Origin of the sequence: Nocardiopsis sp. NPDC057823, from assembly GCF_042797335.1 — a bacterium.
GTDB classification, from domain to species: Bacteria; Actinomycetota; Actinomycetes; order Streptosporangiales; family Streptosporangiaceae; genus Nocardiopsis; species Nocardiopsis changdeensis.
Genome location: NZ_JBHVLR010000001.1, coordinates 236117 through 351459 on the forward strand (window position 1 = coordinate 236117; position 115343 = coordinate 351459).

Below are 115343 nucleotides of genomic sequence, written 5' to 3' on the forward strand. Positions count from 1 at the left end.
CACGTCTGCGGTCTCCTAAGCCGGGGGCGTGGCATTCAGGATCGTGAATACGATAGGAGCATATAGTCCGGGTGCGCCCTTCTCCGTGGAGCATTGCTATAGTCCGGACCATGCTCGAAGCGCGCTCGATTGCCGAAGCCCACCTCTACCTGGAGATTCAGGTCTGCCGGACGTGCAATCTCAGGTGGGACGGGGTGCGGCACGCTTTGAGAACCCTCGAGGACCGCCCCGTGGCCGTCTACTCGCTTTCGTGCTCTTCCTGCGGTGCCCGGGATCAGTTGGAGTTCCTGATGCCGCGCGAACCCCTCCCGCCCGGCCCCCTGGGCGGGAACGAGCCGTCCGAGATCATGGACCCCGGAGAGTTCCACGCCGCCTCGGACGTGTACTTCGCCCTTGCCCGTGACGCCGTTGAGCAGGCGAATCCCGGAGATTATGAAAAAGTCGCGACCCTTCTCCGGCGTTCGGTCTACGCGCTCGCCGAAGTCCCGAAGTTCATCCCGCCGTCCGAGGACCGGGTCCCCCCGGAGCTGATCGTTTCGGAGATCGGCAGGGCGTCCTACGAGAGGAACCCCGACCGGTTCGTCCGCGACCGGATCGAGTACGAGATCCAGGACCTCCTGAACCTGATGCAGCGCTATCTCCCCGACGCCGGTCCGGTGCACTGACCCCTTCCCGGGGAACACGCCGCAGGCGCGGTCCGAGCCGCGGCACGGAGCCCCGCGCCCTCCAGGGCGTCCGGTCCGGCCGGGGCGGCGCGGTTCCACGGACAGATGGATGCCGGGACCGCGCCGACACGGGTCCGAGGCCTCCGGCGGCGGACGCCCGGCTCCGCCCCACGGACCGGAACGCCTCCGGCTCCCCGCACGGCCGACGGCGAGGCGTCCTTCGCGCGCCGCATCCCACCGGAGTCCTCTCCGAGGCGCCGTTCCCTCCGATTTTTTGAACTCCGGGGCTGCCACCTGCAGTGATGGCGTGCCGTTCTGATCCGGAAATGGAAACGAACCGGAACGCCCCCGTGTGAATCACACAGGAAGAACACTCACAATCCCTGTCTCAGGGATGGAGTACTGTACCTCCGGTGGCAACACCTGTCCGAATTGACCTTTTTCAACAGGTGAACGGGGTCGTCGACACCAAGGAAAAGAGGACATGCGCAGAGACCACAGTACGGTCCCCTCGTTTCCGAAGATCTCCGCGGAGATCCTCGACGAGGTGACGGCCAAGGTCACCGTGAGCGGAATCGTCAGCTCGGTGACCGGTACCGACCTCAACGCGACGCGTGCCGAGGTCGTCCGGCTGATCTCGCTCACCGCGAAACGACTCGGCCGCCCGGTCCGCGCACTCACCGTCGAAGGCGGAGAGGAATGGCCTCTCGTCATCTACCCGGACGGAGTCGTCGAGAGCGACACGACCGCCGACCCCGGCAAGCGCAAGGGGAGGAAGAAGCAGGCGGGCCGGGGGTCGAAGGCCAAGGGCGGTACCGCGCCGCGGACCCCTGACGAGACCCCCGCGCCGAGCGGCCCCTCGGCGGCCGACGCGTTCGTCTCGGGCGGGGTCCCCCATGCCACAGCGGTCCCCGGAGAGCGGCCCCCCGCGCCCGAGGTGCGCGTGGACGAGAACACCGAGGCGGAGCCGGTCCGGCCGCGCCCCGCCACCCCTTCGCTTTTCGAGATGGTCGTACAGAGCCTGGAGGAACGTGACCGGGCCCTGTCCGCCGAGCAGAACCGGAACCCGGCCCCGGAACCCCCTCCGGTCGTCCCGCAGGGCGGGGCCGTGCGCTCTTCGGCGGACGCCTCCGCCCCTGCGCCCCTCTCCGCGCCGGGTTCCCGCTTCCCCGGGCCGGGGCCGGTGACGGCCGGAAGCGACGATGCCCCGGGCCCGGAGCCCCACGGACCGTCCGCGCCGACTCCGGCGGCCTTCGCGCCGTCCGGGCGGTTTTCTCCGGAACCCGCCCCCCGGGAAGGGGCCGGGGCGATGCCGCCCGCGCCTTCCGTACCCGCTCCGCAGCCCCCGTCGGGATACGCGCACGGCGTTCCTTCCCACAGCGGTCCCACGGGGGAGCCCGCACCCGATTCCACGCCTCCGGTGTCGGGGCCCCCGCCGGGCCCCCACGCCCCCCGGCCCGCCCAGGGAGGCCCCCGGACGACCCCTCTCCACGGTGTCCCCGCGGGGCAGCCGACACCTCCTGCCCCCGCTCCGCAGCCTGCGCCGGGGTATGGGCACGGCACCCCTTCCCACGGTGTTCCCGCGGGTCCGCCTCCGGGTGTCCCCGTTCCGCCCGCCCCCCGGCCCGGTCCGGGCCCCGAGGCGGAACCCCTCCCGGCGGACCTCGGGGGCGGGCCCGGCCAGGGCGGCGCCCCCGCCGCACTCACGGGTCCCTCGGAAGCGGCCGAGTTGTGGAACACGGTCATCCAGGAGATCAACAGCGAACGCGGCGCCCACCCGGGGACGGTGCCGCCCGTGCATCCCATCCCCGCTCAGGAGGCGGTCGGCCCGCCCATCTCCGCACCGCCCTCGCGGCGCCGCAGGTTCGGCCTCGGCGGGCTCCTGGGTCCCCGTGTGCCGGAGTGGTCCGCCCCTCCGGAGAACTTCCACGCCCGTATGCAGGTGCCCATCGCGGGACACCGCCGTATCGCCGTCCTGAGCCTGAAGGGCGGTGTGGGCAAGACCACCACCAGCGTCCTCCTCGGATCCCTCATGGCGTCCCAGCGGGAGAGCAGGGTGGTGGCGGTCGACGTCAACCGGGACATGGGGACCCTGCGTGACCGGGTACCCCTGCAGACCGGACTCACCGTCCGCGACCTCTTCCGGGACGCCGCATCCATCAGGGGTTTCACCGAGCTGCGGGGTTACGTCTCCGCGAACGAGGAGAGGATGCACGCCCTGGTCGGCGACCAGGTCTTCGGTTTCCGGGAGGTCGAGGGACGGAACGGCTACGGTGTGGTCGCCGATGTCCTGGAGCGGTACTACGACATCGTCCTCAACGACTGCGGCACCGGTATGGGCAACCCGGGGATGCAGCGGGTGCTGGATCTCGCAGACCAGGTCGTGGTCGTTCTCGAACCCGCCTCCGACGCGGTCCGGGCCGCGGAGGCGACCTTCGACTGGCTGGGCAGGAACGGCTACGCGGATCTCGTCTCCGGAGCCATCGTCGTCATTTCCAAGGTCGACCGGAGATCCGCGTCGTCCCCTGACATCGACACCCTCGAAGCCCGTTTCAGCGGGGCGGTGAGGGCCGCCGTCCGGATCCCCTTCGACGAACACCTCGCGTGGGGGAGGGTCATCCGGTTCCAGGAACTGCACGAGTCCACGCGCAACGCGTGTTCCCATCTGGCGCTGCTGAGCGTGGAGGGGCTCGCGAACATGCAGAGGTCGGGTGTGTGAACCGCCGCCCGGGCGAACCCCGTTCGAGGCCGCGGAGCGCTCCCGGTGACCGGGGCGTCCCAGGGGATGCCCCGCCCCCGCCAATCCGCCACGAGGAAGAGTAGAGGTCCAGGGTGGAGATAGACCAGAGATCGGACGGAGCCCAGGAGGCCCTCCTCCAGGCCGTCCACCTCCAGATGCGTATCGCCCAGACCTTCGGCCGGGCGGCGAACCGCCATGTCATGGACAGGTTCCGTGATCTTCCACGGGTGAACGAGGCCCCCACCCGGGTGCGCCCCCAGACCCGCAGGGAGCGGCGTGCCCAGTGGCGCGAGGACCGCGGGAAGTTCGCCGGGGTCGGTCGGGCATCCTGGTGGCGCGACGCCACCCCCGCCAAGATCGCGGACGCGTCGGCGGCGGTCCGGCGCCAACGGGGCAACAGCCTGCGGGCGCGGCTGGCCGGTTGGCTGCTGAACCGGGGATACCGGCGGCTCACCGGTGTGAACCTGGACGAGACCGTGCAGGTCTTCGGCCCGCAGTCCCCGCACCAGGCGGTGGGGAACCAGGGCATGGCCCAGGGGTTCGCCGAACTGGTTCCGCGCACCTTCGAGGAGCAGCGCGGCCTGGAGGAGCTGCGGCGCGAACTCGAGCGCATGTCGCGCGAGATCGACTACCTCCGTGAGCGGTTGGGGCTTCCCCCGCTGAGCCCGGAGGAGCGGCAGCAGAACGGAACCGCGGCCGAGCAGGAGGGCGTTACCCCCCACCGCGAGGCGGAGGAGGAGTCCGACCGCGAGGCCGCCGCCGAGGCCCCCGAGGCGGAGACCGAGTCCGGTCGGGACGTTGAGGAGGAGCGGGAGGAGGCCGCCGAACGTCCCGAAGCGGAGGCCGGACAGGACCAGGAGGCCGAGCAGGAGGCCGTCGGGCGTCCCGAAGCGGAGGCAGAGACCGGGCCAGAGCGGGACGGGACCGCCGAGCGGTCCGAGCCGGGGGCTGAGGAGGAGCGGGCGGAGGAGAGTCCCGAGACCGAGGCCGGAGAGGATCGCGAACCCGCTGAGAACGCCCGGGAGGAGGCGGCGGACCGCCCCGGCGCGGAGACCGAGGGGGACAGGGGGGCCGAGGGGCCCGCGGACGGGGCGCCGGCGATCTCCGAAACGGACCAGGAGTTCGGCCACCGGGAGACGGCGGAACACACCGGAACGGAGGCTTCCGCACCCGAGGTGAACGGGACCGCTCCGGCGGAGGACCGCCCCCAGGCCGCCTCCGAGGCGGTCACCGGTGGAGAAGGCCGGGTGGACGAGTCCTCCACCGCCGCGGAAACGGGCCACGGGCGACCGGCGCCGACGGCACCGGGGACGGACAGCCGCCATCTGCTCACCCGGACCACGGGGGCGACGCGACCGGCGGCGGCCGCCGGACCTCAGGACCCCGCCCCGGCCCGGGGCGGGGCCGGAAGCCATCTGGACCGCGGTCCCGGGAAGGACAACGGCATGGGCGGTCGCTGACGCCCCCGCATGAGCGGAACGCCCGGTCGGGGACTCCGACCGGGCGTTCCGCTCATGCGGCCTCAGACGTGGGCCCGTGTGCGTCAGTATTCGGGGAAGTACCCCGGCGGCGGTGGGTCATGGGGCAGGGGCTCGCCGTGTCCGTTGCCGTCCTCTGCCGTGGCCATGGGGCCGTCCGGGGAGAGCAGGATGCCCATGTGGTAGTCCGCGTGGTCGCGCAGCCAGGTGCTGATACCGGTGGAGGGGTCGTTGCGCAGGCTCTCCCACGACCGCCAGACGGCGTCGACGCGGATGAGCGCCTCGGCGTTCTCCCACCAGCGCGCGGACCAGCGGTACTGGTTGCGGACCCCCACCCGCCGTTTGTAGACGTGGCGGAAGTAGTTCTCGAAGAAGTCGACCGCGTTCCTGTAGTGGAGGCCTTCGGCGTCGTCGGCTTCGCCACCGCTGTTGGCGTATTCGTTCAATTCGTTCAGCCAGTCCTCATTGCCGGCCATGCCTCCGATCCTTTCCTTGTTCCGGGGCCGGTCGCCTTCACCAGTGGATCGGGAAGGTCTCGCTGTGCTCGGGGGCGACGGCACCGATCTCGGTGGGCTCGGCACTGCCGTCGACGGGCACGGAGTACCAGCCGCTGGAGCCGTCCGGGGCGGTGGAGCGGAACAGGATTTGCGTACCGTCGGAGGAGAGGACCGGGGTGGTGTTGGTCCGGTCGCCGCCCTGGATGAGGTGGCGGACCGGTTCCGGCTTCAGCTCAAGGGTCTGGGGATCGAAGCCCACGATGGTGAGGTTGTCGCCTTCCACCAGCAGTTCGTGCTCGCCGACCATGAAGACGGGCCGCTGCCCGTTCAGGGCCGATTCGGAGTCCTCGTAGTCTTCAAGGGTTTTCACCCAACCCTCCGGCGGATCGAAGGTGGCCGCCGGCAGCTCAGTGGACACCGGGGCCTCGGTCGCGGAATCCCTTGCCCGGGTCCACAGGAAGCCCGTGGAAGTCTCCACGTAGAGGTGCCCGACGAGAGTGCCTTCACGGTTGGAGAAATGCCTGACGTACTCCCGGCCCCCTGTGACGCTTCGCTCCCAGGAACCCTCGTACTCCGGCGAATCGACCGGAAGGAAGTTCGTCGCGTAGATGTGGCCGCTGTAGGGGTCGAGGATGATGCGGTCGCAATCGGTGCAGGAGCCGACCTCCTGGACGTCTCCGCTCGCGGGGTCGACGCTTTTCACGGTGCCCTCTTCACCGTCGGGGACCTTTTCCAGGTAGTAGACGCGACCGTCGTTGTGGTTGTAACGGGGGGAGAACTGGCCGACGGTGTCGCTGAATCCGGAACCCTCGTTGCCTGGCAGGAGGGCTTCCACCGTGCCGTCGGAGGACATGGCGCCGATGGTGGTGATCAGGGCGCTGTCGACCTGCTCGTCGAGGGTGACGAGCAACTGTGAGGTCTCGGGGATGAACAGCCCGGCCAGCTCGTGAGCCTGATTGCGGCTCAGCGGCCACCACGAATCGGACCCGTCCTGGCCGTCCTCGTAGTTGATGTCGCAGTCGGGGAGGGCGGTGGTGAACTCACCTTCGGGCGTCCGCCCGCTGCCCTGCCGGGGCTCTGCGGCGGCGGTGGCACCGAGGGGGTTGTAGGAGTGCTGTGCCAGGAGGCTTCCGTCCTGATCGGAGAAGCGGTAGGCGTTGATTGCCCCGTCTGCGCAGTCCATGGCGAGGAAGCCCTCTCCGGCGAGGGGCTCCTGGGCCGCGGCCTCCCCGGGGGCCTCACCGCCTCCGCCGTCCCCGCCCTCGCCGCCACCGCCGCAGCCGGTGGCGAACATGATCACGGCGGCCAGAGCGGCCCCGTGTTTCCAGAGGGAGGGGTGTGAGCGTTCTTCGGGCATGACCGGTCCTCGTTCTTCTGAAGGTCGGGATGGGGGAGATCAGGGCTCGTAGGTCTTCAGGGAGGAGAGCACTTTCTCCTTGTGCTTGCCGGACATCCACGGCACCGTCTCCACCAGCGTCGGCGGGGTGCCGGAGGCGATCACCACGGCCCTGCCCGGCGGCATCGAGCCGAGGTCGGAGACCTCCATGGTCCGCTGCCTGTCCACCTGCCAGGAGACGGACCGCCCCTGCCTGCCACCGGAGACCGAGGCCCTGTCGACCTCGTGGTCGCCGATGAGCTGGGAGAGCTCGTTGAGGAACTCCACCTCGGAGACACCGCCGCCGTACATCTTGATGTTGGAGGCCGACCAGAGCTTGCGCATGCCGCTCTGCCCCCACACGTCCACGCCCTGGGACCAGGACTGGAGGATCGTCATCAGGATGATCCCGCGGGAGCCGTAGTGGGAGTACAGGGACGGGAGGTCGTTCCAGCGGCACACGTTCGCCGCCTCGTCGAGCACCCCCAGCAGGGGTGTGCTCAGGCGTCCGCCCCGCTGGGTGGTGGCCAGTTCCTCCGCCGCCTCCACCACCGCGACCGTCAGGGCCGTCACCAGCGGCCCCGCACTCCCCTTGCCCTCCTTGGACAGGGAGTACAGCGTGCCGCCCCCGGCCACGAACTCGTGCGGGTCGAAGGGCGGCCGGGTCTCTCCGCCCTCGCCCTCCTGCGCGGAGATCCACGGTGCGATCTGTCGGCTCGTCAGGCACGAGACCATCTGCATGGCGGTCCCGTACACGCCCCCGCGCTGCTTCTCGGGGGAGTTGACCACTCCGGAGACGTTGTCCGCCACCAGGTTGTACCCGTGAGCCGAGAGGATGCCCACGGCCTCGTCGTCGTGCGGGCGGGTGAGCCACGTGTACACCTGGAGGATCGACCGGCCGTCCAGGGCTGCGGCGAGCAGCAGACCCGCGAGCAGGTCCTGGGCCGCCCCGTCGAAGAAGGCGTCGGTCTTGGCGTCGGCGTCCCGTGACCCCGCCACGAAGTGGCCCGCGAGCCGGGCGGCCTTCACCTCGTCGGTGACGTAGGACAGGGGGTTCCACCACCACTCGGGCCTCTCCAGGGCGATGCCCTGGGGGTCGAAGACCCACACGGGGCCCGAGCCCTGGCGCACTCCGCGGGTGGCGTCGACCACGTCCCGCTTGTTGCTGGTGACGAGGACGGCGCCGGGCGCCTCCAGGATGGCCGGGATCGCCCGCGAGGTCGTCTTGCCCGTGCGGGGGCCCCAGATGTCGACGTGCATGTCCTCCCAGGAGCCGTACAGCATGCGGCCGTCCCGTACGGAGCGCCCGATGGGCACCCCGGGGGAGCCCCGCACGCCGAGCCGCTCGGCCTTGGCGCGGGCGCCCTTCTCCGACAATCGCTCCAGGTCGTCCCCGCGGCCCATGTGGGCGGCGGAGGAGTCCACCCGCGCCCGCGAGCCGCGGCGCATGAGCAGGACGAGGGTGAAGACCAGGACGATCAGGATCCACTGCCCGCCCAGGACCACCGTCTGGGGCATCCCCCAGGCGATCCTGCCGCCCAGTACGCCGAACAGGACGTCGAACGGATTGGCGGGGGCCTCGCCTCCGCCGACGCGCACCGCCACCCAGACGGTGCCCAGCACCAGCACCACGGTGGCGATGAGGACCCAGATGAGCACCGCTTCGGTGTTCATCCCGGTCGGGGTCTTACGGGCTCTGCTCATCCTGTGCTCTCCTCGACCGGGTCCTCGGCCCCGGAGCGCTCACCGGCCTCCCCGTCCTCCGTGACCGCGCCGGTCCGGGAGACGGTGTGCCAGAGCTTGTTGGTGTCGTTGATGGACTTCTCCGCCTCGGTCAGCTGCACCTGCACGGGGATACCGGGACGGCCGCCGACCTTGACGAGGAACTTGCCGCGTCCGGGGGGCGCGCTCTCGGCTCCCGCGTGGGAGTCCCAGGCCGGGGGGTCCTGCCAGGAGCCGAGCATCTCCTGCTCCGCCAGGGAGAAGGGGACGACGGAGGACAGCATCGGCATCTCGGCGCGGGGCAGGCCGCCGCACACCACCATGCCCGAGCGCTCCACGAACCCCTTGGCCTTGTTGCGGTCCTCTTCGCTCGGCAGTGACATGAGGTCGCTCATGGTGTGCGAGATCATCGCCATGCCCACACCCCGCTGGCGGTTGAGGCGGGTCAGGGCGTCGACCCGGTCGACCATCCCGTGGCCGGCGCGCAGGGCCCGCCAGAGCTCGTCCAGGATGACGAAGTAGTGCCGCCGCGGTTCCAGGCCCGCGTCCGCCAGGGCGTGGGAGAGGTTGATGGTCGCGAACCCGGTGGACCAGCAGGCCAGTAGCACGGCCGCCTGCAGGTCCATCTCGGTGTCGTCGATGCCGGACACGTCGAAGACGACGGGCCGGTCGCGCTTCATCGGGGTGGTGGTCGGCCGGGAGAAGGTCTCTCCCAGCCGCCCGCCGCCCACCAGCCCGATCAGCGATGCCTCCAGGTGGTCGGTGACCTCCTGGTAACGGGTCAGGCTCCCGCGGTCCAGGGCGACCTGTCGGACGGCGTCGGGCGCGTCCTGGATGCATTTGAGGAGGTCGTTCAGCACCGGGGTGCCCTGGTGGCGCTCGTCCAGCACCTTCAGCGCGCGGTCGAGGATCGTCTCCTCGCGGTCGCTCACGGGGGCCGACCGCATGATGGTGAGCAGAGCGGTGACCATCGTCAGCCGACGGCCGTGCACGTCCGCCATGAGCTTGGTCCGGGCATCGGCGGGCAGCCGGTGGAGCTCCTCGCTCGCCTGGCCCGGGTCGAGCACGTTGAGGTGGCCCTGTCCGCGGCCCAGGCTGATGACCTGGCCGCCCAGGGCCTCCACCAGGTCGACGTAGTCGGGCTTGAGGTCGCCCAGGATGAACGGCTGCACGCCGTAGCCGGACAGGCCGGTCGCCATGCGCCGGGTGATGGTCGACTTGCCCAGACCGGGCTTGCCCAGCACGAACATCGACGGGTTCGAGATCAGGTTGGCCCGCTGGAACCACGAGATGGGATCGCAGCACAGCGTCGCCCCCGTCATGATGTTGCGCCCGATCGGCACACCGACCATCGGTGTGCCGCTGCCGACCGCGAACGGCCACAGCCCGCACACCTGCACGGTCGTCCCGCGCCACTCCGGGGCCATCTCCACGATGGTGGACTCGCCCGCGCCGTAGGAGGTCCAGCCGCGCGGTCCGGGTCGCTTGGGCTGTACCTTGGGCGCTTCGACGGCCTCAGGGCGGCTGCGGAAGCGGTCCGTGCCCCCCTTGCGTCGTTTCCGGCTCACATCTGCTCCCTGATCTCCACGGGAATCCTCAGGTGCATGGGCAGGACGATGCCCAGGGGAAGGCCTGCGGCGAAGGTGGAGTCCTGCGCTCCGTAGGCGGGACGCAGCCGCAGCCGCGACGCCGCCGACAGGTTGGCGATCGCGGCCCGGGCGTCCGCCTCCTTGTCCAGGTCCTCGACGGTGGCGGTGACGACCATCCCGAAGTTCACCAGGCCCGCCCCCGCGGCCTCCTCCGCTGCCGTCGCCCGGGCCGAGCGGGTCGCGAGCATGTCGCGCGCCGTCGGCTTGGCACTCGATGTGGCCCGGAACTCGGCGGCCCGCAGGTCCGCCTCCACCACACCTGCCGCCTTCGCCGGGTCCAGCGGCCGGTACAGCAGGGTGACGCGCTTGCGCGCGATGTCGGGGTGGGGGGCGAGCAGCCGGGTCAGGATGCTCGACTGCACGTTGCCTCGCGGTGCGGCGGTCATGGTCCACGAGATGGACAGCGCGCTGTCGTGCCTGATCTTGTCCCAGCCGGCCTGGTGGGCGGTGGGACCCACGTCCGTCCACTCGATCTCGGGCACCTCGCCCGCCGAGTGCGCCTCGTCGATGAGGACGGCGGCGGCCGGGTCGTAGGCGACGCGGATCACCTCGCACAGTTCCTGTGCGGGCAGCGGCCGGGCGGCGCCGGCCCCCGTCGAGGTCAGGGCCTGGGTGAGGCCGGGGAGCCGGGCGGCGAGGTCCCGGCCCATCTCCTCGGGGGTGATCTTCTTGTCGCGTCCGGGTGAGAAGGTCAGTGCCACGTACGCCCGGACCAGGGAGGAGCCGTGCGGGTAGGCGTCCACGGTCTCCAGGAGGACCTGCCGGGCGAACAGGGGGGACTGCTCGTCGATCTGCCCGACGACCTCGCGGTGCAGCCGGGTCCCGGTGTCCGGGGAGGTCTCGACGGTCACCGAGGCGGCGACCAGGTCCGGCTCGTCCCCCAGGTTGGCCAGCCAGTGGCCCCACTCCGCCACCCAGGAGTCGACCTGCTCGACGTCCACCAGGGCGGCGCCGTCCGGCTCGGTCGCGACGACGACGGAGAAGTGGTTGCCGTTGGAGGGCAGGTGCAGCAGGGCGAACGGGCGGCCGTAGGAGTCCTGGTGCTCGCTCAGCCGCAGTGGGGCGGCGATTCCCGGAAGCTGGTAGCGGCCCCAGGGCACACGGCCCAGCGGACCGGAACGGTAGAGGTGGGCGCCAAGGGAGCGCGCCTTCCACCAGAGCATCCGTACTCCCATCTTCGACATGGTGCTTTTGCCGTGCTTGTCCTTGGTGAGCACGGCGAGGAGGACGATGCCCAGGACCGCGCCGGCGATGGCGCCCCGGAGGAGCCCGGCGACCATCACCACGAAGACGATGATCACCAGGCTCCCGAGGAGGAAGACCGTGCCGAGCGTTCCCAGCCCCATGAGGCCCGCCGACGCGGGGACCCGCCAGTTCCCGTACGTGCGCACGGTACGGGTCATGTCGTCATTTACGGCTGCCACTGGGCCCATCGCCTCCGGAAGCGGTTTCGTCGACCGCCTTCTTGCTGGCCTCGCCGACGGCCTTGACGGCCTTGGCGGCCGCGTAGATGGCGGCGGTCTTGGGGTTGCTCTTCATCGCGGCGGCGCCCGCGCCGCCTCCGCCTCCACCCGTGGTCGGGCCGCCTCCGCCGCCGCCCGTGATACCTCCGGGCTTGGCGCCGCTGGTGTTGGAGGCGCCCGTCGCGCCTCCGCCGGACCTGCCGCCGGAAGGGCCTCCGCCTCCTCCGCCGCCGGATCCGCCCCCGCCGCCTCCGCCGCTCGCGGAGCCGGTGGGGAGCGCCGAGGTCGCGGCGTCGGCTGCCCCGCCGCCGCTGCCCGCGGTCGCGCCGACCATGGGGGTCACGAACTTCATCAGGGCGGGAAGGGCGAACAGGGCCAGGGCGAGCATGGTGACGCCCAGCATCAGGTCCTCCAGGCCCGCCTCTCCCTCGGGCTCCTGTAGCAGGACGAAGGCGAGGGCGTAGATGATCGCCGCCACGGGCTTGTAGAGCAGGAAGGCGACGAGCCAGGAGATGGCCTTCTGGAACCAGGACCGGCCCATCTCCGTGTTGGTGAACGCGGCAGTGAGGGGGAGCACGCCGGTGAGCAGGATGAGCATGCCGTCGCGGATCATCATCAGCACCATCTGGATCAGGCCGATGACGATGATGACCAGGCCGAGGACGAGGACCATGATGAGTCCGCCGCCGCCGAAGTAGGAATTGACGCCCATGATGACGAGGAACTCCGTGGCGAGCCCGCCGAGGTCGGACTGGCCGTAGCCCTCCTTCAGGATCCACGTCGAGAACTCGTCCCCGAGGCCGATGAGGATGTTGACGAAGGTCACGCAGGTCGCCGAGACCACGACCAGGGTCAGCAGGGACTTGAGCAGCTCCTTGCCGGGCTGGGCGCGCTGCTCCCAGGCCATCTTCACGCCGCCCACGATCACCGAGAGGATCGCCGCGACCCCGACGTAGAACATCAGGCGGCTCTGGAGGAATCCGGCGGCGCCGCCGGCCGAGGTGCCGCCCATGGCCCCGATCAGTGCCGAGACGGCCGAGGACGCACCGCCGATGAGGGCGACGGCCCCGATGACCAGGGTCATCTTGTTGAGGTACTGGCCGCCTTCGCCCCTCGACCTGGCCAGGGCCAGTGTCGCCCCGAGGATGATGAGGGACAGGACGGCGACGCCCAACCCGATCCAGGTGACGTAGCCGAGGATGTCGCTCACCTGCCCCGGGGTTCCGCTGGGGGAGGTGATCCCGCCGGCGGCGGAGCCGTCACCGGCGTCCAGTTCCCTGGTCGGACTGTCGATCCAGAAGGTCAGCATCGTCTCGACGACGCTTCCGACCTCGTCGGCGAACTGCTGCTTGATCTCGTCCATGATGCTGGTCACTGCCCTGTCGAAGTGACACCCGATATCGATTCCGCACACGTCAGATCGCCGCCCAGGGTGTGTAACCGCTCAGATCCTCGAGGACGGTGAAGAGGGGATCGCTCTCCCCGCTCTCGTCGACCACGATCTTCCAGTCCCCCTCCACCCAGATGAGGTCGAAGGTCATGCTCGCGTACACGGCGTCGGGAGCCATCAGGGCGAGGCTGATACGGGCCTCGTCCTCGGTGTAGGAGACGACCTTGGCGGCGACGATCTGTCCGCCGCCGCCTCCCTCCGGCGCCTGCGACGACTCCATCTCCGCGATGAACACCTGCCGTCCCGGCCCCGGTGCCACGATCCGCTCCCACTGGGAGTCCATCCGGTCGCCCCCGGCGTTGGCCAGGGCGAGGAAGTTCCCGGTGGCGAGCACCGCCCCCTCCGGTGTGCGGGCGTAGCAGTAACGGGCCCCGCCGTCCTCGACGACCCCCGGGCCGTGCTCGGCCGTCTGCGGGGCACGCATACCGCCGATCGAGGTCCAGGTGGTGTCGAGGAGGGGGAGGAGCATGTCGAACTCGACCGTGTGCGCCTCCAGCCCGCACACGCTGTCCTGCCCGTCCGGGGTGGCCGGAGCCTCCTCCGGGGAGGAGGTCGCCTCGGGACCGGCGGGGGCGGACGCGCTTCCCGGGTCCGCCCCCGCCTCGTCTTCGTCGTCGGGCCACACGGCGACCAGGACACCGGACACCACGAGGGCGGCGAGAAAACCTGCTGAGAAGATGAAGGAGGGGCGGCTGAAAGGGTTCTCGTCGCTCATCGTCGGTTTTTCTCCGTGATCAGCTCACCAGGAACGAGACGAGGCTCGTCGCGCCCGAGATGACGATGACACCGGCGAGGACCATGCCGATCTTGCTCATGTGCTCGCCGCCCTCGCCCCGGCGGGACTGGATGGCCATGACGGCGCCGGCGACGATGAGGCCGAGGACGCAGACCGCCAGGGCGACCCACTTGGCCCATCCCAGGATGGTGAGGAAGCCGCCGTCCAGGCCGGGAGGGGCCTGGCTGGTGACCTCATCGATGCCGAGCGCGAGGGGGTGGAGAAGGGACGTTGCGTCAGCTGCGAGGACAACTGCTTCGTTCATCGGGTCTCGGATCTTTTCTCTAGCTTTTCTGGATCAGGACTTGCACGCTTTTTATGAGTTTCCGCAGCTCAGCGGGCATGCCACGTGGATCCGGGGCGGTGGGCGGGTCGGTCCGCCATTGTTCCATCCAGGGGACTCGCCAGACTCGGGGAGCTCCCCCTCCTACTAGATGCGCGAAGTCCTTCAGGGGTTTCGGAAGCTTACCGGGCGCGTCGGACACCAGGGCAAGTCCCAGCAGCTGGATTCCGGGAACGGTGCCGGAGGCCCATTGTGTAAGGGCGTTCCGGGCGGACTCCAAACCTGAGAGGTTGGTTCTGGCCATTAGCACCACCGGAATTCCACCGGGGAGGGGTGTGGCCGATTGTGGCCATGTGTGCTGGCTCTCGACCGACCCCGGGAGAAGTTTGGCGAAGGTGCTCTCGCCCGACCCTCCATGCGCTCCCACCCACCACACGCTGGCGCTTTGCGGAAACACGCGGAGCGGGAGGCCCACTCCTTCCGGGGCGCGGACGCCGGGGTGGGGGAAAGATGGTCCGGTGGTCGTGGTATGAGTATCATCCGCCTGGTCGGATTCGTGGGCAGCGGCTTTCCGTGCTGCTTCCGCATCGTCCTGATCAGGCGTTGTCCAGGGGTTATAGGGTTCGGACAAGGCGGGACCGCTTTCCTCGACGGGCGTGATCCTGGGTTACGGCGCCTACAGATACTACATTCAGGGCTCCTATGCAATCACGAAAGGATCGCCCGTGCGCCGTGAAGAGAAACACGGAAAGTCGGTTACGAGCGATCTCGTGGAGGGTCTGCCCAGGTGAAGCAGCTTCTCTATCTCCCCCTGGCGCTGATCGCCTTCATCCTGGTCTTCGTTCTGCTTTTGGTCGGCGTGATCGCCGAAGAGGCCGATGGTTCATTCCAGGAGTTCCCGGATTCCGTGCCGGGCATCCCGGACGTCGTCCTGTTCGCCTACGTCGCGGCTGCTTCCGGTGTCGACGAGTACGCTCCAGGGTGCGAGGGGATGAGCTGGTCCCTGGTCGCGGGTATCGGTTATGAGGAGAGCAAGCACGGAACGCATGACGGAGCCGAAGCCGACGAAGAAGGGAATGTCCGCCCCCCGATCATAGGCATCCCGCTCGACGGCACCAACGATACGGCCCGAATCGAGGACACGGACGACGGGGAGATGGACGGGGACGAGGAATTCGATCGAGCCGTCGGGCCCATGCAGTTCATTCCCGGCTCGTGGAATATATACGGGCAGGACGGAGACGGCAACGGCGAGAAGGATCCGAACAATATCTTCGATGCCGCTGCGGCGACCGTGGCACACCTGTGCAGGAGTGGTGGGAACGACCTCACGACCGACGAGAAGATGCGCCAGGCGATTCGGGGATACAACAATTCCGGCGAATACGTTAACGACGTCATGGAACGCAAGGCGCACTACGACTCCCTGCACGTCAGGCCGGACGGCGGCCAGGTCGGCGGAGGTGAGATGGTCTCCTGTGCCAACCTCGGTCAACTGCACCCGACCATGTGCTCGGTCCACGAACACCTGAACGAGAAGTTCGGCGCCTTCTACCTCTCCGCCGGCGGGTACCGGAATGAGAGCACCAGCGACCATGGTTACGGGATGGCCATCGACTACATGATGGGACCGTACGGCGGTATCCCCTCGATGGAGAACCACGCCATGGCCATCCAGGTGATCAACTATGTCATCAAGAACCATGAAATTCTCGGGGTCAAGGGTTTGATCTACGATCGGCACATTTGGAACGCGCAGAGGGACAGTGTGGGGGACTGGAACGCTGTCCGGCGTTTCCATCAGAACACCGGGGATCTCACCCAGGACCATGTCGACCACATCCACCTCGCGGCCGGCCCCGGCCGCATGAGGTGAATCGGAAGAACTCGAAAAAGGCATCGGGATCTTGTCGGGTATTCCACTCCCGTTCCCCCGGTTGTTCTGGTCGGACTCGTGCGACCAGTCATCCCCGGTGAAGGGGGTACGGGAAACCCGGTGTGCTTTTCGAGCCGTGCGGCCGATGTCCCGGCAGGGGGCGTGCGTTCGCGCTGCGGACGCGGGCCGTGATCCGGGGCGGTCTTCCGGTGCCGGCGAACGTCCCGAGCGCCGGAGCGGAGGGGCCCTCTTCCGGATCCGCCACGGCGCGGACATCCTCCCGGGGCCCTGCGGGACCGTCCGCCTCGTGGCGCGCTCTTCCCCCGACGCCCCCCATGGACCTCCCGGTCGTGCGGTTTCCGGGCCGCCTCACGCGTTGTCGCCCGCACGGCCCGCTTCACGGGCGTCGGTGGACCGGCCGGAGGCGTTCCCCCGGCGATACGGCACGGTGGGCACGGGGAGGGCCGTGGTCGGTCGATGACTCCACGGGATCGGTCGGCCCTGGCGCAGCCCGCCCGGCCGGGGCGTTGGTGCCGGCGCCGCCGCGGGCCCCGGCGTGCCCGCACTCCCCGGTGGTGGCGGTGGGTGTGGTGGCGCCGCGGAGAACGGGAGCCACCCGGGAGGGGCCGCGAAAGGGTGGGGCCGCAGGCCGGATGTCGCCGGGGAACGCCGCGAGGGGCCCGGACGGCTTCGCGTCCGGGCCCCTCGGGCGGTGCCTCGGCGGGTCAGCCGCCCTTCTTCTGGCCGCCCTGGCCGTTCTGGGCGGCCTGCCCGGCCTCCAGGAAGTGCTCGCGCACCAGGAACGCGTGCCGGGAGAAGTCCGTGAACACCCCGTCCACGCCCAGCTCGAAGAACAGCTCGTACTCCGCGGCGAACGAGCCGTAGTCGCCCGCGTCGCCGTCCGAGCGCAGCGCCGGGGGCAGGAAGTGGTTCTCGCTGCGGAACGTGTACGGGTGCACCAGCAGCCCCGCCTCGTGCGCGTCGTCCACCAGCGAGGTCGGCTCGGTGAAGTCCCCGTCCTCGCCGACCGGCGCGATCAGCGCCTTGGCCGGTCCGATCGCGTGCGCGAACGCCGCCACCTCGGCCAGCCCGTCCGGAGTGGTGTAGTGCCGCCAGTGCTCCTCGGTGCCCATCAGGAACACCAGCGGCAGCTCCGTCTCGGCGAGCTTGCGCAGGCTCTCGGCCTCGAACGACTGGAGGAACACCGGCACCCGCGGCTCCGGCCCGGTCAGCCCGGCCTCCTTGAGCGCCGCGATCAGCGGCGGCTCCAGGTCCAGGCCCTGGGACACGTGGTAGGAGGGGTGCTTGGTCTCGGGGTAGATCCCGATCGGCCGCTTCAGCTCCGCGGTGAGGGAGAGGGCCAGGTCGATGACCTCCTCCAGGGTCGGGATCCCGTAGGTCCCGTCCATCAGCGCGTTCATCGTGCGCACGTCCTGGAGGCGCTCCCTGGCGCGCAGCGTCTTGATCTCCTCCAGGGTGAAGTCCTGGGCGAAGAACCCGGTGACCTCCCGGCCGTCGATGGTCCGGGTGGTGCGCCGGTCGGCGAACTCCGGGCGGTCGGCGACGTCGGTGGTCTCGCCGATCTCGGCCTCGTGCCGGCAGATCAGCCGGCCGTCCCGGGTCGCGACCAGGTCCATCTCGATGAAGTCGCCGCCGTGCCGGGCGCCCAGCTCGTAGGAGGCCAGCGTGTGCTCGGGCCGGTGCCCCGACGCACCCCGGTGGGAGATGATCTTGATGGGGGAATCCAACTTGTTCCTGCGCACAGTCGACCCGTCCTGGAAGTCCGGAAAAGGAGAAAAAGAGGAGGTCGGCCCGCGGGAAACGGACCGACCTCCATTCTGCCCCTTCGCGCGACCGGGGTGCGGCCGGGCGCGGGACGGTGCCCGGGGGCCTCAGGAGAGCCGCGTGAGCACGTGGTCGATGCACTCGGTCAGGGCCTGCACGTCGGCGGGCTCGACCGCAGGGAACGTCGCGACGCGCAGCTGGTTGCGGCCCAGCTTGCGGTACGGCTCGGTGTCCACGACGCCGTTGGCGCGCAGCACCTTGGCGACGGCGGCGGCGTCCACGTCGTCGCTGAAGTCGATCGTCGCCACGACCTGGGAGCGCTTGGCCGGGTCGGTGACGAACGGCGTCGCGACCGCGGACTTCTCGGCCCAGGTGTACAGGATCGAGGAGGACTCGGCGGTGCGCGCCACCGACCAGTCCAGGCCGCCCTGCCCGTTGATCCACTCCAGCTGCTCGGCCAGGAGCAGCAGGGTGGCCACGGCCGGGGTGTTGTAGGTCTGGTCCTTGCGGGAGTTGTCGACGGCGGTGGTGAGCGAGAAGAACTCGGGGATGTACCGGCCGCTCGCCGCGATCTCCTCGACCCGGGCCAGCGCCCTGGGCGACATGACGGCCAGCCACAGGCCGCCGTCGGCCGCGAAGCTCTTCTGCGGGGCGAAGTAGTAGACGTCCGTCTGGGAGATGTCGACCGGCAGGCCGCCGGCGCCGCTGGTGGCGTCGACCAGCACCAGGGCGTCCTCGTCGGCCCCGGCCACCCGCGCGATGGGCGCGGCCACACCGGTGGAGGTCTCGTTGTGGGTGAGGGCGTAGACGTCCACCTCGGCCTCGGCGACGGCCTCGCCGTGGGTCCCGGGGTCGGTGGCGATCACGGTCGGCTCGGCCAGCCACGGGGCGCCCTTGGCGACCTTCGCGAACTTGCTCGAGAACTCGCCGAACGACAGGTGCTGGGACTTCTCGCGCAGCAGGCCGTGGGCGGCGATGTCCCAGAAGGCGGTGGTGCCGCCGTTGCCGAGGACGACCTCGTACCCCTCGGGCAGGGAGAACAGGTCGGAGATCCCGGCGCGCACCCGAGAGACCAGGGACTTCACGGGCTTCTGCCGGTGCGAGGTCCCCAGGTAGCGGGAGCCGGAGGAGGCCAGCGCCTCCAGCTGGGCCGGGCGGACTTTGGAGGGGCCGCTGCCGAATCGGCCGTCGGAGGGCAGGAGGTTCGCGGGAATCTGAATCTCGGTCACGGTCCCCAGAGTAGTGGCGGGGGCGGTGACGCGGCCGGTCAGGGGTGTTATTCGCGCACGTGAAAATACGTGAGAAGGGATCGGCGCGTCACAATCCCTGGCGGTTCCCGTCGGCGCGGCCGGTATGGGCCAGTGGCAATCGGGTCTGAAAGCGTGGAATACGGGCACCCTTTGTTGTCTAATGAGGGCGCTTCGGGGGGAGCAGCCGCCAGAGACCACGACCATGACGAGGTGCCCGCGCGTGTCCGAGACGACCGGATCCCCGGCTTCCCCCGCGGCCCCCGAACACACCGCGGCCGCGGACGGGGACGGGGCGCGCCGCCTGCTCGCCGTCTTCGACGCCCTGCGCGAGCGCCCCGACCGGGGGTACGCCGGGCGGCTGGCCCGGATGGAGCGGCGGGCCGCCCGCCGCCGCAGGGTCCGCGCGCATAGCGACGTGCAGCGCGGCGACCTCGCCGAACCCCCGCCCGCCCTCGACCTCGTCCTGGACGACGCCGCCGACCGCGGCGCCCTGCTGGACGCCCTCGTCGAACGCTGCGGCAACCAGCCGCCGCTGCGGCTGCCCGTCCCGGGCGCGCCCGCTCCTCCGGATGCGGGGGACCCCGAGCCCTGGGCCACCACCGACGAGCTCTACGACCTCGTGGAGCGGCTCCTCGACGCCGCGGACCAGGGGTTCCCCGAACCGGAGGGGTCCCGCACAGCGCCGCCGCCGCCCCGGTTCGCCCGCCTGCGCTCCCTGCTCCGGCTGCGCGCCTGCGACCGCGCCTCCATCCACGAGGGCATGAGCGGCAGCATCACCGGGCGCGGCGATCTCGAACTGGACACCGACCGCCGCACCCAGATCCACGTGGTGGCCGCCCTGGGCCGGCTGCGCTCGGCCTCCCGCCGCGAGGGCCGCAGGCGGTCCGTCCCGCGCTGGCTCGCCGCCTACCTGCGCATAGCCCGGGAGAGCGCCATCCGGCTCGCCGGGCTGAGCACCCGCATCACCTTCGGCCGCCTCGACGCCGTGCTGCTCACCCCGGTCTCCTTCATCATGGGCGTGCTCGGCGCCTTCGCCCCGCCCCTGCTGGGCGCCTTCGGCCTGGCCACCGCCCTGGGCGGGCTGGGGCCGGACACCCTGTTCGGCCAGACCCTCCAGGGTGTGAACAACTGGATCGCCGGATCCGCCGCGGTCCTGCTGCTCATCGTCTACGGCTCCCTGGCGCCCTTCCTCGTCCTGCCCTGGCGCGCCTACCGGTGGCTCGACGAGCACGCCGACTACGAGGAGAAGACGGGCCTGCGCGGGCACCGCGACCGCGGCATCCACGTCCTCAACCTCCTCAAGGGCGAGGCCGACCGGGAGGGCCGCCTGCACCAGACCGAGGCCGCCGACCCGGAGGCGGCCCCCGCCCCCGCGCCCGCGGAGACACGCCTGTGGTGGGAGCTGCTGCTGCGGCTGCCCGCGCGGGAGCCGCAGCAGCCCCCGGCCGCCGCCACCGCTCCGCACCCGGTGTCCCCCGAGGCGCCGCGCGAGTACGAGCCGCTGCCCGCCGTCCACCGGCTGGCCGTCAACGCCCTGCTGGACGACCTCGCCGAGACCCACGGCGGCGTCCACCGGCCGCTGCGGCCGCGGCGCGGCCGGGTGTTGCGCCCCGTCCTCCTGATCGACCAGGACCGCCTCGACCGGGTCGGCCACTACCTCGTCCGCCTCATCGAGGACGAGCGGGTGCGCCGCACCCTGCCCGACCCCCTGCTCATCGTCCAGGTCCGCGGTCCCGGCACCGCCTCCCTGGTCTCCCCGGCGGTCGACGCGGCCCGCTACCCCTCGCTGCCGGGCACCGAGACCACCGTCCGCCAGGAGGAGGTGTCCCTGTGGCGGCGCGCCCGCCACGCCGCCGGTGTCCTGGGCGTCACCCGCACCCTGCGGCTCGCCGTCCCCGGGGTGCCCGCCGACCCCACCGCCGGCACCCCCGCCGACCGGACGGTGCCCACGGCCGCGGCCCTCGCCCGGCGCTGGACCGGGGGGACCTCCCTGTCCCTGGTACTCGCCCTCTCCCTGGCCTGGGGGCTCGGACCCACCGCCATGGCCCCCTTCAACCCGTGCGTCCAGAACTGGCTGTGGGAGCCGGTCGGCATCGAGCAGGACGGCAAGGACTGCTACGGCGTCACCTTCGGCGGCTTCGTCTTCCACGAGCGGCTGAAGGAGGTCACCGAGCTCATCCGCGACCAGAACGCGGCCGTGGACGCCGCCGGGCGCGGCACCCCCCACGTCACCGTCGCCTACTTCGGCGCGCTCAGCACCACCTCCGCCTCCGACCTCACCCTGGCCGGGGTCCAGGGGGAGCTGCTCGGGATCGCCCACCGGCAGGCCGAGCACAACGAGTCCGCCGACGCCTCCCTGCCCCGCATCAAGATCCTGCTGGTCAGCACCGGCCAGGGCTGGTCGCACGCCGCCGACGCCGCGCGCATGGTCGTCGAGCGGTCCGAGCGCACCCGCGACCGGATGGACCGGCCGATCGCCGCCCTCGGGTTCGGACAGAGCCTCCAGGGGACCACCGAGGCGATCCGGGTGCTGGGCGCCGCGCGCATCCCGATGATCGGCACCACCGCGACCTTCGACGACATCGCCCTGGAGGCGTCGGGCAAGTACGGCCAGTACTTCTTCCCGCTGGCCCCGGCCAACTCCCGTATCGCCGAGCAGGCCGCCTCCTGGGTCTACGAGGGGGTCGCATGGGACGGGGCGGGCCTGGCCGAGGGGGAGGACCCCCCGGCCCTGGGGCCGGCGCGCACCGCCGTGGCGATCGCCGACAACCAGAGCGGGGAGAGCTACGGGCCCCACCTGGCGGTGCGGTTCATGTCCGCCTTCCGCGCCCTGGGCGGGCGGCCCTGGCAGGACCCCGAGGGCGGCCTCCCGCCCGCGGTGGGCCTGGCCGACGGCTCCAGCGCGGTCGTCCCCGGCGTGCTGCCCTACCGGCAGGGGGAGGTGTCGCAGGCCGACCACCTGGCACGGGTGTGCGCCCAGGACCCGCCCGACCTCATCTACTTCGCGGGTCGCTCCACCGACTTCGCCGACTTCCACCGCCTCCTCCAGGAGGAGGGGATGTGCGTGGAGGCCGGGATCGACGTGCTGGGCGGCGACGACATCGCCAAGTTCGTCACCGACCACGCCGAGACCATCGGCCGGGCCGACGGGTACCCCGTCTTCTACACGCCGCTGGCCGCCAGCGGCGCCTGGGGGCGCTACACCGAGGGCAGCGAGCGCTCGTTCTACGCCGAGGCCGAGGCCCTGACGGAGGAGGTCTACGACGACCGGGACGAGGAGGAGGCCGAGGCCGGCGCCGACGCCGCGGACGGGGGTCTGCCCTCGATGGCCCACGCCGCCGTCGCGGCCGACGCCGTCACCGTGTTCTCCCGGGCGCTGCGCGGCGTCGACCACCCGGTGCCCGGCGGCGACGGGCCGCCGTTCCTGGGCGACGACGCGGCCTACGACGCCGAGCGCGACGCCCTCGTGGAGCGCATCCAGAACACGGCGGGGCTGTCCGCCGTCTCGGGGCACATCGCGTTCGGCGAGCCCGCCCGGGGCAACTGGTACGACGCGCGGATGGTGCAGCTCGTGGTCGTGGGTCCGCGCGGCACGGACGACTCCCGCCAGCACGTGGTGGCGGCCTGCGGGCGGATCAGCCCGTCCACGGTCGACCCCGGCCCCCACTGCGTGTGACGCGCACGTCGCCGCGGCCGGGTGGCGCGGGCGGGCCCCGGCGAGAGAAGATGCCCCCTGTGGACCGCACAGACCCCGCCGAGCTGCGCAAACCCTACCTGGGGGCGCCCCTGCGCCGCGCCGACCTCGCCGAGCACCCCATGACCCAGTTCCACCTGTGGTTCGAGGAGGCCCACGAGTCGGGCCTGGCCGAGCCCAACGCGATGGTGTTGGCCTCCGTGGAGCCCGACGGCATGCCCCGGGCCCGTACGGTGCTGATGAAGGGCTACGACCGCAGGGGCCTGCGCTTCTTCACCAACTACACCTCGCGCAAGGGCGTCGCCCTGGAGGCCGACCCCCGGGCGAGCGTCGTCTTCCCCTGGCACCCCATCCGCCGCCAGGTCCTCGTCGCGGGCCGGGTGGAGCGCCTGGGCGACGCCGAGAACGACCGCTACTTCGCGTCCCGCCCGCGCGGCTCCCGCCTGGGCGCCTGGGCCAGCGAGCGCCAGTCCCAGCCGGTCGCCGACCGCGAGGAGCTGGACCGCCTCTACCGCGAGTTCGAGACGGTCTGGCCGGGCGACACCGAGATCCCCCGCCCCGCCTACTGGGGCGGCTTCCGCCTGGTCCCGCGGGAGGTCGAGTTCTGGCAGGGCGGCGCCGACCGCATGCACGACCGCTTCCGCTACCTGCGCACCGGCGACGACACCTGGGACATCGACCGCCTCGCCCCCTGACCCGGACCGGAAAAGCGCTTCCGGGACGTCGCCGCCCCCGGATAGCCTGCCGCGTCGGCACCGGCACGGAGCGGGGGAGCACATGGACATCGGGGCCTACCTGGAGCGGATCGGCCACACCGGGCCGGTCCGGGCGGACGCGGCCACCCTGGCCGCGGTGCACCGGGCGCAGCTGGGCGCCGTGCCCTACGAGAACCTCGACATCCAGGCGGGGCTGGTCCCCTCGCTGCACCCGGACGACCTGTTCGACAAGATCGTCCGCCGTCGGCGCGGCGGCTACTGCTACGAGCTCAACTCCCTGCTGGCCCTGGTGCTGGAGGACATCGGCCTCGAGGTGACCCGGGTGCGCGGCGCCGTCGGCCCGCGCGACGCCGAGCCGCCCGAGTGGGCCAACCACCTGGCCCTGCTCGTGCGCGCGGACGGGCGCCTGTGGGTGGTGGACGCGGGGCTCGGCGACGGCTTCCTCGAACCGCTGCCGCTGGAGCCGGGCCGGTACCGGCAGGGGCCGTTCACGTACACCGTCGAACCCGGGGGCGACGGGACCACCTGGTGGATCGGCCACCACGGGAGGGCCGCGGTGCCCGGCTACCTGCTGGACACCGAGCCGCGGCCGGCCGCCTACTTCGAGCCGTACCACCGGGCCAAGGCGACCTCGCCCGAGTCCGTGTTCGTGCGCACCCTCGTCGTCCAGCGCCCGTTCCCGGACGGCTCCCTCACCCTGCGCGGCAACGCCCTGACCGAACTGGCGCCGGTGGGGAAGAACACGGTCCTGCTCCCCGACGCCGCGGCGCTCGCCGAGGTCCTGTCCGAGCGGTTCGGCCTGGCCCTGGACGGGACCGACACCGCGGCGCTGTTCGCGAAGGCGAGCGCGCAGACCGCGGAGCACCTGGCCCGGGGCTGACGCGGAACCGGGCCCTACGGCCGGGTCCGTACGGAATTTCGGGTCCTTGCCGTCACGATATGCTTGCGGTATTCGGTGGTCGCTCCCGCGGTCGCGCGGACACCCCGGTCCCCACTCGGCTCCCGGGAATCGCATCGCCCCGACCTGTGTTGTGAGAGACCCGCCGTGCCCGCCGTGACCGTGCGCCGGGCGCAGAGTCATGGGAGGGGAGTCTTGACCGCACACGGGCTGATCGACACCACGGAGATGTACCTCCGGACGGTATTCGAGCTCGAGGAGGAGGGCATCGTCCCCCTCCGGGCACGGATCGCCGAGCGCCTGCACCAGAGCGGCCCCACCGTCAGCCAGACCGTGGCCCGCATGGAGCGCGACGGCCTGCTGCGGGTCGAGAACGACCGGCACCTGGTCATGACCGCCGAGGGCCGCAGGCTGGCCACCCACGTCATGCGCAAGCACCGGCTCGCCGAGCGGCTGCTGGTCGACGTCATCGGACTGCCCTGGGAGGACGTCCACATCGAGGCCTGCCGCTGGGAGCACGTCATCTCCGAGGCCGTGGAGGAGCGCCTGGTGACGCTGCTCAACGCGCCCTCGGTGTGCCCCCACGGCAACCCGATCCCGGCGCTGGACGAGCTGGGCCTGGACGACTACTCGCCCGAGCCCTTCACCGACGAGTCCATCGTGCCGATGGTCGACGTCGCCTCGGGGCCCGAGACCACCGTCACCGTCCGCCGGATCAGCGAGCAGATCCAGTCCGACGCCGACGTCATGCGCACCCTGCGCGAGGCGGGGGTGCAGCCCGAGCGCGAGGTCGTGCTGCGCGCCACCGACGACGGGGTACGGGTGCTCGCCGAGGACGGCGGGGGCACCGACCTCACGTCGGCGATCGCCGGGCACATCTTCGTCGCCAAGCCGTGACGACGGGGACCCGTTGCTCATCAGGATTGTCACATTGCGCTGCGAGAACGTTGACGGTGTTGCTACGCTCGCTGCAAGGTGCGGTCGTTCGGGTGATCCGGGGCGGGCATGCTTGCAGTTCATGACGGCGAGGTGGCGGCTAGATGACACGGTGGGGTGAGCCCTTCCGCGAAGGCGACGCGCTCGCCACGGCCGCCGTCGTGGACCGCGCGCAGATCGCCATCGTCGTCATCGACCGGTTCAGCCTGCTGCGCTACTGGAACCCCTTCGCACGCGAGCTCTTCGGCTTCGTCGGCGGCCGCGACTACGTCGGGCTCTCCCTGCTGGACATCGGCATCCACGAGTCCGACCGCGAGCACGCCTCCCAGCTGGCCCGCCGCGTCCTGCGCGGCGAGCCCTGGGAGGGCACGTTCGCGGTCCTCAAGGGCGACTCCACCTGGATCCACGTCCGCGCCCAGGCCGTGCCGATGCGCAACGAGGACGGCGAGATCGACGGCATCACGCTCATCGCCCGCGAGGCGCTGCGCAGCGGCCGGGTCGAGGAGCAGTACGGCCTGCTGGAGCGGATCGGCAGCCGGCTGGCCGGCTCCCTGGAGTTCGACTCCACCGTGCGCGGGGTCGCGGGCATCCTGGTGCCCCAGTTCGCCGACCACTGCTTCATCGACCTCTACGAGCAGGACCGGCTGGTCAGACGGGTCTCGGTGCACGCCGAGGGGTGGACGCCGCCGCCCCACACCTGGTTCGACGTCGGGGACGAGGTCCGCTACCCCGAACGCCACTTCGTGACCCAGGCGCTGCGCCGGCTGGAGACGGTCGTCAGCAGCGACTACCTCTTCGAGAACTCCCCCAGCAGCCGCTCCGACATGGTCTCCCGGCAGGTCGGCGTCACCTCCGCGATCGCCGCCCCGCTGCGCGCCCGCGGCGAGGTCCTGGGAGTGCTCACCCTGGCCCTGTCCGGACTGTCCCCGCGCCAGAAGAACACCTACGGCGGCTTCGACCGCGACCTCGTGGGCGCCATCGCCTCCCGCGTCGCGCTGGCCATCGACAACGCCCGCCTCTTCGAGGAGGAGCGCACCACCGCCCTGGCCTTCCAGAACAGCCTGCTGCCCAGCGACTTCCCGCCCCAGGACGGGCTCACCATCGCCTCCCGCTACCTGCCCGCCGGGCCCACACAGGCGTACGGCCACGGCATCCAGACACAGGTGGGCGGCGACTTCTACGACGTCATCCCGCTCTCGGCCGGCCGGGTGGGCCTGGTCATCGGCGACGTCGAGGGCCGCGGCCCGCACGCCGCCGCCGTCATGGGGCAGCTGCGCGCCGCCCTGCGGGCCTTCGCCCAGGCCGACCGCGAACCCGCCGACATCCTGCGCGAGCTCGACGAGTGGGTGCGCCGCCTGGGCCGCCCGGTCGACGGCGGCACCTGGATCCCCAGCGTCAGCTGCCTGTACATGGTCTACGACGCCTGGTCGCGCGAGCTCTCCTACGCCAACGCCGGGCACGCGCCCCCGCTGCTGATCACCTCCGAGTCCGTCGAGGCCCTGGAGCTGGAGGTCAACGACCGCATGCTCGGCACCCGGGCCAAGGCCGGCGCGGGCGAGGACGTCGTCTACCACCAGGCGGAGCTGCGGCTGCCCACCGGCGCCACGCTGCTGCTGTACACCGACGGCCTGGTCGACCGGACCCCCGTCGGCGGCGCCCGGGACCCCGAGCGGGCGTTCCGCAGGCTCACCGATCGGGTCTCCGAGGTCGCGGACAAGGACGTGGAGCAGATCGCCGAGGCGGCGGTGCACAGCGTTCCGGGCGAGCTGGACGACGACACCGCGCTGCTGGTCGTGCGCACCGACTCCGACGAACTGGCGCTGCGCGAGGGCTGGTTCCCCTCCGAGGCCTCCACCGTGGGCGAGGCCCGCCACCTGGCGGCCAACACCTTCAAGGAGTGGGGGATGGACCGGGACCAGTCGGAGCTGGCCTGCCTGCTGGTCTCGGAGATCGTCACCAACGTCGTCATCCACGCCACCCCGCACCCGGTGCACCGCGAGTTCACCGACACCGGGGTGCGCGACTCCGAGACGCCGTTCGACGGCACTCCCGCCTTCGACGAGTTCGACGAGGACTGGAGCGACCTGCTGGACGAGGTCGCCGAGGCCGACGAGGCGGACGCCCAGGACGACGACAAGGAGTTCCTGCTCCGCCTGCGCAAGGGCGCCTCCCGGGTGTGGGTGGAGGTCTTCGACCACGACCTGCGCCTGCCGCGCATCCGCAGCGCCGCCGCGGACGACGAGGGCGGCCGGGGCCTGTACCTGGTGGAGCAGCTGGCGACCCGCTGGGGATCGCGGCCGACCCCGGACGGCAAGGCGGTCTGGTTCGAGATGCCCATGCACGCGCCGGTGGAGGACGGGGACGCCGAACCCCTCGCCTGACCCCCGGACGGGTGACCGGTCGGACGCTCTGCGTTCCGTGACGCAAAAGACCTGGATTCACCCCCGGTGAGGTAGGTAATTTGTACGGCATTCCCCGTCCCCCTCCCCGCGGAGTGAGCCGATGACCTCCCGCCACCTGCCCGCGCTCGGCGCCGTCGCCGCCGGTGCCGTCCTGCTGGCCACCGCCTGCACCCCGGCCGACGAGGCCGACCCCGGATCCGGCGGTGGGGCCGCCGTCGAGTGCACCCCCGACGGCCTGCCCACCCTCACCGAGGGAGTGCTCACCATCGGCACCGACAGCCCCGCCTACCCGCCGTGGTTCGTGGACGACGACCCCTCCAACGGGGAGGGCTTCGAGTCGGCCGTCGCCTACGCGGTCGCCCTGGAACTGGGCTACAGCGCCGAGGACGTCGCCTGGACGACGGTGGCGTTCAACAGCGCCATCCAGCCCGGCCCCAAGGAATTCGACTTCGACATCAACCAGTTCTCGATCACCGAGGAGCGGGCGCGGGCCGTCGACTTCTCCAGCCCCTACTACGACGTCCGCCAGGTCGTCGTGGCGCTGGCCGACTCCGAGGCCGCCGAGGCGGAGTCCACCGACGACCTGGCCGGCCTGGCCATCGGCGCGCAGGTCGGCACCACCAGCTACGACACCCTGGTGGAGACCGTGGACCCGCGGACCGAGCCGCTGGTCTACAACAACAACGACGACGCCAAGCAGGCGCTGGAGAACGGCCAGGTGGACGCGGTCGTCTTCGACCTGCCCACGGCGTTCTACATCACCTCCGCCGAACTGGAGGACGCCGTCATCGTCGGGCAGCTGCCCCGCACCGAGGAGGCCGCCGAGCAGTTCGGCCTGGTGCTGGACCTGGATTCGCCGCTGACCGACTGCGTCAGCGGGGCCCTGGACTCCCTGCGCGAGCGCGGGGTCCTGGCCGAGCTGGAGCAGGAGTGGCTGGCCGAGGCCGCGGACGCCCCCGAGCTGGCCTGACGTGGCGGCACACGTCCCCGTGCACGTTCCCAGTGCCCTGGAAGCGGAGAGGGCCGCGCTGCGCCGCCGCCAGAGCGTTCGCTCGGTGCTGGTCGGCGCGGTCTCCACCGCAGTGCTGGGCGCCGTCCTGGTGACCGTCGTGGTCGGCTCTCCCGGCTGGGAGAGGGTGCGCGACACGTTCTTCGACCCCGAGGTGGCGGCGGAGGCCCTGCCCGCGGTGCTCACCGGGCTGTGGCTCAACGTGCGGCTGCTGGTGTTCTGCGCCCTGGGCGCGCTGGCCGTCGGCCTGCTGGCCGCGGTGCTGCGCACCCTGCGGGGGCCGGTGTTCTTCCCGCTGCGGGCCCTGGCGACCGCCTACACCTACGGCTTCCGCGGCGCCCCGCTGATCATCGTGCTGTACCTGATGGCGTTCGGGGTGCCCGGGCTGCGGCTGGAGAACACCCCGAGCGTGCTGGTGCTCGGCGGGATCGCGCTGGTGGTCACCTACGGCGCCTACATCGCCGAGGTGTTCCGCGCCGGGATCGAGTCGGTGCACCCCAGCCAGATCGCGGCGGCCCGGTCCCTGGGCCTGACCTACACGCAGGCGATGCGCTGGGTGGTGCTGCCCCAGGCGGTGCGGCGGGTGTCGCCGCCGCTGCTCAACGACATGGTGGCGCTCCAGAAGGACGTGGGCCTGATCTCGCTGGCCGGGCCCATCGACGCGATCCGCGCCGCGCAGATCGCCACCGCGCAGACCTACAACTTCACGCCGTACATCGTCGCCGGGGTGCTGTTCGTGCTCATGGCGGTCCCGCTGGTGGCGGTCACCGACCAGGTGACGCTGCGGGCGGCGCGGCGCCAGTCCGCGGAGGGGGCCCGGTGAGCGAACTGGACCGGACGGCCAGGATCGAGGGACCCGCCCCGGTGCTGCGCATGCGCGGGGTGCGCAAGGAGTTCCGCGGCGACACCGTGCTGGACGGGCTGGACCTGGACGTGCCCGAGCACGCCGTGGTGGTGCTCATCGGCGCCTCCGGCTCGGGCAAGTCCACCCTGCTGCGCTGCGCCAACCTGCTGGAGCCCGTCACCGACGGGACCATCCACCTGGACGGCGAGCACATCACCGACCCGCGGGTGGACGCGGACCGGGTGCGCCGCCGGATCGGCATGGTGTTCCAGTCGTTCAACCTGTTCCCGCACATGACCGTGCTGGACAACGTCACCCTGGCCCCGCGCCGGGTGCACCGGCGCGAGCGCCGGGAGGCCGAGGAGAAGGCGCGGGAGCTGCTGGACCGGGTGGGCCTGGCCGACAAGGCGGGGGAGTACCCCGACCGGCTCTCCGGCGGCCAGCAGCAGCGGGCGGCGATCGTGCGGGCACTGGTCAACGGGCCGCGGCTGCTCCTGCTGGACGAGATCACCAGCGCCCTGGACCCCGAGCTGGTGGGGGAGGTGCTGGACCTGGTGCGGGGGCTGCGCGAGGACGGCATGACCATGCTGCTGGCCACCCACGAGATGGGGTTCGCCCGCCAGGTCGCCGACACGGTGTGCTTCCTGGAGGGCGGGCGCGTCCTGGAGCAGGGGCCGCCCGAGCAGGTGCTGGGCGACCCGCGCGAGCCGCGCACGCGGCGGTTCCTCCAGCGGATCATCGACTCCGGCCGCCTGTGAACGTTCCCCGCGCCGAACGCGCGGGGAACACTCCGCCCCGGTTCCGAACACCCGGAGAACTCCGCGTTGCCCCCGTTGCGCGGGGAGCGCCGGCCCTGGTGTCATCGACTCCGACCGGCACGGCCCGCGCCCCGCGTGCTCACCCAGGGTGACCGCGTGACCCCCGTGCGGCGTTCCGGTCGTCGGCACGCCCCCTGTGCCGGACACCGAGAGGAGACCCCCTTGCCGCAACGCGCACCCTCCCGCATGGCGCGCCGGGCCCTGGCCCTGGCCGCCGCACTCGTCCTCGTCACCCCCGGTATCGCCCTGGCCGCGCCCCCGGCGGCGCTGCCCGCCGCCCACACCGCGGAGGAGGGCCGGTGGCAGCCGGCCTTCGACTACGACACCGACGGCTGCTACCCGACCCCCGCCATCGGCCCGGACGGCACCCTCAACGGCGGCCTGAACACCACCGGCGCCCTCAACGGGAACTGCCGCGACCGGTCCGACCTGGACAACACCAACTCCTACTCCCGGTCCAAGTGCGATCCCAGCGGCTGGTGCGCGTACATGTACGCGCTGTACTTCGAGAAGGACCAGGTGCTGCCGGGCTGCTGCGGCCACCGGCACGACCTGGAGCACGTCGTGGTGTGGGTGTTCGGCGGCCAGGCCCGCTACGTGTCCGCGTCGGCCCACGGCGACTACGACACCCGCCCGGCCGACCGCGTGCTCTGGGAGGGCACCCACCCCAAGATCGTCTACCACAAGGACGGCGCGTCCACCCACGCCTTCCGGTTCGCCGCCGGGCACGACGACCCGCCGGAGAACCACTACGGCGTCTGGCAGTACCCGGACCTGGTCGGCTGGGACCACTTCCCGCCCGGCATCCGTGACATCCTGGCCTCCGCCGACTTCGGCAGCGCCCAGCTCGACCTGAGGGACGGCTCGTTCCCGGGCGCGCTGGCCAGGGCCGAACCCGCGGGCATCGACTTCGACCCCTGGGGGTAGCGGGCGTGTCCCCGCCGTCCCGGGCCGCCCCGGACGTAGTGTTCCCACGTCCGGGGCACGGGGGCCCGGGGATCGGGGGGACATGGACGGCGTGGAACTCGGCACGATGGGCATGCTCCTGGCCCTGCTGGTGGCGGCCCTGCTGGCCCCGCTGCTCGGCGACCGGCTGGCGCGGTGGGTGATCGTGCCCTCGGTGGTGCTGGAGATCGGCTTCGGGATCGTGCTCGGGCCCTCGGTGCTGGGCCTGGTCGAGGAGAACGAGACGATCACCCTGCTGGCCGACCTCGGCCTGGCCCTGCTGATGTTCATGGCCGGGTACGAGATCGACTTCCGGCGGATCAAGGGCAGGCCGCTGAACCGGGCCCTGCTGGCCTGGGCCTGCTCGGTCGCCCTGGGGCTGGGCCTGGGCTGGGCGGTGTTCGGGGCGTCCCGGACCGCGCTGATCGTGGGCCTGGCGCTGACCACGACCGCCCTGGGCACGGTCCTGCCGATCCTGCGCGACTCCGGGGCGCTGGGCGGGGCGTTCGGCACCCGGTTCCTGGCCTCGGGCTCGGTGGGCGAGTTCGGGCCGATCGTGCTGATCGCCCTGCTGCTCAGCGGTTACCGGCCCTGGCAGGGCACCCTGCTGCTGGCCGTCTTCTTCGCCCTGGCCGGGGCGTGCGCCTGGGCGGCCACCCGGCCGCGTTCGGAGCGGTGGGCGCGCCTGATCCGGGCGACCCTGGGCTCCAGCGCCCAGGTGGCGGTCCGCCTGTGCATGGTGGTGATCGTGGCGCTGGTCTGGGTGGCGTCCGCCCTGCAACTGGACGCCCTGCTCGGGTCGTTCGCGGCGGGGGTCGTCATCAAGCTCATGATCACCATCAACCACGGGGAGGAGGCGGAGCAGGTGGAGGCCAAGATGGACGCCATCGGCTTCGGGTTCCTCATCCCTGTCTTCTTCGTGATCACCGGGGTGCGCTTCGACCTGGCCTCGCTGCTGGCCCAGCCGCTCCTGCTGCTGCTCCTGCCGGTGCTGCTGGCGGCGTTCCTGCTGGTCCGGGGCGGGCCCGAATACGTGTTCTCGCGCGGGGACGTCCCCGACGACCAGCGCCCCGCGCTGGTGCTGTTCTCGGCCACCGCCCTGCCGCTGCTCACGGTCCTGACCACCATCGGCACCCGCGACGGCGCGCTGGACGGCGCCCACGCCGCGGCCATCGTGGCGGCCGGGATGCTCAGCGTCCTGATCCTGCCCCAGGCGGGCGGTGCCCTGCTGCGCCGGGCCACGGGCGCGGGGCCCGCGGACCCCGCGACCCGGCGCCGCGAGGAGGAAGAGGAGGAGGACTACTGACCCGGCCCGGGCCAGACACCCCTTCCGGGGCCCGGGAACCCCGCCGGAGCGCTCAGCGCCAGGACCAGGCCCACAGCATCAGGCACATGAAGACGAAGAAGACCACGATCGCGCTGGTCTTCCAGGGGATGTGGACCCTGGGCCGCAGCTTGCGCACGCCGATGACGAGCAGCACGACCAGCAGGCCCATGACGATGAGGCCGTCCCACGCACCGCTCATGACCTACTCGACCCTTCTGGACGGGGGTGGTCCGGTCACAGGCCCAGGCCGCGCCCCACGATCTCCTTCATGATCTCGGTGGTGCCACCGTAGATCGTCTGCACGCGGGTGTCCTGCCAGGCCCGTGCCACCGGGTATTCCATCATGTACCCGTACCCGCCGTGAAGCTGCAGGCAACGGTCCATCACCTTGTTGCACAGCTCCGTGGTCCACCACTTGGCCATGGCGGCGTCCTCGACGGTGAGTTCGCCCCGGTCGAGCAGGGTCACCGCCCGGTCCACGTAGGTGCGGGCGATGTCGACCTCGGTCGCCAACTCGGCCAGGACGAAACGGGTGTTCTGGAACCGCCCGATAGGGCGGCCGAAGGCGGTGCGCTCCCGGCAGTACTCGATGGTGTGCCGGAGCATGTACTCGGCGGAGGCCGTCGCGCAGACGGCGATGGACAGCCGCTCCTGGGGCAGGTTCTGGAGCAGGTGGATGAACCCCTGGCCCTCCTGGCCGATGAGGTTGGCCGCCGGGACCCGCACGTCCTGGAAGGACAGCTCGGCGGTGTCCTGCGCCTTCATGCCGATCTTGTCGAGGTTGCGGCCCCGCTCGAAGCCCGGGGTGCCGCGCTCGACCACGATGAGGGAGAAGCCCTGCGCCCCGGCCCCGGGGTCGGTCTGGCAGACCACGATGACCAGGTCGGCGTTGATGCCGTTGGTGATGAAGGTCTTGGAACCGTTGATGACCCACTCGTCGCCGTCGCGGACCGCGGAGGTGCGGATGCCCTGGAGGTCGCTGCCGGTGCCGGGCTCGGTCATGGCGATGGCCGTGATGATCTCGCCGCTGGCGAAGCCGGGCAGCCAGCGCCGCTTCTGCTCGTCGTCGGTGAGGTCGACGAGGTAGGGGGCGATGACGTCGTTCTGGAGGGTGACGCCCAGGCCGCTGGCGTGGGCCCGGCACACCTCCTCGTTGACGACGACGTTGTAGCGGTAGTCCTTCAGGCCGGTGCCGCCGTACTCCTCGGGGACGCCGTGCCCGAGCAGGCCGACCTCGCCCGCCCTGAGCCAGACCTCGCGGGGGACGATGCCGTCCTTCTCCCACTGGTCGTGGAAGGGCGCGACCTCCCGCTTGAGGAACTCGGCCACGGCCTCGCGGAAGAGGTCGTGGTCGGCGTCGAAGAGTTCCCGCTTCATGCTTCAGCTCCGAGGGTGTCGTGGATCACGGTTGCCGCCACAGTAACCGAATCGAATTCGGTTTAGAAGAGGGGGGTCCAAGCGGCGGCAAAGTTCCCGTCCTCCCGGGTGTTTCGCGCCTTTCGCGCCCTGCGTCCCTTCCTAGGGTGGCCGCACCGGCACACGGAAGGCGGAGCCGATGGCCCAGACCCGCAGGGAACGGCGCGAGCACCGGGGCGGACGGATCGCGGTGATCATGGCCGCGCTCATGCTCACGGTGCTGCTGTCCGCGCTCGACCAGACGATCGTGTCCACGGCGCTGCCGACCATCGTCTCCGACCTGGGCGGCCTCAACCACCTGTCCTGGGTGATCACCTCCTACCTGCTCGCGGTCACCGCCAGCACCCCGCTGTGGGGCAAGCTCGGCGACCAGTTCGGCCGCAAGACGCTGTTCCTGGTGTGCATCGCCGTGTTCCTGGCCGGGTCGGCGCTGTGCGGCCTGGCCCAGGACATGCTCCAGCTGATCCTCTTCCGCGGCCTCCAGGGCATCGGCGGCGGCGGGCTGATGGTGCTGTCCATGGCGATCGTGGGCGACGTCGTCTCCCCGCGCGAGCGCGGCCGCTACCAGGGGTGGTTCGGGGCGGTCTTCGGCGTCTCCAGCGTGGCCGGGCCGCTGCTGGGCGGGCTGTTCGTCGACCACCTGTCCTGGCGGTGGGTGTTCTACGTCAACCTGCCGCTGGGCGTGCTGGCGTTCGCCGCCGTCCTGGCGGTGCTCCCCGCCACCCGGCCCGCCGGCAGGCGGACCATCGACTACGCCGGGATCGTGCTGCTGGCCGCCACCGCCGTGTGCCTCACCCTGGTCGCCTCCTGGGGCGGCGCCGTCTACGACTGGGCGTCGCCGCAGATCGTCGTGCTGGCCTTGGCCGGCGTCGCGCTCGGGTTCGGCTGGTGGCTGTCGGCCCGCCGCGCGGCCGAGCCGGTGATGCCGCTGGGGCTGTTCCGCAACCCCGTCGTGGTGATCGCCATGGGCATCGGCCTGTGCGTCGGGTTCGCGATGATGGGCTCGATGGCGTTCCTGCCGCTGTTCCTCCAGGTCGTGCACGGCCAGTCGCCCACCGCCTCGGGGCTGTTCCTGCTGCCGATGGTGGTCGGGCTGTTCCTGACCTCGATCACCTCCGGGCGGCTGGTCACCCGCACCGGCCGGTACAAGCCCTACCCCATCGCCGGGATGGCGGTGACCTCGGTGGGGCTGTTCCTGCTGTCGCGGCTGGGGCCGGACACGTCCGAGTGGCAGATGTGGGGCTCGTTCTTCGTCCTGGGGGTGGGCCTGGGGCTGGTCATGCAGGTCGTGGTGGTGGTCGTGCAGAACGGCGCCGACTACGCCGACCTGGGCGCGGCCACCTCGGCCGCCACGTTCTTCCGGTCCATCGGCGGATCGTTCGGCACGGCGGTGTTCGGCGCGGTCTTCTCCGGGCAGCTGGCCGCGAACCTGGCGGCCCGCGCCGGGGAGATGACGCTGCCCGCGGGCGTGGACCCGGCCGCCCTGGAGAGCGACCCGCGGGCCCTGGACGCGCTGCCCGCGCAGACGCAGGCCATGTTCCTCCAGGCCTACGCCGACGCCATCGACGTCGTGTTCCTGTGGGCGGTGCCGGTGGCGCTGGTCGGGCTGGTGCTCGCCGTGTTCCTGCCCGAGGTGCCGTTGCGCACCACGGTCGGGTCGCAGTCCGCCGACCTGGGGGAGTCCATCCCGCCGGTGGCCTCGGGCGGGCGCACCGCCCTGGAGGCCGTCGAGCGGGAGATCTACCGGGCCTGCGGCCACGAGGGGGCGCGGGAGATGTACACCCGGCTGCGCGGCGCCGCGGGGCTGGAGATCTCGCCCCGCGCCTGCTGGACGCTGAGCCACCTGGCGGTCACCGGGCCGCTGCGGGTGTCCGAGCTGGTGGAGATGTCCCACCTGCCCGACGACCGCTGGGAGGCGGTCCACCGGGAGCTGCTGGAGGCGGGCCACCTCGCCGGGGAGGGCGAGTCCTGGGAGCTGAGCCCCGAGGGGGAGGCGGCCGCCCGCCGCGTCTTCGAGGCCCAGCGGGAGGCGCTGCGCTCCCTGCTCGACGACTACGACGCGGAGCGGCACCCGGAGGTGGTGGCCGCGCTGGAGCGGATGACCGCCGAGACGCTCGGCGACGAGGGCGACGCGGGCCGCGTGGTCCGCGAGGACCGCCTGTCCTAGGGCGTGTCCGGTGGATGCCTTCGAGCGTTCCGGCGCTCGCGTCGAATGCCGGGAGCGGCCGCGTGGCGATCTCTCGCAGGACGGCCGGCGCGGGTCAGTCCGGGTTCGGCCGTCCGAGCGCGGGCGGCGCGGCGAGAGGCGGCCTCGCGGCCGCGACCCGGAATGATCCGCCGAACACGCCCTAGTCGCCGTCGGTGCCGGGGGCGGTGAGCTCGGGGTAGTAGCGGGCGGCCTCCTCGTCGGCGTCCGCCCAGCGGGAGGCCAGGTGGAGCCAGCTCCACAGGAGCACGGGGACGGCCGCCGTGAGCAGCAGGGCCCACAGCGGCGCCTGCCCCAGAAGGCGGGCGGCCCAGACCCCTGCGGCGAGCGCGCCGCCGCCCGCGGCCCAGGCCAGGGCGCGGCGCCCGGAGGCGAAGGTGAGGAAGAACAGCACCGTGCCCGCGACCGCGCCGAGGGCCATGGCGACCCCGCTCATCGGCGTCTCCTCTCGTCCGTCCCAGGGCAGCACACCGGGGTGAACAGAAGGGGAAACGGGCGGTGAAGGGGGGCCGGGGTCTTGCCGGATCCACAAAACCGAATACAGTTCGGTTCACAGGAAACGTCACCCAGGCCCTTGGAGGACCCGTGGCCGAGGCATACATCGTCGGCGCCGTCCGCACCCCCGTCGGTACGAGGAAGGGCGCGCTGGCCGCCGTCCACCCCGCCGACCTCGGCGCTCACGTGCTCAAGGAGCTCGTCGAGCGCACGGGCGTCGACCCGTCCGCGGTCGAGGACGTCATCATGGGCTGTGTGAGCCAGGTCGGCCCGCAGGCCCTGGACCTGGCCCGCACCTCCTGGCTGTCCGCCGGGCTGCCCGAGAGCGTCCCCGGCGTCACCATCGACCGCCAGTGCGGCTCCTCCCAGCAGGCCGTCCACTTCGCCGCCCAGGGCGTCATGTCCGGCACCCAGGACCTGGTCGTCGCCTCCGGCGTCGAGAACATGGGCATGGTCCCCATGGGCTCCAACGTCCAGTACGCCATCGACAACGGCCTGGGCCTGTACGGCGACGGCTGGGTCGAGCGCTACGGCCTCCAGGAGATCTCGCAGTTCCGCGGCGCCCAGCTCATGTGCGAGAAGTGGGGCTTCAAGCGCGAGCAGCTGGAGGAGTACGCCCTGGAGAGCCACCGGCGCGCCGCCAAGGCCCTGGACGAGGGCTACTTCGACGCCCAGACCGCCCCGCTGGCGGGCGTCACCCGGGACGAGGGCGTGCGCCCCGACACCACCCTGGAGAAGATGGCCGGCCTGAAGCCGCTGCGCGAGGGCTGGGAGCTCACCGCCGCCGTGGCCAGCCAGATCTCCGTGGGCGCCGGCGCCGTGCTCATCGCCTCCGAGCGCGCCGTGGCGCAGCACGGGCTCACCCCGCTGGCCCGCATCGTCCAGCTCTCCCTGGTCGGCGACGACCCGGTCTACATGCTCACCGCCCCGATCCCGGCCACGCGGATCGCCCTGGAGAAGGCGGGCCTGGGCATCGACGACATCGACGTCACCGAGATCAACGAGGCCTTCGCCCCGGTCCCGCTGTCCTGGATCGAGGAGCTGGGCGCCGACCCGGCCAAGGTCAACCCCAACGGCGGTGCCATCGCCCTGGGCCACCCGCTGGGCGCCACCGGCGCCGTCCTCATGACCAAGCTCGTCAACGAGCTGCACCGCACCGGCGGCCGCTACGGCCTCCAGACCATGTGCGAGGGCGGCGGCCAGGCCAACGTCACCATCATCGAACGCGTCTGACCCGCGCCTCCGGGCCGCGCCGCCCCTCCGGGGCCGCGCGGCCCTCCCGTTTCAGCGGCGGGCCAGGGCCGGGCCGCCGGGGCCGTTGGGGAGGCCGAGCCAGGCGGCCATCTCGGCCAGGTGCTCCACCAGCTGCGGCAGGGTGTCGTCCGGGGCGCCGTCCTCCAGCGTGATCCGCTGGGCGAGCAGGGTGCCCGAGGCGCGGTCGGCCTTGAGGTCGACGCGGGCCACCAGGTCCTCGCCGAGCAGGAACGGCAGCACGTAGTAGCCGTGCACCCGCTTGGCGGCCGGGGTGTAGATCTCGATGCGGTACCGGAAGCCGAACAGCTCCTCGGCCCGGTCGCGGGTCCACACCAGGGAGTCGAACGGGCTCAGCAGCGCCCGCGCCTCCACCCTGCGCGGCACCCGGGCGTCCCGGTGCAGGTAGGCGGTGCGGTCCCAGCCCCGGACCCGGACCGGGACCAGCTCGCCGGACTCCACCAGGTCGGCGACGGCCGGGCGCGACTCCGCGCTCTTGAGCCGGAAGTAGTCGCGCAGGCAGGGCTCGGTGGCGATCCCGTGCGCGCGGGCGGCGATGGCCACCAGCTGCCGGTGGACGTCCGCGTCGTCCGCCAGGGGCGCGGCGTGCACCTCGGGCGGCAGCACCCGCTCGGGCAGGTCGTAGCGGCGCTCGAACTGGGAGTTGCGGCCGTTGGAGGTGAGGTCACCGACCCAGAACAGGTACTCCAGGCACTTCTTCACCTCCGACCAGTTCCAGCCCCAGTGGTCCTTGGCGCGCGGCACGTCGTGGGCGAGGGCGGCCTCCACCTCGCGGGCGGTGGCCGGGCCGATCCGCGCGACCTCCTCGTGCACCGCCTTGATCAGTTGCGGCTTCTCCAGATGGATGTTGTTCATCCAGCCCACGTCGGCCCGGGCCCGGTTGCGCTCCATGCGGTACCGCATGAGCTGCCGGGTGGCCGGGGGGACCAGGCTCGCCTCGTGCGCCCAGCACTCGACCAGGCGGGCCGGGCTCGCCTTGGCCGCGGTGGTGGCCGCCCGGTCCAGCAGCGCGGTGTCGTAGCCGCCCAGCCGGGCGAACACCGGCAGGTACTGGCTGCGGGCCAGCACGTTCACGCTGTCGATCTGGATGATCCCCAGGCGGCCCACCACCCGGCCCAGGTGGCCCAGGTTCGGGGTGCCCGCGGGCCGGGGGCCTGCCAGCCCCTGGGCGGCGATCGCGATCCGGCGGGCCTGGGACAGGGACAGTTCCGCGTCGCGGCGGGGGTGCGGTTCGGGCATGCCGAACACGGTAGCCCCCGCCGCCGACAATCCGCGCCTCAGCCCATCCGCCGGTGCAGGTCCTTCTCCCGGGAGGGTCCCGGCCCGGCCGGGGCGATCAGCGGTCCGGGCAGCGACGGGTCGAGCACGCCCTCCTCCAGCCAGGTGTAGGAGTCGTCCATGACCCGGCGGGCCACCTTGCCGTCGATGTCGTCGGTGTTGGACCACAGCCCCTCGAACAGCGCCTCGACCCGCAGCCGCGACTGGCGGCAGAAGGCGTCGGCGAGCTCCAGCGGCGTCGTGCCGCGCTCGGGCCGGGTGTCGGCGTCGTGCCGGGCCCGCACCACCGCCGCGCTCATCGCGAACAGTTCCGCGCCGATGTCCACCACCCGGCCCAGGAACCCCTGCTTGACCTCCATCCTCCCCTGCCAGCGCGTCATCCCGTAGAACGTCGACCGCGCCAGCCTGCGGGCGGCGCGCTCCACGTACCGCAGGTGCCCGGCCAGCGGTCCGAACTCCACGTACGCCGACGGCAGCTGGCCCCGGCCCACGGCCAGCGTCGGCAGCCAGGCCACGTAGAACCCGGTCGCCCTGGTCAGCGCCCGCGCCTTGGCCGCGCGGTCCGCGTCCGGGTCGATGATGTCCCCGGCCACCGCCAGGTGGGCGTCCACCGCCTCGCGGGCGATGAGCAGGTGCATGATCTCCGTGCTGCCCTCGAAGATCCGGTTGATGCGCAGGTCCCGCAGCAGCTGCTCGGCCGGGATCCCCCGCTCGCCGCGGGCGGCCAGCGACTCGGCGGTCTCGAACCCGCGCCCGCCGCGGATCTGGACCAGTTCGTCGGCGATCCGGTAGGCGTGCTCGGACGCCCACAGCTTGGCGATGGCCGCCTCGATGCGGATGTCCTTGCGCTTCTCGTCGGCCATCCTGCTCGCCAGGTCGAGCATGGCCTCCATGGCGTAGGTGGTGGCGGCGATGTAGGAGATCTTCTTGGCGATCTCCTCGTGCCGGCCGACCGGCCGCCCCCACTGGACCCGTTCGCGCGACCACTCGCGCGCGATCCCGACCGCCCACTTGCCGGCCCCCACGCACAGGGCGGGCAGGGACAGCCGGCCCGTGTTGAGTGTGGACAGGGCGATGCGCAGCCCCTGCCCTTCCTCGCCGATCCGGTTGGCGGCCGGCACCCGCACGTCGTGCAGCCGGGTGACGCCGTTCTCCAGCCCGCGCAGGCCCATGAACCGGTTGCGCCGCTCCACGGTGATCCCGGGGGAGTCCCCCTCGACCACGAACGCGGTGATGCCGCCCCGGTGCCCGGGCCCCTCCGGCACCCGCGCCATGACCACCAGCAGGTCGGCGACGACGCCGTTGGTGGTCCACAGCTTCACCCCGTCGATCCGGTAGCCGGTCCCGTCCTCGGTGGGCACGGCGGTGGTCCGCAGCCGGGCGGGGTCGCTGCCCACGTCGGGCTCGGTGAGCAGGAAAGCGCTGATGGCGTCGCGGGCGCAGCGCGGCAGGAACTCCCGTTTCTGGGCCGGGGTGCCGAACATGGACACCGGCTGGGGCACGCCGATCGACTGGTGGGCGGACAGCAGGGCGCCGATCGCCGGGGACACCGAGCCGACCAGGGTGAGGGCGCGGTTGTAGTGCACCTGGCTCAGCCCCAGGCCGCCGTACTCGACGGGGATCTTCATGCCCAGCGCGCCCAGCTCGCGCAGTCCGGCCACGACCTCGTCGGGGATGCGCTCCTCGCGTTCGATGCGCTGGGCGTCGATCCCCTCGCAGAAGTCGCGCAGCCGGGCCAGGAAGGCGTCGCCGCGCTCGTCGTCCTCCCGGTCGGGGACGGGCATCGGGTGGATCAGGTCCAGGCGCAGGCGGCCCAGGTACAGCTCCTTGGCGAAGCCGGGCAGGTCCGAGGCGCCCTCGCGGGCCTGCTCGGCCACCGCTCTGGCGCGGCGCTCGTCGATCTCGGGTGCGGTGGGGTCGGGGGTCTGCGCTCGGGCTTCGGGATCGGCCGCGGACATGGTCGTCACCTCGTCCTGGAAGGGGTCTGGGTGTGGCCTGTATCACAGCACTACCCGGAGGCGGGCGCGCCGACGCACGGCGGACCGGACCCGGTGCCGGGGCGCGGCGGCCGGGCAAAAACCTTGGGCGAAATGCGAACCTCGGAGCCCGCTCGGCCGTCCTACGGGGCGCGACGGAAACAACCGGGCATGTGCTGGGAGTCCCGTCCTGGGCCCGGTGCGGAGGACGGCCGCACCGGGCCCGCCCGTCACCCTCCACCACCCTCAAAGGACGGCCTGCGGCCGACTTCCCCTCCTTGCCCGTCACCCTCCACCACCCTCAAAGGACGGCCTGCGGCCGGGCTTTTCTCCCTGCCCGTCTCCCTCCACCACCCTCAATCGACGGCCTGCGGCCGGGTTTCCCTTCCCGCCCGTCCGCTCCCACCGCCCCCGGTCAACGGCCGCCCGGGCCCTCCCGGCCTCCGGCCGGCCCGCCTTTCGGGCCCACCGCCCCCGCTTCCTTCTCCGCTGTCGCCGCGAAGCCCTAGGCTGGCGCTGTGCGTATCGCGACTTGGAATGTGAACAGTGCCCGGGCCCGGGTCGAACGGATCGGGGCCTGGCTCGACCGGAGCGACGTTGACGTCCTCGCCATCCAGGAGACCAAGGCCAGGGGCGACCAGTTCCCCGCCGCCGTCTTCACCGACCGCGGCTACGAGGTCGCCCACCACGGGATCTCCCAGTGGAACGGCGTCGCGATCGCCTCCCGGGTCGGCCTGGAGGAGGTGCAGGTCGGCTTCCCCGGCCAGCCCGGCTACGGCGACCCGGAGGAGGCCGAGGCCCGCGCCATCGGCGCCACCTGCGGCGGCGTCCGGGTGTGGAGCCTGTACGTGCCCAACGGCCGCGAGATCGACCACCCCCACTACGCCTACAAGCTGCGCTGGCTGGAGGCCCTGCGCGAGGCGGGCACGGCCGCCCTGGCCGCCGACCCCGACGCGCAGATCGCCTACGTCGGCGACTTCAACATCGCCCCCCAGGACGACGACGTGTGGGACGTGGCCGCCTTCGACGGCCTCACCCACGTGACCGAGCCCGAGCGGGAGGCCTTCCGGGCCCTGGGCAAGGCGGGCTTCGAGGACGTCGCCCGCGCGTACACCCCCGGCCCCGGCGTCTACACCTACTGGGACTACAAGGGACTGGCCTTCCCCAAGCGGCGCGGCATGCGCATCGACTTCGTGCTGGCCTCCCCGGCGCTGCGCGCCCGCGTGAGCGGTGCGAGCGTCGACCGTGAGGAGCGCAAGGGCAAGGGCGCCTCCGACCACGCGCCCGTCATCGTCGGCCTGGACGGGGAAGAGGGCCTGCCCCGCGACAAGAAGAAGGAGGACGGGGCGTGAGCGGCCCGCGCATCGCCGTCTTCGGCAGCGTCAACATGGACCTGGTGGCCTACGTGGGCACCGCTCCGGCCACCGGTGAGACCGTCACCGGTACGGCCTTCCGGCAGGTGCCCGGCGGCAAGGGCGCCAACCAGGCGGTCTCCGCCGCCCGTGCCGGCGCCGACACCGTGTTCCTGGGCGCGGTGGGCGACGACGCCTTCGGCGCCGAGCTACGGGGCAACCTGGTCGCCTCCGGCATCGACACCACCGGCCTGCGCACCGTTCCGGGCCCCTCGGGCATCGCCCACATCGTCGTGGACGGCCGCGGCGGGAACTCGATCATCGTCGTGCCCGGTGCCAACGGCGAGGTCACCGGCACCGTGCCCGGCGACCGGGAGCTCATCGGCGGGGCCGACGCCCTCCTGCTCCAGCTGGAGCTGCCGATGGAGGCGGTCGTGGCGGCCGCGCGCACCGGCCGCGAACAGGGCGTTCGGGTGCACCTCACCCCGGCCCCGGCGCGGGAGCTGCCCGACGAGCTGCTGGAGTCGGTGGACGTGCTCGTCCCCAACGAGCACGAGGCGGCCGCGATCACCGGGCGCACCGACCCCCGCGAGGCGCTCGCGGCGCTGCTGGAGCGGGTCCCGGAGGTGCTCGTCACGCTGGGCGGCGAGGGCTCCCTGTACGGGGCGCGCGGCGCCGAGCCGGTGCACGTCCCGGCCCTGAAGGTCGAGGCCGTGGACACCACCGCGGCCGGCGACACGTTCTGCGGCTCCTTCGCGGTGGCCCGGGCGGAGGGCGCCGAACCGGCCGAGGCCATGCGGTTCGCCGCCGCCGCGGCCGCGCTGTCGGTCCAGCGGCACGGCGCCAGCTCCTCGATGCCGACCCGCGCGGAGGTCGAGGCCCTGCTCAGGGGCTGATCCGGCGGACGGCGGGGGCGGCACCGGCCGGTGCCGCCCCCGCCGCGCGTCCTCAGAGGGTGTGGCGGCGCGGCCGCTCGGCGCCGTCGATGCTCAGCCAGGAGCCGTCCCCGATCACGACCAGGCGCTCGTGGTGCCGGGACTGCCCGGGGAGCGGGCCCAGCACCCGCCCGGTGGCCGCCTCCACGACGTGGTTCTCGCGGAAGTCCAGGTCCTGGCCGTCGTCCTCGTCGTCCTCGTCGTCCTCGTCCTCATCGTCCTCCTCCGGCTCCGGCACGGCGCGCTCGCCGTGGACGGAGACGACGACGCGGTCCTCGTCGAGGAAGGCCGCCAGGTGCATGCCGAGGAAGAGCGTCTCGAAGTCGTCCCCGTCGTGGTCGAAGGCGTCCAGCCCGAAGCCGCCCAGCTCCTCCCCGTCCGGGAAGGAGTGGAGGGTGATCCCCGATTCGTCGCCGACCAGGAACACCCGGCCGCTCGGTGACAGGTCGTCCAGGTAGCCGTACGTCCCGTACGTGTGGAGGTCGAGCCCCCCGTCCTCCAGGCGGGCGCGGAAGTTGCGGCCCCCGTCCTGGCCCTCCATCACGCCCACCAGGACGTGCTCCCCGTCCGGGTGGGGCCGGACGAGGGCCCCGTGCCCCGAACTCCCCAGCACGGCCTCGGCCAGAACGGTGCCGTCGGCCGCGTCGAGGGCCAGGAGCCGGTCGGTGCCGCGCTTGAGGTGCGGGTTGCGGTCGAGCCTGCGGTCCATCTCGGGCGACTCGCCCCGGGGGACCGGGACCATCGGGCCCTGCCGGTAGAGCCAGAGGGTCCGCCCATCGGGCGAGAAGGCGCACGAGGGCCCGCCGGACAGGTACGTGCCGTCCTGGTCGCCGGTCCTGAGGGGGTACCGCCAGAGCTCGGTGCCGTCGCGGTCGGCGCACACCAGTTCCCCGCCGGCGGCGTAGGCGACGCGGTCCAGCGCCGGGGAGACGGCGTGGCCGGTGGCCCCGTCCCGTGTGGAGAACCGGGCGGTGTGCCGGACGGGTGCACCGCTCTCGGCCGCGCGCTCGGTGAAGGCGTAGGCGTACGCCTCGGCGCCGTAGGTCAGGGTGACGATCCTGTCGGTCATCGTGTCCTTCGAGGGGTCGTTGGGGCGTTCGGTCGCTCAGACGCCCCCGGCGCCGGTTCGGTGCCCCCTCGTCGGGAGTCTCCTAGGACTCGTGGCCGATCTGCGCCAGGAACGGCGCGGGGTCCTGGTCCTGGAGCCGCACCTCCAGGACGATGTCGACCTCGTCCCCGACCAGGCGGCCGCCCCAGGGCACCTCGCCGCCGTCGCCCACGCCGTGGTCGGACAGGCGGATGCGGGTGGTGGCGGAGAAGAAGTGGCCGTACACATCGTCGGGGAACGCGTAGTCGGGGGCTTCGCCCACCCACTGGGCGTCCAGGGTGACGGGGGCGGCCGTGCCGTGCACGGTGAGGTCGCCGTGCAGGCGGAAGGCGTTGCGGCCGCGGCCGCCGGGCTCCACGCCGGTGGAGGCGAACCGCAGCTCCGGGTGGTTCTCCACGTCCAGGAAGTCGGCGGAGCGCAGGTGCGCGTCGCGGGCGCCGACGCCGGTGTTGATGCTGGAGGCGTCCATGACCACTTCGACCTTCGAGGCGCCGGGGTCCTCGGCGACCAGAACCCGGCCCCGCGCACGGCCGAACGTGCCCTGGACCCGGCCGAAGCGCAGGTAGTGGGCGACGAAGATGAGGCTGGAGTGCAGGGGGTCCAGGTGCCAGAGACCCGGCGCCGGGCCGACCGGAGTGGATTCCATACCTACTTCTCCCTTTTGTCCGTAAAAGGTCTTTTGTCCGTTCAGCCTAGGTCCGGTGTACCACCCGGACCCGGGTTTCGGACGCGGGGAAAGGCGAGAGATGGGACTCGCTCCGTCCCGGGAAGCGGAGAAGCCTGGGATGCAAGGGAATTCGTCCGCTATGAGAGTTCTCTCGGACGATGACCGTTCCGGGACCCGGCCCCTGCCGGCCGGGATCCGGCACACGGCGAAGGGCCGGAACGCGCCACCGCGTTCCGGCCCTTTCCGGTGCCCTCGGGGCACCTGCGGGTGCCGCGCCCTACATGTGCTCGGGCGCCTCCACGCCGAGCAGGTCCAGGCCCTGGACCAGCACGCGCAGCGCCACCGCGATCAGCGTCAGCCGCGACTCGCGCTCGGCCTCGGTGCCGGCGGCCAGCACCGGGCAGTGCTCGTAGAACGCCGTCAGCGACTGGGCCAGCTCGAACAGGTAGGTCGACAGCCGGTGCGGCTGGAGCAGGTCGCCGACCTGCGCCACCACCGGGCCGAACTCCAGCAGCTTCAGCGCCAGCGCCCGCTCGGCGGCGTGGCCGACGGTGATGTCCGCCCGCGCCTGCTCCGGCGACAGCCCGCCCTTGCGGAAGATCGAGCGGATCCGGGCCTGCGCGTACTGCAGGTACGGACCGGTGTTGCCGGTCAGCGCCAGCATGCGGTCGAAGTCGAAGGTGTACTCGGTGTCGTGCGCCACCGACAGGTCCGCGTACTTGACCGCGCCGATGCCCACCTGGCGGGCGATCTCGGCCTGCTCCTCGGCGGGCAGGTCGGGCCGGTTCTCCCGGACCACCGCGGCGGCCCGGTCGATCGCCTCGTCCAGCAGGGCCATCAGCCGCACCGGGGCACCGCTGCGGGTCCGCAGGATCTTCCCGTCCGAGCCCAGTACGTTGCCGATCTGGACGTGGGTGGTCTCGACGGAGTCCGGCAGCCAGCCCGCCTCGCGCGCGGCCGCCCACACCATCTTGAAGTGCATCGCCTGCGGGGCGCCCACCACGTACAGGATGCGGTCGGCCTTGAGGTCCTCCACCCGGTGCCGGACGGTGGCCAGGTCGGTGGTGGCGTAGCCGTAGCCGCCGTCGCTCTTGCGGACGATCAGCGGGACCGGCTTGCCCTCGCGGCCGGTGAAGCCGTCCAGGAAGACGCACAGGGCGCCGTCGCTGATCTCGGCGATCCCCTTGGCCTCCAGCTCGTCGCACACGGCGGCGAGCATGTCGTTGTAGGTGCTCTCGCCGGCGAGGTCGTCGTCGGTGAGGGTGACGCCCAGCTTGGCGTACACCTTGTTGAAGTACACCTTGGACAGGCCCACCAGCTCGCGCCACAGGCGCAGCGTCTCCTCGTCGCCGCCCTGGAGGGCGACCACCCGGCGCCGGGCGCGGGCCGCGAACTCCTCCGGCCCGGGGCCCGAGGAGTCGAACTTGGTGCGCGCCGCCTGGTAGAAGGCGTTGGGGTCGGTGGTGAGCAGGTCCGCCTCGGGCGAGTCCTCGCCGACCTCCAGCAGGTGCTCGATGAGCATGCCGAAAGGGGTGCCCCAGTCGCCGATGTGGTTCTGCCGGATGACGTTGTGGCCCAGCAGCTCCAGGGTCCGCGCCAGCGAGTCGCCGACCACGGTGGTGCGCAGGTGGCCGACGTGCATCTCCTTGGCCACGTTGGGCGCGGAGTAGTCGAGCGGGATGTTGCGCCGCTCCTGCACGGGCACGCCCAGGCGCTCGTCGTCGAGCAGCTCGCGGGTCCGCCCGGAGATCCAGTCGTCGCGCAGGGTCAGGTTGATGAAGCCGGGCCCGCTGACCTCCACGGCCGAGCAGACGTCGGCGACGTCGAGGTGTTCCATGATCGCCGCGGACACCTCGCGCGGCTTTCGGCCCAGGCGCTTGGCGAGTGCGAGCGCGGCGTTCGCCTGGTAGTCGGCGAACTGTGACGGGCGGATGACGGGGTCGGTGTCGGCGTACTCGGGGCCGAAGGCGGCCCCGAGGGCGGACTGGACCCGTCGCGAGAGTACTTCCTGCGGGTCGGCCATGCCCCAAGCGTACCGAGCCCGCGGGGGTGTTCTCGGCGCTTTTCCGCCCGCCCCGCCGCCCCTCAGCGCCCTTCGGCGGGGCCCTCGGACTGGGCCAGGCGGTGCAGCCACCCGGCCGGGCGGGTGTGCAGACGGCGGCGGACGTGCTCGCCGATGTCCCCGGCGGCCAGGTCGTGGGCGAGGCGGCAGGCGTGGGCGATGCCCCGGGCCCGGCTGTCGCCGTGGGCGATCACCACGGTGCCGTTGAGCCCCAGCAGCGCGGCGCCGCCGTAGGTCTCGCTGTCCAGGCGCTCGCGCAGCCCGCGCAGGGCCTTGCGCTGGAGCATGGCCCCGGCCTTGGCCGCCACCGACGAGGTCAGCGCGGTGCGGACGGCGTCCATGGCGAACGCGGCGGTCCCCTCCACGGCCTTGAGCGCCACGTTCCCGGTGTGCCCGTCGGTGACGATCACGTCGACCTTGCGGGCGAGCAGGTCGTGGCCCTCGATGTTGCCGCGGTAGTCCATGACCGTGGAGTCCTCGGCGGCGGCCGCCAGCAGCTCGGCGGTGCGGCGGACCAGCCTGTTGCCCTTGCCGGGCTCGGAGCCGATGGTGAGCAGCCCCACCCGGGGCCGCTGCACCCTGAACGCCGTCTGGGCGTAGGCGCACCCCAGGTGCGCGAACTGCACCAGCATCTCCGGCTTGGCGTCGGCGTTGGCCCCCGCGTCCACCATGATCGTCGGCGTCTCGCCGGTGGGCAGGGTGACCGCCAGGGCGGGCCGCAGCACCCCGTGCTGGGTCCGCAGGCGCACGGTGGAGGTGGCCACGACGCCGCCGGTGGAGCCGGCCGAGACCAGCGCGTCGGCGTCCCCGCGCCGGATCAGGCGGCAGGCGACGGCGGCGCTGGAGCGGGGGCGCCGCCAGCTGGCCAGCGCGCCCTCGTGCATGGCGAGGCTGTCCTCGGCGTGCACGACCGGGATGTCGCGCAGGGCGTCGTGCTCGGCGAGGAGGCCGGCGATCTCGGTGCGGCGGCCCACGAGGACGACCCGCAGGCCCAGCTCGCGTACGGCCAGGACGGCGCCCTCGACGACCGCCCCGGGGGCGTTGTCGCCGCCCATCGCGTCGACGGCGATGATCGGCGGCGAGGTGCGGCGGAGTGCGACGGGCGCGTCCGCGTCGGAGGTGCCGGTCACGTGGCGTCCTTCACGGTGAGGTGAATCGGTGGAGGCACGCCGTCGGTGCAGGTCCCCGCGCCGATGCGGGCACACGCCGACGGGTGCGCGGGTGGTGTGCAAACACCGTACCGGGTGGAGTGGGAAGCCCTGCGGTTCGGGACATTCATCCACTCATGCGAGGATACTTCCCGTATGTCCAGGTCAGGGCTGTATTTTGCTCCATCTGGGTACAAAGCCCCAAGTAGGGGTATATCCGCTCGCTGGCCCGGGTGTTCATGACGCTCCGGGTGCATGTGACAACCGAACACGAATTCCGTTTCCGGAGGTTCCCCGGGTGCCCGCACACCGGAACCCCCGGATCAGGGCTGCCCTCACGACCCCGCGCGGGCGGCCCTGAATCGCATCCAGGAGAGGAGAGGCGTGAGCGTTACGCCAGAGGCGGCACTGTCCCCGTCCACCGGACGTCGGTTTCGTGCCTACACGACGAAGCACATCGACGAGCTCACAGCGCGAGCCGGCCTCGCCGCCGATGAGCGGCTCGCGGTGCAGGCGGTGGCGACCGTCCTGCCCTTCCGTGTCAACAGCTACGTCCTGGACGAGCTGATCGACTGGGACGCCGCGCCGAACGACCCGATCTACCGGCTGGTGTTCCCGCAGGCGGACATGCTGCCGCAGAGCGACGTGGCGCGGATCGCCGACCTGATCAAGGCCGGGGCGCCCCGCAAGGAGCTCAACGAGGCGGCCAACGCCGTCCGCGCGCGGCTCAACCCGCACCCGGCCGGGCAGATGGACCTCAACGTTCCCAAGGTGAACGAAGAGCCCATCCCGGGCATCCAGCACAAGTACCAGGAGACCGTGCTCTTCTTCCCCAAGCAGGGGCAGACCTGTCACGCGTACTGCACGTACTGCTTCCGCTGGGCCCAGTTCGTCGGCGACGCCGACCTGAAGTTCGCCTCCAGCGAGATCGACCAGCTGGTCGACTACGTGCGCTCGCACCCGGAGGTCACCAGCGTCCTGTTCACGGGCGGCGACCCGATGATCATGGGCGAGGGAGTGATCTCCAAGTACATCGAGCCGCTGCTGGAGATCGAGCACCTGGAGGCCATCCGGATCGGCACGAAGGCGCTGGCCTACTGGCCGCAGCGCTTCGTCACCGACCCGGACGCCGACGACACGCTCCGGCTCTTCGAGAAGGTCGTCGCCTCGGGCAAGAACCTGGCGTTCATGGCGCACTTCTCGCACCCGGCCGAGATGCGGCCGGAGATCGTCCAGGAGGCCGTGCGGCGCATCCGCTCGACCGGGGCGGTCATCCGCACCCAGGCTCCGCTGATCCGCACGATCAACGACGACCCGGCCGTGTGGGAGAGCATGTGGCGCACCCACCTGCGCCACGGGATGGTCCCCTACTACATGTTCGTCGAGCGCGACACCGGCCCGCAGGACTACTTCGCGGTGCCGCTGGCGGAGGCCTACGAGATCTTCCGCGGCGCCTACAAGAACGTGTCCGGGCTGGCCCGCACCGTCCGCGGTCCGTCCATGTCGGCGACCCCGGGCAAGGTGTGCGTGGACGGCGTCACCGAGATCGCCGGCGAGAAGGTGTTCGCGCTGCACTTCATCCAGGCGCGCGACCCCGAGCTGGTGGGCAGGCCGTTCTTCGCCAAGTACGACGAGAAGGCCGCCTGGCTGTTCGACCTCAAGCCCGCCCTGGGCGCCACCCACTTCCCGTGGGAGACGCCCCCGATGGCCGCGGGCGACGGCGGCGTGGACCCCACCCGCCTGTAGGGGCCCCGGCGGGGCCCGTCCGCGCCCGCGCAGGGCATTGAACACGGGGCCCCGCCCGCGCCTCCACCGCCTCCGGCCCCGGCGGCCGTGCAGGTACGGAGGAGCCCGGTACCCGTCGAGGGGTACCGGGCTCCTCGTGCGTCCGCACCGTGGACGGAAGGCGGTCACCGCGCGGCCGGGGTCCGGCGCGGTGGCCATCGGCGCGGACGGCTTCTCCAAGGGGGTTCTGTGGGGTCCGCGGGCGACGGTGCCCGTCGGTGCCGCGGACCTGCGCGCGCCGGGGTCAGACCCGGCAGCCCGCCTGGCCCAGCAGGGCGTCGAAGTCGCCGGTCTTGGCGCCGCGGACGAAGGCCTCCAGCTCGGCGTGGGTGTAGACCAGCACCGGCCCCTGGGGGTCGCGCGAATTGCGGACCGCGAACTCCCCGCCGGGCAGGGTCGCCACCTCGACGCAGTTCCCATCCGGATTGCTCCAGCTGCTCTTGGTCCACTCGACCTTGGGCAGACGGCTTGCCGGAACGCCGTTGTAGATGGGCGACATCTCGACCTCCTGGAACTTCGGGGGACGTGTGAGCGGGTGTCCACGCGCTGCCGCCGACACGTCGGGGGCGCTCGTGCCGGAGTCACCGGACCGGTCGGGGTTTCTGAGGAGAGATCTTCCCCAATGTGCCGTTCCGTCCCCGGTGCGCACCCAGAGAGTAGCTTATGCACGTGCATACGTGATTACGTCGGTAAGCACATATGCAAGATCCCAGGGTGAGGACGCGCATGTCACCGCTAACGTGGGGGCTCCGGGGAGAGGTTCCGCGGACCCCCGATCGTTTCCCAGTCGTGGCCGAAGCCGGTCAGCCGGGCCGCACAGGTGTGCGCGCACGGCGAACGCCCGGACGCGGAGCGGTACCGGGCGTTGGGAAGGGGCCGGGGGATGTGTGTCGCGGGAGGCCCCGCGGGGGTCGTGGGCGGCTGTGGGGTGGCTGTTGCGGGGTGGGGCGGCGCGGTCGCGGGGACGGTTCGGGAGGCGGGTTCCCCGGGGCTCAGTCGCTGTAGCGTTCCAGGAACGAGCGCAGGATCCCCTCGGTGGCCGAGGGCTGCGGCGCCTGGGTGGCCAGGTGGTCCATCGTCTGGGCGTAGAGGCTGGTGTCCTCGAACTTGTCGAAGTACAGGGAGCTGCCCAACTGCTCCAGGTAGACCACGTCGGGCAGCTGCGGAGTGGGGAAGCGCAGGATGCTGAACGGCCCCCCGGCCGCCGGGTGCCCGCCCATGGCGAAGGTCGCGACCTGGACGGTGATGTTGGGCCGACGGGACATCTCGATGAGGTGCTCGATCTGCCCGCGCATCACGGCGGCGTCGCCGAAGGGCCGGTGCAGCACGGCCTCGTCGATGACCGCCCACAGGCGGGGGCCCTCGTCCTCGGTGAATCTGCGCTGTCTGTGCATGCGCATCTGCACGCGACTGTCGATGTCCTCCTCGGAGGTGGCGGTACGCGACAGCCGGATCACCGAGCGGGCGTAGCCCTCGCTCTGGAGCAGACCGGGGACGAACTGCACCTCGAAGGTCCGGATGACGGAGGCGGCCTCCTCCAGGCCCACGTAGACGCCGAACCAGTTCGGCAGCACGTCACTGTACTTGTGCCACCAGCCCTGGGCGTTGGCGCTGGTGATGAGGCCGAGCAGGGCCTCGCGCTCGCCGGCGTGGGTCACGCCGTACAGCTTGAGCAGGTCCTCCACGTCGCGGTGCTTGAAGCTGACCTGGCCCAGCTCCATGCGGCTGATCTTGGCGTGGGAGGCGCGGATGGCGTATCCGGCGTCCTCCCGGGAAATCCCCTTCTCCTGGCGCAGCTTGCGGAGCTGCGTTCCGAGAAGAATGCGCAGCACGGTCGGACCACCGCTGGAATTCGCCAGGAAATCCCGGGTGACCTGGAAGTTCTCTGCGTGATCGGCGACCACATCGCCTCCCTGTAGCGGCTTTGGCGCGAGCGACCGCCCAGTATACCGAGCCCATTCCGCTGGGAACAGGGGTTCGGGGTGGGCGTTCCGAGGCCTTCTGTGTCGACAGTAAACCCGGATGCCCGTGTGTGAATTCTTCGAAGGACATCTACCAATAAGGGTTGTTCGTCCTATAGGCTTGCCGGGCGTTGATCTGCACGTGCATCTGTGTCTTACATCGGTAAGACACGGTGCCACACGCAGACAAGGCCGAGCGAACCCGCTTCACCACTCGTGAGGATCGTGATGAACGCAGAGCTGATGTCCTCGGAGCGGCACTCCGGGGCATCCTGGCGCCGTCCCTCCCTGACCGAAGTCCCCCGGCTCCCGGGAGGACGGTGGGCGGACCCGCTGGGCGGCACCCCCCTGGGCCGCACCGAGCGCACCTCCGAGCACGTCGTGGGCTCCTTCGCCTCGGTCCCCGACTCCGTGGGCGCGGTCCGCCGGCTCGCCGGCCTCGTCCTGGCCGAATGGGACCTGGCCGAGGTCGCCGACGACGTCCGCCTCGTGCTCTCCGAGCTCGTCGGCAACGCCTGCCGCCACGCGCTGACCCCCGACCGCGACCCCGGGACCACCCCGGTCGTGGTCCGGCTGAGCCGGGCCGACGGCTTCGGACGGGTGGCCTGCCTGGTCGCCGACACCAGCGACCGCGCCCCCCACAAGGTCGACGCCCACCACTTCGCCGAGTCCGGCCGCGGCCTGAGCCTGGTCGCCGCGTTCAGCGGCGAGTGGGGCTGGAACCCGATCCGCGGCGGCAAGGTCGTCTGGGCCGTCTGCGGCGGGCGGGACTGACCCGCACCCGAACGCAGGACCCGCCCGGCACGGCCGCCCCGCCGTCCACATCCCGCCTTCGGCCCACTCTGCCGAGTCCCGGAGCAGAGTAGGCTGTCAGCGCATGTCGGTATTCGACCGATCGCGTCCGACAGGGGAAGTTTTCCGACGCGGGGAACGGGGCGTGGACGTGCTGGACACGGAACGGGACAGGTTCATCTGCGACGGCGCCACCGTCGTCGCGCTCGGCGGCGAGCTGGACATCGCCACCGCCGAGTCCGCGTACGCCGCCATCGCGGCCGCCTCCGCCCGGGGCTGTGTGGTCGTCGACCTGGCCGCGGTGGAGTTCATCGACGCCTCCGGGGTCAACGCCTTCATCAACGCGATGCGCGTCACCACCCGCGAGCGCCGCCACCTGGCCCTGGCCTGCCCGCCCCGCCAGCTCTCGCGCATCCTCGACGTCCTGAACCTGCGCACCCTGCTGCCCACCCACGGCGACCTGGCCTCCGCCGTCGCCGCGCACGCCGGGACCCGCGCCGCCGCCCGCTGACCGCACCCGCGCGGCAGGCCGCCCCCGGATGACCCGGACAACGCGGAGGGCGCGCCCGACGGGGTCGGACGCGCCCTGGGAACACCCCCCGGCGGGGACTACTCCACGGTCACGCTCTTGGCCAGGTTGCGCGGCTGGTCCACGTCGTTGCCCTTGGCCAGCGCCAGCTCGCAGGCGAACACCTGCATCGGCACGGTCGCCACGATCGGCTGGAGCAAAGTCGGCACCGCCGGGATCTCGATGAGGACGTCCGAGTACGGGCGCACCGACTCGTCGCCCTCCTCCGCGATGACGATGGTGCGGGCGCCGCGGGCGCGCACCTCCTGGATGTTCGACACGATCTTGTCGTGCAGCACACTGCGGCCCTGCGGCGAGGGCACCACCACGACGACCGGCAGCCCCTCCTCGATCAGCGCGATCGGCCCGTGCTTGAGCTCGCCCGCCGCGAACGCCTCGGCGTGCATGTAGGCGAGCTCCTTGAGCTTGAGCGCGCCCTCCATCGCCACCGGATAGCCGACGTGGCGGCCCAGGAACAGGACGGTGTCGGCGTCCGACAGCGACCGGGCCAGCTCGCGCACCGGGCCGACGGTGTCCAGAACCTTCTCCACGTGCTGGGGCATCGTGGCCAGCTGGGCGATCACCGCGTCGATCTCGTCGCCGAACTTCAGCCCGCGCACCTGCGCCAGGTACAGGCCGATGAGGTAGCAGGCGGCCAGCTGGGTGAGGAAGGTCTTGGTGGCGGCCACCCCGACCTCCGGGCCCGCGTGCGTGTACAGCACGCCGTCGGACTCGCGCGGGATGGTGGAGCCGTTGACGTTGCAGATCGCCAGCACCTTGGCGCGCTGCTCGCGGGCGTAGCGCACCGCCATCAGGGTGTCCATGCTCTCGCCCGACTGGGAGATCGCGATCACCAGGGTCTGCCGGTCCAGGATCGGGTCCCGGTAGCGGAACTCGCTGGCCACCTCGACCTCGCACGGAATGCGGCACCAGTGCTCGATGGCGTACTTGGCGATCAGGCCCGCGTGGTAGGAGGTGCCGCAGGCGATGATGACGATCTTCTCGACCGAGCGCAGGTCCTGCGGGGACAGCCGCATCTCGTCCAGGGTCAGCTCGCCGCCCACGGACAGGCGGCCCAGGAGGGTGTCGGCGATCGCACGCGGCTGCTCGACGATCTCCTTGAGCATGAAGTAGTCGTAGCCGCCCTTCTCGGCGGCGGAGGCGTCCCAGTCCACGTGGTACTCGTTGACCTCGACGGGGGCGCCGTCGTAGTCGGTGACGCGCACCGAGTCCGGGCGCAGCTCCACGACCTGGTCCTGGCCCAGCTCGACCGCGTCGCGGGTGTGGGCGATGAACGCCGCCACGTCGCTGGCCAGGAAGTTCTCCCCCTGGCCGCGGCCGACGACCAGCGGCGAGTTGCGGCGGGCGGCGACCACGAGGTCGGGGTCGTCCACGGAGACGGCGACCAGGGTGAAGGCGCCCTCCAGGCGCTTGCACACCGCGCGCATGGCGGCGGCCAGGTCCCCGTCGCCGCGCGCCGCCAGCTCGGTGCTGAGCAGGTGGGCGGCCACCTCGGTGTCGGTCTCGGAGGTGAACTTGCAGCCCGCGTCCTCGAGCTCCAGCCGCAGGGCGGCGAAGTTCTCGATGATGCCGTTGTGGACGACCGCCACCCGGTTGTCGTTGTCGACGTGGGGGTGGGCGTTGACGTCATTGGGGGCGCCGTGGGTGGCCCAGCGGGTGTGGCCGATGCCCGCGCCCTCTCCGGTGATCGGGTGCTCCTCCAGGGCACCGCGCAGGTTCGCGAGCTTGCCGGCCCGCTTCTCCGTGTGCAGGGCGCCCCCGCCCAGCACAGCGACACCCGCGGAGTCATATCCGCGGTACTCCAACCTCGCGAGGCCGTCCACGACGACCTGGAGCGCCGATTGCGGCCCGACGTAGCCAACGATTCCGCACATGGCCGCCAGCGTAGGCCAAAAAGGACGCCGAATCGACCAACCACCCGTTGATACCAATGGTCGTTTTCCCAGGTAACGGTATAGACCATTTGGTGTACCACGGGTAGACCGCGCAGGTGGGGGCCGTGCGGGGCGTCCGAGTGGAACCGGTTCCACCAGGCCGTACCCGGCCAAAAAAACCTTGGTGGACCTGCCGGGGAACGTGTGGTTTCGACCACGTTACGTCCCTGCTTCGGGCTTACCCGGGACCCGGGCGCCCGGACCGGTCGAGGCCCTCGTCTAGGGTGGTCACTCGTGTCCCACCCGACGAAGAACGGCGTCTCCACGCCGTACGTGGAGCTGGACCGGGAGGCCTGGGCGGCTCTGCGGGCCGCCACTCCGCTCTCCCTGACCGAGGCCGAGCTCGCACGGCTGCGCGGTACCACCGACCCGACGTCCCTGGAGGACGTGCGGGACGTCTACCTGCCCCTGTCCCGGCTGCTCAACCTGTACGTCGGCGCCACCCAGCAGCGGCACGCCGCCGTCCGGGGCTTCCTCGGGGAGGCCGACCGGCCCTCCCCGTTCATCATCGGTGTGGCCGGGAGCGTCGCGGTCGGCAAGTCCACCACCGCGCGCCTGCTGCGGTCCCTGCTGGCCCAGTGGCCCAACCACCCCGACGTGGAACTGGTCAGCACCGACAACTTCCTGTACCCCAACGCGGTGCTCGAAGCGCGCGGCCTCATGCGCCGCAAGGGCTTCCCCGAGAGCTACGACCGGCGGGCGCTGGTCCGGTTCGTCTCGGAGATGAAGGCGGGGGCCGACCGCATCGACATCCCCGTCTACTCGCACCTGCACTACGACATCGTCCCCGGCGAGCGGCAGACCGTGCACCGCCCCGACATCCTCATCGTCGAGGGCATCAACGTGCTCCAGCCCGCCACGGCCGGACGGCTGGCCGTGTCCGACTTCTTCGACTTCTCGATCTACGTCGACGCCCGGGTCGACAACATCCGCAACTGGTACCTGGACCGGTTCCGGGAGCTGCGCCGCACGGCCTTCTCCGATCCGCGGTCCTACTTCCACCACATGGCCACCACCCTGCGCGAGGAGGAGGCCCTGGAGTTCGCGGCCAACACCTGGCGCACCATCAACGAGGTCAACCTCGTCGAGAACATCCGCACCACCCGGGGGCGGGCCACCCTCGTCCTGTTCAAGGGGGACGACCACCGGGTCAGCCGGGTCCGCCTGCGCAAGACCTGAGAGCGGTCCGGGACACGCCCGGGCGGGGGTAGGCTGGTCCTTCTTTCTCTCCACGGCCCACCCCGGATGGGACGCCGTGCGCTTCACGAGGATCGGAACGAACCGGGCCCTGAGGGCGACCGGGGCGGGACCCGCGCACGCGCGAGGCCGTGCCGTGTCCCGTCGATCCCTCCCGAGGTCCGCATGACCACGACCGATCCCACGACCACGCCCGCCGACCCCGAACTGGTCGCCGAACGAGACTCCCTCGCCGCCGCCCGCGCCGCCCTGCGGGCGATGCGCGAGGAGGTCGAGGGCACCGAACTGATGCTCGGCGACGTCGTCAACGACAAGGTCACCAACGCGGCGCTCCAGCGCGGACGGCAGCGCCGCCTGGCCGCCCTCGCCGACCTGCCCGGGGCGCCGCTGTTCTTCGGCCGCCTCGACTTCGACCCCGGCACCGTGTTCCTCGACGAGGACGCCGGCCGGGGGCCCGACCGGGTCCACATCGGACGCCGGCACGTCCACGACCCGCAGGGCCGCCCCATGGTCCTGGACTGGCGCGCGCCGATCAGCGTCGCCTACTACCGCGCCTCGCCCACCGACCGGATGCGCGTCCTGGTGCGCCGGCGGTACGGGTTCACCACCCTCGACCACGGGCCGCGCCGGGACCCCGAGGTGGTGCTCACCGCGTTCGAGGACGAGCACCTGACCGGCGCCCCCGCACCCGACGAGCGGCCCGGGGAGCTGCTGGCCGCCGAGATCGAGCGGCCCCGCACCGGGCCGATGCGCGACATCGTCGCCACCATCCAGCCCGAGCAGGACGACCTGGTCCGCGCACCGCTGGGCACCACCCTGTGCGTGCAGGGGGCACCGGGCACCGGCAAGACCGCGGTGGGCCTGCACCGCATCGCGTTCCTGCTCTACACCGAGCGCGAACGCCTGTCCCGGGCGGGTGTGGCGATCATCGGGCCCAACCGGTCGTTCCTGTCCTACATCCGCGACGTGCTGCCCGCCCTGGGCGAGGTCGACGTCACCCAGACCACCGTCGGGGACCTGCTCACCCGCGGCCTGCCCGAACGGTTCCGGCCCGCCGCCGGGTGGGTGCGCCGGACGGAGGAGCCCTTCGCCGCCCGGGTCAAGGGCGACGCCCGCATGGCCGAGGTGATCCGCCGCGACCTCTGGTCGCACCTGCGCGAACCCGAGGAGGCGCTGATGGTGCGCCGCGGCTCGCGCCGCTGGCGGCTCTACCCGGAGGACCTGCGGCCCCTGCTGGACGAGTTGGCGGGCCGCGGCGTCGCCTACGGCTCGGGCCGCGAGCTGCTGTCCCACCGCATCGCGCACACCGTGCTCACCCTCATGGAGTCCGAGGGGGAGGTCTGCGACGACCGCACCCACGAGCAGGTCCGCCGCGACCCGGCGGTGCGCTCCGCGGTGACCGCCCTGTGGCCCAAGGTGGAGCCGACGGCCCAGGTGCTGGGGCTGCTCACCGACCCCGAGCGGCTGGCCCGGGCCGCCGACGGGATCCTCGACGAGCGGGAGCAGGCCGCCGTCCTGCTGCCGGGGAGGCCGCGCGGACCCAAGTCGGCCCGCTGGTCGGCGGAGGACCTGGCGCTCATCGACGAGGCCGCCGCGCTCATCGACCGGCCCGTGGGACTGGGCCACATCGTCGTGGACGAGGCCCAGGACCTCAGCCCCATGCAGTGCCGGGCCATCGGGCGCCGCTGCGAGTCGGGGTCGCTCACCGTCCTGGGCGACATCGCCCAGGGGACCAGCCCGTCGGCGGTCCGCACCTGGTCCACGCTGCTGGAGCACCTGGGCAAGCCCACCGGGCACCTGAGCGTCCTGGACCGGGGCTACCGGGTGCCCGCGCAGATCATCGACTTCGCCGCCCGGCTGCTGCCGACCATCGCCAAGGGGCTGGGCGCCCCGGTCGCGGTCCGCCGCGCCCCGGGATCACTGCGGGTCACCCCGGCCGCCGACGGCCTGGCCGCCCAGGTGGCCCGGGCCTGCCGCGCCGCCCTGGAGGGGGAGGGGTCGGTGGGCCTCATCGCCGCCGACGCCCACCTGCCCGCCCTGCTGGAGGAGCTGGCCGCGGAGGGCCTGGACGTCCCGGTCCTGGACGACGACACCGGCCTGGACGCCGCCCGCCTGGTCGCCGTCCCGGCGGGCCTGGCCAAGGGCCTGGAGTTCGACGCGGTCGTCGTCGCCGAGCCGGCCGCCATCGCCGAGGCCGAGGAGCGCGGCCTCAACCGCCTCTACGTCGTCCTCACCCGCGCCGTCAGCACCCTCCACGTCGTCCACTCCCGCCCGCTCCCCGGCCCCCTCGCCGAGGCCCCGGTCAGCGGCTGACGGGGGTGGGGCGGCGGACGCCGGAGCGCTTCCAGGGGCCGGAGAGGATCCCGGCGGTCAGCAGCCACAGGGCGACCGTGACCAGGTGGGCCCGCTCCAGGAGGCCCAGGGCGACCCCCGGGTCGCCGTCGCCGCCGGAGACCCGGACGGCCAGGACCAGGACGGCGACCGCGGCCAGCGCCTGGAGCGCGGCCACCGCCGCGGCCCAGATCCAGGCCGGGTCGGCGGCCCGGCGCCGGTCCACGGCGAGGGTCACCGCGCCGGCCAGCGCTGCCACGATCGCGACGGTCGCCAGGACGGGCTGCGCGGCGGTGGCCCCGCCCACCCCCTCGGCCAGCGCCTCCGACGCGCAGGCCACGTCCGTGGAGACCACACAGCGGCCCGGCAGCAGCGAGGCGACGAAGGAGGCCGCGCCGAACACGGCCATCGACCACCAGGACGCGGTCAGCCAGAAGCCGGTCCGGCGGGCGCCCAGCGTCAGGCCGAGCGCGGCGGCGAGCACCACCAGGATCGACCCCGCGCGGTGGGCGCTGTCCAGGAATCTGCCGAACCCCGACTCCGGGTCGGCCGACGCGCCCTGGACGAGACTCCCGCCGGGCAGCATGACCTCCAGCGCCCACAGGCTGTACACGATGGCGGCGGCCACGGCCGCGACCCGGCCGTCCCGGTAGTCCCAGTGCCAATGTCCCGAGTAAGACATCGCGCGTGCCCTCCGTTCTCACCCGAAGCCCTCTCCACGTCTCTCGGACGGAGGACCCCCGGGTGCTCCCGGTCACACCGGTCGGTCAGGGGGACTTATGCCCCGGGGACCGCTCCGTCACCCCTCGGGTGACCCCGCCTCGGCCAACTCGCGGCGTCACCGTTATCCACGGGTGCGCCTGGGCGCGGCATCATGCAGAGAACGGAGCAGACGGGCACGTACGGACGGACCCGGCCGGAGAGGGAGTGCGCACGATGGACGATCCGACCACGACACGGTGGGTGATCGTGGGGGTCGACGGCACCGACTCCAGCCGCCACGCCCTGGAGTGGGCGGCGCAGCAGGCGGTGCTGCGCGGGCTCGGCGTGCGGATCGTGGCCGCGGCCGGCGCCCTGACCTCCGTCGGGGTGTTCGGGGCGCACACCCGGCTCGACGTCCCCCCGGACGAGGCCGACACCGGCGACGCCGAGCGCCTGCTGTCCTACGCCGCCGACTGGATATCGCGGCTCTTCCCCGAACTCCGGGTGCAGACCCGCCTGTCCTACGCCCGCCCCGTGGACGCGCTGCTGGCCGAGGCCGCCGCCGAGGGGGCCGTCGCAGTGGTGGTGGGCTCGCGCGGGCTGCGGGGGATCGTGGCCGCCTTCGTGGGCTCCGTCGGCATCGAACTGGCCGCCCGCTCCCCGGTGCCGGTGGTGGTGCTCCCGCACGAGCACGCCGCCGCGCACGGCGTCCGCGGCCGGGTCATCGTCGGCATCGACGGGTCCGAGCCCAGCCGCCGGGCCGTCGACTTCGCTTTCACCCAGGCCGAGTTCGCCGACACCGAGCTGGTCGCGGTGAGCGCCTGGCAGCCGCTGGTGGCGTTCGCCGCCGCCACCGGGCCGATCCCGCCGGAGCTGTTCGACGACACCACCGCCGCCGAGGCCGCCCGCCAGTCGCTGGACGAGGAGCTGGCCCAGGCGCGGCTGCGCCACCCGCAGGTCCCGGTGAGCACCCGGGTGGTGCGGGCCCACCCCGTGGTCGCCCTGCTGGAGGAGGCCACCCCCGCCGATCTCATCGTGGTGGGCTCGCGCGGCCGCGGAGGCTTCCGGGGCCTGCTGCTGGGCTCGGTCAGCCACTCGGTCCTGCACGGCGCCCGCGGCCCGGTCGCCATACTCCGCTAGGGGAGCGCACGCGGACGGCGCGGTCCGTCGCGGCGCCGACGCGGCCGTGCGCGGGCGTTCCGGGATCTCCGCAGGCCGGAGCCGGGACCCCCGGAGACCGGTCCACCCGGCGTCCCACGGCTGGACCGGCGCAGGGCCGCGGACCTGTGTGACGAACGACACGGCGTGTCGTCGCAGGGGCGTGCCTCCCCCTTGCCTGCGGGGGAATCGGGTTCCACCGGGAATGGAACACCCGCCACCACGGCCTCTTCCGGCGCATGAGTGCCGTTCCGAAAAGCCTTGCAGCACAGGGATTTCCGGCTTTCAAGCCGTATAGCTTTAGACCATTGGCCTATACCAATTGGTCACCGCAGGGGGGCGTCGTTCATGATGCGAGGGATCTCGATTCACGAAGGAGCCGCTGTGACTGTCGGTATTGATCTGGGCGTGGCCCCGACCTCCCACGAAGAACTGGTGTCCTGGGTTCACGAGGTCGCGGAGCTGACCCGGCCCGACAACGTCGTCTGGTGCGACGGCTCCGAGGAGGAGTGGACCCGTCTCACCGACCTGCTCGTCGAGCAGGGCACCTTCAAACGCCTCAACCCGGAGAAGCGCCCCAACAGCTTCTACTGCACCTCCGACCCCACGGACGTGGCCCGCGTCGAGGACCGCACCTACATCTGCTCCGAGCGCGAAGAGGACGCCGGCCCCACCAACAACTGGATCGCCCCCGACGAGATGCGCGCCACCTTCGGCGAGGTCTTCCAGGGCTCCATGCGCGGCCGCACCATGTACGTCGTGCCCTTCTGCATGGGCCCGCTGGGCGGCGAGATCTCCCAGCTCGGCGTCGAGATCACCGACTCCCCGTACGTCGTCGTCTCCATGCGCATCATGGCCCGCATGGGCGACGCCGCCCTGCGCCTGATCGAGGAGCGCGGCGACTTCGTCAAGGCCGTCCACTCCGTCGGCGCCCCGCTGGAGCCCGGCCAGGAGGACGTGCCCTGGCCCTGCAACCCCACCAAGTACATCTCGCACTTCCCCGAGACCCGTGAGATCTGGTCCTACGGCTCCGGCTACGGCGGCAACGCCCTGCTGGGCAAGAAGTGCTACGCGCTGCGCATCGCCTCGGTGATGGCCCGCGACGAGGGCTGGCTCGCCGAGCACATGCTGATCCTCAAGGTCACCTCGCCGGAGGGCAGGACCCACTACATCGCGGCCGCCTTCCCGAGCGCCTGCGGCAAGACCAACCTCGCCATGCTCCAGCCGACCATCCCGGGCTGGAAGGTCGAGACCGTCGGCGACGACATCGCCTGGATGCGCTTCGACGCCCAGGGCCGCCTGCGCGCCATCAACCCCGAGGCCGGGTTCTTCGGCGTCGCCCCCGGCACCGGCGAGAAGACCAACGCCAACGCCATCGACACCCTGTGGGGCAACAGCATCTTCACCAACGTCGCCCTCACCGAGGACGGCGACGTGTGGTGGGAGGGCCTCACCGAGGAGCCCCCGGCGAACCTGACGGACTGGAAGGGCCGCCCCTGGACCCCGGCGTCCGCCGAGCCCGCGGCGCACCCCAACTCCCGCTTCACCACCCCGGCCGGGCAGGCCCCGACCATCGCCGACGAGTGGGAGGACCCGGCCGGCGTGCCGATCTCCGCCATCCTCTTCGGCGGCCGCCGCGCCACCGCGGTCCCGCTGGTCACCGAGTCCCTCAGCTGGCAGCACGGCGTCTACCTGGGCGCCAACGTCTCCTCCGAGAAGACCGCCGCCGCCGAGGGCACCGTGGGCGAGCTGCGCCGCGACCCGTTCGCGATGCTGCCCTTCTGCGGCTACAACATGGGCGACTACTTCGCCCACTGGATCAAGGTGGGCGCCGGCGCCGACCAGGCGAAGCTGCCCAAGATCTTCTACGTGAACTGGTTCCGCAAGGACGCCGAGGGCCGCTTCGTGTGGCCCGGCTTCGGTGAGAACAGCCGCGTCATCAAGTGGATCGTGGAGCGCCTGGAGGGCACCGCCGACGCCGTCGAGACCCCGATCGGCCTGCTGCCCGCCAAGGGCGGCATCGACACCGAGGGCCTGGACCTGTCCGCCGAGGACCTGGAGTTCCTGCTCTCCGTCGACCCCGAGATCTGGAAGCAGGAGGCCGCCCTGGTCCCCGAGTTCTTCAAGACCTTCGGCGACCACCTCCCGGGCGAGCTCTGGGACGAGTACCACGCCCTGCTGGACCGGCTCGGCCGGTAGCGGCATCCCGCCGGCCCCGCTTCTTCCGCGCGCGGGGCCGGTGTCGGCACGGGGCGCGGGGCCCCCCCCCGGCCCCCCCCCCCCCGGCGCTTTCCGGGGGGGGAGGGTCAGGGGTCCGCCGGGTCCGTCCTTTCGGCCGGGTCTGCGGACTTCGAGGTCTCCGAGGACTCTGAGGGGCCCTGGGGCTTCGAGGGTTCCGGGGGTGTCGGGGACTCCGGGATCTCCGCCGCTCCGGCGGCCCCGGGTACGAGCAGGGGCCGCAGCTCGTCGGCGGCTCCGGGCCGTCGAGGAACTGCTGCGGTACCTGACCATCGCGCACACCACGGTGCGCGTCGCGCTGGAGGACGTCGAACTGGACGGGCGGGTGATCCGGTGAGGGTCGCGCTCGATCGTTCGCTCTGCATCGGGGCCGGGATGTGCGTCCTCGGCGCGCCCGGCGTGTTCGACCAGGACCCCGAAGAAGGGCTGGTGGAGCCGGTGGGCGGGGACGCCCCCGACCCCGGGGACCCGGCGGTCCGCCGTGCGGTGGACACGTGCCCGTCGGGGGCGGTCGCCCTCGTGCCCTGAGTTCGGGGGGCGGTGGCCGGGGTTCGAGGGCCGGTGGGCGACGGGCAACGGGCCGAGCCGGGGAGGCGGGGGGGCGGGGCCGCCCCGCCCGGGTTTCGGCGGGCGTGTTCCGGCGGTGGGGTGTTCCGGTGACGGGTGCGGCGTGCGGGGTTCCGGTCCTGGTGGCAGGGCCCGTGCGTTCGGGCCGCAACGCCAACCGAACATTTGCGGGTGTTTCCACGAACTCCCACAAGGGGATTCCGGTACGTGCTAATCATGTGACCGACAGTGACGAAATCTGCCCTCGGGAACCCCAAATGCTCACCCTGCTCCTCATCCTCGCCGTCCTGGCCGTCATGGTCGCGGGGGCCGTCCTGGCCGCCGGCCGCTTCCGGGTCGACGACGGGGAATCGGGCGGTGCCGTCGGCATCGTCGTGGCGCCCTGTGTCCTGGCCCTCTACCTCGGCTCGGCCGCCATGGGCGTGGTCATCGGATGGGAGGGCTACAAGGGCGCCGAGGACGGGGTGATGGCGGAGGTCGGCTCCGCCCAGTCCCTGTACTGGAGCACCGTCGCCCTGCCCGAGGACGAGTCCGAGGAGGTCCGCGATCGGCTGCGCGCCTACCTGGGCGCCGTGATCGAGGACGACTGGCCCGCCATGGAGGCGGCCGAGGGGCTCAGCGCGGAGGGCGACGCCGCCTACGCCGCCCTGGCGGCGTCGGTGCGGTCCCTGTCGGTCTCCGACACCGGCGACGGGCTGGACCGGCTCACCGCCCGCCAGGAGCTGAACGCCCTGGGGGAGGCCCGTCTGGAGCGCGCTGACGCGGCCACCGAGGGCATGCCCCCGCTGCTCACCGGCATCGCCGCGCTCTCGGCGATCGCCGTCGCGGTGCTGCCCTTCGCCATGCTCCGGCGCGGCTCCCGGATCGCCTACTTCTGGGCCGCGGCCAACCTGGCGTTCGTGTTCGCCACGGTGGTGCTGCTGTTCTACATGGGCCACCCGTTCAGCGGGCTCCTGGCCCACGACCCGGGCGGGTTCGAGGAGGCCCTGGCCGGCCTCGACGCCATCGACCAGGCCCTGGCCACCCCGGTGTCCGCCCACTGACCGCCGCCGTAACGCAGTCGGTGGCCGCCGACCGCTGTCGGCGGCCACCGGTCAGCGCCGGCTACTGCCGGCTCGCGCGGGCGGCCGCCCCCGCGGACGCGCCCGCGGCCACGGCCACCACGACCAGCAGGACCGCCGACGTGCGCATCGAGCCGAAGGCCGGAGAGACGGTCGCCCCACCTCCGGTCATGTCCGCCACCGGCAGGGCGGCGGCCGCCTCCACGGGCACCTCGCGCCGGGCGGACACCGGGGGCTCCTCCTCGGGGGAGGCGGGGGCCGCGGCGCCGGGGCTCGGGGAGACGGCGGGCTCCGCGCCGGGGGCGGGCGTCTCCCGCGGCGGAGCGGGCCGCTCCTGCGGGCTCTCGGGCGTGCGCGGCAGGCGGGGCTGCGGCTCCGGAACGCCCGGGGGCTCCTCCGCGGGGGGCTCCTCGGGAGAGGGCGGCACCGGCTTCGGCGGCACGGGCTCCGGCGGGACGGGCCGCGGCCCACGCGGCGGGCAGTCCGGGGCCCGGCCCGAGTGGACCACCACCCGGGTCCCGTCGGCGCAGATCAGGACATGGGACACGGGGGTCCGGCCGACCTCCACCTCGACGCGGTCGGGGCCGCTCACCACGTTCACGCCCGGGGCGTCCACCCGCACCCCGTCCTCCCCGGCGGAGACCGACACGGGACCCTGGGAGACCGCGGTCCCGGGGTCGGGGACGGCGGCCCGGGCCGCAGGGGCGCCGCCGATCAGCAGTAGGCCCGTCACCAGGGCGGCAAGGGTGCGGCGGGGGGACCTCATATCACTCCTCGTGCTCGTTGTATGACACTCGGAGATCGTACGGGTTCACGGCGGCCGACGGGGCCGGAACACCACGGCGGGGGGCGAGGGGGTCGAAGGGCCCGGGAAGGCCGAGGAGGCCGAGGAGACAGAGGGGTCCGGGCGGGTGGGCGTCGGGTGGAACCGGGGGGCGAGCGGAAGGGGCGGGAGGGCGTAGGGGAATCCGGGACGGATGCGGACGAGAACGGGTGGAGTCGGCTGCGGCCGGGGGCGAGGGGCGGGCTCAGGGGGAGTGCAGGCGCAGGACCGCGTGCTCGGCCCAGTCCGGCGGCCGGGTCAGCCAGGACACCACCGCCATCGTCGCGAACGCCAACGGGATGGTCCACGCCGCCGGCTGGGCCAGCAGCACCGTCGCCCACCCCGGCGGGGTCGGCAGCAGGAGCGACCACCCCACCGCCCCGGTGGCCGTCACCCCGCCCACGGCCAGCCCCGCCGCCGCGCCGGGCAGGGTGAGCCTGCGCCACCAGATCCCCAGCACCAGCAGCGGGCAGAACGTCGACGCCGCCACCGTGAACGCCCACACCACCAGCACGTTGATGTCGATCTTCTCGGCGGGCAGGGCCAGCAGCACCGCCACGCACGCGCCCACCGCCACCGCCAGCCGCAGCCGCGGCACGCTCCCCTGGAACAGGTCGTGCGACAGCCCGCCCGCCAGCGCCAGCAGCAGCCCCGACGACGTGGACAGGAACGCCCCGAACGCCCCCGCCGCCACCAGCGCCGTCAGGATCGTCCCCGCCGCACCCGGCACCGCCTGCGCGGGCAGCACCACCGCCACCGTGTCCGTCCCCTGCAACAGCACCAGATGCGGGGTCAGCACCCGGCCCAGTAGCCCGTACACCACCGGGAACAGGTAGAACAGGCCCAGCAGGGCGATCACCCCCACCGCCACCCGGCGCGCGATCCGCGCCGACGGACTGGTGTGGAAGCGCATGATGACGTGCGGCAGCCCCATGCAGCCCAGCGTGATCGCCAGCAGCGTCGACCACGTCTCGAACAGCGGGTACCCGCCCGAGTCCAGCAGCGGCGTGCTCCAGCGCTCCCCGCCCAGGTCCGGCAGGCCCTCCGGGTGCGGCACCGCCGCCCCCGCCGGGAACACGAGCCGTGTCCCCTCGGCCACCGTGTGGTCGCCGGCCTCCAGGTCCACCCGCGCGCCGTCCGGGGCGGTCACCGTCACCGGCTCGTCCAGGCCGAAGGTGGTGTCCACCGTGAACTCCACCGGCGTCGTCTGCGCGAAGTGCGTCCCCCACTCCGGGTGCAGCGCCTGCGCCCGCAGGTCGGCGCCCGCGTGCGCCACCAGGTAAACCGCCGGGATCGCGATGAACAGCAGCTTGACCACGTAGTGGAACGCCTGCACGTACGTCGCCGAGCGCATCCCCCCGGCCGCGATCGACCCGCTGACCACCATCCCGGCCAGCACCACGCCCACCCAGTACGGAGTGCCGCTGACCAGCGCCAGCACCACCCCGGCGCCCTTGAACTGCGGCACCAGGTACAGCAGCATGATCACCAGCACGACGCAGCCGCACAGCTTGCGCAGCCGGGGCGCGCCCAGCCGGTACTCGGCGAAGTCCGGCACCGTGAACGCGCCCGACCGGCGCATCGGCCCCGCCACCAGGGCCACCACCGCCACGTAGCCCGCGCAGAACCCCACCGCGTACCACATGGTGCCCAGGCCGTTCTTGAGCAGCAGCCCGGACAGGCCCAGCACCGAGGCGGCCGAGAGGTACTCGCCGGCGATCGCCAGGGCGTTCCAGTTCGGCGACACCCGGCGCGAGGCCACCAGGAAGTCGGAGGTGGAGCGGGCCGCGCGGACCCCGTAGATGCCGATGACGAGGCTGGTGACCAGCACCAGGCCGATGGCCAGGACGGAGATCACGGCTCGTCGGGGGCCTTTCTGTCGGGGTCCTTCCCGTCGGGGCCCTTCCCGTCGGCGGGCGGGTGCTCCGTGGCGGTGTGCTCCGGGGAGCGGGGGGAGGGCGGGGCGGTGGGGTGCTTCGTGGTGGTGGGCCCTGTGGTCTCGGGCTCCGTGGTCTCGTGTTCTGCGGCCGTGTGCTCCGGGGGGTGCTGGGCGGGCTGTCGGGGGGTCTGCCGCGCGGCCGCCCGCGCGGACCGCGCCTCGGCCCGTTCGGCGGACCGCACGTGCCACAGCGCCAACAGGAACAGCAGCGGGTACACCGCCGCCACGACCAGCGCCCACGACAGCGGGACACCCGCCACCCGCGACTGCGTCAGCTGCGGCCACAGCGCGAACGCCCCGCTCATCCCGAACAGCAGCAGCGACAGCAGCCCCACCGTGCGCACCGCCGTCCGGCGCTGGCGGTGGAAGAGCCGCCGCGCCGCCTCGGTGTCCACCGGCCCGGGGATCGGCAACAGGTGCTGGGCCGGGCGGTTGCCCCGGGCCAGCGCGATCCGGGTCTGCGGGCTGGTCAGCTTCTCCCGCCGCGGGCTCATGGCGTCCGCCGCGCCGAACCGTCGGGTTCACCGTCCCGCGGCCGGGGGGCGGGGGCGGTGGTCTGGGCGTTGGCGGCGCGCCCCAGCTGGTCCCGGCGGGCCGCCTCCAGCAGCCGGGCGCGCAGGTGCCGGCCGTGCCTGCGGCTCACCGGTACGTCCCCGGCCGGGGTGCCCGCCACCAGCCCGGAGGAGGACGTCACCCGCAGGTCGCGCACCCACGGGATGGCGATGAGGAAGCCCCGGTGCACCCGGACGAATCCGGCCGACGCCCACACCTCCTCCAGGTAGGACAGCGACAGCCGGATGAGGTGGCCGCCCTCGGCGGTGTGCAGCCGCACGTAGTCGCCCTGCGCCTCGACGAACTGCACGTCGTCGCGCTTGACGAACACCGTCCGGCGGCCCGTGTCGATCTGCACCACGTGCAGGTCCTCCGCCGGGGGAGCGGCCGCCTCGGGGCGGCGCAGCTGAGCGATCCGCCCCACCGCCTCGGCCAGCCGCTCCGGACGGATCGGCTTGAGCAGGTAGTCCACGGCGCCGATGCCGAACGCCTCCACCGCGTGCGCCTCCGACGCCGTCACGAACACGATCGACGGCGGCTCGGACATGACGCTCAGCACCCGGGCCACGTCCATGCCGTCCAGCCCCGGCATGAGGATGTCCAGGAACGCCGCGTCGATGCTCTCCACCCCGAGCAGGCGCACGGCCGCGGCGCCGTTCTCGGCCACCAGCACCTGCGCCACCTCGGGCATGTCGCCGAGCAGCGCCGCCATCTCCTGGCGGGTGGACGCCTCGTCCTCCACCACCAGGACGCGGAGCGCGGACTTCACTGCGCCACCACCCCCCTGGTGAACCTCGGAACGCGCACGGTCACCTTGGTCCCTTCCCCCAACGCGGTCTCGATCACCAGACCGTACTCGGGTCCGTAGACGGCGCGCAGCCGCTGGTCCACGTTGGCCAGGCCGATGCTGCGCGACTCCGGGCCGGTCCCCGCCAGCAGGGCGCGGGCCAGGTCCGGGTGCATGCCCACGCCGTCGTCCTCGATCTCGATGACGCACAGCGGCCCCTCGCCGAACCCCGAGACGCTGATGTGCCCGCGCCCCTCCTTGCGCTCCAGGCCGTGCCGGATCGCGTTCTCCACGATCGGCTGCACCACCAGGAAGGGGATCGCCACCGGCAGCACCTCCGGGGCCATCCGCACGGTGATGTCCAGCCGGTCGTGGAACCGGGCCCGCTGGAGTTCGAGGTAGGTCTGCACCGCCTCCAGTTCGTCGGCGACCGTGGCGTAGTCGCCCTTCTCGGAGAAGCCGTACCGCAGGTAGTCGGCGAAGTCCGACAGCAGGTGCCGGGCCCGGTCCGGGTCGGTGCGCACCAGCGCCGCGATGACGGCCAGCGCGTTGTGCACGAAGTGCGGGGAGATCTGGGCGCGCAGGGTGCGCAGGTCGGCGGCGGCGATCCGGGCCCGGGCCCGGCGCAGCGCCGCGTGGTCCAGAGAGTCGGAGACGAGGGCGGCCGCCGCCTCCACGTCGGCCTCGACCGGGTCGCCGGAGGCGAGCAGGGCCCCGGAGATCTCGTCGGCGACGTTGAGGGGGACGGCGCAGACCGTGGTCCCGTCCTTGAGCCGGGTCCGGACGTTGCTGCCGTATTCGAACACCTGGGAGAGCAGGGAGTCCACCTCCTCCGGCTCCGGACGCCTCCCGTGGCCGGCCACCGGGCCGTCCAGGTCGGCCAGGACGACGCCCTCGGCGCCGAGGAGCCGCCGCAGCCGCTTGGCCGCGGCGGGCACGCTCCTGCCGTGCAGCCCGTCCCGGAGGTCGACGCCCAGAGCGTGGACCTGGCGCATCAATTCGACGCTCGCCAGAGTCTCCGACGACTCGGGACGGCGACGTCGGGAGGGGGACAACCACGACGGCCACCGGTACGACACATGACGACGATATCCCAGCAAAGTGTGTCGGCGCTCACGTTGTCCGGGTCACCTTTCGGTCGCTGTGGGGATGTCGGGTGGAGGGGCGGGTGGGGAAGAGCACGGGAGGGCGGGGTGGCATGGAGCGGGCCCGCCACCCGTGGGGGTGACGGGCCCGGTGGGAAGGGGAGCCGGGGCGGTGGCCGGTGACCCGGAGGCAGGGTGCACCCCCGGACGGGAGTGCGGCCACCGATGGCGTCCCGGATCCTCTGTGGGTCCATGGGGCGGGGTCATGGGGCCGGAACCCCGGTGAGGGGCTCCGGCCCTGGGCGGGCTAGTGGTCCGAGGCCTTCTCGGCGCCCGCGCCGGACAGGGCGCGGACCTGGAGCAGGGCGAACTTCTCGAAGTCCTGCTCCTTGGAGGTGAGCGTGCCGATGACGGCGCACAGGATGCTGATCGGCACCGACACCAGGGCCGGGTTGGGCAGCGGGAACCAGGAGAAGTCGGCACCCGGGATGAGCGCGGTCTCCGACCCGGAGACGACCGGGGAGAAGAAGACCAGGCCGACGGCGCTGATGAGGCCGCCGTAGATGCCGGCCAGGGCGCCGCGCGTGTTGAAGCGCTTCCAGAACAGGCTCAGCAGGAGGGTGGGCAGGTTGGCGGAGGCCGCGATCGCGAAGGCCAGCGAGACCAGGAAGGCCACGTTGAGGCTCTGGGCGAACACCGCCAGCACGATGGACACCACGCCGACGCCCAGGGCGGCGAGCTTGGCGACCCGCACCTCCTCGGTGCCGGACGCCTTTCCGCGGCGCAGGACCGAGTTGTAGAAGTCGTGCGCCAGGGACGAGGAGGAGGCGATGACCAGGCCCGCGACCGTCGACAGGATCGCGGCGAACGCGGCGGAGGCGATGATCGCCAGCAGTACCGCCCCGGCCATCTCCCCGCCGATGCTCTCGCCGACCGTCTGCGCCAACTGCGGGGCGGCGGTGTTGCCCGCCGCGTCCTGCGCGCGGATCGCCTCGTGGCCGACCAGGGCGGCGGCGCCGAAGCCCAGCACCAGGGTCATCAGGTAGAAGGCGCCGATGAGGCCGATGCCCCAGTTCACCGACTTGCGGGCGCTCTGGGAGTCCGGAACGGTGTAGAACCGGATGAGGATGTGGGGCAGGCCCGCCGTGCCCAGTACCAGGGCCAGGCCCAGGCTGATCAGGTCGAGCTTGTTCCACATGGTCTGGAGCGGGTCGCCCTCGACCTCGACGCCGTAGCGCAGGCCCGGCTCCAGGAACCCGGACTGGCCGCTGGCCTGCGCGGCGTCGCCCATGAGCGCGCCCAGGTTGAAGCCGTACAGGCTCAGGGTGAGCACCGTCAGCAGGGCGGCGCCCGCCATGAGGATGATCGCCTTGACGATCTGCACCCAGGTGGTGCCCTTCATGCCGCCGAAGGTGACGTAGATGGTCATCAGCAGGCCGACGACCACGATGCCGACGATCTTGGCGGTGGCGGCGTCCATGCCGAGGAAGGTCTGGCCCTCCTGGATGCCCAGGAGCAGGGCGATGAGGGCGCCGGCGCCGACCATCTGGGCCAGCAGGTAGAAGATCGACACCACCAGGGTGGAGACCGACGCCGCGGTGCGCACCGGGCGCTGCTGCATCCGGAAGGAGAGGACGTCCCCCATGGTGTAGCGGCCGGAGTTGCGCAGCAGCTCGGCGACGAGCAGCAGGGCCACGAGCCAGGCGACGAGGAAGCCGATGGAGTACAGGAAGCCGTCGTAGCCGAACAGGGCGATCATGCCCGCGATGCCGAGGAAGGACGCGGCGGACATGTAGTCGCTGCCGATGGCCAGGCCGTTCTGGAGCGGGGAGAAGCTCCGGCCGCCGGAGTGGAAGTCGGTGGCGGACTTGGTCTGGCGGCCCGCCCACACGGTGATCCCGAGGGTGGCCGCGACCATGAGGGAGAAAAGGATGATGGTGACGAGGCGGGAGCTCTCGCTCGTCGTCGCCTCCTGGGCGAGCTCGATCACGAGGCGTCCCCCTGGTTCTTCCGGAGGTTCTTCTGGAGGGCTTCGCGCACGTCGGCGGCGGCGGGGTCCAGGTTGCGGCGGGCGTACAGCGTGTACCAGATCGCGATGCCGAAGGTCGACACGAACTGGAGCACGCCGAAGACCAGGGCCACGTTCACGTTGCCGAAGAGCACCGTGCCCATGACGTCCCGGCCGAAGGCCGACATCAGGACGTACAGGAGGTACCAGGCGAGGAACGCCAGGCTCGCCGGGAAGATGAAGCGGTACAGGCGCTTCTTGAGCAGCTGGAAGCGCGGGTCGGAGTGCATGGCGACTGCGGCCTCAGCGCTCAGTTCGGAGCCGTCGCCGTTCGGCGGCGGTGAGGGGTCCTTCGGGGACCGCTCGATCGTCATGGCGTGGAACCTCCGGGGGGATGGGCTGGACGGTGCGGGTGTGATCGCGGTGGTACGGGGGGCGGCATTCGATTTCTCGGGTGTTGACGTCCGATTTCTCGAATGTGACCTGTATTACTCGGCACTGTAAGGAGTCGCACTGCCCGACCAGGAGGGGGCGCGCGGGCGTGCGCGCCGAACGCGGGAGCGGCGCGGCGAGCGGTCGCCGACCGTGCGGTGAACGGTCGTGATACGGGACGAACGGTCGGCCAGCGGTCGAGGGCGCGTGGTCGGGGCGGGGGCGCGGCGGGGAGACCGGGGCTTGGGGCCCGGCTGCCGGGGGATCGGAGGGAGGCGTCGGTGGTGGGGGCGGCGGGGCGCCGGTGAGGGGGATCTCCACGGGGGGTGGAAGGGCGCGGGCGGAGGGGCCGTTGTAGCTTGTACATGACCAACACCGCGCCAAGGCGCGGCCCCGGTTCCCAGAGGACCCCGGACGAGGTGCGCCGTACCCGGTCAGGACAAGACGGCGTCGGAATGACCGTTCTCGTCGTGGAGGGTTGGAACCGATGATCGCCTGGATCGTGCTGATCGTATCCGGACTGTTGGAGACCGCCTGGGCCATCTCGCTCAGCGCGTCGAAGGGATTCACCCGCCTGTGGCCGACCGTGAGCTTCGGTGTCACCCTGGTCGCCAGTATGGGCGGCCTGGCCTATGCCCTGCGCACCATTCCGGTGGGCACGGGGTACGCGGTGTGGGTGGCCATCGGCGCCGTCGGCACCGCGCTGGTGGGCATGTTCTTCCTGGGTGAGGGGTTCAGCCTGCCCAAGGCGCTGTGCCTGCTGCTCATCGTCTCCGGTGTGATCGGCCTCAAGCTTCTGCACTGACCCGGTTCGCCGGGCGGGAGCGCTGAACCGGTGGGGCGGCCGGACCGGCCCGTTGTCGGTCCGTGTCGGTGCGTGCCGGTCCATCGGCTCGGGGGATCGTTCGGGTCCGGAGCCTTGTTCTCGTCCTTTGCCCGTGTGTGCGCCTTCGGCGCAGACACGGGCAAAGGTGTTCCCGGGGGCGGGTGCGTGCGGCTTTCACCCCGTGGGGCCGGTGGCACGGCGGTCACGGAAGGCAACGCCTCCTGGAGCGGGGCGCGGTTCTTCCTTCCCCCACCCCCTGGGGCCGTGGGTACGCGCGGCCTTCACCCCCTGGGGCGGGGGTGCTGTGATGCCCTGCGGTTGTGGCGGGGGCCGGTCGGGGGTGGTGTCAGGTGAGGAGTTGTTCGACGATGCGGCCTACGCCGTCCTCGTGGGCGGGGGGTGCGGTGCGCAGGCCCAGGGCGGGGTCGAGGAGGGCGGGGTGGCCGCTCGCCATGGCGTAGCCGGCGCCGGCCCAGGAGAGGGCGGGCAGGTCGTTGGGCATGTCCCCGAAGGCCACGACCTCGTCCGCCGACACCCCCCAGCGCTCGCACACCATCGCCAGGGTGCTGCCCTTGTCCACGCCCGAGGCGCTCATCTCCAGCAGGCCGAAGCCGCCCGAGTAGGTGACCTCGACCATGGTGCCCACGGCCTGGGCGGCCGTCTCGTGCAGGATGTGCACCGGGACCCCCTGGGAGCGGACGAGGAGCTTGGTGATGGGGCGCGCCCGCTCCAGGAGGGTGTCGGTGGAGTCGACCACCTCGCGCACCCAGTCGCGCGGCACCCAGGGCTCCAGGTCGTAGTGGGGGTCGTGGTAGAAGTCCGTTCCCGTCTCCACACCGAAGCCCACGCCCGGCAGGGCGCCGCGCAGTTCGCCGATGACGGTTCCGGCGGTGGCGGTGTCCAGCGCCCGGATGAGGGGGTCGGCCCCGGGCAGTTGGGCCACCGCTCCGTTGCCGCAGAGCACCGCGGAGCAGGTGAAGAGGGAGGCGATGTGGTGGGTGGTGCGCGGCGGGCGCGCAGTGGACAGGACCAGCTTCACGCCGGCGGCCACGGCCGCGGTCAGGGCTCGGCGGTTGCGTTCGGAGACACGGCCGTCGAGGCCGAGGAGGGTGCCGTCGAGGTCGGTCGCGATGACCCGGGGAAAGACCATGTTCCGGATTATGTCCGGATCCGGTGACGCTCCGGTATCGGGATGCGTTCCAGTACGCCGCCGCGGAACACGTCGTAGAGGTCGAGCGACTCCAGGTGCACGTAGCCGATATGGCAGTCGCAGGTGGCGAGCGGGCAGCCGCTGCGGCCCAGCTTCTCCCGGAACGAGCCGTCGTAGAGGTTGCCCATGGGGATGTCCACGAAGTGGCAGCGCCGCACGTTGCCGTCGCCGTCCACGGAGAGCACGCTGTCGCCCGTCCGGCAGGGCACGCCCAGGCTGGGGTGCGGGTGGCGGCTGTAGTGGAAGTGCGGGTCGAGCGCCTGCCATCGGGCGGCCTCGTCGTCGGTGTAGGTCCGGCCCTCGGCGGCGTTGACCCACAGGTACACGTCCTCGGGCAGGTCGGCGCGCATGCGCCGGGCCGCTTCGAGGTGCTCGGGCTCGCCCACGACGCCCACGCTGAACCGCACCCCGAGTTCGACCAGGCGGCGGGCCTTGGCGGCGAAGCGCTCGTGGGTGACCTGGCCGGGGTGGTAGGTGGTCCACAGCGCCGTCGAGGAGAGGTCGCAGTCGGCCAGCCATTCGAGGCGGCCGCTCAGGTTGGTCTGGATGGCCACCCTTTCCACGTGCTCCAGGGCGCTCAGCCGGACCAGGGCCCTGCGGTACCAGGACCGCACCAGCCCCTCGCCCCAGGGGGTGAACAGCACCGAGATACGGGTGTCGGCGGCCGCCACCCAGTCCTCGAACCGCTCCAGGGCGGCGCGGTCGGCGCGCAGCGTCTCCGGGTTGTCGCGGCGCTTGGCGAACGGGCAGTACGGGCAGTCGTAGTCGCAGCTGGCCAGCGGCCCCCGGTACAGAAGGGTCAGCATCAGCGGGCCTCGTATTCGGTCATGAGGGCGTTCACCCGGTCGGAGAAGAACAGCGGTCCGACGGCGTCGGAGTGCGCGAGGCCCTCCTCGGTGAGCAGCAGGCGGTCGCCCTCGGCGAGCCAGCCGCGCCGGTCCAGGGCGGCGAACAGGTCCGGGAAGTCCTCCCGCGGGTGGGAGCCGAACCGGGACGTGTAGTCGGCGGCGGCCATGCCCTCGGTGCGCAGCAGCGACTGGAGCAGGTGGCGGCGGCGCCGTTCGTCGTCGTCCAGCAGGAAGCCCACCTCGGCGCGGGCGAAGTCGGCGGCGTCGCGCCCGATGTAGTCGGCGATGATCGAGCGCACCTGGCCGATGCCGACGGCGTAGTCGAAGGAGTAGTGCGCGGCGGTGGTGTAGGAGCGGGCGCCGCAGCCCAGGCCCACCATGCCGTCGGTCTGGCAGCAGTAGTCGGGGCCCTGGGCCCGGGGGGCGTCGGCGCGTCTGAACATGCGCATCGACACCTGTTCGTAGCCGCGTTCGCGCAGGTGGTCGCGGCCCTGCCGGTACAGGCCCAGCCGGTGGTCGTCCCAGGAGCGGCCCCGGCGGCCCAGCCCGGTGAGCGGGCGCACGTAGAGCGGGTAGAGGTAGACCTCCTCCGGTGCGTGCTCCAGCGCCGTGTCCAGGGAGTAGGCCCAGGTGCGCTCGTCCTGGCGGTCGATCCCGTAGATGAGGTCCACGTTGAGGTCGGCCGTGGTGCGCGCGCGGATCAGTTCGAGCGCCCGGTCGACCTCGGCGCGCTTCTGCGGGCGCCCGGCGGCGTGCGCCTCGGAGTCGATGAAGCTCTGCACGCCCATGCTGATCCGGGTGACCCCGCGCTCCTGGAGCACCGCGAGGCGGTCGGCGGTGGCGGTGGCCGGGGAGGTCTCCACCGACATCGGGACGGCCGTGAGGTCCACCCCGAAGGCCGACTCCAGCACGTCGTACACCCGGGTCAGCTCGTCGGCCTCCAGGTAGGTGGGGGTGCCGCCGCCCAGGGCGGCGCGGGCGAACCCGGCGCCGTCGGGCAGGGTGGCGGCCACGGTCCCCGCCTGGCGCTCGAACGCGTCCAGGTAGGCGGAGACCTGTTCGGCGGGCGGGGTGGAGCGGGTGAACAGGTTGCAGAACCCGCAGCGCATCTCGCAGAACGGGATGTGCAGGTACAGCGACAGCGCCCGCACGTCCTCGTCCCGCCACAGGTCGGCCAGCAGGGGTCGGTCGGCGAAGGGGCGGTAGGCGCTCTTGTGCGGGTAGGCGTACACGTAGGAGCGGTACGGGGAATCGGTGGCCAGGGGCAGGGTCGTCACGCGGTGGCCTCCTCGGCGGTGGTGTATCCGTGCGGCAGGAAGAAATGGGCGTAGGGCACCGTCCACACGACCTCGTGGCCGATCCGGTGCCCGGTGTGCCCGTCCTCGCCGTAGGCGGTGCCGTGGTCGGAGCACACGATCGCGAAGCAGGGTCGGCGGGCCGCCATCGCCTCCAGCACCGGGGGCAGGTGCCGGTCGACGTACTCCAGGGCGGCGGCGTGGCTCTCCCGGGTGTCCCCGGCCTCGCGGGTCGCCCCCGGCAGGTGGAACCAGTTGGGCTGGTGCAGGGCCGCCACGTTGAGCAGCAGGAACAGCGGCCGCTCCCCGGACCGGGCGACCTGCACGGCCCGCGCCGCCTGGTTCTCGAAGGAGTGCGGGTCGGCGACGCCGAACGACTCCTCCCAGTGGCTCTCCTGGAACATGTCCGGGATGACCGAGCCCACGGCCGACCTGCGGTTGAAGAACCCGGTGCCGCCCACACAGGCCGTGCGGTACCCGGCGGCCGCCAGCCCCGAGGCCAGGTCGGGGGTGTCGAACGTCCACGTGCGCGGGGCGGTGGACACGCTCCCCGGGAAGGCGGCGGCGAACAGCCGCGGGTGCGGTCCCGGCGCGGCGGGCGTCGGCAGGAACCCGGCGAGCATCGCCAGGTGCGAGGCGTAGGTGAAGCTGCCCGGGGCGTGCCGCTCCTCCCACCGGCCGCCCGGCAGGAGCCGGGCCAGGTTGGGGATGCGCCCGGCCTCGGCCAGCTCGACGGCGACGTCGTAGCGCAGGGTGTCCAGGGTGAGCAGCAGGATGTCGTGCGTGCCCACCACGGCGTTCATGTCCGGAAGGGTGGTGTCCATGTTCTCTCTCAGGATGCGCTGCCGACCGGTGCGGGCGGGACGGGGCGGCGGCCGGTGTCCAGGGCGTGCAGCTGCTCGGCGTAGGTGTCGCGGCCCTCGTGCAGGACCCCGGGGATGAGGTCGCCGAACGCGTTGACCTCGCACACCGCGAACGACCGCCAGCCGGGGGTGGCCATCAGGTCCACCCCGGCGTGCAGGGTGTCGAAGCACCCGGCGGCGGCCTCGGCCACGGCCATCGCCGCGTCCCACGCGGCCGGGCCGACCCGGGCCTTGAGGGCCTCCAGGTCGCCGCGGGCGTTGCCCAGGTGCAGGTTGGTCATGGGGGTGGCGGAGGAGCGCACCACCACGTGGTGCGCCTTCCCGGCGGTGACCACGACCCGCAGGTCGATGGTCTTCCCGGCGAACCCGGCCTTGGGCACCCACCGCTCCACGTGCAGCCCGTCCGGGGCCAGGGCGTCCACCACGGCGGCGACGTCCTCCTCCCGGGTGTAGGTGCACGGCTTCAGGCTGTTGAACAGGGCGGGGCGGCCGTCCCCGTCCCGGGTCAGGTGCGCGGAGGTGATGGCGCGGACGCGGCCTCCCGGGGCGGTGGCCAGGGCGATCACCCCGGAGGCCGAGGAGCCGTGCGCGGGCTTGACGAACACCCGGGGCCAGCGGTGCCGCTCCATGGCGGCGCGCAGCTCCCGGTAGTCGCGGACCGGGGCGTCCGGAGCGGGCGGGACCGGGACCCCGGCGGCCTCCAGGCGGGCGTGGCAGCGGCGCTTGTCGCACATGACGACCAGGTCGTCCACGTTCTGGAGCAGGTGCGCGCCGGGGGCCGCCGCGACCGCGTCGGCGAGGCGGGCCAGGGCGGCCCGGAACCCGGCGTGGTGGTCGCCGGTGCCCTCGGCGCGGTAGAGGTCGGGGTCGTGGTCCCAGCCGCGCAGCAGGCGCTCGGTGGCGACGTCGCCGCCGGGGGAGTCCACCCGGACCAGCGCGCCGGCCGGGATCTCCACGGGGCCCGCCGCCAGGTCGTACCAGGGCAGGACGGCCGGCTCGGGCCACCCGGAGGCCGCGGCGGCGGCCCGGAACAGGTCCAGGCGCCGGTTGCCGGGGACGCCGACCACCACGAGGGGGCGTTCGCGGATCATTCGGACACCACCGTGTAGTAGTGGAGCTCGGTCGTGTCGCCGTGGTCGTACACCTCGGGCTCCTGGGGCGCGGACAGGTTCACGTCCACCCCGGGCAGGGCGGCGCGGATGCCCGCCTGCACCTCCTCGGAGAGGAAGTGGTGGTGCAGACCCAGGCGCTCCAGGTGGGCGAAGGCGCCGGCGTGCTCGATGATCGCGCGGCCGCCCTCGTCGGTGAGGTCGCCCAGGTCCAGGCCGAGCGAGCGCACCCGGGCCAGGACCTCCGAGCCCGCCAGCGGCGCGACCCAGGAGTCCACACCGCGGGTGTTGAGCAGGCCCAGGTGCTCCAACTTGGGAAAGGCACCGCCGGACAGCAGCGGCGCGAGGTCGTCGGGGGTGGCGCCGCCACCGTAGTCCTCGTCGCCCAGCCACAGCTCCAGGCTCCGCAGCCCGGGCAGGTCCGAGGCGCACACGTCCCGCACCACCTCCGGGCGCAGGCCGCCGCTCTCCACCGTCAGCTCGCGCAGCCACCGGTGCTCGGGCAGGCGCAGGCCCAGCTCCCGGGAGCCCCCGCGCACCACCAGGCGGCGCAGCTTGGGGAAGGCGGCGACCAGCGGCGCGAGGTCGCACAGGTCGATCCAGGAGATCTCGTTCTCCTGCTGGAGGACCTCCCCGAAGAACAGCGACCGGACCTCGGGCCACCCCCCGGCGCGCCGCACGAGCTCCCCGGCGACCCGCTCCGCGTCCATGTCGTCCTCGTCCTCGACCAGGTTGCCGACCACCAGGGCGCGGAGCTTCTTCCCGGGGACGAGCGAGGTGAAGCGGTCGAGGTACTCGGGCAGCGTCTCGAAGGGCCTGCGGTAGCGCGGCGAGACCGTGCGCAGCCGCCAGGCGTACGAGCCGGGATCGGCCAGCGCCCGGAAGAGGGGCTCGTAGGACGGCGGCAGCTCCTCGTGGAGTTCCCCCCGGTTGTGCGCCCAGCGCATGGCGGTGTCGAAGTCGTCGCGGATGCCCTCCCAGGAGGCGAACTCCGCGACGGGCAGCCCCGCGAACTCCTCGATGTGGTGGCTGTTGGGCATGCGGATCACTCCGAGACGGCGCAGTAGTAGAAGAGCTCGTCCTCGTCCTCGTCCTCGGGCTCCCTGGGGTCGGACAGGTCGACGGCCACCCCGGGCAGGGCGTCGGCGACCAGGGCGCACATCTCCTCGGAGAGGAAGTGGTGGTGCAGGTCCAGGCGCTCCAGGTGGGCGAAGGCGGCGGCCCGGTCGACGATCCCCTGCGCCCCGTCGTCGGTGAGGGTGCCCAGGGAGAGGTCGAGTTCGCGGACGCCGGAGAGCACGGGGGCGTCGGCCAGCGCGTGGACCCAGTCGTCCAGGCCCCGGACGTTGCGCACGCCCAGGCGCTCCAGGCGGGGGAAGGCCTTCCCGGACAGCAGGGGGGCGAGGTCGTCGGGGGTCGCGCCGCCGCCGTAGTCCTCGTCGCCCAGCCACAGTTCCAGGTTCCGCAGGGCGGGCAGGTCCAGGCCGACGATCCGCCGCAGGAGGTCCGGGTCCAGGCCCCCGCTCTGCACGACCAGCTCCTCCAGGTGCTCGTGCCGCCCGAACCCGATGCCGAAGCCGTCGGCGCCGCCGCGCACCGTCAGGTGCCGCAGCCGGGGCAGGGCGGCGACCAGCTCCGCGATGTCGTACTTCCTGATCCAGGAGACGGACCGCTCCGCGGGGAGGATCTCGCCGACGAACAGCGAGCGCAGCCCGGCCAGCCGGCCGGTGCGCTCCAGGAGGACGTCGACGGTCTCGTCCATGTGGGTGTCGTAGTCGTGGCCGGGCAGGTCGGCCAGGATGAGGGCGGTCACCTCCTCGACGGCGACCTCCGCGAAGAACCGGTCCAGGTAGCCGGCGACGGTCTCCAGGTGCGGCAGGCGCACCCGGCCGGCCTCGTCGCCGCGCCACACCTGGGGGGAGGAGGCGGTGCGCAGCCGCCACGCGACCGACCCGGCGGCGGGCAGCGCGGGCGCGGGGGAGGGGGGAGCCCAATCGTCCCGGACCGGGTACTCGGACCCGCGCAGAACCTCCCAGGAGGGGAAGTCGACGACGGGAAGCCCGCCGAACTCGGTGATGTGGTGATGGATGGGCATGGGGACCTCGGGGCCGGGACGGTGGAGGGAGCACGGCGGAACGCACTCCGCCAGCTGGGGTTTCGGGGGGTTCCAGGTTTAGCAGCCCCCGGCGACGTTCCGTCCCCCGGAGGGGTGGATGCAAGAAAGCCCCCACCCCACCAAGGGCCGCATCCGCTCGCACCCCGGAGGAAGAACACCGCCCGGCCGCCCCGCCCCGGACCCGAAAGCGGATAGGTGAATCAGCTGCTGGCGCTGTGCTTGGCCGCTACAGTGAGCAACACGTTCCCGGGTGGAATGTCCGTTTCTTGAGAAGTCATGAATTCGGTCGGTTGGCGTCGCAATCCGCGCAGGTCAACAAGTCTGCTCCCTGCGCACGCGGGGATGGCTCCCGGGGCCGGTGCAGGAGCGGCGGCCCGGGGGGCTGCTCCCCGCGCACGCGGGGATGGCTCCGGACCAGACCTGAAGCGCTCCGGCTCGTGTTCGGGAAACCCCTATCCCGCGTACCAGGGCGGCTCGCGGTCCAGGTGCGCGGGAAGCTCCGTCTCGGCAGGGTCCCAGGTCAGCTTGAGGCCACGGCGAAGCCGATGCAGCTCATGGTCCGGAAACCGGCGCTGCTGCCAATACCCATCAACGTAAGGAACCGACACCCACCCCGCGCGCCAGTAGTCGGTCGGTATCCCACCCACCGCCACCTGCTTGCTCGGCGGAACCTCCCCGGCCTCGACCAAGGCACGACACGAACGGCATGCCGAGACGGTACGGTCCGCCCCGCCCTCCGGGTTGAACCGGACCTTGTCCGTGAGCGGCCCGTGCGCGGGATCGAAGAAACAGGGCGCACCCCGGTGCGGCCTGGGCCCGCCCCGGCCGAGTGCTTCGGCGACCGCAAGGAGGTACCGCGCCTCGGCGATGTGACCGCTCGCCCTGGTGATCCCGTCAGCGGTCCGCACGGGAGCTTCCTGGTTGAAAAGCACCTGTTCAGCGGCCCAGAGGTGCCCGGTCAACACATCGCGGTCAACGACATCCCCCGCCCCGGACAGACGCTTCGCCTCCTCGGCGGCCTGCGACCATTCGGCGGTCAGCACCGGAAGATAAGCCGTGACGACCTCCGCGTCCTTCGGCCCCTCACGAAGCTTGAACAGCACGAACCCCACCGCCGCCACAACGACGGCGACCACCACGGCACCGGCCGTGACCAGAGCGGCCCCCACCCCTGGCCCGAGCCAGAATACGATCAGGAACGCGCCCACCGCCAGCACCACCGCGGCCGCAGCCGCGGTCTGCACGACCACGGCCAGATTCAACTCCCGACGTCTGCTCACCCCAGCACCCTAGGCGATATGCGCATTTGCTCCACCGATCGTTCTGACCGCCCCCCAGCCGTTCGTCCACCCGACCGGGACCCTCAACCACCCCTGGAGGGAATCGTTCGGCCTCCATCGCAGGGGATGAAGGCGGCACGTACCTGTGGGGCCTGGCCGGAGGGGGTGCTCACCCGCCTGGAGCCCTCAGCCACTGCCGGAGGGCGTCGCTGGGCCCCCACCGCAGGGGGTGAGGACCGCACGTGACCTCTCACCCCGACCCCAGGGGGTTCGGGTAGGGCGGTACTCGGCCCGGGCTTCAGGGGGTGAAAGGGACTGTGAGGTTTCCAAGACGTGCACCGCCTGGGAACGGCGGTCTGTGGTCGCAGCCACGGGTGACTGGTTTCCAAGAGCCCGATCGCTTGGGAAGGTACAGCCGCGGAGCGTGGATCCGTCCCCGCGCAGTCGGCCTTCGGCAGAGTGCCGGGCAAGTGCGTTCGACGGGCGTGCGGGGTGGTGGGGGTGCGCTTTCCGGGGACGGGTCCGTGCGAGGCGCGCGCACCCGCACCGCCTGGAAAGGTTGTGGGCGCCGGCGGCGGTGCGGGCGCTCCACGCTGCCGCCTACTCCCGCGCGTGACCGCGGTACGGACGGGAGCGGGGGTGAAAGCCGCACGCTCCCACGGGCCTTGGCCCCAGACCGGGCACAGGACCGCGACCCTGGCCGTAGGGGGTGAGAGCCGCGCGCTTCCGCGACCTCAGCCAGTGGGGGGTTGGAAGAAGAACCGCTGCCTTTGCCCCAGGGGTTGTGGCCGCACGTTCCCGCGACCTCAGCCCCAGCCCGGAGGAAGGACCGCACACCTCCACCCACGGGGTGAAGGCCGCGCGTACACGCGGCATCAGCTATATCCACGTCGGAGACGTAACGGCGGTCCGGCTCCGCCCACTGGGCGAACGCCGCCGGGCACGCAGCCAGGTACCCCCGGGAGCCGTCCACTCCCTCCCGGAGTTCCCCCACCACCCCACCTACTCGGTGACGGCCGTGTACCGGTGCGGCCCGTCCTTCCACTGCGCGGGCTCGCGTCGCGCCGATACGTCCACCACCGTGCCCCGCCGCCGGAACACCCCGGCCACCTGCTTCTCCACCTCTTCCGACAGGTAATGGTGGTTCAGGTCGAGGTACCGAAGCCGCCGAAAAGCGGACGCACCGTCGACCAACGCCCGCGCGCCCTCGTCGGACAGGTCCCCCAGGGACAGGTCGAGGACGTCCAGGTCCCGGACCACCGGTGACCCCGTCAGCACCGGGATCCACTCATCGAGCCCCGGGACGTTGCGCAGACCCAGGTGCCGCAGCCGGGGGAACGCCCCACCCGACAGCAGCGGCTCCAGACCCTCCGGCGTGACCCGCCCGCCCGCGTGCCACTCGCTCCCGAACCACAACTCCAACCGGTGCAGCGCGGGCAGCTCCGAGGCGCACACATCCTCGACCACCTCCGGGCGCAGCCCCGCGCTGTGCACGGTGAGGCGTTCCAGCGACCGGCTCTCCAGCCGCAGCCCCAGCTCCTCCGAACCGCCGCGCACCACCAGTTCGCTCAGCCCGGGCAGCGCGGCCACCAGCGGGGCCAGGTCGCACAGCCGGATCCAGGAGAGCTCCTGCTCCTCCGACGTGACCTCGCCGAAGAACAGCGACCGCAGCCCGGCCAGCCTCGGGGCAGCTCCGACCAGCGCCTCGACGGCCGGTTCGGCGAGCATGCCGTAGGAGTCGTCGTACTCGGACAGGTAGCCCACGATGAGCGCCCGCAGCGCTTCCAGGGGCACTTGTTCCGTGAACCGGTCGAGGTAACGGACGATGTGCTCGCGGGCGTATCCGTCCTCGTCGCCCTCCTCCTCGCCGGCCTCGTCCGCCTCCTCCGCCTCGTCCGCCTCCCCGAGCGGGTCGCCCTCCCCCTCGGGATCGTCCCGCCACGGCTCGGAGACGGTCAGCCGCCACGCGAAACCGCCCGGGTCGGCGAGCTCCGCCTCGCCCGCCTGGCGCGGGTGGACGACACCCTCCTCCTCGTCCGGCACCGACAGCGGGTCCGTGAACTCCACGACCGGCAGCCCGCCGAACTCGGCCACCCGGCTCAGGTGCGACCGCGGCCCGAGCACGGTCACTCCGTCACCGCCGGGAAGCGCCAGTCCCCGTCCTGCTCCTGCCGGTCGCCGACGCTGATCTCCACACCCGCCTCGGCGAAGGCGGCGCCGACACGGGCCTCCATCTCCTCCGACATGTAGTGGTGCTCCAGATCCAGCTTCCCCAGCTCCCGGAAGACGGGGGTGTCCAGCAGCACCTGCGCGCCCTCGTCGGTGAGGGTGCCCATCGACAGGTCCAGGGAGCGCACCCGCCCCACCACGGGCGCCTCGGCCAGGGCGCGCACCCACAGGTCGGTGTCCTCGGCGTTGCGCAACCCCAGGTGGTTCAGCTGCGGGAACGCCTCGCCCGACAGGGTGCGGGCCAGGTCGGCCGGGGTGGTGTCGCCGCGGTAGTCGTCGACGCCCAGCCACAGCTCCAGGTTCTCCAGCGCGGGCAGCTCGGCGGAGTCGATGCTTCGAGCGACCCTGGCCGGCAGGCCACCGCTCTCCACCGTCAGGGAGCGCAGCGCGTCGTGCCGCCCGATGTCCAGGCCCAACTGGCTCTTCTCGTGCATGTAGGGGTCGCCGGTGCCGCGCACCGCGAACTCGGTGAGCCACGGCAGGGCGGCCAGGACCGGGGCCAGGTCGGGCTGGTGGATCCAGGAGATCTCCTGCTCCTCGGCGGTGAGGTCTCCGATGAACAGGGACTCCAGGCCGGTGAACGCCGCGGCGTGCTCCACGAGGGCGTCGCGGGCCGGGGCGCCGGGCTCCGGCGATTCGGAGGAGCCCGAGGCGCCGATCACCATGGCCCGGACCAGGGCCGTGTCCGCCTCCTCCACAAAGGAGGCGAAGTACTCACGGAACTCCTCCTCCGGCTCGTAGCTGTCGACCCCCAGCCACCAGGCGTAGTCGCGCACGGTGCGCAGCGCGGCGAGCCGCGCCAGGGCGTCGGGGGCCGGGCGCCGGCCGTACCGATCCGGCTCCGCGGCCATCCCCGCCGGGGAGATGTACTCGAACACCGGCAGTCCGCCGAATTCGCTGAGGTGATCGCCGATCATCAGGGTCGCTCCTGGTACAGGGGTATCGGGTGAGTCATGTGTAGCAGCCTGCGGTGACGGATCGGGGCGCCGACCCGCCGCCTACCCGACCCCCACCCCGCCGCCATCCGATCCGTCACTCCCAACCCGCCTCCACCAGACTCACCGCGCCTGCCCCACCCCCTCCACCTACTCGGAGACCGCCGGGTAGAGCCGCCACGGCGCCCCCTCCATGCGCTCCTCCACGTCGACCTCCGTCCCCGCGGCGGCGAAGACCTCGCGGACCCGGGCCGCCGTCTCCTCCGTCATGTAGTTGTGGTGCAGGTCGAGGCGGCGCAGCCCCCGGAACCCCGGGGTCTCCATGAGCACCCGCGCGCCCTCGTCGGTGAGGGTCCCCAGGGACAGGTCCAGGACCTCCAGGCGCTCCAGGACCGGGGAGCCCGCGAGCGCCCGCACCCACTCGTCCGTCCGCTCGGCGTTGCGCAGGCCCAGGGACCGGACTCCGCCGAGGACCCGCCCGTCGAGCAGCGGGGCGAGGTCGTCGACCGTGACGGACCCGCCGTACTCCTCCACGCCCGGCCACAGCTCCAGGTGCTCCAGGGCGGGCAGGCCCGCCCCCATCACGCTGCGGGCCGTGGCGCCGGGCATGCCGCCGTTCTGGAGCGTCAGCGACCGCAGTGAAGGGTGCTCGGCCACGCCCAGGTTCAGTTCGTCCCCGCCGCCGCGCACCGTCAGGTCGGTCAGCCCCGGGTAGGCGTCCAGCAGCGGCACCATGTCGCACTGGACGATCCACGAGATCTCGCTGTCCCCGGTGGTGTACTCCGTGAAGAACAGCGACCGCAGCCCGGTGAGCCGGTCGGCGTGGTCGACGAACAGGTCCCGGTACTCCGCGGTGCTCTCGGACACCTCCAGCCCGAACCCGCCCGCGATGAGCGCCCGCACCCTCGCCGGGTCCACCCGGCCGAAGAACGCCTCCAGGTGTTCGTCGAAGTCCTCCTCCCGGCACCGGCACCAGGGGCCGTGCTCGGCACAGCCGGGGTCGTGCGGCGGGCCCAGCCGCCAGGCGACCGACGCGGGGTCGGCGAGGGCCGCGGCGAAGCGCGGCTCGTCGGGACGGTGCCGCAGTTCGTCGAACGCCACCACGGGCAGCCCGGCGAACACGGGGGTGTAGTCCCAGAAATCGACCATGTCCTCGTCCTCCTCCTGTTCTTCCTGCTCCTCCTGCTGCGCCCGCTCCGCCCTCAGGTCACTCGCCGACGGCCGGGTAGGGGTAGCCGTTGCGGGCGTCCACGCGCTCGGACACGTCGACCCGGACGCCCGCGGCGGTGAAGGCCTCGACGACGCGGGTCTCCATCTCCTCGCTCATGTAGTGGTGGTGCAGGTCGAGGCGGCTCAGCTCGCGGAATCCGGGGGCGTCGAGGAGGATCTGTCCGCCCTCGTCGGTGAGCGTGCCCAGGGACAGGTCCAGGACCTCCAGGCGCTCCAGGACCGGGGAGTCGGCGAGCGCCCGAACCCAGGGGTCGGTCTCCTCGGCGTTGCGCAGGCCGAGGGACCGTACGCCGGCGTGGACCTCCCCGCTCAGCAGCGGGGCGAGGTCCGCCGGGGTGGCGTCGCCCTCGTAGTTCTCCATGCCCAGCCACAGCTCCAGGTGTTCCAGGGCCGGGTAGCGGGAGGCCAGCACCTGCCTCATCAGCGCCGCCGGGAGCCCGCCGCCCTGGAGGGTCAGCGAGCGCAGGGAGCGGTGCTCCTCCACCGGCAGGGAGAGCTCGCCGGTCCCGCGGACGTCCAGGCGCTCCAGGCCCGGCAGGGCGTTCAGGACACCGGACAGGTCACCGTGGTCCAGCCAGGAGACCTCGTACTCCTCCGAGGTGACGTCGCCGTAGAACAGCGAGCGCAGGCCGGTCCAGCGCGGCGCGCAGGCCAGCACGGCGTTCCGGACCGGCACCGGGTCGGCGGCGTTCATCGTGTCCTCGAGGCTGCCGAGGACGAGAGCCGTCACCGCGGCCGGGTCCACGGCGGCGCAGAACCGCTCGTAGTACCGGGTCACGTACTCGCCCTCCTTGGACTCCAGGCGCCCGGCGTCGGCCAGCCGCCAGGCGTACGCGCCCGGGGTCCGTGCGGCCGCGAGCATCGCCAGTGGGTCCCCGGCCCTGGCGCCCCCGGCGGCCATGGCCTCCTGGGAGCGGTACTCGAACACGGGCAGCCCCGCGTACTCCGTCAGATGGGAGCCGAAACTCAAGGCCGGGCCTTTCCAGGTCGTCGGGGGTGGTCACAGGGGAGGTTCCGGGGACGAAGCCGGATACAGGCTCGGATACAGGACCGGACGCCCGGGCGGAGGCGAACGCGGACGCCGGAGCGGGCGCGGGGGCGGTCCCGCTCCCGGGCCTGCCCCCGGGACGGGTTCACTCGGTGACCGAGGGGTAGATGTCGTCCTTGCTCCCCTTGAAGCGTTCGGAGGCGTCGACCCGGACGCCCGCGGCGGTGAAGACCTCGACGACGCGGGCCTCCATCTCCTCGGACATGTAGTGGTGGTGCAGGTCGAGGCGGCTCAGCCCGCGGAATCCGGGCACGTCGAGGAGGATCTGTCCGCCCTCGTCGGTGAGCGTGCCCATGGAGAAGTCCAGGGCCTCCAACCGCTCCAGGACCGGGGCGTCGGCCATGGTCCGGACCCAGAGGTCGGTGTCCTCGGCGTTGCGCAGGCCCAGGGACCGCACGCCGGCGTGCACCTCGCCGTTCAGCAGCGGGGCGAGGACCCGGGGAGTGGTGTCGCCGCCGTAGTTCTCGATCCCCAGCCACAGGTCGAGGTGCTCCAGGGCCGGGTAGCGGGAGGCCAGCACCTGTTCCACCAGCGCCGCCGGGAGCCCGCCGCCCTGGAGGCCGAGGGAGCGCAGGGAGCGGTGCTCCTCCACCGGCAGGGAGAGCTCGCCGGTCCCGCGGATGGTCAGGCGCTCAAGACGCGGGAAGGCGGCCGGGATGGCGGACAGGTCGCCGTGGGTGAACCAGGAGGCCTCGTACTCCTCGTACGTGAGGTCGGCGTAGAACAGGGAGCGCAGGCCGGTCCAGCGGGGCGCGCACGCCAGCAGGGCGTCCCGGATGAGCTCGGGCTCGTCCATGTCCATGGTCTCCTCGTAGTTGCCGACCACCAGGGCCGACACCTTCTCCGGGGGGACCTCGGAGCAGAAGCGCTCGTAGTACCGGGTCACGAACTCGCCCTCCCGGGGCTCCCAGCCCTCGGAGTCGCGCAGCCGCCAGGCGTACGCCTCGGGGGTGCGCAGGGCGACGAGCATCGACAGCGGGTCCGTCATCTCGCGGTGCCCCCGGGGGTACTTCTCGGTCCAGGCGCGCTGCGCGGCCATTCCCTCGGGGGAGCGGTACTCGAACACCGGCAGTCCGCCGTACTCGGTCACGTGTTCGTTGAAGGCCAAGGTCGGCGCCTTTCGGGTGCGCGGTTCGGGGGTTCGGGGCTCGGAGAGGCTCAGGGTGCTTCGGGGAGGCTCAGGGTGGCGCGGGGCGGGGGAGGAGTCCTCTCACTCGCCGACGGCGGGGTAGTACCGGAGGGTCCAGTCCTCGTCCTCGTCGTCCTCGGGGTCGTACTCCTCGTCTTCGTCGTCCTCGTCGTAGTCGTCGTCGGGTTCCTCCCGCTCGGACACGTCGGTCTCGACGCCGGCGGCGGTGAAGGTCTCCAGGACGAGCCGCTCCATGTCCTCGGACATGTAGTGGTGATGCAGGTCGAGGCGGCGCAGTTCGCGGAAACCCGGGACGTCGAGCAGGACGCGGGCGCCCGCGTCGGTGAGGGTGCCCTTGGACAGGTCCAGCTCCTCCAGACGCTCCAGGATCGCGGAGTCGGCGAGCGCGCGGACCCACCGGTCCGTGTACTGGGCGTTGCGCAGCCCCAGCGACCGGACCCCGGTGTGGACCTCGCCGTTCAGCAGCGGGGCGAGGTCCTCGGGAGTGGTGTCGCCGCCGTAGTCCGGTACGCCGATCCACAGCTCCAGGTGCTCCAGGTTCGGGTAGTGGCCCGCGACCACCCGCCGGGTCAGCTCTGCCGGGAGGCCGCCGCCCTGGAGGACCAGGGAGCGCAGCGCGGGGTGTCCGTCCACAGCCAGGGCCATCCCGCCGGTGCCGCGCACGGCGAACCGCTCCAGGCCGGGCAGAGCGTCCAGGACCGGGCCGAGGTCGCCGTGGTTCAGCCAGGACACCTCGCTGTCGCTGTAGGTGAGGTCGGCGAAGAACAGCGAGCGCAGCCCTGTGAGCCGGGGCGCGTGCGCGACCAGCGCGTCGCGCACCGTCGCGGAGTCGTTCACGTTGATCGTGTCCTGGATGTTCCCGATGACCAGGGCCGTGACCTCCGGCGCGGCCGACTCGGCGGCGAACCGCTCGAAGTACGCCCCGACACCGCCCCGGTCCTTCGACGTCTCGGAGCCGTCGTCGTCGGCGAGCCGCCAGGCGTACGCCCCCGGGGTGCGCAGGGCGGCGAGCACCGCCAGCGGGTCGGCCGCCGTGTCCTGCGGGCGGTACTCGAACACGGGAAGCCCCGCGAACTCGGTCAGATAGGAGTTGAACATGAGGGGGTTCCTCGGAGTAGGGGGGAGCAGGGAACCCAGGAATAGCAGAGCCGGGTGACGAACGCGGACCGGCCGGTCGGTCCCGTGCCGCCGTGTGTCCGGTCCCCGCCGCCCTCACCGCGTGCCTACCGCCCCACCGTGTGCCCGGCCCCCACCGCCCTCACCGTGCCCGTCTCCCTCACCGCCCCACCGCCTTCACCGCATGCCCGGTCCTCCCCGCCCGGGCGTGGCAGCCGGACTCCACCGCCTCCTCCAGCATCCGCCGCAGGTTCGGGCACTCCAGCACGTCCCCGGACTCGCACGCCACCGCGTGCGCCACCATCTCCCGGGCCGCCCGCAGCCGCTCCAGGCGCTGGTCCAGTTCGGCCAGGTGCTCGGCCAGCGCGGCCCCGCGCCGTTCGGCGTCGGCCCCGCCCAACTCCCGGATCCGCTCCAGGCTCATCCCGGCGTCCTGCGCGCTCAGCACCAGCGCCACCTGCAACCGCTGCTCCGGGGCGTACCGGCGCTGTCCGCCCACCCGGCGGACGGGCACCAGCACCCCCATCGCCTCCCAGTGCCGCAGCACGTGCGGACCCAGCCCGAACTCCGCGGCCAGGTCCCCGATGGACAGTTCCCCGCCGTTCCGCTTCCCGGTGCTTGACCTCATGTCCACATGAAGTTCCACACTGGGGCCCCGTGTCAAGGGGCGCGGGACAGGCATCCCGGAGAACGGGACGGGTATCCCGGAGAAAAGGGGAGACGACCATGGACGAGCACACGGAACGGGTCCGCGGCGACTGGAACCGGATGGCGGCCGGATACGACCGGGGCGAGCGCGTGCAGCGGCTGGTCCTCGGAGGCACCCGGGCCCGGCTGTGCGGCCTGGCCCGCGGCCGGACCCTGGAGGTGGCCGTCGGCACCGGCCACGACCTGCCGTACTACCCCGACGGGATCGAGCTCACCGGCCTGGACCTGAGCCCCGCCATGCTCGCCCGGGCCCGCCGCCGGGCCGCCGCACTCGGCCGCCCGGTCACGCTGGTGGAGGGCGACGCCCAGGAGATGCGGTTCGACGACGGGGCGTTCGACACCGTCCTGTGCGCGCTGTCCCTGTGCGCCATCCCCGACCAGCGCCGGGCGCTGGCCGAGATGTACAGGGTGCTGCGCCCCGGCGGGCGGCTGCTGCTCGTCGACCACATCGAGTACACCAAGGCCCCCTGGCGCCGGCGCGAGGCCCGCAAGGAGCGGCCGCGGCGGCTGCCCCGCGCGGTGGCGCTGGAGGTCGGGTTCGAGGTGGACCGGTACGACCGGACCGTCCTGGGATTCCTGGAGAGGGTCGTCGCCCACCGCCCCGGCTCGGCGGGGGAGGGGCCGATCGCCGGATGACACGCGGTGTCGTGGCGGGACATCCGCGCCTCCCCGGTGTGAGAGTGGTGCCATGGCCACACACAGTGAACTGCGCGATTTCTGGGAGCGCCGCCTCGAGGGCGACTGGACCGAGAGCGGTGTCGGCTACCGCGCCCTGGGGCGTCCCTTCAACACCTGGATGTACAAGGTCCGCGAGGAGGTGTTCCTGCGCCGGGTGGGGCGCCTGGGCCTCATCGACCCGAGCGTCCTGGACGTGGGCAGCGGCACCGGCTTCTACGTCCGGCTCTGGGACCGGCTGGGCGCCGCCGACGTCACCGGCTGCGACATGACCGACGCCGCCGTGGCGCGGCTGCGCGAGCGCTTCCCCGACCACCGGTTCGTCCGCCAGGACGCCTCCCACCTCGAGGCGTTCGAGGACGCCTCCTTCGACGCCGTGTCCTGCATGGACGTCCTCTTCCACATCACCGACGACGACCGCTACACCTCGGCGATCGGAGAGTTCGCCCGGGTGCTGCGCCCCGGCGGGACGCTCGTCATCTCCGAGAACTGCCTCCAGCGCCCCGAGCAGCGCGGGGAGCACCAGGTCAACCGCACCCTGGAGTGGATCGCCGGGACCCTCGACAAGGCCGGGTTCGACCTGCGCCTGCGGGTGCCCATGCTGGTGCTCATGAACGCCCAGGTGGACGCGGCCGCACCCTGGCGCAAGGCCTGGGGCGGGGCGCTGCGCGCCGCCACCCTCACCGCCCCCACCGGGTGGCTGGCCGGGGCCGCCCTCTACCCGCTGGAGCGCCGCCTGGTGCGCGAACGCAGGGAGAGCCCCACCACCGAGCTGCTGGTCTGCCGCCGGCGCGGCTGACACGAATCCGGACATGGCAGGGTGTGCCGTCCCGGGCGGGTGGCCGCGCGTTACGGTGGGGGTCCACCTTGTGCCGGAAACGGCGGTCACGGGGACCGGACGCCCGGCGCGGCGGACGTCCTGCTCGGGAGGCGACTTTGCGACGCTCCACCATCAAGTCCGCGGTCAAATGGGGGCTGCTCGGCCTCCTGGCGACCCAGATCGCGGTGGCGGCGACGCTCATGGGCGTCAACCACTGGCGGCGGAAGGTGCGCCCGCACCGGGCGTACTTCCCGCGCACCGCCCCGGAGGCGCTCCCCGTCGGCGACACCACCGCCACGGTGTACACCTACGGCGAGGACCTGTACGAGGACATGCTCGCGGCGATCCGGGGGGCCCGGCGCCGGGTCCTCTTCGAGTCCTACATCGTCAAGGACGACCGGGCCGGGAACGAGTTCAAGCAGGCGCTCATCGACGCCGCGGAGCGCGGCGTCGAGGTGTACGTCATCTACGACGGGTTCGCGAACCTGGTGGTGCCCCGGTCGTTCTTCGACTTCCCGCCCGAGGTCCACGTGCTGCGCTACCCGGCGTTCCGGCCCGGGGTGCTGCTGTTCAACATCCGCAAGTCCGGCCGCGACCACCGCAAGATCCTCACCGTCGACGGGGAGATCGGGTTCGTCGGCGGCTACAACGTGGGCTCCCTGTACGCCACCGAGTGGCGCGACACCCACCTGCGGGTGGACGGCCCGGCGGTGTGGGAGCTGGAGAACGCGTTCGTCGACTTCTGGAACGCGAACCGGGGGGCGCGCCTGCCCGAACCCGGCATGCTGGGCGACCCGCAGTGGGACGCCCGGTTCCGGGTCCACCGCAACGTGCCCGAGCAGCTCATCTACCCGATCCGGGCGATGTTCCTGGAGGCCATCGACCGAGCCAAGGACCGGATCCTCATCACCCAGGCCTACTTCATCCCGGACCGGGAGCTGCAGCGGGCGCTGGTGGACGCGGCCGGGCGGGGGGTGGACGTCAACATCCTCATCCCGGAGAACTCCAACCACGTCCTGGCCGACTGGATGGCCCGCGGCCAGTACTCCGTGCTGCTGCGCGGCGGGGTGCGGCTGTGGCTGTACCAGGACGCCATGGTGCATGCCAAGACCGCGACGGTGGACGGGCGGTGGAGCACCATCGGCACGGCCAACGTCGACCGGCTGAGCCTGACCGGCAACTACGAGATCAACGCCGAGATCTTCGACGAGGGGGTGGCCCGGCACCTGGAGGACGTGTTCGCCAACGACCTCACCAACGCCCGGGAGCTCACCGAGGAGGAGTGGAGCCGCCGGCCGTTCGCCGCGAAGTTCAGCGAGATCGTCCTCGCCCCCTGGCGGCCCTTCCTCTGAGGACGGGCGCCGGCGGGCACCGCCACCGGCGGATGCGTCACCGGCGGGTGCGGGGGCGTTCGCGCTGGTAGGTTCGGTGCTTTCGGCACCCGGCTGGAAGGGCCCCGCGAGCAATGGCGTTCGAGTTCGACTTCGACGACCCGTCCCTGAGGGCCGCGCTGGCCCTGCACGAGGACCAGGAGCGCCAGGGTCCCGGCTCGCGGGCCACCACGGAGCTGCTGCTGTCGCTGGCGGGCCCGCTCCCGGGGCACCCGCGGGTGCTGGACCTGGGCAGCGGGACCGGCGCGGCCTCCCTGGTGCTCGCCGAGCGCCTGCCCGGCGCGCGGATCACGGCGGTGGACATCTACCCGCCGTTCCTGCGCCGGCTGGAGGAGGCGGCCGCGGCGGCGGGCGCCGCCGACCGGATCACCGCCCGCCAGGGGTCCATGGAGTCGCTGGACGACCTGCCCGACGGGTCGGTGGACCTGGTGTGGAGCGAGGGCGCCGCCTACAACATCGGGTTCGGCGAGGCGCTGCGCTCCTGGCGGCGGCTGCTCTCGCCCGGGGGCGCCCTGGTGGTCACCGAGTGCGGGTGGACCACCGACGAGCCCTCCGCGGCGGCCCGGGCGTACTGGGACGCCGCGTACCCGCTGCACACCACCGCGGAGAACGTGGCGGCGGCGACCGCGGCCGGGTACACGGTGCTGGCGACCTACCTGCTGCCCGCCGCCGACTGGCTGGAGTCGTACTACGCGCCGCTGGAGGCCCGCGCCGCGCGGTCCGACCCCGGCGACGCGCACGCGGCCGCGGCCGCCGAGGACGTGCGCCGCGAGGCGGAGCTGTACCGGGCGCACGGCGGCGAGTACGGCTACGTCGGCTACGTGCTGCGCCCCCGCCGCCCCTGACGCGGCGCCTGCGGGCGGGGAAGCCCCCGCCCGGTGACCGTGGGGTCCCCCACGGCGCCCATCTGCGTCTGGCCGGCCGCTCAGCGGCGGCGCGGGCGCTCGCCCGGGGGCGGGACCAGCTTGCTGGAGAAGAACGGGTCCGGGTCGGCCTTGCGCGGGCGCGGGCCGCCCCAGTGCTGCGGACCGGGGTGCGGGGTGCGGCGCAGGGCCCCGGCGATGGCCGACGGCGAGCCGCCGCGCCGGCTGGACCGGGTCTGCGACCTCGGCTCGTCGTCGTGGTCGTCGCGGCGCGCTCCGCCCGCATCCTTCATCCCGTGGCCCCCCGGATGGTGCTGCTGCTCCCGCAGCCATCATCGGTCGGTCACTCTGCGTTGTCACCACGACACGGCGTTCCGGGGAGAAGTCCGTGCCGGCACCTGGCGAACGGCCGACCGGGGCCGGGGCGCTCCGCCGCGGAGGAGGAGCCCGAGCAGCCCGCCGAGGAGGAGCCCGCGGTCACCATGACCGCCACCCACGGGGGCACCACCGGGGACACCCTGGACGACACCGTCTACACGGTGGTCAACGTCGAGATCGTCAACGACAGCGAGGACTCGATCGAGGTCAACCCCATCTACTTCTCCGCCGAGCTGGCCGACGGCACCGTGGTCAGCGACTGGTCGGATGCGATCTTCGCCGACCTGGACAACCCGCTGGACGCCGTCACCCTCCAGCCCGGCCAGAAGGCGTCCGGCCAGATCGCCCTCGTCGGTGAGGTCGACGTGGCCGCCGTGACGATGGAAGAGCTGTTCGGCCTGGAGGACCCGGTCACCGCCACCGTCGAGTGACCCCCGCCCCCGCAGAGCCCCGGCCGTTCCCCGGTCGGGGCTCTCGTGTTGCCGGTGTCGTATGACACGTGGGGGTCTGGCGGCATGAGGCGAACGATCGTGAAGAGCGATGAGGCGCGCACGGGTTTCCGCCACCTGCTCGACGAGGTGGACGCCGGCGGCTGCGTCGAGGCGCGCCGCTACGGCCCCGGACCGGCGGGCCCGGGAACACCACGAGGGATCCGGCGCCGCACGGTGCGCACCCGCGAGCCGGCGGCCGCCCGCGCCCAGCGGGTCACTTCCACGGGCACACCGCGGCGACCCTGTTGACGGGGCCGGGCGCGGACGCGCGCACCGTCCGGGAGATCCTCGGCCGCTCGCAGACCGGCCGGACCGAGCGGTACATCCGCGCGTCCGGCGCGCTCGCCCGAGGCGCCAACGACCGGATGGGGTCGGTACTGCCGGATGACGTGTAGAGACGGGAGCCCCGTGGGTCGCGACCGGAATCGCGACCCACGGGGCTCCTCCCGTGCTGACTCTGCGATGCCCTCGCAGGTCACACCATGCGGCCCCAGCAGGATTCGAACCTGCGACACCCGCTTTAGGAGAGCGGTGCTCTATCCCCTGAGCTATGGAGCCATGGGTCGGTGGGCGGCCGACGCAGGTATGCGTTGCCCCGCCACCGGGCCAAGCCTAACCCAGGATGGGCGTACTCGGGGTGTCGAAGAGTGTCACGGCCCTCCGAGTGGGGGACTCTGCGTGCATGGCGGAGTACTCTGACCTACGATTGGTTGTCCTGGTGGCGGTGTGATGTTGTTCACGAGGGCTGTCTGGTTTGGTCCCGTTCCGTCCCCGCGCGGCGTGGTGCGGGCGGTTCGTGTGACCTACGGCACCGCAATGACCAGCGACGACATCGGCGGCCGAACGGTGCGCGCAGAACGGGGTGTTGTGCCCTCCCGGATTACGCGCGACTCGGCCGACCGTTCTCGCGTGACCGCAAGTGGACATGTAGTACGTTGCGTTGCGGCCACGGGTAGGCGTTCGAGGATTAGAAGCAGCCGGAGGAGCATTCGTGCCGTTCACCTCTGATTCGGCGCGGCGGGGACCCCGCGTATCGGAACCGGCGGATGGTGCGCCGTCCGCGGTCTCCCGCCGCGGCTGGCACGCCGGGCTCGCCCGGGCCCTCACCCTGTTGCTGGTCACCGGTCTGATGGTGGTCCCGCCGCCGCCGGTGGCGGTCGCGCCGGCCGCAGCCAGCCTGGAGGAGCTGCGCGAGCAGGCCGAGGCCGCCGCCGAGGAACTGGAAGACGCCACCGCCGAGTACACGGAGCGGCAGGAGGCGCTGGAGGAGGCCCAGGGCGAACTCGTGGAGACCATCCACGAGCTGCAGCAGACCGAGCTGGAGCTGGGCGAGATGCGCGAGCCGCTGGCGCAGCTGGCCAGCACCCTGTACCAGCAGCCCAGCGCCGGGCCTCTGGGCGTCCTGGTCGCCGGGGACCTCGACGAGGACCTGCAGACCCAGTCGTACGCGGCCAAGCTCTCGGAGAACAACGAGGTGCTCATCCAGGACGCCACCGACCTGCGCGACGAGCAGGTGGAGCTGGCCGGGCAGGCCCAGGAGCTGCAGACCACCACCCAGCTGGAGCAGGCGGCGCTGGGGGCCGAGGTGGAGCGGCTGCGCACGCGGTCGGAGGAGAGTACGCAGGCGCTCACCGACGAACTGGAGGCGCGCGGCATCGACCCCGACTCCTACATGGCCGCCGCCAACTGCGACCCGAGCAAGGCCGAGCTGGCCAGCGGCTACCCCAACGGCCTGCTGCCGTCGGAGGCCCTGTGCGAGCTCTACGACGGCAAGTTCCTGCGCGCCGACGCCGCCGTGGACTTCCTCGAACTCAACGTGAAGTACATCGAGCGCTTCGGCGAGAACATGTGCATCAACAGCGCCTACCGCGACCTGCCCAACCAGCACCGCGTCTACGCCGAGCAGCCCCCCGGCTTCGCCGCGGTCCCGGGCACCAGCAACCACGGGCTGGGGCAGGCCATCGACCTGGGGTGCGGCATCCAGAACTTCCGCTCGGAGAGATGGAACTGGATGGAGACCAACGGCGCCGACCACGGCTGGATCCATCCGGCGTGGGCCAAGTCGAGTCCGTTCGAGCCCTGGCACTGGGAGTACACCCGCTGAGTCGCGCTCCGCGTACCCGCCCCGGGCGGGGACGCGGGGACGGACCGGGGGCGGCCCGACCGGGCCGCCCCCGCGGCGTGTCAGACGGCGGTCTCCGGGACGACCTGGCTGGTGCAGGCCGGGCAGCGCTCGGCCTTCTTGTTGATCTCGGTGAAGCAGTGGGGGCACTCGCGGGTGGTGGCCTCCTCCGCCTTGACGTAGCGCTCCATCAGCTTGGCTACCGGCAGCACCACGAAGAAGTAGACGATCGACGCGGTGAGCAGGAACGAGATCGCCGCGTCGATGAACGCGCCGTACAGGAAGCGGCTGCCGTTGATCTCGAAGTAGAGGTCGCTGAAGGTGGGGATCCCGCCGAAGATGCCGATCAGCGGGGTGATGAACCCTTCCGTGAACGCGGTGACCAGGTTGGCGAAGACCGTGCCGATCACGACCGCCACCGCGAGCTGCACCAGGTTCCCCTGGAGCAGGAACTTCTTGAATCCATCCATGGCAAAAGCCCTACGTGTCTCGTTTGCTGTGCGGAACGCGCCCCCGCCGGGGGTCCGTGGCCGCACGCGCCGGGGGCACGGGACGAGGCGGGCGGGGCGCCCGGCCAGCTTTCACCACAAAAGGTCAGTGGTCAACTGCGGATGGTGATGGACGCAAGGTCAGCGGTCAGCCGCGGATGGTGATGGACAGCCGGGAGTCGACGGCGTGCCCGGCCAGTTCCCTGGCCTCCTGCGGGCTGGCCGCGATGAGGATCAGTGCACCGCCCTCGCCGCCGTGGTCGCTCTCGGACGGCACGGCCAGCACCGGGCGGCCCTCGACCACTTCCGCGGCCGGTCCGGCGCGGGCGGGGGCGAACTCGTCGCGGCCCCGCGCCGCCAGCACGTCCACCCGGTCGCCGGGGGAGAGCAGCGCCACCGCCCCGGGGTCGGCGACCCGCACGGGCACGGCGACCAGGCCGTCGCCGTAGGGCAGGGCGGGTGGGTCGGCCAGCCGGGCGTCGGTGACGACCTCCCCGCGGCGGACGGGGGCGTTGAGGGAGCGGCCCGCGGTCGCGGTGCCCGGCTCCAGGGCGCCCCGCGGGGCGAGGGCCGTGGGCAGGGAGGCGGGCGCGAGGTCGCCGGCGGCCAGCGGCCCGGAGGCGTCCAGGTCCCGGGCGGCGACCAGGACCTCGACGGTGGCGGGCGGCGGCGGGCGTACCGCCAGGACGGCGGCGGTCAGCGCTGCGGCGGTCAGCAGGGCGGCGAGGGTCCGCCGGTGCCGGTCCACGAAGCGGGTGAGCGCGCCGCGGTGCCGGTAGGGAGGACGAGGGGGCTCGGTCATGCCCCCAAAATAAGTCCGCCGGACCCGCCCGGACGGGTTGTCCACAGGCCCTTTTCCGCCTCGTCCGGGCCCCCGTCACTTCTCTGTCCTGTGCGTCTCAGAGGCGGTCGGAGAAGGCCGGACCGGTCCCGGCAGGGCCCCCGAGCGATCTCGGCCGGCACGGGGCCGGAGCGGCCTCCGGAACGGCCCGCGGCGGTCCCGGTGGGGGCCCGGCGATTCCGGCCGGTGCGGGGCCGCAGGGGCCTTCGGAACAGTCGACCGGAGTGGAGCCTGAGGGGTTGCCGGCCATCGGCCGGTGTGAACCGCGGCGTCTCCGGCCGGTGCGGCTCTGGGGCCCGGCCGAAGGTGGTTCAGGGACGGTCGGGGGAGGCCGGAGCGGTCACGGCCGAAGGCGGTTCAGAGGTGATCGGGGGCCGGACGCACCGCGCGCCGCCGAGTCACTCGGCGGCGCGGAGGAGTTCGGTCAACGGCCGGCGGCCTCAGCCGCCGGTCGCGGCGGTGGTCGCGGTGGCGGTGCTGCCGCTCGTGCTCTCGCTCTTGGCGGAGGAGGACGACGAGGAGGACTCCGAACCCGTGGACTCGGCCTTGCCGGAGGCGGGGGCGGTGGTGGCGCTGGAGCCGGTCAGGGAAGAGCTGTTGGAGGTCTTGCCGCTGTCGGTGCGGTAGAAGCCGGAGCCCTTGAAGACGATGCCCACGGCCGAGTAGACCTTGCGCAGTCGGCCCTCGCACTCGGGGCAGACGGTCAGGGCGTCGTCACTGAAGCTCTGCACGACCTCCATCTGGGCGCCGCACTCGGTGCACGCGTACTGGTACGTAGGCACTGTTCGGGTCCTCCTTGCTGGCACTCTCGCCCGTTGACTGCTAAATAGTACGCGCTCGACGACCGGGGACGTGACAGTGGGGACACCGGTCGCGGGCGTCGTCGCCGACCGGAGCGCGATCCTCCCTGTCAACGCCCTCCGGCGCCCGCTTAATCCCGCCGCCCGGCGGGGGCTACCGGCGGTCCGGCCACACGCCGGACCCGAACACGTGCAGGCCGCCGGGGGTCACCACCGCGTCCACCCGGAGGTCGTGCTCCTCGCGGGGCACCGCGTCCACGAACTCGCCCTCGTACACCACGGCGATCGCCGGGCAGTTCGGCCCGCGCAGCGACAGCGCCCGGTCGTAGCACCCGGCGCCCCGGCCCAGCCGCCCGCCGGAGCGGTCCACGGCCAGCGCCGGGCACACCACGGCGTCCGCGGTGGCCAGGGCCCCGGTCCCGTAGCGGCGCCCGGTGGGCTCCAGCAGCCCGTGCCCGGCGGGCTCCAGGCTCTGGGGGCCGTCGTAGGCCGCCCAGTCCAGGTTCCCGTCGGGCAGGAAGACCGGCAGCAGCACGTACGTGCCCCGCTTCCACAGCGCCGTGACGAGCCTGCGGGTGTCCGGCTCGGTGCCCACCGAGTAGTAGCAGGCCACGGTCCCGCTCATGGCCAGCCACGGCAGCGCGGTGAGGGTGTCGCGCACGGCCGAGCCGGCGCGTTCGCGCTCCCCGGGGTCCATCGCCCGGCGCGCCGCCAGGACCTCCCGCCGCATGCGCCGCTTCTCCGACCGTGTCGTCTCGTCCATGCGGCCAGTCTGTCAGCGCGCCGCCGGTGAACGGCGGGTGGCTTTCGCCCTACCCGGACCCGAAACAACCGGAACTTCTCGACACCCGGAACACCGGGGTGCATCGTGGGCGGCCGGAGACTGCCCTAGAGTGCCGACATGAATCCCAGCGACCTGCCAAACCCCGATCCCGCCCCCGTGACCAAGGCGGTCGTACCCGCGGCCGGTCTGGGGACCCGCTTCCTCCCGGCCACCAAGGCCACCCCCAAGGAGATGCTCCCGATCGTGGACAAGCCCGCGATCCAGTACGTCCTGGAGGAGGCGGTCGCCGCCGACCTGAACGACGTCCTCATGATCACGGGCCGCAACAAGCGCTCCATCGAGGACCACTTCGACCGGGCCTACGAGCTGGAGGAGGCGCTGGAGTCCAAGGGCGACGCCGAGCGGCTGCGCTCGGTCCGCGAGCCCAGCAACCTGGCGCAGGTCCACTACGTCCGCCAGGGGGAGCCGCGCGGCCTGGGGCACGCGGTGCTGTGCGCGGAGGCGCACGTGGGCGACAACCCGTTCGCGGTCCTGCTCGGCGACGACCTCATCGAGTCCGCCGAGCTGCTGCGCCGCATGATCGAGGTCCGCGCCAAGCACGGCGGCAGCGTGGTCGCGCTCATGGAGGTCGAGCCCGAGCAGGTCTCCCTCTACGGCTGCGCGGGCATCGAGGCCACCGACGAGGACGACGTCGTCGTGGTGACCGACCTGGTGGAGAAGCCCGCCCCTGAGCAGGCGCCCAGCCGCTGGGCGATCATCGGCCGCTACATCTGCGACCCGGCGGTCTTCCCGGTGCTGCACGAGACCCCGCCCGGCCGGGGCGGCGAGATCCAGCTCACCGACGCCCTGCGCGAGCTGGCCCGCCGCAAGCCCGAGGACGGCGGGGTGGTCCACGGCGTCCTGTTCCGCGGCCACCGCTACGACACCGGCAACAAGGCCGACTACATCCGCACCGTCGTGGACTTCGCCTGCCGCCGCCCGGACCTGGCCGACGAGCTGCTGCCGTGGCTGCGCGAGTTCGTCGACCGGCACGCCCCGGCGGACGGGCGGGGGAGCGGCTCCGGGGAGTGATCCCCCGGCGGTGCGGCGGGCGTGACGCACGGACCGGGGGCGGGTGACCGCCGGCCGGCCCGTGCCCGGCCACAATGGGCGTGGGCGCCCCCGGGCGCCCGCACCCTGGCCGCGAATCGGAGGAGCCCCCGTGAAGAGCGTCGAACAGCACATCGCCGACATCCTGGCCGTGGTGGACGACCCCCGGCCGGTCGAGGTCGACCTCTTCCAGGCGCACGGCACCGTCCTGGCCGGGACGGTCGCCTCCCCGGTCTCCCTGCCCGGCTTCGACAACTCCTCCATGGACGGCTACGCCGTGCAGGCCGCCGACCTGGCGGACGCCTCGCCCCAGGCCCCGGTCCTGCTCCCGGTGGTCGCCGACATCCCCGCGGGCGACCCGTCCCCGGCGGCCATCCGCCCCGGCATGTGCGCCCGCATCATGACCGGCGCGCCCCTGCCGGTCGGCGCCGACGCGGTCGTCCCGGTGGAGTGGACCGACGGCGGCACCGCCCGGGCCGCCTTCTCCCGGCCGGTCCGGGAGGGCAACGCGATCCGCCGGGCGGGCGGCGACATCGAGGCCGGAACGGTGGTCCTGGAGCCCGGCGCGCGCATCGGCGCCGGGGAGATGGGCGTGCTGGCCGCCGTGGGCCGACGCACCGTCCCGGTCTTCCCCCGCCCGCGCGTGGTGGTGCTCTCCACCGGCGAGGAGCTGGTGGAGCCCGGCCGCCCGCTGGGCCCCGGCCAGATCTGGGAGTCCAACAGCTTCATGGTGGCGGCCGCCGCCCGTGACGCGGGCTGCGAGGTGCACCGCCACGGGTTCGTCGGCGACGACCCGGCCAAGGTCCTGGACACCCTGGAGGGCCTCCTGGTCCGCGCCGACCTGCTCATCACCACCGGTGGGGTGAGCATGGGCGCCTACGACGTGGTCAAGGAGGTGCTCAGCGCCCAGGGCACCGTCGAGTTCGCCCAGGTGGCGATGCAGCCGGGCAAGCCCCAGGGGTTCGGCGTCATCGGCCCGGACCGCACCCCGATCATCACCCTGCCGGGCAACCCGGTGAGCGCGTTCGTCTCCTTCCAAGTGCTGGTCCTGCCGGTGCTGCGCCGCCTGCGCGGCCTGCCGCCGGCCCCGCTGGAGGGCGTCCGCGCCCGGCTGGCCGCGCCGGTCGCCTCGCCGCCCGGGCGCCGCTCCTACCTGCGCGGCGTGCTGGAGCCCGCCGCCCCGGGGCGGGAGGCCGCGGTGGTGCCGCTGACCCGGCAGGAGTCGCACCAGCTGACGGCGCTCACCACCACCAACGCGCTGATCGTCGTGCCCGAGGACGTCACGGAGCTGCCGTCGGGGGCGGCGGTGGAGGCCCTGGTCCTGCCCGAACCGGTCTGACCCCGCCGGGGTCCGGGGGACGCCCGGTGCCCGTGTGCCGTACCTTCATGGAGGGCCCGACGGGCCCGGAGGGCCACGGACACGGAAGGACCGACGGACCATGAGCGACACCCCACGGTCGGACGGGAGTCCCGGCGGACTCACCCACCTGGACGCGTCGGGGGCGGCGCGCATGGTCGACGTCTCCGCCAAGGACGTGAGCGCCCGCACCGCCACCGCCACCGGCCGCGTACTGCTCAGCGCCGAGGCCGTCGCCGCGCTGCGCGGCGGCGGGGTGCCCAAGGGCGACGCCCTTGCGGTGGCGCGGATCGCCGGGATCCAGGGCGCCAAGCGCACCCCCGACCTGGTCCCGCTGTGCCACCCCATCGCCGTGCACGGCGTGGACGTGGAGCTGACCGTCGTCGACGAGGGCGTGGACATCCGGGCGACGGTGCGCACCGCGGACCGCACCGGGGTGGAGATGGAGGCGCTGACCAGCGTCATGACCGCGGCCCTGGGCCTGGTGGACATGGTCAAGGCCGTCGATCCCGAGGCCGAGGTCACCCGGGTCCGGGTGGAGGAGAAGACCGGCGGCAAGAAGGGCCACTGGAGGCGCGGTGAGTGACGCCCCCGCGCGGCGCGTGGCCGTGGTGACGGCGTCCAACCGGGCGGCGGCGGGGGTGTACCCCGACCGTTCCGGCCCGGTGATCGCCGACCGTCTGCGGGCCCTGGGCTTCGAGCCGCTGGGCCCCTGGGTGGTGCCGGACGGCCCGCCGGTCGCCGAGGCCCTGGAGCGCGCGGTGGCCGAGGGGGCCGACGCGGTGCTGACCACCGGCGGCACCGGGGTGACGCCGCAGGACCTCACCCCCGAGGCGACCCGTTCCCTGCTCGCGTACGAGGTGCCCGGGATCGCCGAGGCGATCCGGTCCGCGGGGCGGGAGAAGGGCGTGCCCACCGCGATCCTCTCGCGCGGCCTGGCCGGGGTGATCGTGCGCGGCGACCGGCGGGTCCTGGTGGTGAACCTGCCCGGGTCGCGGGGCGGGGCGAGCGACGGAATGGACGTCCTGGAGCCGGTCCTGGGCCACGCCCTCGACCAGCTGAGTGGCACGGATCACCCGCGTTCCGAATGAACCGGACAATGACGGGAATCACATCTCGGGCATTCCGTTCAGAGAGAATTCCTTGACCTCGGCACTCCTTTCCGGTGCGGAACCAGTGCCATTAGGGACCATCCGTTTCCGGGGCCAGGGTGACTCCCGACACGCCGTGTCCGAGGAGTGGAATACTGGAGTACCCCGCCGGAGCCGGAACCGGCGGGTGCCGGCGAAGGGACGGTCGTGAATCGCAGACAAGGGTGGCCCGTCACCCTGCGGGAGGGTCCGGTCGAACTCCGGCCGCTCCGGCTCCGCGACGCCACCGCACTGCGTGACACCCGCGCCCGCAACGCCGAATGGCTGCGGCCCTGGGAGCCGACCTACCCGGAGATGCCGCTGCGCGGCACCGGGCTGTCCCCCTACGTCGCCATGATCCAGGCCATCCGGCGGGAGGCCCGCCAGGGCCTGTCCATGCCCTGGTCCGTGTACTACGAGGGTCGCTTCGTCGGGCAGCTGTCCGTCGGCGGCATCGTCTGGGGCTCGGCGCGGTCGGCGCAGGTGGGCTACTGGATCGACGGCGCCCACGCGGGCCGCGGGATCACCCCGACGGCCGTGGCACTCGCGGTCGACCACGCCTTCTTCAAGGTCGGGCTGCACCGGATCGAGGCCAACATCCGCCCCGAGAACCGGGCCAGCAGGCGCGTCGCGACCAAGCTCGGCTTCCGGGACGAGGGAGTGCGCAGACGCCAGCTCCACATCGACGGGGCCTGGCGGGACCACATCTGCTACGCGCTCACGGCCGAGGAGGTGCCGGACGGGCTGCTGCACCGGTGGCGCCTGGGCAGAGCCTCGGGGACTCCGCCGGAGTCCGATTCCGGTCCCGGTTCCCCATTGGGGCCACAGGACCCGAACGGCGGCGGAGATCCCCGCCACCCGGCGAGTCCGAGCCCCGGGCCGAACTGAACGTGGCACCATCACGGGTGTGACCGGAACTTAAACCTCTCTTTAACGACATTGATCAATTACTTTGCGTTGAAATGGCATTGCTCTGCGCAGTCACCCTCTGACCTGCGTCGACGCTCAGCCGTGCCGGACGACCGAAACTGAGGGTCCACAATCTTGCGACACTCCGGTCAGAATGTGGCGCATTTATGGACACGGGGTCGTACCGTGCGGAACATAGACGCATTGACGATGCGGGCAGCGCGCGGATATGCCCGGGAGACCTCCCGGACAGGTCCGAGGTCGGGAACCACGTCCCCGGGACGGACGTTCCCCTCCCCGGACGGACCGCGCGGGGCGGTGTCGACGAAGTGTCGGACAACGTTCAATGGCCGTCATCGTGAGGAGGGGTGATGAGCAGCTCTCCTCTGTACCTGGCCATCGTGGTCGTATGGCTCATCGTCCTCGTCCCGATGCTGCTGCGGAAGGACTCGGTGGACGCCGTCCCCGAGGAGCCGCGGCGCGAGGACGAGGACACCGGGGCCGAGGCGGAGGCCGAGGCCTCCGAGGGCGAGGACGAGGACTACGAGGAGGAGGCGGCGCCCGCCGCCGAGCCCGCGCCGCTCCCCGCCCCGCGGGCGAACGAGCGCCGCTCCCGGGTCATCGCCCGGCGGCGCCGGCGCACCACCGTGCTGACCCTGCTCACCGCGGGCACGGCGATCGCCGTCGCCTTCGGGCTGGGGCCCTGGTGGGTGACGATCCCGCCGGTGCTCCTGCTGGGAGGACACCTGGTGCTGCTGCGCGAGGCCGCCAAGGCCGACGCCGAACAGCGGGCCGCGGTCCTGCGGGCTCGCCGCCGCGCGGCCCTGCGGGCCCGCAGGCTGGCCGAACGGCAGGAGCGCGAGGCCGAACGCGAGGCGGAGATCATCGCCCTGCGCGACCGCCGCAGCCAGGTCTACGACCAGTACGCCGACGCCCGCCTGCGGGCGGCCGGGGACTGACGTCCCGGGGGTGCCCCGGAACCGGTTCGGAGCACCCCCGGAAGCCTGCTAGGCTTAACTCGTCTTCAAGGGGCTATGGCGCAGTCCGGTAGCGCACCTCGTTCGCATCGAGGGGGTCTGGGGTTCAAATCCCCATAGCTCCACAGGACTCGGGACGACCCTGCTCGGCGGCCTTCGGCCGCCTCGCAGGGTCGTCCTTCGTGTTTACCGGGGGGAGACCCCCCGAACCCCCCGAGGTGACCCCCTGTGGCGGGGGTCGCGTGCCCCGGATCCGGGGCGGGGGGTTCTCTTACATCGGCCATGGGCGGTGCCCGTGGGGTGGTCTGAGAACTGCCTGTGGGGCGCGTGTGCCCTGAGGCTGTCGATAGGGACCCGTGCCGGTTGTGGGTGTGTTCGGGGGTGGCTCTGGGCTGCTCTACGGCAGGGGGTCTGTGCCGGGGCTGCGCGCGGGTTCTCTTGTGCGGGGTGTGGGCCGGGCCGAAGGGGCGATCTGGGGCAGTCCGGGGCCGTGTGTGGGCTGGGGCTCTCGTGCCGGGTGCGGTCGTGCCTGTGGGGTGGGCCGTGCCGGGGGAGGCTCGTGGGGCGCGTGTGCCCGAGCTCTTGTGCCGGGTGTGGTTGCGCCTGGGGGCGATCTGGAGAGGCTCCTGGGCGGTGTGTGCGCGGGGGCTCTCGCAGGGGTGTGGCTGTGCCTGTGGGCGCTTGGACCTGCGAGGCTTTCCTGTCGTGTGGCGGGGGCCTCTGGAGCGGTGGGGCTCGGGGTGGGGCCGGGGGCCGTGCGTGGCACGGGCCCCCGGCGGGGCCGGGCGGATATCCCCTTCGGCGGGGTCTCGATTCCGGACCGGAGCCCCGAGTGTCACCGGCGAAGCGGCTATCCCCTGTGCGGGGGCCGGTACGGAGCCAGGATAGCCCTCAGGACGCGTACTGGGCGCGGACGGCGTAGATGGCCGCCTCGGTCCTGGAGTGGACCTGGAGCTTCTCCAGGATGTTGCGGACGTGGTTCTTCACGGTGTTCTCGGTGATGAACAGGCGCTCGCCGATCTCCCGGTTGTTGAGCGACCGGGCGACCAGCTTGAGGACCTCGGTCTCCCGCGGGGTGAGCTGGGGGATGGCCGCCGGCTCCGGCGTGCTCTCCTGCTTGGCCAGCTCGGCGAACTCGCCGATGAGGCGGGTGGCCATGGTCGGGTTGATGAAGGAGCGGCCGTCGGCGATGCTGCGCACCGCCCGGGGCAGGTCCGTGACGGCGATCTCCTTGAGCAGGTAGCCGCTGGCGCCGACCTTGAGCGCGTCGAAGAGGTCGGACTCCTCGTCGCTCATGGTCAGCATGATGAACTTGGTGTGCGGCACCGCCTCGCGGATGCGCGGGCAGGCCTCGATACCGCGGGCGTGCGGCATCCACACGTCCATGAGGACCACGTCCGGGCGGGAGTCGGCGGCGAGCCGGACGGCCTCCTCGCCGTCCCCCGCCTCACCGACCACGTCGATGTCGGCCTCCTCGTCCAGGACGGACACCAGGCCGCGCCGGAAGAAGGCGTGGTCGTCGACCACCATGACCCGGATGGTGCGGTCGGCTCCGTCGGCGGGGACGCCGTCGGGCGAGCGGGTGTAGGGCGGCGGACTCGGGGGGTGCGGACTCACGACGGGTGCCTTCCTTGCACGTGGCGGCCGGGAGGGAGACTCCACGTCCCGCTCGGACCCCGTACGCCGGGGACTCGGGCGGGTCCCTCCTACTTTAGGCAGGCTTTCCGTGATCCGCGCGGACGATCCCGGAACTTACCCGGTGGTATACGGCGCAGTACGCCAGAAAACGGGCGGACCGGCGATGCCGGGGAAGGGTGACGTGAGGCTTTCCCCTGAAAGTGACTGGCAATATACCGAGGTTTAGTGCGTCCATAACAGGGGGCCGGAGTCACGGGATTTCCCTGGGGCCCGAGAACCTCTGTCGCAAGGTGATCACGGAGAGTAGCGGGTCTTCGGGAGGTCTTACCCGGGGTGGGATCGCCGCGTCCCGGGAGGTTTATCGGCGGGCTCCCGGTGTCCAGGGAAAAGGCTCCGAATTTCGGGCTCCGGGGTGGCGGCGAATGGGAATGGGGTAATTCCCGCGGTGTCACTCTCGGTGAAGGGGGGTGGGGTATTTTTGCCCTTGGCTGATCCTGTTTTTGCAGGTGGTCGGGGAGGGTGTGAACTGCGATCGCGAAGGCGGTGCCGCTGAACTGGGGTTCCGGAGGTACTCGCTCCGCTGATTCGTCACCCTTACGTCCCTTGTGTCCATCTGTGTCATAAAAGGGTGAACATTCGGATGAGGGTCTTGTCGGGGACGGGCGGGTGGTCCAAGGTGGTCCAGGGATGGGCTGAAAACGCACGAAAGGTACATGCCATGATCAAGCAGACCTCGCACGCCCAAGAGAGCGGTTGGGTTTGGATGTAGCGCGAGCAGCCCGGGGCCCGGTCGTTCGGCGGCCGGGCCTTCTCACGTGGGGGGATTTGACGGCGGCGGGCTCCGGGTAGGGGAGGGGCGAGAGTCCCCGGCCGCAGGCCGGACAGCGCCGACCTGAAGGGGCGGACCGTGTCCGACTCCCCCCAGTACCCCGGTGGCCACCAGTACCCGGAGGGCCCCGAGCCCGTCGGAGGGTACGAGCCGCCGCCCGAGCCTCCCCGTCCCCGCCCCGGGCCGCCCCCGCCGCCCGAGCCCGAACCGCGGCCCATGGCGGCCGAGCGCTTCCGCCGCACCACCCCGGCCCGGCTGCGCGACATCCCCGTCGAACGCGGTCACGGGTACTGGCGCCTGGCCACCGGGACGGTCCTGTACGTGATGGTCGTCGGCGGGATGGCCGACTACACCGAGCCCTCCGCGCGGATCGTCGCCCACCTGCTGTTCTGGGCGCTCATCGCGCTCGCCTTCGGTGTGACCGTCGCCCGCGAGCGCCGCAACGGCTGGTCGCCGGAGGCGCGCTGGCCCTGGGCGGCGGCCGCGATCGGCGGGGCGATGGCCGCGGAGGTGCTCGTGCTGGCCTTCGGCTCGCCCGCCGTCATCGTGGGCTCGCTGATCCTGCTGGGGCTGGGGCTGTTCGTCCTGATGCTGGCCGGCTGAGGCCGGTCAGGTCGCCTCGTCGTCGAAGGGGGGACGGCGGCCGTTGAGCCGGGCGGCCGGTTTGAGCTGCGGCTCGTCCTCGCCCTCCTCCCAGAAGTGCTTCTGCACGAACCGCTTGGGGTTGAGGTCCTGGACCTCGAAGTCCTTGAACTCCGGCCCCAGGCCCTCCTTGATGTCCTTGCTGGCGGAGTTCGCCATCGTGCGCAGCTGGCGCAGCACCCGGCCCACCTGCTGGGCGGCCTTGGGGAGCTGGTCGGGGCCGAAGATCAACAGCGCGAGCAGAAGGAGGACGACGAACTCTCCTCCGCTGATGTTGAACATGCGCGATCCTCGTTCTCGGGATACCGACCGGCTTCAAGCAGGTTAACCGGTATCGGTGCGCTTGGGTAACCGTGCCCGGATCACAACGCGGACACCCGTGGAACAGCCGGGACGCGGCCGACCCCCGCCCCTGGGCAGGGGCGGGGGTCGGGAACGCCTGTGGAGGGAAACGCCCGCCTGGACGGTTCCGCCGGGCCGCCGGGACCCGCCACGATCTGTCTAGGCGATGGGGCGGACGTCCGCGGCCTGCGGGCCCTTGGGGCCCTGGATGACCTCGAACTCGACCCGCTGGTCCTCTTCCAGGTTCCGGAAGCCGGTCCCCGCGATCGCCGAGTAGTGCACGAACACGTCGGGCTGGCCGCCCTCGACGGCGATGAACCCGAAACCCTTTTCAGAGTTGAACCACTTCACGGTGCCCTGAGCCATGTGCTCTCCCTTGGGGACTACAACGGGGCCGCACCCTGCTGGCCCCGGGTCGCCGGGCGCCGAAGTGAAGAGAACGGTCCCCCGCAAAAGCGCCCACGTGAAGTTCCGCGAGGCGCCTCGGGCATCCATGGAAACTACAACAGCAACCAGTTGCAGACAGTACCAGGGAGGGGGGTCCCCTGCCGAGGCTTTCGGCGGGGGAATCCCCGTCGGCGGTCTGTCCTGTTTCGGCTACGCGAAAGCATTGATTTCTTTCGGTGCTGCCACTAATGGAGAACGCCCGCTCCTCCCGCGCGGGTCAGGCCAGCGCGTCGCGCCCGTAGATCCACACCCGGAACCACAGCCGCTCGTCCCACATCTCCTGGTCCAGCGGATAGGCGGCCAGCACCGGGTACAGGTAGGCGAAGTGCGCGATGATCAACAGCATCACCACGCCGAACACGATTCCGCCCAGCGCCCGCAGATACGGCGAGAACCGCGGGCTCTCCTCCCCGGCGCCCATCACCAGGCCCAGCATCAGCACGATCGCGAGCACCAGGAACGGCAGCATCGGCAGCGCGTAGAACAGGAACATGGGGCGGTCGGGGAACGCGAACCACGGCAGCCAGCCGGCGGCCACGCCCAGCAGCACGGCCCCGGCCCGCCAGTCGCGGAAGGTGACCCACCAGCCCACCAGCACGGTGAGGGCGAGGATGGACAGCCACCAGACGACCGGCGTCCCGATGGAGACGATCGAGGTCACGCAGTCGCCGCTCGGGCAGCCCACGGCCTCGCCGTTGTAGTGGAACATCACCGGCATCCGCATGATGATCCACTCCCACGGCTGGGAGATGTAGGTGTGGTCGCTGCTGAGGTTCTCGTGGAAGCCCATCATGCGCGTGTGATAGTTCCACAGGCTCAGCAGGGCCTCCACCGGCGCGGCCAGGAAGCCGGGCAGGAAGTCGGGGGCCAGGCCGTCGGCGTAGTCCCGGTTGTACCCGCCCCGGGTGAACAGCCACCCCGACCACGACACCAGGTAGACGATCCCCGCCACCACCACGGTCTGCACGAACGCCGGGATCGCGTCGAAGCCGAGCCACCGCAGGCCCGGGCGCTTCTGGCCTGCGCTGCTGCGCGCCCCGTAGTCCCACGCCACGGTGAGCAGGCCGAACGCGGCGATGAAGAACAGGGCCGACCACTTGGTCCCCACCGCGAGACCGAAGCACAGCCCGGCGGCCAGCCGCCACCAGCGCATCCCCAACCAGCCGACGGAGGCCACGTCCACCCCGGCCTCGGCCAGCCGCACCAGGCGTTCCCGTGTCTTGTCCCGGTCGATCACCAGGCACGCGAACCCGGCCAGGATCCACAGGGTGAGGAAGATGTCGAGCATCGCGACGCGGCTCAGCGTGAAGTGCAGGCCGTCCAGCGCCAGGATCACGCCGGCGGTGCAGCCCAGCAGCACCGAGCGGGTCATCCTGGTGGCCACCCGGACCAGGATGAGGACCGAGGCGATGCCGGCCAGGACCGAGGCGAACCGCCAGGCCTCGGGGGTCATCGACTCGCCGAACGGCAGCGCCCCCCACAGCAGGTCGCCCAGTGCGATCATCCACTTGCCGACCGGCGGGTGGACGATGAAGTCGCCGCCGCCGGTGAAGATGTCCGCCGTCGCGCCGTCCTGGAGCAGGGCGTCGGCGTCGACGGGCTCCTCGACGGTCTCGTGTTCGTAGCCGTAGTTCAGGAGGCCGTAGGCGTCCTTGGCGTAGTACGTCTCGTCGAAGTAGATCCGGGGGGGTTCCCCGAAGCCGACGAACCGGAGGGCGCCGGCGAAGGCGGCGACGAGCACGGCCCCCAGCCAGGCGATCCACGCCGGGGTCGGGTCGGCGGGCAGGAACCTGGCCCGCAGGGGCGAGGGGCGTGGGGGAGCGGGTGGGGTCGACTCGACCTCGGAGGAAAATGCGGTGGTGGTCATCTCGGCTCGTAGGTTGGGGTCGGAGAGGGTTGTGTCCCTTTGTGGACGGACCGTGAGACAGGTTTCGGGTGGCGTGATAGATGCCACCGTAGCGTGACAGGACGGGGATGACAGTGGTTGAGGGCGATGCTAAGCGGAGGGTCGGGACCCTGACCCTGGCCGGGCTCCCCATCGGCAACCTCGAGGACGCGCCGCCCAGGCTGCTGCGCGTCCTGGAGGAGGCCCGGGTCATCGCCGCCGAGGACACCCGAAGGCTACGCCAGTTCGCCACCCGGGCCGGCGTGCGCCCCGGCGGTGCCGAGGGCGCCCGGGTCGTGTCCTACTACGACGCCAACGAGAGCCGCCGCACCGACGAGCTGCTCACCGACCTGCGCGAGGGCCGGGACGTCCTGGTCGTCACCGACGCGGGCATGCCCGGCGTGTCCGACCCGGGCTACCGGCTGGCCGCGGCCTGCGCGGCCGAGGGCATCCCGGTCACCGCCGTGCCCGGGCCGTCGGCGGTGACCACCGCGCTGGTGGTCTCCGGCCTGCCCACCGACCGGTTCTGCTTCGAGGGCTTCCCCCCGCGCAAGGGCCTAGCGGGGTACCTGGCGGAGCTCGCGGCCGAGCGGCGCACCATGGTGTTCTTCGAGAGCCCGCACCGGGTGGCCGCCACCCTGGCGGCGATGGCGGAGGCGTTCGGGCCCGACCGCCGCGCGGCGGTCTGCCGCGAGCTCACCAAGACCTACGAGGAGGTGCGCCGCGGCGGGCTGGCCGAGCTGGCCGACTGGGCGGCCCGGGGGGTCAGGGGCGAGATCTCCGTGGTGGTCGAGGGGGCCCGGCCCGCGGGCGGGGCGGCCGCCGACGGCGACCTGCTGGCGGCGGTGCACGCCCTGGAGGAGGAGGGCGTCCGCCGCAAGGACGCGATCGCCCGGGTGGCCAAGGAGACGGGTGTGCCCAAGCGCCGTGTCTACGATTTGGTGCACGGCGTCACAGGAGACACCGAAGCCACAGGAGACACCGCGGAGTGAACGGGAACTTTTCCCCCCGGGAGGCGTCCAACCCGGCGGGACACCGTTCGCGATGAGAGGACAAGCATGCGCAGCCAGCTCTTCCAGCAGGCCCAGGAGATCAGTCAGCCCGGGATGCACCTCCAGAACCACAAGATGCTCCGGGTGGGCCTGAACGGGGAGATCTTCGCGCGCCAGGGCGCCATGATCGCCTACCAGGGCCAGGTGGACTTCGACTACCAGGGAGCGGGCGGCGTCGGCCGTTTCCTCAAGAAGGCGTTCACCGGCGAGGGCATGCCCCTGATGAAGGTGAGCGGCCGGGGCGACGTCTTCCTGGCCCGCGACGCCTGGGACGTCCACCTCATCGACCTGGAGGGCCACGACTCCATCACCGTCAACGGCGACAACGTGCTGGCCTTCGAGCCGGGCCTGGCCTGGGACATCAAGCGCGTCCAGGGCGCCGGGATGGCGGCCGGCGGGCTGTTCAACACCACGTTCACCGGCCAGGGGCGCATCGCCATCGCCTGCCACGGCACCCCGGTGCTGCTCAACATCGACCAGCCGACCTTCGTCGACACCGACGCCGCCGTCGCCTGGTCCAGCACCCTCCAGACCGGCGTGCGCCGCACCATGAAGGCCGGCGCGCTCATCGGCCGCGGCAGCGGCGAGGCGTTCCAGCTGTCGCTCCAGGGCCAGGGCTTCGTCCTGGTGCAGGCCTCCGAGGGCGCACCGGTCCCCGTCCAGGCGGGCTGAGCACCGCACGGGGAGGGCCCCCGGGGACGTCGCGTCCCCGGGGGCCCTCCGCTGTTCCTCCCGAGAGAGGGGAGTGCTAGACGACGGCTCCGTCGTCGGCCTCGCGGGCCGCCTTGGCGGCGACGCGCTGCTTGGCCTTGCGCTCCTTGATGACGTGCGGCGGCGGGGTCTTGTCCCACTTCTGCAGCCACACGGCCAGCGGCACGGCGACGAACACCGTCGACACCACGCCCGTGGTCAGACCGACCAGCATCGCGATGGAGAAGTCCTGGAGCGAGGACCCGCCGAGGAAGGTCAGGAAGCCCAGGATGATCCAGCCGCCGACGGTCGTGTTGACGGTACGGGGCAGGGTGTTGATGATCGCCCGGTTGGCGATGGCCGTGAACGGGGACTTGTCGTCGCGGGCCCACTCGTCGCGGACGCGGTCGAACACCACGACCGTGTCGTTGACGGTGAAGCCGATGACGCTCAGGATCGCTGCGAGGAACACGCCGTCGATCGGCTTGCCCAGCCAGATGAACAGGCCGATCACCAGCAGCATGTTGAACGCCAGCGACAGCATCGTGGAGACGCCGAACGACCAGCGGAAGCGCCAGGCCAGGTAGATCATCTGGAGGGCCAGCGCCGCGCCCAGCGCGATCAGCGCCCGGTTGCGCAGCTCGTCGCCCATGCTCGGGCCGATGAGCTCGTCGCTCACCACCTCGACGCCGCCGGTCTCCTCCGCGAGCGCGTCGGTGATCGACGCCGCGTCGGTGTCGCTGAGCTCGCCGGTGCGGACGGAGATGTCGCCGTCGCCGGCCTCCTGCACCACGGCCGTGTCCGAGCCGGGGAAGCCCAGCCCGGAGACGAGCGCGCGGGCCTCGTCCACGCTCACCTGGCGGTCGCCGGTGATCTCGTACTCGAGGACCCGGCCGCCGGTGAACTCGACGCCCAGGTTGACGTTCTGCACCAGCGGGGCGACCAGGGCGGCCACCACCAGCAGGCCCGCGACGACGAGCCCCTTGGAGCGGTGCTTCATCAGGTCGGGGCTCTTCTTGACCAGCCAGGTGCGGACCGGGCCGATCCGGTCCAGGCCGCTGATGGCCGGGTGCTTGCGGATGACCGCGCGGCGCACGGCCCACTCCACGAACACGCGGGCGATGACCAGGGCCGAGAACATCGACACGACGGTACCGATGCTCAGGGTGACGCCGAAGCCCTGGACGGTGCCCGAGGCCAGGAAGAACAGCAGGCCGGCGGCCAGCAGCGTGGTGACGTTGGTGTCGAGCACCGCGCTCCACGCCTTGCCGGTGCCCTCCACGAAGGACTTCTCCAGGCTCGGCGGCACGGCGCGGCGCCGGCGGCGGGCCAGGGCGCCGCCGCCCTTGCCGTCGTCGTCACCCTCCTTCATCCCGGACGCGCGGTTGGCCTGGTAGACGGCCTGCTGGCGCTGGTACTCCTCGCGGGCGCGCTCGAAGATCAGCACGTTGGCGTCGATGGCCATACCGATCGCGAGCACGAAGCCCGCCAGGCCGGGCAGTGTGAGCGTCGCCCCCAGCGCCACCAGGGCGCCGTAGGCGATCAGGGTGTAGAACGCCAGGGCCAGCGACGCCAGGAAGCCGACCAGGCGGTAGACCAGCGTGATGTACAGGGCGGTGAAGGCGATGCCCAGGATCGCGGCGATCGCGCTGGCCTGGATGGCCTCGGCGCCCAGGGTCGGGCCGACCGTCTGGCGCTGGACCTCGGTCACCGGCAGCGGCAGGGAGCCGCCCTCGATGAGGACGGCCAGCTCGTTGGCGGACTCACGGGTGAAGGTGGGGCTGGTGATCGTGGTCTGGCCGCCGGACATGCCGACCTCGCAGCCGATCTCCGGGTTCACCTCCGGGGCGGAGATGATCTGGTTGTCCAGCACGATCGCCACCCGGCGGCGCGGGTCGCCCTGCGGGTAGCAGGCGGCGTCGGCGGTCAGCTGCCGCCACTGTTCGCGGCCCTCGCCGCGGAAGCTGACATTGACCGTCCACTGGGCGCGGTTGACGCTGTCGAGCGCGGCCTCGGCGCTGGACACCCGGTCGCCCTTGATGACCGTCTCGCCGAGCTGGAGGTTGGTGCCGTCGGAGTCCGGGAGCGTCATGACGACGTCCTCGGGGTTCTCCGCGCTGGGGCCGGCCTGGCCGGGCTGCTGGCCCTGGCCGCCGCCCATGCCGTTGAGCAGCTCCTGGAGCTCCTCGTCGCTCATCTCCCCGGCGCCGCCGGCGCCCTCGCCGCCCTCTTCCGCGGGGGCCTCCTCGGCGGGGGCCTCCTCGGTGTCCTGCGGGGCGCGGGCCTC

At 72.3% G+C, this 115343-nt stretch carries 101 protein-coding genes, 2 tRNA genes, 1 pseudogene and 1 riboswitch (2 of these 105 running past the window's edge); of the genes and pseudogenes, 46 read left to right on the plus strand and 58 right to left on the minus strand.

Annotation, left to right across the window (positions count from 1 at the left end):
• Positions 1–3, minus strand: partial view of a hypothetical protein gene (locus ACFVNO_RS01150; RefSeq protein WP_378888278.1) — the 5' portion only. 2358 nt of this gene lie to the left of the window's left edge; the window shows 3 of its 2361 coding nt (coding positions 1–3); its start codon is at positions 1–3; the stop codon falls past the left edge of the window.
• 107 nt (positions 4–110) lie between these two features.
• Between ACFVNO_RS01150 and ACFVNO_RS01155 the strand changes: the two genes are divergently transcribed.
• From ACFVNO_RS01155 to ACFVNO_RS01165, 3 genes are all read left to right on the plus strand, one after another.
• The gene (locus ACFVNO_RS01155) at positions 111–665 is read left to right on the plus strand and encodes a hypothetical protein (protein ID WP_355263794.1); all 555 of its coding nucleotides are present in this window, start codon (positions 111–113) and stop codon (positions 663–665) included.
• A 1729-nt stretch (positions 666–2394) separates the two neighbouring features.
• Positions 2395–3384 (plus strand): MinD/ParA family protein, encoded by a 990-nt coding sequence (locus tag ACFVNO_RS01160; protein WP_355263791.1) that lies wholly within the window; start codon positions 2395–2397, stop codon positions 3382–3384.
• A 113-nt stretch (positions 3385–3497) separates the two neighbouring features.
• Complete coding sequence (locus ACFVNO_RS01165) at positions 3498–4865, plus strand: hypothetical protein (protein WP_378888282.1); 1368 nt, start codon at positions 3498–3500, stop codon at positions 4863–4865.
• A gap of 83 nt (positions 4866–4948) precedes the next feature.
• Here ACFVNO_RS01165 and ACFVNO_RS01170 read toward each other — a convergent pair whose 3' ends face one another.
• Genes ACFVNO_RS01170 through ACFVNO_RS01210 form a run of 9 tightly spaced genes read right to left on the minus strand, consistent with a single transcriptional unit; the run spans position 4949 to position 14572 of the window.
• Positions 4949–5359, minus strand: coding sequence for a DUF4913 domain-containing protein (locus tag ACFVNO_RS01170; RefSeq protein ID WP_355263785.1), 411 nt, complete (start codon positions 5357–5359; stop codon positions 4949–4951).
• Between the two features lie 37 nt (positions 5360–5396).
• Positions 5397–6737, minus strand: a complete 1341-nt coding sequence (locus tag ACFVNO_RS01175) for a hypothetical protein (protein ID WP_355263782.1) — start codon at positions 6735–6737, stop codon at positions 5397–5399.
• A gap of 39 nt (positions 6738–6776) precedes the next feature.
• The gene (locus tag ACFVNO_RS01180) at positions 6777–8459 is read right to left on the minus strand and encodes a TraM recognition domain-containing protein (protein ID WP_355263779.1); all 1683 of its coding nucleotides are present in this window, start codon (positions 8457–8459) and stop codon (positions 6777–6779) included.
• Positions 8456–10045, minus strand: a complete 1590-nt coding sequence (locus tag ACFVNO_RS01185; protein ID WP_355263776.1) for an ATP/GTP-binding protein — start codon at positions 10043–10045, stop codon at positions 8456–8458. Before ACFVNO_RS01185 ends, ACFVNO_RS01180 begins: the two co-directional genes overlap by 4 nt.
• Positions 10042–11529 carry an SCO6880 family protein gene (locus ACFVNO_RS01190; RefSeq protein ID WP_355263773.1) on the minus strand — a complete coding sequence of 496 codons (1488 nt, stop codon included), beginning with the start codon at positions 11527–11529 and terminating at the stop codon, positions 10042–10044. The genes ACFVNO_RS01185 and ACFVNO_RS01190 overlap by 4 nt, the downstream gene beginning before the upstream one ends.
• A gap of 4 nt (positions 11530–11533) precedes the next feature.
• On the minus strand, positions 11534–12964 hold the full coding sequence (locus ACFVNO_RS01195; RefSeq protein WP_355263770.1) for a hypothetical protein: 1431 nt from the start codon (positions 12962–12964) through the stop codon (positions 11534–11536).
• Between the two features lie 40 nt (positions 12965–13004).
• Positions 13005–13754, minus strand: coding sequence for a hypothetical protein (locus ACFVNO_RS01200; RefSeq protein ID WP_378888288.1), 750 nt, complete (start codon positions 13752–13754; stop codon positions 13005–13007).
• Between the two features lie 19 nt (positions 13755–13773).
• A complete protein-coding gene (locus ACFVNO_RS01205) occupies positions 13774–14079 on the minus strand; it encodes a hypothetical protein (protein ID WP_220564730.1) in 306 nt (101 codons plus the stop codon).
• 19 nt (positions 14080–14098) lie between these two features.
• Positions 14099–14572, minus strand: a complete 474-nt coding sequence (locus tag ACFVNO_RS01210; RefSeq protein WP_378889170.1) for a DUF6668 family protein — start codon at positions 14570–14572, stop codon at positions 14099–14101.
• Between the two features lie 312 nt (positions 14573–14884).
• Between ACFVNO_RS01210 and ACFVNO_RS01215 the strand changes: the two genes are divergently transcribed.
• A complete protein-coding gene (locus ACFVNO_RS01215) occupies positions 14885–15973 on the plus strand; it encodes a lytic transglycosylase domain-containing protein (RefSeq protein WP_355263760.1) in 1089 nt (362 codons plus the stop codon).
• Between the two features lie 725 nt (positions 15974–16698).
• Here the strand turns inward: ACFVNO_RS01215 and ACFVNO_RS01220 are convergent.
• The gene (locus ACFVNO_RS01220; RefSeq protein WP_355263757.1) at positions 16699–17736 is read right to left on the minus strand and encodes a glycerophosphodiester phosphodiesterase family protein; all 1038 of its coding nucleotides are present in this window, start codon (positions 17734–17736) and stop codon (positions 16699–16701) included.
• Positions 17737–17865: 129 nt separating this feature from the next.
• The gene (serC, locus tag ACFVNO_RS01225; RefSeq protein ID WP_378888293.1) at positions 17866–18987 is read right to left on the minus strand and encodes a phosphoserine transaminase; all 1122 of its coding nucleotides are present in this window, start codon (positions 18985–18987) and stop codon (positions 17866–17868) included.
• A 241-nt stretch (positions 18988–19228) separates the two neighbouring features.
• On the opposite strand from serC, the gene ACFVNO_RS01230 reads away from it, so the two are divergent.
• From ACFVNO_RS01230 to ACFVNO_RS01275, 10 genes are all read left to right on the plus strand, one after another.
• On the plus strand, positions 19229–22684 hold the full coding sequence (locus ACFVNO_RS01230) for a hypothetical protein (RefSeq protein ID WP_378888296.1): 3456 nt from the start codon (positions 19229–19231) through the stop codon (positions 22682–22684).
• Between the two features lie 59 nt (positions 22685–22743).
• On the plus strand, positions 22744–23397 hold the full coding sequence (gene pdxH, locus ACFVNO_RS01235; protein WP_355263748.1) for a pyridoxamine 5'-phosphate oxidase: 654 nt from the start codon (positions 22744–22746) through the stop codon (positions 23395–23397).
• Between the two features lie 82 nt (positions 23398–23479).
• Positions 23480–24298, plus strand: a complete 819-nt coding sequence (locus tag ACFVNO_RS01240) for an arylamine N-acetyltransferase (RefSeq protein ID WP_378888301.1) — start codon at positions 23480–23482, stop codon at positions 24296–24298.
• A 213-nt stretch (positions 24299–24511) separates the two neighbouring features.
• Positions 24512–25213 (plus strand): metal-dependent transcriptional regulator, encoded by a 702-nt coding sequence (locus tag ACFVNO_RS01245; protein WP_355263742.1) that lies wholly within the window; start codon positions 24512–24514, stop codon positions 25211–25213.
• 143 nt (positions 25214–25356) lie between these two features.
• On the plus strand, positions 25357–27633 hold the full coding sequence (locus tag ACFVNO_RS01250; RefSeq protein WP_355263739.1) for a SpoIIE family protein phosphatase: 2277 nt from the start codon (positions 25357–25359) through the stop codon (positions 27631–27633).
• 121 nt (positions 27634–27754) lie between these two features.
• Positions 27755–28624, plus strand: a complete 870-nt coding sequence (locus ACFVNO_RS01255) for an ABC transporter substrate-binding protein (protein WP_355263736.1) — start codon at positions 27755–27757, stop codon at positions 28622–28624.
• Between the two features lie 19 nt (positions 28625–28643).
• The gene (locus tag ACFVNO_RS01260; protein ID WP_355263733.1) at positions 28644–29486 is read left to right on the plus strand and encodes an amino acid ABC transporter permease; all 843 of its coding nucleotides are present in this window, start codon (positions 28644–28646) and stop codon (positions 29484–29486) included.
• Positions 29483–30265 (plus strand): amino acid ABC transporter ATP-binding protein, encoded by a 783-nt coding sequence (locus tag ACFVNO_RS01265; RefSeq protein WP_355263730.1) that lies wholly within the window; start codon positions 29483–29485, stop codon positions 30263–30265. The genes ACFVNO_RS01260 and ACFVNO_RS01265 overlap by 4 nt, the downstream gene beginning before the upstream one ends.
• 222 nt (positions 30266–30487) lie before the next feature.
• On the plus strand, positions 30488–31252 hold the full coding sequence (locus ACFVNO_RS01270) for an NPP1 family protein (protein ID WP_355263727.1): 765 nt from the start codon (positions 30488–30490) through the stop codon (positions 31250–31252).
• Positions 31253–31334: 82 nt separating this feature from the next.
• Positions 31335–32576 carry a cation:proton antiporter gene (locus tag ACFVNO_RS01275; protein ID WP_355263724.1) on the plus strand — a complete coding sequence of 414 codons (1242 nt, stop codon included), beginning with the start codon at positions 31335–31337 and terminating at the stop codon, positions 32574–32576.
• A 52-nt stretch (positions 32577–32628) separates the two neighbouring features.
• Here ACFVNO_RS01275 and ACFVNO_RS01280 read toward each other — a convergent pair whose 3' ends face one another.
• Complete coding sequence (locus ACFVNO_RS01280; protein WP_220564742.1) at positions 32629–32796, minus strand: hypothetical protein; 168 nt, start codon at positions 32794–32796, stop codon at positions 32629–32631.
• Positions 32797–32831: 35 nt separating this feature from the next.
• The gene (locus tag ACFVNO_RS01285; protein ID WP_355263720.1) at positions 32832–33974 is read right to left on the minus strand and encodes an acyl-CoA dehydrogenase family protein; all 1143 of its coding nucleotides are present in this window, start codon (positions 33972–33974) and stop codon (positions 32832–32834) included.
• Between the two features lie 178 nt (positions 33975–34152).
• On the opposite strand from ACFVNO_RS01285, the gene ACFVNO_RS01290 reads away from it, so the two are divergent.
• Positions 34153–36180, plus strand: coding sequence for a DHA2 family efflux MFS transporter permease subunit (locus ACFVNO_RS01290; RefSeq protein ID WP_378888312.1), 2028 nt, complete (start codon positions 34153–34155; stop codon positions 36178–36180).
• Between the two features lie 181 nt (positions 36181–36361).
• On the opposite strand, the gene ACFVNO_RS01295 is transcribed toward ACFVNO_RS01290, so the two are convergent.
• Positions 36362–36655 (minus strand): hypothetical protein, encoded by a 294-nt coding sequence (locus ACFVNO_RS01295; protein ID WP_355263714.1) that lies wholly within the window; start codon positions 36653–36655, stop codon positions 36362–36364.
• Positions 36656–36804: 149 nt separating this feature from the next.
• Here ACFVNO_RS01295 and ACFVNO_RS01300 point away from each other — a divergent pair, with 149 nt between their 5' ends.
• Complete coding sequence (locus tag ACFVNO_RS01300; protein WP_355263711.1) at positions 36805–37947, plus strand: acetyl-CoA C-acetyltransferase; 1143 nt, start codon at positions 36805–36807, stop codon at positions 37945–37947.
• Positions 37948–37998: 51 nt separating this feature from the next.
• On the opposite strand, the gene ACFVNO_RS01305 is transcribed toward ACFVNO_RS01300, so the two are convergent.
• Both ACFVNO_RS01305 and ACFVNO_RS01310 read right to left on the minus strand, forming a co-directional pair.
• Positions 37999–39225, minus strand: a complete 1227-nt coding sequence (locus tag ACFVNO_RS01305) for a winged helix-turn-helix domain-containing protein (protein WP_378888316.1) — start codon at positions 39223–39225, stop codon at positions 37999–38001.
• Positions 39226–39263: 38 nt separating this feature from the next.
• A complete protein-coding gene (locus ACFVNO_RS01310; protein ID WP_378888319.1) occupies positions 39264–41222 on the minus strand; it encodes an acyl-CoA dehydrogenase family protein in 1959 nt (652 codons plus the stop codon).
• Positions 41223–41758: 536 nt separating this feature from the next.
• Here ACFVNO_RS01310 and ACFVNO_RS01315 point away from each other — a divergent pair.
• Complete coding sequence (locus ACFVNO_RS01315; RefSeq protein WP_378888322.1) at positions 41759–42592, plus strand: exodeoxyribonuclease III; 834 nt, start codon at positions 41759–41761, stop codon at positions 42590–42592.
• The gene (gene rbsK, locus ACFVNO_RS01320; protein WP_378888325.1) at positions 42589–43488 is read left to right on the plus strand and encodes a ribokinase; all 900 of its coding nucleotides are present in this window, start codon (positions 42589–42591) and stop codon (positions 43486–43488) included. The genes ACFVNO_RS01315 and rbsK overlap by 4 nt, the downstream gene beginning before the upstream one ends.
• A 52-nt stretch (positions 43489–43540) precedes the next feature.
• Here rbsK and ACFVNO_RS01325 read toward each other — a convergent pair whose 3' ends face one another.
• From ACFVNO_RS01325 to plsX, 4 genes are all read right to left on the minus strand, one after another.
• Positions 43541–44596 (minus strand): hypothetical protein, encoded by a 1056-nt coding sequence (locus ACFVNO_RS01325; protein WP_378888327.1) that lies wholly within the window; start codon positions 44594–44596, stop codon positions 43541–43543.
• Positions 44597–44678: 82 nt separating this feature from the next.
• On the minus strand, positions 44679–45281 hold the full coding sequence (locus ACFVNO_RS01330; RefSeq protein ID WP_220564752.1) for a YceI family protein: 603 nt from the start codon (positions 45279–45281) through the stop codon (positions 44679–44681).
• 298 nt (positions 45282–45579) lie between these two features.
• Positions 45580–47325, minus strand: a complete 1746-nt coding sequence (argS, locus tag ACFVNO_RS01335) for an arginine--tRNA ligase (RefSeq protein ID WP_378888330.1) — start codon at positions 47323–47325, stop codon at positions 45580–45582.
• 62 nt (positions 47326–47387) lie between these two features.
• Positions 47388–48494, minus strand: a complete 1107-nt coding sequence (gene plsX / locus ACFVNO_RS01340; RefSeq protein WP_355263692.1) for a phosphate acyltransferase PlsX — start codon at positions 48492–48494, stop codon at positions 47388–47390.
• A 525-nt stretch (positions 48495–49019) separates the two neighbouring features.
• Here plsX and ACFVNO_RS01345 point away from each other — a divergent pair.
• Complete coding sequence (locus ACFVNO_RS01345; RefSeq protein ID WP_378889175.1) at positions 49020–50258, plus strand: KamA family radical SAM protein; 1239 nt, start codon at positions 49020–49022, stop codon at positions 50256–50258.
• A 283-nt stretch (positions 50259–50541) separates the two neighbouring features.
• Here ACFVNO_RS01345 and ACFVNO_RS01350 read toward each other — a convergent pair whose 3' ends face one another.
• Positions 50542–50796 carry a DUF397 domain-containing protein gene (locus ACFVNO_RS01350; protein ID WP_220564755.1) on the minus strand — a complete coding sequence of 85 codons (255 nt, stop codon included), beginning with the start codon at positions 50794–50796 and terminating at the stop codon, positions 50542–50544.
• 493 nt (positions 50797–51289) lie between these two features.
• Positions 51290–52201 carry a helix-turn-helix transcriptional regulator gene (locus ACFVNO_RS01355; RefSeq protein WP_355263686.1) on the minus strand — a complete coding sequence of 304 codons (912 nt, stop codon included), beginning with the start codon at positions 52199–52201 and terminating at the stop codon, positions 51290–51292.
• A gap of 285 nt (positions 52202–52486) precedes the next feature.
• On the opposite strand from ACFVNO_RS01355, the gene ACFVNO_RS01360 reads away from it, so the two are divergent.
• Both ACFVNO_RS01360 and ACFVNO_RS01365 read left to right on the plus strand, forming a co-directional pair.
• Positions 52487–53032, plus strand: coding sequence for an ATP-binding protein (locus ACFVNO_RS01360; RefSeq protein WP_355263683.1), 546 nt, complete (start codon positions 52487–52489; stop codon positions 53030–53032).
• A 163-nt stretch (positions 53033–53195) separates the two neighbouring features.
• Entirely contained in the window at positions 53196–53561 is a 366-nt protein-coding gene (locus ACFVNO_RS01365; RefSeq protein ID WP_378888335.1) for an STAS domain-containing protein, read from the plus strand.
• Between the two features lie 98 nt (positions 53562–53659).
• Here ACFVNO_RS01365 and glmS read toward each other — a convergent pair whose 3' ends face one another.
• Complete coding sequence (gene glmS, locus ACFVNO_RS01370) at positions 53660–55513, minus strand: glutamine--fructose-6-phosphate transaminase (isomerizing) (protein WP_355263677.1); 1854 nt, start codon at positions 55511–55513, stop codon at positions 53660–53662.
• A 333-nt stretch (positions 55514–55846) separates the two neighbouring features.
• Here glmS and coaA point away from each other — a divergent pair, with 333 nt between their 5' ends.
• Together coaA and ACFVNO_RS01380 are read left to right on the plus strand one after the other, a co-directional pair.
• Entirely contained in the window at positions 55847–56752 is a 906-nt protein-coding gene (gene coaA, locus ACFVNO_RS01375) for a type I pantothenate kinase (RefSeq protein ID WP_220565510.1), read from the plus strand.
• A gap of 183 nt (positions 56753–56935) precedes the next feature.
• On the plus strand, positions 56936–59083 hold the full coding sequence (locus tag ACFVNO_RS01380) for an ATP-binding domain-containing protein (protein WP_355263674.1): 2148 nt from the start codon (positions 56936–56938) through the stop codon (positions 59081–59083).
• Here the strand turns inward: ACFVNO_RS01380 and ACFVNO_RS01385 are convergent.
• Positions 59073–59783, minus strand: coding sequence for a DUF998 domain-containing protein (locus ACFVNO_RS01385; protein ID WP_355263671.1), 711 nt, complete (start codon positions 59781–59783; stop codon positions 59073–59075). The genes ACFVNO_RS01380 and ACFVNO_RS01385 overlap by 11 nt on opposite strands.
• A 254-nt stretch (positions 59784–60037) precedes the next feature.
• Between ACFVNO_RS01385 and ACFVNO_RS01390 the strand changes: the two genes are divergently transcribed.
• The 5 genes from ACFVNO_RS01390 to ACFVNO_RS01410 all read left to right on the plus strand — a co-directional run bounded on the left by ACFVNO_RS01390 (position 60038) and on the right by ACFVNO_RS01410 (position 64809).
• Positions 60038–60943, plus strand: a complete 906-nt coding sequence (locus tag ACFVNO_RS01390; protein WP_355263668.1) for a universal stress protein — start codon at positions 60038–60040, stop codon at positions 60941–60943.
• Positions 60944–61363: 420 nt separating this feature from the next.
• On the plus strand, positions 61364–63160 hold the full coding sequence (locus ACFVNO_RS01395; RefSeq protein WP_378889179.1) for a phosphoenolpyruvate carboxykinase (GTP): 1797 nt from the start codon (positions 61364–61366) through the stop codon (positions 63158–63160).
• A 202-nt stretch (positions 63161–63362) separates the two neighbouring features.
• Positions 63363–63536 (plus strand): hypothetical protein, encoded by a 174-nt coding sequence (locus tag ACFVNO_RS01400; protein WP_355263666.1) that lies wholly within the window; start codon positions 63363–63365, stop codon positions 63534–63536.
• The gene (locus ACFVNO_RS01405) at positions 63533–63727 is read left to right on the plus strand and encodes a (4Fe-4S)-binding protein (protein WP_355263663.1); all 195 of its coding nucleotides are present in this window, start codon (positions 63533–63535) and stop codon (positions 63725–63727) included. Before ACFVNO_RS01400 ends, ACFVNO_RS01405 begins: the two co-directional genes overlap by 4 nt.
• Before the next feature lie 296 nt (positions 63728–64023).
• Positions 64024–64809, plus strand: a complete 786-nt coding sequence (locus ACFVNO_RS01410; protein WP_355263660.1) for a hypothetical protein — start codon at positions 64024–64026, stop codon at positions 64807–64809.
• A gap of 61 nt (positions 64810–64870) precedes the next feature.
• On the opposite strand, the gene ACFVNO_RS01415 is transcribed toward ACFVNO_RS01410, so the two are convergent.
• From ACFVNO_RS01415 to ACFVNO_RS01445, 7 genes and pseudogenes are all read right to left on the minus strand, one after another.
• A complete protein-coding gene (locus ACFVNO_RS01415; RefSeq protein WP_378888344.1) occupies positions 64871–65593 on the minus strand; it encodes a hypothetical protein in 723 nt (240 codons plus the stop codon).
• 262 nt (positions 65594–65855) lie between these two features.
• Positions 65856–67508 (minus strand): cation acetate symporter, encoded by a 1653-nt coding sequence (locus ACFVNO_RS01420; protein ID WP_355263654.1) that lies wholly within the window; start codon positions 67506–67508, stop codon positions 65856–65858.
• Between the two features lie 212 nt (positions 67509–67720).
• Positions 67721–68083: pseudogene (locus ACFVNO_RS01425) on the minus strand (hypothetical protein); the annotation flags it as partial.
• Positions 68080–68910: a LytTR family DNA-binding domain-containing protein gene (locus ACFVNO_RS01430; protein WP_220564769.1), complete on the minus strand. Its 831-nt coding sequence runs from the start codon at positions 68908–68910 to the stop codon at positions 68080–68082. The pseudogene ACFVNO_RS01425 and the gene ACFVNO_RS01430, both read right to left, overlap by 4 nt.
• Positions 68907–69923: a sensor histidine kinase gene (locus tag ACFVNO_RS01435; protein ID WP_220564770.1), complete on the minus strand. Its 1017-nt coding sequence runs from the start codon at positions 69921–69923 to the stop codon at positions 68907–68909. Before ACFVNO_RS01435 ends, ACFVNO_RS01430 begins: the two co-directional genes overlap by 4 nt.
• Before the next feature lie 397 nt (positions 69924–70320).
• On the minus strand, positions 70321–72000 hold the full coding sequence (locus tag ACFVNO_RS01440) for a cation acetate symporter (RefSeq protein ID WP_355264092.1): 1680 nt from the start codon (positions 71998–72000) through the stop codon (positions 70321–70323).
• Positions 72000–72395, minus strand: a complete 396-nt coding sequence (locus tag ACFVNO_RS01445; RefSeq protein WP_355263650.1) for a DUF485 domain-containing protein — start codon at positions 72393–72395, stop codon at positions 72000–72002. The genes ACFVNO_RS01440 and ACFVNO_RS01445 overlap by 1 nt, the downstream gene beginning before the upstream one ends.
• Before the next feature lie 448 nt (positions 72396–72843).
• A riboswitch (guanidine-III (ykkC-III) riboswitch) is annotated at positions 72844–72907 on the plus strand.
• Positions 72908–72943: 36 nt separating this feature from the next.
• On the opposite strand from ACFVNO_RS01445, the gene ACFVNO_RS01450 reads away from it, so the two are divergent.
• On the plus strand, positions 72944–73258 hold the full coding sequence (locus ACFVNO_RS01450; protein ID WP_355264089.1) for a multidrug efflux SMR transporter: 315 nt from the start codon (positions 72944–72946) through the stop codon (positions 73256–73258).
• Positions 73259–73625: 367 nt separating this feature from the next.
• Here the strand turns inward: ACFVNO_RS01450 and ACFVNO_RS01455 are convergent, their stop codons facing one another.
• From ACFVNO_RS01455 to ACFVNO_RS01525, 15 genes are all read right to left on the minus strand, one after another.
• Positions 73626–74429, minus strand: a complete 804-nt coding sequence (locus tag ACFVNO_RS01455) for an HAD family hydrolase (RefSeq protein WP_220564772.1) — start codon at positions 74427–74429, stop codon at positions 73626–73628.
• 8 nt (positions 74430–74437) lie between these two features.
• Positions 74438–75295, minus strand: coding sequence for an STM4011 family radical SAM protein (locus ACFVNO_RS01460; protein WP_355263647.1), 858 nt, complete (start codon positions 75293–75295; stop codon positions 74438–74440).
• A complete protein-coding gene (locus tag ACFVNO_RS01465) occupies positions 75295–76614 on the minus strand; it encodes an STM4012 family radical SAM protein (protein WP_378888351.1) in 1320 nt (439 codons plus the stop codon). Before ACFVNO_RS01465 ends, ACFVNO_RS01460 begins: the two co-directional genes overlap by 1 nt.
• A complete protein-coding gene (locus ACFVNO_RS01470) occupies positions 76611–77456 on the minus strand; it encodes an STM4013/SEN3800 family hydrolase (RefSeq protein WP_355263641.1) in 846 nt (281 codons plus the stop codon). Before ACFVNO_RS01470 ends, ACFVNO_RS01465 begins: the two co-directional genes overlap by 4 nt.
• An 8-nt stretch (positions 77457–77464) precedes the next feature.
• Positions 77465–78586, minus strand: coding sequence for an STM4014 family protein (locus ACFVNO_RS01475; RefSeq protein WP_355263638.1), 1122 nt, complete (start codon positions 78584–78586; stop codon positions 77465–77467).
• Positions 78583–79644: an STM4015 family protein gene (locus ACFVNO_RS01480; protein ID WP_378888356.1), complete on the minus strand. Its 1062-nt coding sequence runs from the start codon at positions 79642–79644 to the stop codon at positions 78583–78585. Before ACFVNO_RS01480 ends, ACFVNO_RS01475 begins: the two co-directional genes overlap by 4 nt.
• 5 nt (positions 79645–79649) lie before the next feature.
• Positions 79650–80699, minus strand: coding sequence for an STM4015 family protein (locus tag ACFVNO_RS01485; protein ID WP_378888359.1), 1050 nt, complete (start codon positions 80697–80699; stop codon positions 79650–79652).
• Between the two features lie 473 nt (positions 80700–81172).
• Complete coding sequence (locus tag ACFVNO_RS01490) at positions 81173–81970, minus strand: hypothetical protein (RefSeq protein ID WP_378888362.1); 798 nt, start codon at positions 81968–81970, stop codon at positions 81173–81175.
• A gap of 1032 nt (positions 81971–83002) precedes the next feature.
• Entirely contained in the window at positions 83003–84124 is a 1122-nt protein-coding gene (locus tag ACFVNO_RS01495) for an STM4015 family protein (protein WP_378888365.1), read from the minus strand.
• Between the two features lie 2 nt (positions 84125–84126).
• Entirely contained in the window at positions 84127–85146 is a 1020-nt protein-coding gene (locus ACFVNO_RS01500) for an STM4015 family protein (RefSeq protein ID WP_355263624.1), read from the minus strand.
• Positions 85147–85314: 168 nt separating this feature from the next.
• Positions 85315–86313 carry an STM4015 family protein gene (locus tag ACFVNO_RS01505; protein ID WP_378888368.1) on the minus strand — a complete coding sequence of 333 codons (999 nt, stop codon included), beginning with the start codon at positions 86311–86313 and terminating at the stop codon, positions 85315–85317.
• Positions 86314–86371: 58 nt separating this feature from the next.
• Positions 86372–87364 (minus strand): STM4015 family protein, encoded by a 993-nt coding sequence (locus tag ACFVNO_RS01510; RefSeq protein WP_378888371.1) that lies wholly within the window; start codon positions 87362–87364, stop codon positions 86372–86374.
• Positions 87365–87527: 163 nt separating this feature from the next.
• Positions 87528–88550 carry an STM4015 family protein gene (locus tag ACFVNO_RS01515; protein WP_378888374.1) on the minus strand — a complete coding sequence of 341 codons (1023 nt, stop codon included), beginning with the start codon at positions 88548–88550 and terminating at the stop codon, positions 87528–87530.
• A 102-nt stretch (positions 88551–88652) separates the two neighbouring features.
• Complete coding sequence (locus ACFVNO_RS01520; RefSeq protein WP_378888377.1) at positions 88653–89690, minus strand: STM4015 family protein; 1038 nt, start codon at positions 89688–89690, stop codon at positions 88653–88655.
• Between the two features lie 178 nt (positions 89691–89868).
• Positions 89869–90336 (minus strand): MerR family transcriptional regulator, encoded by a 468-nt coding sequence (locus tag ACFVNO_RS01525; RefSeq protein WP_378888380.1) that lies wholly within the window; start codon positions 90334–90336, stop codon positions 89869–89871.
• Positions 90337–90434: 98 nt separating this feature from the next.
• Here ACFVNO_RS01525 and ACFVNO_RS01530 point away from each other — a divergent pair, with 98 nt between their 5' ends.
• The 4 genes from ACFVNO_RS01530 (at position 90435) to ACFVNO_RS01545 (ending at position 94147) form a co-directional block, all read left to right on the plus strand.
• Positions 90435–91052, plus strand: a complete 618-nt coding sequence (locus tag ACFVNO_RS01530) for a class I SAM-dependent methyltransferase (protein WP_355263606.1) — start codon at positions 90435–90437, stop codon at positions 91050–91052.
• A gap of 52 nt (positions 91053–91104) precedes the next feature.
• Positions 91105–91890: a class I SAM-dependent methyltransferase gene (locus ACFVNO_RS01535; RefSeq protein ID WP_355263603.1), complete on the plus strand. Its 786-nt coding sequence runs from the start codon at positions 91105–91107 to the stop codon at positions 91888–91890.
• A gap of 137 nt (positions 91891–92027) precedes the next feature.
• The gene (locus ACFVNO_RS01540) at positions 92028–93263 is read left to right on the plus strand and encodes a phosphatidylserine/phosphatidylglycerophosphate/cardiolipin synthase family protein (RefSeq protein ID WP_355263600.1); all 1236 of its coding nucleotides are present in this window, start codon (positions 92028–92030) and stop codon (positions 93261–93263) included.
• A 113-nt stretch (positions 93264–93376) separates the two neighbouring features.
• Entirely contained in the window at positions 93377–94147 is a 771-nt protein-coding gene (locus ACFVNO_RS01545; protein WP_355263597.1) for a class I SAM-dependent methyltransferase, read from the plus strand.
• Positions 94148–94227: 80 nt separating this feature from the next.
• Here ACFVNO_RS01545 and ACFVNO_RS01550 read toward each other — a convergent pair whose 3' ends face one another.
• Positions 94228–94458 (minus strand): calcium-binding protein, encoded by a 231-nt coding sequence (locus tag ACFVNO_RS01550; RefSeq protein ID WP_220564794.1) that lies wholly within the window; start codon positions 94456–94458, stop codon positions 94228–94230.
• Positions 94459–94647: 189 nt separating this feature from the next.
• Here ACFVNO_RS01550 and ACFVNO_RS01555 point away from each other — a divergent pair, with 189 nt between their 5' ends.
• Positions 94648–94974 carry a DUF4352 domain-containing protein gene (locus tag ACFVNO_RS01555; RefSeq protein ID WP_355263594.1) on the plus strand — a complete coding sequence of 109 codons (327 nt, stop codon included), beginning with the start codon at positions 94648–94650 and terminating at the stop codon, positions 94972–94974.
• Positions 94975–95058: 84 nt separating this feature from the next.
• Positions 95059–95283 carry a hypothetical protein gene (locus ACFVNO_RS01560; protein ID WP_355263591.1) on the plus strand — a complete coding sequence of 75 codons (225 nt, stop codon included), beginning with the start codon at positions 95059–95061 and terminating at the stop codon, positions 95281–95283.
• Positions 95284–95519: 236 nt separating this feature from the next.
• Here the strand turns inward: ACFVNO_RS01560 and ACFVNO_RS01565 are convergent.
• Positions 95520–95592: transfer RNA gene (locus tag ACFVNO_RS01565), tRNA-Arg, on the minus strand.
• Positions 95593–96025: 433 nt separating this feature from the next.
• On the opposite strand from ACFVNO_RS01565, the gene ACFVNO_RS01570 reads away from it, so the two are divergent.
• Positions 96026–97138, plus strand: coding sequence for a D-alanyl-D-alanine carboxypeptidase family protein (locus tag ACFVNO_RS01570; protein ID WP_355263588.1), 1113 nt, complete (start codon positions 96026–96028; stop codon positions 97136–97138).
• Between the two features lie 80 nt (positions 97139–97218).
• On the opposite strand, the gene mscL is transcribed toward ACFVNO_RS01570, so the two are convergent.
• The 4 genes from mscL to ACFVNO_RS01590 all read right to left on the minus strand — a co-directional run bounded on the left by mscL (position 97219) and on the right by ACFVNO_RS01590 (position 100048).
• Positions 97219–97626: a large conductance mechanosensitive channel protein MscL gene (gene mscL / locus ACFVNO_RS01575; protein ID WP_220564796.1), complete on the minus strand. Its 408-nt coding sequence runs from the start codon at positions 97624–97626 to the stop codon at positions 97219–97221.
• 166 nt (positions 97627–97792) lie between these two features.
• Positions 97793–98446, minus strand: a complete 654-nt coding sequence (locus ACFVNO_RS01580; protein WP_378888390.1) for a Flp pilus assembly protein CpaB — start codon at positions 98444–98446, stop codon at positions 97793–97795.
• A gap of 479 nt (positions 98447–98925) precedes the next feature.
• On the minus strand, positions 98926–99267 hold the full coding sequence (locus ACFVNO_RS01585) for an FmdB family zinc ribbon protein (RefSeq protein ID WP_220564798.1): 342 nt from the start codon (positions 99265–99267) through the stop codon (positions 98926–98928).
• 172 nt (positions 99268–99439) lie between these two features.
• Positions 99440–100048, minus strand: coding sequence for a 5-formyltetrahydrofolate cyclo-ligase (locus ACFVNO_RS01590; RefSeq protein WP_355263581.1), 609 nt, complete (start codon positions 100046–100048; stop codon positions 99440–99442).
• A gap of 138 nt (positions 100049–100186) precedes the next feature.
• Between ACFVNO_RS01590 and galU the strand changes: the two genes are divergently transcribed.
• From galU to ACFVNO_RS01625, 7 genes are all read left to right on the plus strand, one after another.
• Positions 100187–101140, plus strand: coding sequence for a UTP--glucose-1-phosphate uridylyltransferase GalU (gene galU / locus ACFVNO_RS01595; RefSeq protein ID WP_220564800.1), 954 nt, complete (start codon positions 100187–100189; stop codon positions 101138–101140).
• A gap of 130 nt (positions 101141–101270) precedes the next feature.
• Complete coding sequence (gene glp / locus ACFVNO_RS01600) at positions 101271–102497, plus strand: gephyrin-like molybdotransferase Glp (protein ID WP_355263578.1); 1227 nt, start codon at positions 101271–101273, stop codon at positions 102495–102497.
• A gap of 100 nt (positions 102498–102597) precedes the next feature.
• Positions 102598–103101: a cyclic pyranopterin monophosphate synthase MoaC gene (gene moaC, locus ACFVNO_RS01605; protein WP_355263575.1), complete on the plus strand. Its 504-nt coding sequence runs from the start codon at positions 102598–102600 to the stop codon at positions 103099–103101.
• Positions 103094–103606: a MogA/MoaB family molybdenum cofactor biosynthesis protein gene (locus ACFVNO_RS01610; RefSeq protein ID WP_355263572.1), complete on the plus strand. Its 513-nt coding sequence runs from the start codon at positions 103094–103096 to the stop codon at positions 103604–103606. Before moaC ends, ACFVNO_RS01610 begins: the two co-directional genes overlap by 8 nt.
• A gap of 207 nt (positions 103607–103813) precedes the next feature.
• Entirely contained in the window at positions 103814–104533 is a 720-nt protein-coding gene (locus ACFVNO_RS01615; RefSeq protein ID WP_355263569.1) for a GNAT family N-acetyltransferase, read from the plus strand.
• A 392-nt stretch (positions 104534–104925) separates the two neighbouring features.
• The gene (locus tag ACFVNO_RS01620; RefSeq protein ID WP_355263566.1) at positions 104926–105513 is read left to right on the plus strand and encodes a hypothetical protein; all 588 of its coding nucleotides are present in this window, start codon (positions 104926–104928) and stop codon (positions 105511–105513) included.
• A 69-nt stretch (positions 105514–105582) separates the two neighbouring features.
• A tRNA-Ala gene (locus tag ACFVNO_RS01625) sits at positions 105583–105656 on the plus strand.
• 766 nt (positions 105657–106422) lie between these two features.
• On the opposite strand, the gene ACFVNO_RS01630 is transcribed toward ACFVNO_RS01625, so the two are convergent.
• A complete protein-coding gene (locus ACFVNO_RS01630; protein ID WP_355263563.1) occupies positions 106423–107148 on the minus strand; it encodes a response regulator transcription factor in 726 nt (241 codons plus the stop codon).
• Positions 107149–108076: 928 nt separating this feature from the next.
• Here ACFVNO_RS01630 and ACFVNO_RS01635 point away from each other — a divergent pair.
• Entirely contained in the window at positions 108077–108601 is a 525-nt protein-coding gene (locus ACFVNO_RS01635; RefSeq protein WP_355263560.1) for a hypothetical protein, read from the plus strand.
• A gap of 6 nt (positions 108602–108607) precedes the next feature.
• Here the strand turns inward: ACFVNO_RS01635 and ACFVNO_RS01640 are convergent, their stop codons facing one another.
• From ACFVNO_RS01640 to ACFVNO_RS01650, 3 genes are all read right to left on the minus strand, one after another.
• A complete protein-coding gene (locus ACFVNO_RS01640) occupies positions 108608–108922 on the minus strand; it encodes a sec-independent translocase (protein ID WP_220564807.1) in 315 nt (104 codons plus the stop codon).
• A 219-nt stretch (positions 108923–109141) separates the two neighbouring features.
• Positions 109142–109348, minus strand: a complete 207-nt coding sequence (locus ACFVNO_RS01645; RefSeq protein WP_220564808.1) for a cold-shock protein — start codon at positions 109346–109348, stop codon at positions 109142–109144.
• 298 nt (positions 109349–109646) lie between these two features.
• Positions 109647–111296 (minus strand): phospholipid carrier-dependent glycosyltransferase, encoded by a 1650-nt coding sequence (locus ACFVNO_RS01650; protein WP_355263556.1) that lies wholly within the window; start codon positions 111294–111296, stop codon positions 109647–109649.
• A gap of 107 nt (positions 111297–111403) precedes the next feature.
• Between ACFVNO_RS01650 and rsmI the strand changes: the two genes are divergently transcribed.
• The gene (gene rsmI / locus ACFVNO_RS01655; RefSeq protein ID WP_378888402.1) at positions 111404–112306 is read left to right on the plus strand and encodes a 16S rRNA (cytidine(1402)-2'-O)-methyltransferase; all 903 of its coding nucleotides are present in this window, start codon (positions 111404–111406) and stop codon (positions 112304–112306) included.
• 66 nt (positions 112307–112372) lie between these two features.
• Positions 112373–113038 carry an AIM24 family protein gene (locus ACFVNO_RS01660; protein WP_220564811.1) on the plus strand — a complete coding sequence of 222 codons (666 nt, stop codon included), beginning with the start codon at positions 112373–112375 and terminating at the stop codon, positions 113036–113038.
• A gap of 76 nt (positions 113039–113114) precedes the next feature.
• On the opposite strand, the gene secD is transcribed toward ACFVNO_RS01660, so the two are convergent.
• Positions 113115–115343, minus strand: partial view of a protein translocase subunit SecD gene (gene secD, locus ACFVNO_RS01665; RefSeq protein ID WP_378888406.1) — the 3' portion only. The gene runs 405 nt beyond the window's last position; the window shows 2229 of its 2634 coding nt (coding positions 406–2634); the start codon falls outside the window, past its right edge; its stop codon occupies positions 113115–113117.

Bases quoted from the DNA above. Each gene is read 5' to 3' on its own strand.
- ACFVNO_RS01155 (WP_355263794.1), top strand. From the start codon at position 111: ATGCTCGAAGCGCGCTCGATTGCCGAAGCCCACCTCTACCTGGAGATT.
- ACFVNO_RS01170 (WP_355263785.1), bottom strand. From the start codon at position 5,359: ATGGCCGGCAATGAGGACTGGCTGAACGAATTGAACGAATACGCCAAC.
- ACFVNO_RS01175 (WP_355263782.1), bottom strand. From the start codon at position 6,737: ATGCCCGAAGAACGCTCACACCCCTCCCTCTGGAAACACGGGGCCGCT.
- ACFVNO_RS01180 (WP_355263779.1), bottom strand. From the start codon at position 8,459: ATGAGCAGAGCCCGTAAGACCCCGACCGGGATGAACACCGAAGCGGTG.
- ACFVNO_RS01190 (WP_355263773.1), bottom strand. From the start codon at position 11,529: ATGACCCGTACCGTGCGCACGTACGGGAACTGGCGGGTCCCCGCGTCG.
- ACFVNO_RS01200 (WP_378888288.1), bottom strand. From the start codon at position 13,754: ATGAGCGACGAGAACCCTTTCAGCCGCCCCTCCTTCATCTTCTCAGCA.
- ACFVNO_RS01205 (WP_220564730.1), bottom strand. From the start codon at position 14,079: ATGAACGAAGCAGTTGTCCTCGCAGCTGACGCAACGTCCCTTCTCCAC.
- ACFVNO_RS01240 (WP_378888301.1), top strand. From the start codon at position 23,480: ATGGACATCGGGGCCTACCTGGAGCGGATCGGCCACACCGGGCCGGTC.
- ACFVNO_RS01250 (WP_355263739.1), top strand. From the start codon at position 25,357: ATGACACGGTGGGGTGAGCCCTTCCGCGAAGGCGACGCGCTCGCCACG.
- ACFVNO_RS01255 (WP_355263736.1), top strand. From the start codon at position 27,755: ATGACCTCCCGCCACCTGCCCGCGCTCGGCGCCGTCGCCGCCGGTGCC.
- ACFVNO_RS01275 (WP_355263724.1), top strand. From the start codon at position 31,335: ATGGACGGCGTGGAACTCGGCACGATGGGCATGCTCCTGGCCCTGCTG.
- ACFVNO_RS01280 (WP_220564742.1), bottom strand. From the start codon at position 32,796: ATGAGCGGTGCGTGGGACGGCCTCATCGTCATGGGCCTGCTGGTCGTG.
- ACFVNO_RS01285 (WP_355263720.1), bottom strand. From the start codon at position 33,974: ATGAAGCGGGAACTCTTCGACGCCGACCACGACCTCTTCCGCGAGGCC.
- ACFVNO_RS01290 (WP_378888312.1), top strand. From the start codon at position 34,153: ATGGCCCAGACCCGCAGGGAACGGCGCGAGCACCGGGGCGGACGGATC.
- ACFVNO_RS01295 (WP_355263714.1), bottom strand. From the start codon at position 36,655: ATGAGCGGGGTCGCCATGGCCCTCGGCGCGGTCGCGGGCACGGTGCTG.
- ACFVNO_RS01305 (WP_378888316.1), bottom strand. From the start codon at position 39,225: ATGCCCGAACCGCACCCCCGCCGCGACGCGGAACTGTCCCTGTCCCAG.
- ACFVNO_RS01310 (WP_378888319.1), bottom strand. From the start codon at position 41,222: ATGTCCGCGGCCGATCCCGAAGCCCGAGCGCAGACCCCCGACCCCACC.
- ACFVNO_RS01325 (WP_378888327.1), bottom strand. From the start codon at position 44,596: ATGACCGACAGGATCGTCACCCTGACCTACGGCGCCGAGGCGTACGCC.
- ACFVNO_RS01330 (WP_220564752.1), bottom strand. From the start codon at position 45,281: ATGGAATCCACTCCGGTCGGCCCGGCGCCGGGTCTCTGGCACCTGGAC.
- argS (WP_378888330.1), bottom strand. From the start codon at position 47,325: ATGGCCGACCCGCAGGAAGTACTCTCGCGACGGGTCCAGTCCGCCCTC.
- ACFVNO_RS01350 (WP_220564755.1), bottom strand. From the start codon at position 50,796: ATGTCGCCCATCTACAACGGCGTTCCGGCAAGCCGTCTGCCCAAGGTC.
- ACFVNO_RS01360 (WP_355263683.1), top strand. From the start codon at position 52,487: ATGAACGCAGAGCTGATGTCCTCGGAGCGGCACTCCGGGGCATCCTGG.
- glmS (WP_355263677.1), bottom strand. From the start codon at position 55,513: ATGTGCGGAATCGTTGGCTACGTCGGGCCGCAATCGGCGCTCCAGGTC.
- ACFVNO_RS01380 (WP_355263674.1), top strand. From the start codon at position 56,936: ATGACCACGACCGATCCCACGACCACGCCCGCCGACCCCGAACTGGTC.
- ACFVNO_RS01385 (WP_355263671.1), bottom strand. From the start codon at position 59,783: ATGTCTTACTCGGGACATTGGCACTGGGACTACCGGGACGGCCGGGTC.
- ACFVNO_RS01390 (WP_355263668.1), top strand. From the start codon at position 60,038: ATGGACGATCCGACCACGACACGGTGGGTGATCGTGGGGGTCGACGGC.
- ACFVNO_RS01410 (WP_355263660.1), top strand. From the start codon at position 64,024: ATGCTCACCCTGCTCCTCATCCTCGCCGTCCTGGCCGTCATGGTCGCG.
- ACFVNO_RS01415 (WP_378888344.1), bottom strand. From the start codon at position 65,593: ATGAGGTCCCCCCGCCGCACCCTTGCCGCCCTGGTGACGGGCCTACTG.
- ACFVNO_RS01435 (WP_220564770.1), bottom strand. From the start codon at position 69,923: ATGCGCCAGGTCCACGCTCTGGGCGTCGACCTCCGGGACGGGCTGCAC.
- ACFVNO_RS01445 (WP_355263650.1), bottom strand. From the start codon at position 72,395: ATGACGATCGAGCGGTCCCCGAAGGACCCCTCACCGCCGCCGAACGGC.
- ACFVNO_RS01455 (WP_220564772.1), bottom strand. From the start codon at position 74,429: ATGGTCTTTCCCCGGGTCATCGCGACCGACCTCGACGGCACCCTCCTC.
- ACFVNO_RS01460 (WP_355263647.1), bottom strand. From the start codon at position 75,295: ATGCTGACCCTTCTGTACCGGGGGCCGCTGGCCAGCTGCGACTACGAC.
- ACFVNO_RS01470 (WP_355263641.1), bottom strand. From the start codon at position 77,456: ATGGACACCACCCTTCCGGACATGAACGCCGTGGTGGGCACGCACGAC.
- ACFVNO_RS01475 (WP_355263638.1), bottom strand. From the start codon at position 78,586: ATGATCCGCGAACGCCCCCTCGTGGTGGTCGGCGTCCCCGGCAACCGG.
- ACFVNO_RS01480 (WP_378888356.1), bottom strand. From the start codon at position 79,644: ATGCCCAACAGCCACCACATCGAGGAGTTCGCGGGGCTGCCCGTCGCG.
- ACFVNO_RS01485 (WP_378888359.1), bottom strand. From the start codon at position 80,699: ATGCCCATCCATCACCACATCACCGAGTTCGGCGGGCTTCCCGTCGTC.
- ACFVNO_RS01500 (WP_355263624.1), bottom strand. From the start codon at position 85,146: ATGATCGGCGATCACCTCAGCGAATTCGGCGGACTGCCGGTGTTCGAG.
- ACFVNO_RS01505 (WP_378888368.1), bottom strand. From the start codon at position 86,313: ATGGTCGATTTCTGGGACTACACCCCCGTGTTCGCCGGGCTGCCCGTG.
- ACFVNO_RS01520 (WP_378888377.1), bottom strand. From the start codon at position 89,690: ATGTTCAACTCCTATCTGACCGAGTTCGCGGGGCTTCCCGTGTTCGAG.
- ACFVNO_RS01525 (WP_378888380.1), bottom strand. From the start codon at position 90,336: ATGAGGTCAAGCACCGGGAAGCGGAACGGCGGGGAACTGTCCATCGGG.
- ACFVNO_RS01530 (WP_355263606.1), top strand. From the start codon at position 90,435: ATGGACGAGCACACGGAACGGGTCCGCGGCGACTGGAACCGGATGGCG.
- ACFVNO_RS01535 (WP_355263603.1), top strand. From the start codon at position 91,105: ATGGCCACACACAGTGAACTGCGCGATTTCTGGGAGCGCCGCCTCGAG.
- ACFVNO_RS01545 (WP_355263597.1), top strand. From the start codon at position 93,377: ATGGCGTTCGAGTTCGACTTCGACGACCCGTCCCTGAGGGCCGCGCTG.
- ACFVNO_RS01550 (WP_220564794.1), bottom strand. From the start codon at position 94,458: ATGAAGGATGCGGGCGGAGCGCGCCGCGACGACCACGACGACGAGCCG.
- ACFVNO_RS01555 (WP_355263594.1), top strand. From the start codon at position 94,648: ATGACCGCCACCCACGGGGGCACCACCGGGGACACCCTGGACGACACC.
- ACFVNO_RS01560 (WP_355263591.1), top strand. From the start codon at position 95,059: ATGAGGCGAACGATCGTGAAGAGCGATGAGGCGCGCACGGGTTTCCGC.
- mscL (WP_220564796.1), bottom strand. From the start codon at position 97,626: ATGGATGGATTCAAGAAGTTCCTGCTCCAGGGGAACCTGGTGCAGCTC.
- ACFVNO_RS01580 (WP_378888390.1), bottom strand. From the start codon at position 98,446: ATGACCGAGCCCCCTCGTCCTCCCTACCGGCACCGCGGCGCGCTCACC.
- ACFVNO_RS01590 (WP_355263581.1), bottom strand. From the start codon at position 100,048: ATGGACGAGACGACACGGTCGGAGAAGCGGCGCATGCGGCGGGAGGTC.
- galU (WP_220564800.1), top strand. From the start codon at position 100,187: ATGAATCCCAGCGACCTGCCAAACCCCGATCCCGCCCCCGTGACCAAG.
- moaC (WP_355263575.1), top strand. From the start codon at position 102,598: ATGAGCGACACCCCACGGTCGGACGGGAGTCCCGGCGGACTCACCCAC.
- ACFVNO_RS01620 (WP_355263566.1), top strand. From the start codon at position 104,926: ATGAGCAGCTCTCCTCTGTACCTGGCCATCGTGGTCGTATGGCTCATC.
- ACFVNO_RS01640 (WP_220564807.1), bottom strand. From the start codon at position 108,922: ATGTTCAACATCAGCGGAGGAGAGTTCGTCGTCCTCCTTCTGCTCGCG.
- ACFVNO_RS01645 (WP_220564808.1), bottom strand. From the start codon at position 109,348: ATGGCTCAGGGCACCGTGAAGTGGTTCAACTCTGAAAAGGGTTTCGGG.
- ACFVNO_RS01650 (WP_355263556.1), bottom strand. From the start codon at position 111,296: ATGACCACCACCGCATTTTCCTCCGAGGTCGAGTCGACCCCACCCGCT.
- rsmI (WP_378888402.1), top strand. From the start codon at position 111,404: ATGACAGTGGTTGAGGGCGATGCTAAGCGGAGGGTCGGGACCCTGACC.
- ACFVNO_RS01660 (WP_220564811.1), top strand. From the start codon at position 112,373: ATGCGCAGCCAGCTCTTCCAGCAGGCCCAGGAGATCAGTCAGCCCGGG.